The sequence below is a fragment of the Flavobacterium suzhouense genome (genome assembly GCF_042684765.1).
Classification (GTDB): Bacteria; Bacteroidota; Bacteroidia; order Flavobacteriales; family Flavobacteriaceae; genus Flavobacterium; species Flavobacterium suzhouense.
Genome location: NZ_JBHUMD010000026.1, coordinates 435,820 through 536,499, shown reverse-complemented (window position 1 = coordinate 536,499; position 100,680 = coordinate 435,820). Strand labels below are relative to the sequence as shown.

At 37.4% G+C, this 100,680-nt stretch carries 97 protein-coding genes, 1 tRNA gene and 2 other RNA genes (1 of these 100 only partly in view); 58 read left to right on the top strand and 42 right to left on the bottom strand.

All coding sequences use genetic code 11. From position 1 onward, the window contains the following. Positions 1–138 precede the first annotated feature (138 nt). Positions 139–1,389 (bottom strand): OmpA family protein, encoded by a 1,251-nt coding sequence (locus ACFSR3_RS13245; RefSeq protein WP_379821586.1) that lies wholly within the window; start codon positions 1,387–1,389, stop codon positions 139–141. Between the two features lie 94 nt (positions 1,390–1,483). Here ACFSR3_RS13245 and ACFSR3_RS13240 point away from each other — a divergent pair, with 94 nt between their 5' ends. Continuing rightward, on the top strand, positions 1,484–2,845 hold the full coding sequence (locus tag ACFSR3_RS13240; RefSeq protein ID WP_379821584.1) for an NAD-dependent succinate-semialdehyde dehydrogenase: 1,362 nt from the start codon (positions 1,484–1,486) through the stop codon (positions 2,843–2,845). 59 nt (positions 2,846–2,904) lie between these two features. Here ACFSR3_RS13240 and ACFSR3_RS13235 read toward each other — a convergent pair whose 3' ends face one another. The 4 genes from ACFSR3_RS13235 to uvrA form a co-directional block, all read right to left on the bottom strand. Next, positions 2,905–5,310 carry an alpha-ketoacid dehydrogenase subunit alpha/beta gene (locus tag ACFSR3_RS13235; RefSeq protein WP_379821581.1) on the bottom strand — a complete coding sequence of 802 codons (2,406 nt, stop codon included), beginning with the start codon at positions 5,308–5,310 and terminating at the stop codon, positions 2,905–2,907. A 179-nt stretch (positions 5,311–5,489) separates the two neighbouring features. Beyond that, entirely contained in the window at positions 5,490–8,324 is a 2,835-nt protein-coding gene (locus ACFSR3_RS13230; RefSeq protein WP_379821580.1) for an aminopeptidase, read from the bottom strand. Between the two features lie 95 nt (positions 8,325–8,419). Then, entirely contained in the window at positions 8,420–9,142 is a 723-nt protein-coding gene (locus ACFSR3_RS13225; RefSeq protein ID WP_379821578.1) for an LOG family protein, read from the bottom strand. A gap of 35 nt (positions 9,143–9,177) precedes the next feature. After that, positions 9,178–12,009, bottom strand: coding sequence for an excinuclease ABC subunit UvrA (uvrA, locus tag ACFSR3_RS13220; RefSeq protein ID WP_379821576.1), 2,832 nt, complete (start codon positions 12,007–12,009; stop codon positions 9,178–9,180). 159 nt (positions 12,010–12,168) lie between these two features. Between uvrA and ACFSR3_RS13215 the strand changes: the two genes are divergently transcribed. From ACFSR3_RS13215 to ACFSR3_RS13200, 4 genes are all read left to right on the top strand, one after another. Further along, positions 12,169–12,516, top strand: a complete 348-nt coding sequence (locus ACFSR3_RS13215) for a nuclear transport factor 2 family protein (RefSeq protein WP_379821575.1) — start codon at positions 12,169–12,171, stop codon at positions 12,514–12,516. Beyond that, on the top strand, positions 12,516–13,109 hold the full coding sequence (locus tag ACFSR3_RS13210; RefSeq protein ID WP_379821573.1) for a hypothetical protein: 594 nt from the start codon (positions 12,516–12,518) through the stop codon (positions 13,107–13,109). Before ACFSR3_RS13215 ends, ACFSR3_RS13210 begins: the two co-directional genes overlap by 1 nt. After that, a complete protein-coding gene (locus ACFSR3_RS13205; RefSeq protein ID WP_379821572.1) occupies positions 13,094–13,588 on the top strand; it encodes a GyrI-like domain-containing protein in 495 nt (164 codons plus the stop codon). The genes ACFSR3_RS13210 and ACFSR3_RS13205 overlap by 16 nt, the downstream gene beginning before the upstream one ends. A gap of 124 nt (positions 13,589–13,712) precedes the next feature. After that, on the top strand, positions 13,713–15,335 hold the full coding sequence (locus ACFSR3_RS13200) for an ABC-F family ATP-binding cassette domain-containing protein (RefSeq protein ID WP_379821569.1): 1,623 nt from the start codon (positions 13,713–13,715) through the stop codon (positions 15,333–15,335). A gap of 57 nt (positions 15,336–15,392) precedes the next feature. On the opposite strand, the gene ACFSR3_RS13195 is transcribed toward ACFSR3_RS13200, so the two are convergent. After that, positions 15,393–15,563 (bottom strand): hypothetical protein, encoded by a 171-nt coding sequence (locus ACFSR3_RS13195; protein WP_379821568.1) that lies wholly within the window; start codon positions 15,561–15,563, stop codon positions 15,393–15,395. A gap of 186 nt (positions 15,564–15,749) precedes the next feature. Here ACFSR3_RS13195 and pyrR point away from each other — a divergent pair, with 186 nt between their 5' ends. From pyrR to ACFSR3_RS13155, 8 genes are all read left to right on the top strand, one after another. Beyond that, the gene (pyrR, locus tag ACFSR3_RS13190) at positions 15,750–16,283 is read left to right on the top strand and encodes a bifunctional pyr operon transcriptional regulator/uracil phosphoribosyltransferase PyrR (protein WP_114756779.1); all 534 of its coding nucleotides are present in this window, start codon (positions 15,750–15,752) and stop codon (positions 16,281–16,283) included. A gap of 24 nt (positions 16,284–16,307) precedes the next feature. Further along, on the top strand, positions 16,308–17,237 hold the full coding sequence (locus ACFSR3_RS13185) for an aspartate carbamoyltransferase catalytic subunit (protein ID WP_379821566.1): 930 nt from the start codon (positions 16,308–16,310) through the stop codon (positions 17,235–17,237). A 127-nt stretch (positions 17,238–17,364) separates the two neighbouring features. Continuing rightward, a complete protein-coding gene (locus tag ACFSR3_RS13180; protein WP_379821564.1) occupies positions 17,365–17,697 on the top strand; it encodes a ribonuclease Z in 333 nt (110 codons plus the stop codon). A 57-nt stretch (positions 17,698–17,754) separates the two neighbouring features. Next, entirely contained in the window at positions 17,755–18,663 is a 909-nt protein-coding gene (locus ACFSR3_RS13175) for a ribonuclease Z (protein ID WP_379821561.1), read from the top strand. Positions 18,664–18,746: 83 nt separating this feature from the next. Continuing rightward, positions 18,747–19,391, top strand: coding sequence for a pyridoxamine 5'-phosphate oxidase (pdxH, locus tag ACFSR3_RS13170; protein ID WP_379821559.1), 645 nt, complete (start codon positions 18,747–18,749; stop codon positions 19,389–19,391). Between the two features lie 98 nt (positions 19,392–19,489). Further along, complete coding sequence (locus ACFSR3_RS13165) at positions 19,490–20,011, top strand: SixA phosphatase family protein (RefSeq protein WP_379821557.1); 522 nt, start codon at positions 19,490–19,492, stop codon at positions 20,009–20,011. Then, positions 19,977–22,088 (top strand): polyphosphate kinase 1, encoded by a 2,112-nt coding sequence (gene ppk1, locus ACFSR3_RS13160; RefSeq protein WP_114756773.1) that lies wholly within the window; start codon positions 19,977–19,979, stop codon positions 22,086–22,088. Before ACFSR3_RS13165 ends, ppk1 begins: the two co-directional genes overlap by 35 nt. Positions 22,089–22,124: 36 nt before the next feature. Next, complete coding sequence (locus tag ACFSR3_RS13155; protein WP_379821555.1) at positions 22,125–23,015, top strand: Ppx/GppA phosphatase family protein; 891 nt, start codon at positions 22,125–22,127, stop codon at positions 23,013–23,015. Positions 23,016–23,036: 21 nt separating this feature from the next. Here ACFSR3_RS13155 and ACFSR3_RS13150 read toward each other — a convergent pair whose 3' ends face one another. The 3 genes from ACFSR3_RS13150 to ACFSR3_RS13140 all read right to left on the bottom strand — a co-directional run bounded on the left by ACFSR3_RS13150 (position 23,037) and on the right by ACFSR3_RS13140 (position 24,996). Continuing rightward, positions 23,037–23,930, bottom strand: coding sequence for a bestrophin family protein (locus ACFSR3_RS13150; protein WP_379821554.1), 894 nt, complete (start codon positions 23,928–23,930; stop codon positions 23,037–23,039). Between the two features lie 70 nt (positions 23,931–24,000). After that, positions 24,001–24,603: a hypothetical protein gene (locus ACFSR3_RS13145; protein ID WP_379821552.1), complete on the bottom strand. Its 603-nt coding sequence runs from the start codon at positions 24,601–24,603 to the stop codon at positions 24,001–24,003. 3 nt (positions 24,604–24,606) lie between these two features. Further along, positions 24,607–24,996, bottom strand: coding sequence for a hypothetical protein (locus ACFSR3_RS13140; protein ID WP_379821550.1), 390 nt, complete (start codon positions 24,994–24,996; stop codon positions 24,607–24,609). On the opposite strand from ACFSR3_RS13140, the gene ACFSR3_RS13135 reads away from it, so the two are divergent. Beyond that, entirely contained in the window at positions 24,995–25,270 is a 276-nt protein-coding gene (locus ACFSR3_RS13135) for a hypothetical protein (RefSeq protein WP_379821549.1), read from the top strand. The genes ACFSR3_RS13140 and ACFSR3_RS13135 overlap by 2 nt on opposite strands. Before the next feature lie 10 nt (positions 25,271–25,280). Here the strand turns inward: ACFSR3_RS13135 and dnaX are convergent, their stop codons facing one another. The 4 genes from dnaX to ACFSR3_RS13115 are packed head-to-tail and all read right to left on the bottom strand — an operon-like array spanning position 25,281 to position 29,090. Continuing rightward, positions 25,281–26,366, bottom strand: coding sequence for a DNA polymerase III subunit gamma/tau (gene dnaX, locus ACFSR3_RS13130; RefSeq protein ID WP_379821547.1), 1,086 nt, complete (start codon positions 26,364–26,366; stop codon positions 25,281–25,283). A 50-nt stretch (positions 26,367–26,416) separates the two neighbouring features. Beyond that, positions 26,417–27,661, bottom strand: a complete 1,245-nt coding sequence (locus ACFSR3_RS13125; RefSeq protein ID WP_379821545.1) for a T9SS type A sorting domain-containing protein — start codon at positions 27,659–27,661, stop codon at positions 26,417–26,419. A gap of 44 nt (positions 27,662–27,705) precedes the next feature. Continuing rightward, on the bottom strand, positions 27,706–28,776 hold the full coding sequence (locus tag ACFSR3_RS13120; protein WP_379821542.1) for a DNA topoisomerase IB: 1,071 nt from the start codon (positions 28,774–28,776) through the stop codon (positions 27,706–27,708). Between the two features lie 8 nt (positions 28,777–28,784). Next, positions 28,785–29,090: a hypothetical protein gene (locus ACFSR3_RS13115; RefSeq protein ID WP_114756767.1), complete on the bottom strand. Its 306-nt coding sequence runs from the start codon at positions 29,088–29,090 to the stop codon at positions 28,785–28,787. Positions 29,091–29,265: 175 nt separating this feature from the next. On the opposite strand from ACFSR3_RS13115, the gene rnpB reads away from it, so the two are divergent. After that, an RNA gene (gene rnpB, locus ACFSR3_RS13110) (RNase P RNA component class A) lies at positions 29,266–29,588 on the top strand. 10 nt (positions 29,589–29,598) lie between these two features. Here rnpB and ACFSR3_RS13105 read toward each other — a convergent pair. Genes ACFSR3_RS13105 through ACFSR3_RS13095 form a run of 3 tightly spaced genes read right to left on the bottom strand, consistent with a single transcriptional unit; the run spans position 29,599 to position 31,571 of the window. Next, complete coding sequence (locus tag ACFSR3_RS13105; RefSeq protein WP_379821540.1) at positions 29,599–30,144, bottom strand: DUF3575 domain-containing protein; 546 nt, start codon at positions 30,142–30,144, stop codon at positions 29,599–29,601. Between the two features lie 42 nt (positions 30,145–30,186). Next, on the bottom strand, positions 30,187–30,771 hold the full coding sequence (rsmD, locus tag ACFSR3_RS13100; RefSeq protein WP_379821538.1) for a 16S rRNA (guanine(966)-N(2))-methyltransferase RsmD: 585 nt from the start codon (positions 30,769–30,771) through the stop codon (positions 30,187–30,189). Then, positions 30,768–31,571 carry a DUF3822 family protein gene (locus ACFSR3_RS13095; protein ID WP_114756764.1) on the bottom strand — a complete coding sequence of 268 codons (804 nt, stop codon included), beginning with the start codon at positions 31,569–31,571 and terminating at the stop codon, positions 30,768–30,770. Before ACFSR3_RS13095 ends, rsmD begins: the two co-directional genes overlap by 4 nt. Positions 31,572–31,680: 109 nt before the next feature. On the opposite strand from ACFSR3_RS13095, the gene ACFSR3_RS13090 reads away from it, so the two are divergent. Together ACFSR3_RS13090 and kdsB are read left to right on the top strand one after the other, a co-directional pair. Further along, positions 31,681–33,102: an ATP-dependent DNA helicase gene (locus ACFSR3_RS13090; protein WP_379821536.1), complete on the top strand. Its 1,422-nt coding sequence runs from the start codon at positions 31,681–31,683 to the stop codon at positions 33,100–33,102. Between the two features lie 9 nt (positions 33,103–33,111). Then, positions 33,112–33,837 (top strand): 3-deoxy-manno-octulosonate cytidylyltransferase, encoded by a 726-nt coding sequence (gene kdsB, locus ACFSR3_RS13085; RefSeq protein ID WP_379821535.1) that lies wholly within the window; start codon positions 33,112–33,114, stop codon positions 33,835–33,837. Between the two features lie 62 nt (positions 33,838–33,899). Here the strand turns inward: kdsB and ACFSR3_RS13080 are convergent, their stop codons facing one another. Together ACFSR3_RS13080 and ACFSR3_RS13075 are read right to left on the bottom strand one after the other, a co-directional pair. After that, entirely contained in the window at positions 33,900–34,562 is a 663-nt protein-coding gene (locus ACFSR3_RS13080; RefSeq protein WP_379821532.1) for a spermidine synthase, read from the bottom strand. Then, complete coding sequence (locus ACFSR3_RS13075) at positions 34,555–35,289, bottom strand: phytanoyl-CoA dioxygenase family protein (RefSeq protein ID WP_379821529.1); 735 nt, start codon at positions 35,287–35,289, stop codon at positions 34,555–34,557. Before ACFSR3_RS13075 ends, ACFSR3_RS13080 begins: the two co-directional genes overlap by 8 nt. Positions 35,290–35,412: 123 nt before the next feature. Here ACFSR3_RS13075 and ACFSR3_RS13070 point away from each other — a divergent pair, with 123 nt between their 5' ends. Further along, positions 35,413–35,904 (top strand): 1-acyl-sn-glycerol-3-phosphate acyltransferase, encoded by a 492-nt coding sequence (locus ACFSR3_RS13070; RefSeq protein ID WP_379821527.1) that lies wholly within the window; start codon positions 35,413–35,415, stop codon positions 35,902–35,904. A gap of 206 nt (positions 35,905–36,110) precedes the next feature. Here the strand turns inward: ACFSR3_RS13070 and ACFSR3_RS13065 are convergent, their stop codons facing one another. Then, the gene (locus tag ACFSR3_RS13065; RefSeq protein ID WP_379821526.1) at positions 36,111–36,602 is read right to left on the bottom strand and encodes a helix-turn-helix domain-containing protein; all 492 of its coding nucleotides are present in this window, start codon (positions 36,600–36,602) and stop codon (positions 36,111–36,113) included. Positions 36,603–36,868: 266 nt separating this feature from the next. Between ACFSR3_RS13065 and ACFSR3_RS13060 the strand changes: the two genes are divergently transcribed. The 4 genes from ACFSR3_RS13060 to ACFSR3_RS13045 all read left to right on the top strand — a co-directional run bounded on the left by ACFSR3_RS13060 (position 36,869) and on the right by ACFSR3_RS13045 (position 41,776). Further along, positions 36,869–38,026, top strand: coding sequence for a M14 family metallopeptidase (locus ACFSR3_RS13060; protein WP_379821525.1), 1,158 nt, complete (start codon positions 36,869–36,871; stop codon positions 38,024–38,026). A gap of 88 nt (positions 38,027–38,114) precedes the next feature. Beyond that, positions 38,115–38,594 carry an Lrp/AsnC family transcriptional regulator gene (locus ACFSR3_RS13055; RefSeq protein WP_026300077.1) on the top strand — a complete coding sequence of 160 codons (480 nt, stop codon included), beginning with the start codon at positions 38,115–38,117 and terminating at the stop codon, positions 38,592–38,594. Between the two features lie 83 nt (positions 38,595–38,677). Beyond that, positions 38,678–41,254 carry a phosphoenolpyruvate carboxylase gene (locus tag ACFSR3_RS13050; protein ID WP_379821524.1) on the top strand — a complete coding sequence of 859 codons (2,577 nt, stop codon included), beginning with the start codon at positions 38,678–38,680 and terminating at the stop codon, positions 41,252–41,254. Between the two features lie 3 nt (positions 41,255–41,257). Then, positions 41,258–41,776, top strand: a complete 519-nt coding sequence (locus ACFSR3_RS13045; protein WP_379821523.1) for a DinB family protein — start codon at positions 41,258–41,260, stop codon at positions 41,774–41,776. Between the two features lie 23 nt (positions 41,777–41,799). Here the strand turns inward: ACFSR3_RS13045 and ACFSR3_RS13040 are convergent, their stop codons facing one another. The 5 genes from ACFSR3_RS13040 to aroB all read right to left on the bottom strand — a co-directional run bounded on the left by ACFSR3_RS13040 (position 41,800) and on the right by aroB (position 46,603). Continuing rightward, positions 41,800–42,279 (bottom strand): hypothetical protein, encoded by a 480-nt coding sequence (locus ACFSR3_RS13040; protein WP_379821522.1) that lies wholly within the window; start codon positions 42,277–42,279, stop codon positions 41,800–41,802. 88 nt (positions 42,280–42,367) lie between these two features. Further along, the gene (locus ACFSR3_RS13035; RefSeq protein WP_379821521.1) at positions 42,368–42,826 is read right to left on the bottom strand and encodes a DNA primase; all 459 of its coding nucleotides are present in this window, start codon (positions 42,824–42,826) and stop codon (positions 42,368–42,370) included. Positions 42,827–42,833: 7 nt separating this feature from the next. After that, positions 42,834–43,805: a deoxyhypusine synthase family protein gene (locus ACFSR3_RS13030; protein ID WP_114756753.1), complete on the bottom strand. Its 972-nt coding sequence runs from the start codon at positions 43,803–43,805 to the stop codon at positions 42,834–42,836. 25 nt (positions 43,806–43,830) lie between these two features. Next, positions 43,831–45,237 (bottom strand): arginine decarboxylase, encoded by a 1,407-nt coding sequence (locus ACFSR3_RS13025; RefSeq protein ID WP_114756752.1) that lies wholly within the window; start codon positions 45,235–45,237, stop codon positions 43,831–43,833. A 298-nt stretch (positions 45,238–45,535) separates the two neighbouring features. Continuing rightward, complete coding sequence (aroB, locus tag ACFSR3_RS13020; protein ID WP_379821519.1) at positions 45,536–46,603, bottom strand: 3-dehydroquinate synthase; 1,068 nt, start codon at positions 46,601–46,603, stop codon at positions 45,536–45,538. Between the two features lie 89 nt (positions 46,604–46,692). Here aroB and ACFSR3_RS13015 point away from each other — a divergent pair, with 89 nt between their 5' ends. The 3 genes from ACFSR3_RS13015 (at position 46,693) to ACFSR3_RS13005 (ending at position 48,425) form a co-directional block, all read left to right on the top strand. Continuing rightward, positions 46,693–47,865: a proline dehydrogenase family protein gene (locus tag ACFSR3_RS13015; RefSeq protein WP_379821517.1), complete on the top strand. Its 1,173-nt coding sequence runs from the start codon at positions 46,693–46,695 to the stop codon at positions 47,863–47,865. A gap of 12 nt (positions 47,866–47,877) precedes the next feature. Further along, the gene (locus ACFSR3_RS13010; protein ID WP_379821516.1) at positions 47,878–48,255 is read left to right on the top strand and encodes a DUF4258 domain-containing protein; all 378 of its coding nucleotides are present in this window, start codon (positions 47,878–47,880) and stop codon (positions 48,253–48,255) included. A 92-nt stretch (positions 48,256–48,347) separates the two neighbouring features. Next, positions 48,348–48,425, top strand: a tRNA-Val gene (locus tag ACFSR3_RS13005). Positions 48,426–48,932: 507 nt separating this feature from the next. Here the strand turns inward: ACFSR3_RS13005 and ACFSR3_RS13000 are convergent. Then, positions 48,933–50,009, bottom strand: coding sequence for a ligand-binding sensor domain-containing protein (locus tag ACFSR3_RS13000; protein ID WP_379821515.1), 1,077 nt, complete (start codon positions 50,007–50,009; stop codon positions 48,933–48,935). Between the two features lie 1,230 nt (positions 50,010–51,239). Here ACFSR3_RS13000 and ACFSR3_RS12995 point away from each other — a divergent pair. Then, positions 51,240–51,674 carry a hypothetical protein gene (locus ACFSR3_RS12995; protein ID WP_379821514.1) on the top strand — a complete coding sequence of 145 codons (435 nt, stop codon included), beginning with the start codon at positions 51,240–51,242 and terminating at the stop codon, positions 51,672–51,674. A gap of 17 nt (positions 51,675–51,691) precedes the next feature. Continuing rightward, entirely contained in the window at positions 51,692–52,279 is a 588-nt protein-coding gene (locus tag ACFSR3_RS12990; RefSeq protein WP_379821512.1) for a hypothetical protein, read from the top strand. A 79-nt stretch (positions 52,280–52,358) separates the two neighbouring features. Here ACFSR3_RS12990 and ACFSR3_RS12985 read toward each other — a convergent pair whose 3' ends face one another. The 3 genes from ACFSR3_RS12985 to ACFSR3_RS12975 form a co-directional block, all read right to left on the bottom strand. Next, the gene (locus ACFSR3_RS12985) at positions 52,359–52,574 is read right to left on the bottom strand and encodes a DUF6965 family protein (protein WP_379821511.1); all 216 of its coding nucleotides are present in this window, start codon (positions 52,572–52,574) and stop codon (positions 52,359–52,361) included. A 323-nt stretch (positions 52,575–52,897) separates the two neighbouring features. Next, a complete protein-coding gene (locus tag ACFSR3_RS12980) occupies positions 52,898–53,221 on the bottom strand; it encodes a nuclear transport factor 2 family protein (protein WP_379821510.1) in 324 nt (107 codons plus the stop codon). A gap of 21 nt (positions 53,222–53,242) precedes the next feature. Beyond that, a complete protein-coding gene (locus tag ACFSR3_RS12975; RefSeq protein ID WP_379821509.1) occupies positions 53,243–54,025 on the bottom strand; it encodes an SDR family oxidoreductase in 783 nt (260 codons plus the stop codon). Positions 54,026–54,159: 134 nt separating this feature from the next. Here ACFSR3_RS12975 and ACFSR3_RS12970 point away from each other — a divergent pair, with 134 nt between their 5' ends. The 3 genes from ACFSR3_RS12970 to ACFSR3_RS12960 all read left to right on the top strand — a co-directional run bounded on the left by ACFSR3_RS12970 (position 54,160) and on the right by ACFSR3_RS12960 (position 56,441). Further along, the gene (locus ACFSR3_RS12970; RefSeq protein ID WP_379821507.1) at positions 54,160–54,531 is read left to right on the top strand and encodes a winged helix-turn-helix transcriptional regulator; all 372 of its coding nucleotides are present in this window, start codon (positions 54,160–54,162) and stop codon (positions 54,529–54,531) included. A 193-nt stretch (positions 54,532–54,724) separates the two neighbouring features. Next, positions 54,725–55,171 (top strand): Hsp20/alpha crystallin family protein, encoded by a 447-nt coding sequence (locus ACFSR3_RS12965; protein ID WP_379821504.1) that lies wholly within the window; start codon positions 54,725–54,727, stop codon positions 55,169–55,171. Positions 55,172–55,277: 106 nt separating this feature from the next. Next, complete coding sequence (locus tag ACFSR3_RS12960; RefSeq protein ID WP_379821503.1) at positions 55,278–56,441, top strand: cation:proton antiporter domain-containing protein; 1,164 nt, start codon at positions 55,278–55,280, stop codon at positions 56,439–56,441. Positions 56,442–56,779: 338 nt separating this feature from the next. Here the strand turns inward: ACFSR3_RS12960 and ACFSR3_RS12955 are convergent, their stop codons facing one another. Then, complete coding sequence (locus ACFSR3_RS12955; protein WP_379821501.1) at positions 56,780–58,195, bottom strand: SDR family oxidoreductase; 1,416 nt, start codon at positions 58,193–58,195, stop codon at positions 56,780–56,782. Between the two features lie 191 nt (positions 58,196–58,386). Here ACFSR3_RS12955 and ACFSR3_RS12950 point away from each other — a divergent pair, with 191 nt between their 5' ends. From ACFSR3_RS12950 to ACFSR3_RS12895, 12 genes are all read left to right on the top strand, one after another. Further along, positions 58,387–59,283 (top strand): MerR family transcriptional regulator, encoded by an 897-nt coding sequence (locus tag ACFSR3_RS12950; RefSeq protein ID WP_379821499.1) that lies wholly within the window; start codon positions 58,387–58,389, stop codon positions 59,281–59,283. Positions 59,284–59,549: 266 nt separating this feature from the next. Continuing rightward, positions 59,550–60,530, top strand: a complete 981-nt coding sequence (locus ACFSR3_RS12945; RefSeq protein WP_379821498.1) for a fasciclin domain-containing protein — start codon at positions 59,550–59,552, stop codon at positions 60,528–60,530. A 200-nt stretch (positions 60,531–60,730) separates the two neighbouring features. After that, complete coding sequence (locus tag ACFSR3_RS12940) at positions 60,731–61,123, top strand: response regulator (RefSeq protein WP_379821495.1); 393 nt, start codon at positions 60,731–60,733, stop codon at positions 61,121–61,123. 532 nt (positions 61,124–61,655) lie between these two features. Continuing rightward, on the top strand, positions 61,656–62,024 hold the full coding sequence (locus tag ACFSR3_RS12935) for a hypothetical protein (protein WP_379821494.1): 369 nt from the start codon (positions 61,656–61,658) through the stop codon (positions 62,022–62,024). A gap of 117 nt (positions 62,025–62,141) precedes the next feature. Further along, the gene (locus ACFSR3_RS12930) at positions 62,142–62,987 is read left to right on the top strand and encodes a DUF3347 domain-containing protein (RefSeq protein WP_379821492.1); all 846 of its coding nucleotides are present in this window, start codon (positions 62,142–62,144) and stop codon (positions 62,985–62,987) included. 1 nt (position 62,988) lies between these two features. Beyond that, a complete protein-coding gene (locus ACFSR3_RS12925) occupies positions 62,989–63,468 on the top strand; it encodes a TlpA family protein disulfide reductase (RefSeq protein ID WP_379821491.1) in 480 nt (159 codons plus the stop codon). Between the two features lies 1 nt (position 63,469). Then, entirely contained in the window at positions 63,470–63,997 is a 528-nt protein-coding gene (locus tag ACFSR3_RS12920; protein ID WP_379821490.1) for a heavy-metal-associated domain-containing protein, read from the top strand. Between the two features lies 1 nt (position 63,998). Next, positions 63,999–64,808 carry a hypothetical protein gene (locus ACFSR3_RS12915; RefSeq protein ID WP_379821488.1) on the top strand — a complete coding sequence of 270 codons (810 nt, stop codon included), beginning with the start codon at positions 63,999–64,001 and terminating at the stop codon, positions 64,806–64,808. A gap of 70 nt (positions 64,809–64,878) precedes the next feature. Continuing rightward, positions 64,879–67,398 carry a heavy metal translocating P-type ATPase gene (locus ACFSR3_RS12910; RefSeq protein ID WP_379821485.1) on the top strand — a complete coding sequence of 840 codons (2,520 nt, stop codon included), beginning with the start codon at positions 64,879–64,881 and terminating at the stop codon, positions 67,396–67,398. A 10-nt stretch (positions 67,399–67,408) separates the two neighbouring features. After that, positions 67,409–67,630: a heavy metal-binding domain-containing protein gene (locus ACFSR3_RS12905; RefSeq protein ID WP_379821484.1), complete on the top strand. Its 222-nt coding sequence runs from the start codon at positions 67,409–67,411 to the stop codon at positions 67,628–67,630. Positions 67,631–67,676: 46 nt separating this feature from the next. After that, on the top strand, positions 67,677–69,086 hold the full coding sequence (locus tag ACFSR3_RS12900) for a multicopper oxidase domain-containing protein (RefSeq protein ID WP_379821482.1): 1,410 nt from the start codon (positions 67,677–67,679) through the stop codon (positions 69,084–69,086). Between the two features lie 16 nt (positions 69,087–69,102). Continuing rightward, positions 69,103–69,924: a multicopper oxidase domain-containing protein gene (locus ACFSR3_RS12895; protein ID WP_379821480.1), complete on the top strand. Its 822-nt coding sequence runs from the start codon at positions 69,103–69,105 to the stop codon at positions 69,922–69,924. A 93-nt stretch (positions 69,925–70,017) separates the two neighbouring features. Here the strand turns inward: ACFSR3_RS12895 and ACFSR3_RS12890 are convergent, their stop codons facing one another. From ACFSR3_RS12890 to ACFSR3_RS12865, 6 genes are all read right to left on the bottom strand, one after another. Continuing rightward, entirely contained in the window at positions 70,018–70,251 is a 234-nt protein-coding gene (locus ACFSR3_RS12890) for a hypothetical protein (RefSeq protein ID WP_379821478.1), read from the bottom strand. A gap of 47 nt (positions 70,252–70,298) precedes the next feature. Further along, positions 70,299–70,559, bottom strand: a complete 261-nt coding sequence (locus ACFSR3_RS12885) for a hypothetical protein (protein WP_379821476.1) — start codon at positions 70,557–70,559, stop codon at positions 70,299–70,301. 71 nt (positions 70,560–70,630) lie between these two features. Next, positions 70,631–71,746, bottom strand: a complete 1,116-nt coding sequence (locus ACFSR3_RS12880; protein WP_379821474.1) for a DEAD/DEAH box helicase — start codon at positions 71,744–71,746, stop codon at positions 70,631–70,633. A 230-nt stretch (positions 71,747–71,976) separates the two neighbouring features. Beyond that, on the bottom strand, positions 71,977–72,288 hold the full coding sequence (locus ACFSR3_RS12875; RefSeq protein ID WP_379821472.1) for an RNA recognition motif domain-containing protein: 312 nt from the start codon (positions 72,286–72,288) through the stop codon (positions 71,977–71,979). Positions 72,289–72,603: 315 nt separating this feature from the next. Then, positions 72,604–72,783: an ATP-binding protein gene (locus ACFSR3_RS12870; RefSeq protein WP_379821602.1), complete on the bottom strand. Its 180-nt coding sequence runs from the start codon at positions 72,781–72,783 to the stop codon at positions 72,604–72,606. A gap of 303 nt (positions 72,784–73,086) precedes the next feature. Continuing rightward, a complete protein-coding gene (locus ACFSR3_RS12865; protein WP_379821470.1) occupies positions 73,087–74,088 on the bottom strand; it encodes an IS3 family transposase in 1,002 nt (333 codons plus the stop codon). A 51-nt stretch (positions 74,089–74,139) separates the two neighbouring features. Here ACFSR3_RS12865 and traN point away from each other — a divergent pair, with 51 nt between their 5' ends. Genes traN through ACFSR3_RS12840 form a run of 5 tightly spaced genes read left to right on the top strand, consistent with a single transcriptional unit; the run spans position 74,140 to position 76,777 of the window. Beyond that, positions 74,140–74,712 carry a conjugative transposon protein TraN gene (gene traN, locus ACFSR3_RS12860; protein WP_379821469.1) on the top strand — a complete coding sequence of 191 codons (573 nt, stop codon included), beginning with the start codon at positions 74,140–74,142 and terminating at the stop codon, positions 74,710–74,712. A 36-nt stretch (positions 74,713–74,748) separates the two neighbouring features. After that, on the top strand, positions 74,749–75,864 hold the full coding sequence (locus ACFSR3_RS12855; protein ID WP_379821467.1) for a hypothetical protein: 1,116 nt from the start codon (positions 74,749–74,751) through the stop codon (positions 75,862–75,864). A 1-nt stretch (position 75,865) separates the two neighbouring features. After that, positions 75,866–76,159, top strand: coding sequence for a hypothetical protein (locus ACFSR3_RS12850; RefSeq protein ID WP_379821464.1), 294 nt, complete (start codon positions 75,866–75,868; stop codon positions 76,157–76,159). Between the two features lie 51 nt (positions 76,160–76,210). After that, positions 76,211–76,483, top strand: a complete 273-nt coding sequence (locus tag ACFSR3_RS12845; RefSeq protein ID WP_379821462.1) for a DNA-binding protein — start codon at positions 76,211–76,213, stop codon at positions 76,481–76,483. A 3-nt stretch (positions 76,484–76,486) separates the two neighbouring features. Next, positions 76,487–76,777: a hypothetical protein gene (locus ACFSR3_RS12840; RefSeq protein ID WP_379821460.1), complete on the top strand. Its 291-nt coding sequence runs from the start codon at positions 76,487–76,489 to the stop codon at positions 76,775–76,777. 16 nt (positions 76,778–76,793) lie between these two features. Here ACFSR3_RS12840 and ACFSR3_RS12835 read toward each other — a convergent pair whose 3' ends face one another. Continuing rightward, the gene (locus tag ACFSR3_RS12835) at positions 76,794–78,065 is read right to left on the bottom strand and encodes a site-specific integrase (RefSeq protein WP_379821458.1); all 1,272 of its coding nucleotides are present in this window, start codon (positions 78,063–78,065) and stop codon (positions 76,794–76,796) included. Positions 78,066–78,400: 335 nt separating this feature from the next. After that, positions 78,401–78,803: a transfer-messenger RNA gene (ssrA, locus tag ACFSR3_RS12830) on the bottom strand. 207 nt (positions 78,804–79,010) lie between these two features. Here ssrA and ACFSR3_RS12825 point away from each other — a divergent pair. The 10 genes from ACFSR3_RS12825 to ACFSR3_RS12780 all read left to right on the top strand — a co-directional run bounded on the left by ACFSR3_RS12825 (position 79,011) and on the right by ACFSR3_RS12780 (position 96,357). Next, complete coding sequence (locus tag ACFSR3_RS12825) at positions 79,011–80,231, top strand: NAD(P)-dependent oxidoreductase (protein ID WP_379821456.1); 1,221 nt, start codon at positions 79,011–79,013, stop codon at positions 80,229–80,231. A 95-nt stretch (positions 80,232–80,326) separates the two neighbouring features. After that, on the top strand, positions 80,327–83,029 hold the full coding sequence (locus ACFSR3_RS12820; protein ID WP_379821453.1) for a histidine kinase: 2,703 nt from the start codon (positions 80,327–80,329) through the stop codon (positions 83,027–83,029). Between the two features lie 241 nt (positions 83,030–83,270). Further along, a complete protein-coding gene (locus ACFSR3_RS12815) occupies positions 83,271–86,105 on the top strand; it encodes a SusC/RagA family TonB-linked outer membrane protein (RefSeq protein WP_379821452.1) in 2,835 nt (944 codons plus the stop codon). Between the two features lie 10 nt (positions 86,106–86,115). Beyond that, positions 86,116–87,597, top strand: coding sequence for a RagB/SusD family nutrient uptake outer membrane protein (locus tag ACFSR3_RS12810; protein WP_379821449.1), 1,482 nt, complete (start codon positions 86,116–86,118; stop codon positions 87,595–87,597). Between the two features lie 29 nt (positions 87,598–87,626). Beyond that, a complete protein-coding gene (locus ACFSR3_RS12805) occupies positions 87,627–88,538 on the top strand; it encodes a LamG domain-containing protein (protein WP_379821448.1) in 912 nt (303 codons plus the stop codon). A 168-nt stretch (positions 88,539–88,706) separates the two neighbouring features. Further along, entirely contained in the window at positions 88,707–90,050 is a 1,344-nt protein-coding gene (locus ACFSR3_RS12800; protein WP_379821599.1) for a glucoamylase family protein, read from the top strand. Positions 90,051–90,083: 33 nt separating this feature from the next. Continuing rightward, entirely contained in the window at positions 90,084–92,321 is a 2,238-nt protein-coding gene (bglX, locus tag ACFSR3_RS12795; RefSeq protein WP_379821446.1) for a beta-glucosidase BglX, read from the top strand. A gap of 269 nt (positions 92,322–92,590) precedes the next feature. Beyond that, a complete protein-coding gene (locus ACFSR3_RS12790) occupies positions 92,591–94,348 on the top strand; it encodes a family 43 glycosylhydrolase (protein WP_379821444.1) in 1,758 nt (585 codons plus the stop codon). 57 nt (positions 94,349–94,405) lie between these two features. Beyond that, complete coding sequence (locus ACFSR3_RS12785; RefSeq protein WP_379821441.1) at positions 94,406–95,842, top strand: MFS transporter; 1,437 nt, start codon at positions 94,406–94,408, stop codon at positions 95,840–95,842. Positions 95,843–95,955: 113 nt separating this feature from the next. Continuing rightward, on the top strand, positions 95,956–96,357 hold the full coding sequence (locus ACFSR3_RS12780; RefSeq protein WP_379821440.1) for a hypothetical protein: 402 nt from the start codon (positions 95,956–95,958) through the stop codon (positions 96,355–96,357). Positions 96,358–96,443: 86 nt separating this feature from the next. Here ACFSR3_RS12780 and creD read toward each other — a convergent pair whose 3' ends face one another. From creD to ACFSR3_RS12755, 5 genes are all read right to left on the bottom strand, one after another. Continuing rightward, positions 96,444–97,811 carry a cell envelope integrity protein CreD gene (creD, locus tag ACFSR3_RS12775; protein WP_379821439.1) on the bottom strand — a complete coding sequence of 456 codons (1,368 nt, stop codon included), beginning with the start codon at positions 97,809–97,811 and terminating at the stop codon, positions 96,444–96,446. A gap of 386 nt (positions 97,812–98,197) precedes the next feature. Further along, positions 98,198–98,527 (bottom strand): hypothetical protein, encoded by a 330-nt coding sequence (locus tag ACFSR3_RS12770; RefSeq protein WP_379821437.1) that lies wholly within the window; start codon positions 98,525–98,527, stop codon positions 98,198–98,200. A gap of 2 nt (positions 98,528–98,529) precedes the next feature. Beyond that, a complete protein-coding gene (locus tag ACFSR3_RS12765; protein WP_379821436.1) occupies positions 98,530–98,955 on the bottom strand; it encodes a hypothetical protein in 426 nt (141 codons plus the stop codon). A 36-nt stretch (positions 98,956–98,991) separates the two neighbouring features. Next, positions 98,992–99,657: a DUF1361 domain-containing protein gene (locus tag ACFSR3_RS12760; protein WP_379821435.1), complete on the bottom strand. Its 666-nt coding sequence runs from the start codon at positions 99,655–99,657 to the stop codon at positions 98,992–98,994. Positions 99,658–99,995: 338 nt separating this feature from the next. Beyond that, positions 99,996–100,457 (bottom strand): hypothetical protein, encoded by a 462-nt coding sequence (locus tag ACFSR3_RS12755; protein WP_379821433.1) that lies wholly within the window; start codon positions 100,455–100,457, stop codon positions 99,996–99,998. Between the two features lie 169 nt (positions 100,458–100,626). On the opposite strand from ACFSR3_RS12755, the gene ACFSR3_RS12750 reads away from it, so the two are divergent. After that, positions 100,627–100,680, top strand: partial view of an L-threonylcarbamoyladenylate synthase gene (locus ACFSR3_RS12750; protein ID WP_114756734.1) — the start only. 567 nt of this gene lie beyond the right edge of the window; the window shows 54 of its 621 coding nt (coding positions 1–54); its start codon is at positions 100,627–100,629; its stop codon lies beyond the right edge, outside the window.

The window sequence follows — 100,680 nt, the reverse complement described above, 5'->3', positions numbered from 1 at the left end:
AAGTTCAGACAACTTGAAAATGCCTGAACTTTTATCAAATTTGTATAATCAAAAAATAGTCAACCTATTTTAGGACTAGTCAGAAGCATAAAAAAATCCCCCGCCTAAGCGAGGGATTAGTCTAACCTTTGAAAGTTATTATTTAATGATAAATGTAACTCTTCTCACTACCTGACGGGCTTGTTTATTATCTTTATTTACTGATGAATCCTCACCATTTGCAATAATATTCAGTCTTGAACCGTCTATACCTGAATCAACAAGTATCTTCTTAACGTTTTCAGCTCTTCTTTGTGATAGTTGTTTATTATAATCACTGTTACCAATTTCGTCAGCATATCCTATAACATCAGCTTTAGCAGATGGATTCTCTTTCAGGTATTTGATCAGGAAGTTAATACCGGCTGTAGATTGTGCATTAGGCATGTCTTTGTTGAAATCGAAATATGCATTAACATAACCTCCGTTAATAAGTCCTTGTAAATCTGTACCTGTAGTTGTTGTGTTGGTTTTTGTTTTGTTTTCAATGTAAGATTCTAACTCATCAGGTACACCATTGTTGTTTAAATCTACGGCTCTACCTTTAGTGTCTACAGCTACACCAGCTGTTGAATTTGGCTCTACATCAAGATAATCAGGAACTCCATCTTTATCAGAATCGTTCATCATAGTTTCTACTGAACCAATTCTTTCTTCAAGTGCTGCTAGTTCATCTGTCTTAACATCTGTTACCCAGTCAGCATGTTTTTCATGACCACCCAGATAAAAAGTAAGACCAAGTGTACCGTTCAGAATAAGTCCATCAACAGTTGTGCTAGTTTGAGACATTCCATCGAAATTCCAGTTTTGGAATCCATTTGCAATTCCTGTTACATCACCTGTTAGAACAACGTGGTCGGATAGTTTAAGCTGGGCTGTAAAACCTCCGATAAGATTAGCTCCCCAGTCTTCTCCGTCAAATCCATTATCGGCTTTTAACTGGTAAACACCTCCACCTGCGTGCATTAATAAACCGATGCAACTCGTCCAGTCTTCAAAATTTAATACTCTTCCCAGGTTTACAACCCCCTGGATATCTCCTCTTAGGTAAGTACTTTCAAATTCCGGAGTTTCATCGTTGTTTTCAAATTTGTTGTAACCAAAATCCAGTTTTAAACCGAATTTATTGTTAAACATGTACCTTGTTCCAAGATCTACAGTAAAGAAATTTACACGGTCTGTTGTAAATCCCGGTGTAAACGTCCTGAAGGGTTTATTTGCACCGCCGCTTACCTCAATAGACCATTTATTAAAGTCTTGGCCATCTGCAGTCATTTCCTGTGAATCCTGTGCTTTTAAACTTGCCGATGTAAGGCAAACTAATAATAAAGGGAATGCAATTTTCTTCATAATATTGGTTATTGTTTTGATGATTTTTTTTGTAAAAGTAGTAATTTAGAAAAATGAAAAAATCAAGGTTTCTTAATGTAAAATACTGTTAATCATGCGAAAAACCATAAAAACAATAAACCCTTTTAACAATAATTTCATAGCGAACTACCAGTGTTTAAATGGGGTAGAGATTTCGGACGCCATAAGCATTAGTCAGATAACCTTTACACATTGGAAAAATACAAATGTTAAAGAGCGCGTAGATTTTATCAAAACTTTAGGATTTGTTTTAACAAAACAACAACATTTACTGGCTAAAACCTGTGTTTTGGAGATGGGAAAACCTTTAAAACAGGCTCTTGCCGAAGTACAAAAATGTGGTATATTGTGCGATTTTTATGCCGAAAATGCAGAAGATTTTTTAGCTCCTGAAACCATAAAATCTGATGCTGCCGAAAGCTATGTTACTTATGAACCTCTTGGTGCTATATTGGGCGTAATGCCGTGGAATTTTCCTTACTGGCAGGTGTTCAGATTTGCTGTTCCTTCAATTCTTGCAGGTAATACCGTTTTGGTTAAGCATGCATCAAATGTTGCCGGTTGCGCTCAATTATTGGAAGACATTTTTTTGGAAGCCGGATTTCCGAAAGGAGTATATCAAAACTTACTGATTGCGAGTGATCAGGTAGAAGAGGTTATCAATAATCCAATCATAAAAGCTGTATCCCTTACCGGAAGCGAAAAAGCAGGTGCTGCTGTGGCTTCTACAGCTGCTAAACAAATCAAGAAAGCTGTCTTAGAATTGGGAGGCAGTAATGCTTTTATCGTCTGCAAAGATGCTAATGTAGAAGATGCTGTATCGGTTGCTGTTACTGCCCGAATGCAGAATACAGGTCAAAGTTGTATAGCAGCTAAGCGATTCTTGGTGCACGATTCTGTATTTGATGTTTTTCTGGATAAGTTCAAAGCTAAAGTTGAAGCATTGAAGTCAGGAGATCCAATGTTGGAAACTACTGATATTGGTCCACTAGCTCGTATTGATCTGGCAGAAGATGTTGAAAAACAGGTAAACAAATCAATTGAAATGGGAGCTAAGATTGTGACAGGCGGTAATAGAGAAGGAGCTTTTTACAGTCCTACTGTTCTTATAAATGTTACAACTGACATGCCGGTATTTAAAGAAGAAGTTTTTGGGCCTGCTGTTCCTGTAATGCCTTTTTCATCTTTTGAAGAGGCAGTACAATTAAGTAATCAATCTGAATTTGGACTTGGTGTAACAGTTTTTTCCAAAGACGTTGAAAACATTAAAAGCAAAGTTCATTTGTTTGAAGAAGGTGCGGTATTTATCAATGCAATGGTTAAATCAGATCCGGCATTGCCTTTTGGAGGGGTAAAGCGTTCAGGCTACGGACGAGAGTTAGCTGAAAACGGAATAAAAGAATTTGTGAATGTAAAAACAATATACATTAAATAGATAAAAATAAAACGCCCAACAATATGTTGGGCGTTCTTATTGTATTCAAATTGTACCGATTAGTATAATTTAGGGAATTCATTAGGTTTTGCTTCGTGCATAATAGCATATACTTTCTCGAATACGTCTTCTGAAGAAGGCTTAGAGAAATAATCACCGTCTGTTCCGTATGAAGGGCGGTGCGCTTTAGCGGTAAGCGTTTCAGGTTTGCTGTCAAGGTGTTTGTAAGCATTTTGCTCTTCAACGATTTGCTGAAGTATATAAGCAGATGCACCTCCGGGAACATCTTCATCAATGACAAGAAGCCTATTTGTTTTAGCTACACTTTTAACAATATCATGATTAATGTCGAAAGGGAGTAATGACTGAACGTCAATAATTTCAGCATCGATTCCTACTTCAAGCAATTCCTTTGCAGCCTGCTCAACGATACGTAATGTTGAACCATAAGAAACAAGCGTAATATCTTTACCTTCTTTTAGTGTTTCAACAACCCCAAGAGGTGTTTTGAATTCACCTAAGTTAGATGGCATTTTTTCTTTTAAGCGATAACCGTTAAGGCATTCAACTACAAGAGCGGGTTCATCAGTAGTTAATAAAGTATTATAGAAACCGGCAGCTTTAGTCATGTTTCTTGGTACAAGCACATGGATACCGCGGATAGCATTGATGATCATCCCCATAGGTGAACCTGAATGCCATATACCTTCCAGCCTGTGGCCACGTGTTCTGATGATGAGTGGCGCTTTTTGTCTTCCTGCTGTTCTGTACTGAAGCGTAGCAAGGTCATCACTCATAATCTGAATTGCGTAAAGTAAATAATCCAGATATTGTATTTCAGCAATAGGGCGAAGGCCTCTCATTGCCATACCGATTCCCTGTCCAAGGATAGTAGCTTCACGGATACCTGCATCACAAACACGGAAATCTCCATATTTTTCCTGCATACCTTCAAGTCCCTGGTTTACGTCTCCAATATTACCACAGTCTTCACCAAAAACAAGTGCTTCAGGGTATTTACTGAATATAGCGTCAAAGTTATTACGCATAACCATACGACCGTCAGCATCTTCAGCATCATCGTTGTATTGAGGTAGTACTTCTTTAATATTTAGCGCATTCTTATCCGATTGAGAGAATAAGTGAGAGCTGTATCTCGGTTGTGTCTTTTCTGTGTAATCCGTAATCCACTGTGCAAGGATATTTTTGCCATTCTCTTTTACGATAAGGCGAAGGATCTTTCTTGCAGTAACCAACAGGTCTTTTCTTATCGGTTCTTTGATAGCTGATAACTCAGACACATATTTATCAATAAAGACTTTATTTGGACTTTGAGCAGCAATGCTGTTAAGTACAGCTAAAAGTTCTTTTTGTTCTTCTTTTATCGGATTAACATAAGCCGCCCATGCTGCTTTTTTACCTTCAAGGACTTCTTTTTTAATCTGTTCTTCAATGGTGTCAAGTTCTTCTGTGGTAGCCATATTGTTTTCAAGCATCCACTTTTTCATTTGAGCGACACAGTCATATTCAGCTTCCCATGCAAGGCGGTCAGCATTTTTGTAACGTTCATGCGAACCTGAAGTTGAGTGCCCCTGAGGTTGTGTTAGTTGGTAAACGTGAATAAGTACCGGTACATGTTCTGTACGTGCTATTTTGGCTGCTTTTTCATAAGCTGCTATAAGCTCAGGATAATCCCATCCTTTTACCTTTATAATCTCATAACCTTTACCATTCTCATCTCTCTGGAAACCTTTAAGGATTTCAGATATGTTTTCTTTGGTTGTCTGGTAGCGTGCGTGAACAGAAATTCCATATTCATCATCCCATACACTCATTACCATAGGAACTTGTAGAACACCTGCAGCATTGATAGTTTCGAAAAATAAACCTTCAGAAGTACTTGCATTCCCTATTGTCCCCCATGCAATTTCATTTCCATTGATTGAAAAATTGGTTTTATTTTCTATACCTGTAACGTTACGGTATATTTTAGATGCCTGTGCTAAACCAAGAAGTCTTGGCATTTGTCCAGCAGTAGGAGAGATGTCAGAACTTGAGTTTTTCTGTAACGTAAGGTTTTTCCAGTTACCGTTCTCATCAAGACTATGCGTAGCAAAGTGCCCGCCCATCTGCCTTCCGGCAGACATTGGATCGTGATTTAGGTCACTGTGTCCGTAAAGTCCGGCAAAAAATTGCTGTATATTAAGTTGGCCAATAGCCATCATAAAGGTCTGGTCTCTATAATAGCCGGAACGGAAGTCCCCATTTTTAAAGGCTTTAGCCATAGCAAGCTGTGGTACTTCTTTTCCATCGCCAAATATTCCAAATTTAGCTTTACCTGTTAGTACTTCACGGCGTCCTAAAAGGCTACATTCTCTGCTGGTTACAGCAATCTTATAGTCGTTTAGTACTTCAGTTTTGAAGTCTTCAAATGAAATCGATTTTTTTGTTTCTGTATCTGTCATAAAACCGGTTTAGTGGAAGTACAAATTTAGTTAAAAGAATGATATAGTAGCATAACATCAAAAAAAAATGATTTCAGTTTTGATAATAAAAGTTTCGATGTGTATGTTTTGAATGTTTTTATCTCATCAAAAACACATAAAAAATGTTTTTTGTGTAATTTTTAGAGGCTATTTTGTGTTTAGAGCCATTTTCTGGTAAACAATCCTACAAGTGTACTTGGACTTATGGTTACGACAAAACGTATCTTTTGGTCATAATTGCCTAATCCGGGTTCAAAACCATTACTTGAATATATCGGAAAATACAATTCAAAATAGTCAGGAAGAATATTTAGGCGTACACCACTATCGTAAACAAACTCAGCATCGGTATAATGACTCTTTATAAATCCTGCATCACCATACACTTCAATCCAGTTCCATATATTAAAACTGGCGTTAGCCGTTGTCATCCATTGATTAGCATATCGGTTATCAAGTTTTGATTTAAAACCTCCTTCAGCTATAACATATTGCTGACTGAACAATCCTGTGGTTTCTGAACGTCCGTAGAGACTATAGTCAAACATATAATCTGTAGGCCTGTCCAGTCCGAAACTAAAGAATTCAGAATCAGTGCTGCGATATATAAATGCACCGGCATACAATCTCAGGTTAATACGTCTGTTATCATTAAAAAGCCTTCTGTATTGTATTTCTCCCGAAACCTTTCCGAAAGATCCTGATAATTGAAGATCAGTAAAAAAATTGTAATGACGTATTATTTCAGATTCATACCTGCTGTATCGAAGATTAAATACAGAATAGTTTTCATTTTGTTCATCAGTGGCGATGTAAGCAGACTTTTCCCTGTTAACCAATACCTGTCTAACTAAAATGCTCTGTTTTTTATTCTCACGATAATCGTCTTCCCGTAAACGGAAAAGCACCGATGGATTGAATTTCAAATAGCGGGCATCAGGAGCATAATGATATCTAGAACTACCTACTGCATATCGTATACTGTATAGTTGTCCTTTTCGGATGTATTGATTAAATAATAATGAAAACGAACCTATAAGCTCATTGGTTTTGATAGAGTAGGTTGGTTCGATGTCAAAGATAAATGGCTTGTCAAGTAATGATTTATTGTGAAAGCGTAAGCCCGGCGAGAATCCATCATATATATTAAATACAAAGCTCGGTACGTAAAATATCTGATTATAATTTGGATCTTCAATATCCTGGAAGAAAGTAAATTTTAAAGGTTTATTGTTGGGGAAGAATTTATCCAGTCTTTTCCAGTTATTACGCCTGTTGAATTCCGGAATTTCATTATTAAAGTTAAGAGCAAGCCTGTCGGCATCCTGTCTGGCTACAGTTAAAGTAGTATCGGTCTTTATACCCTCAAGCCATTGTTTGAAAACAACTTTTCCTTTTTTAAGACCATATAAAGATACGGGGACTTCTGTATTTTTTCTGTTTTTAATAGTTATTTTAAGTGAATCCTTTTCTTCTACGACATTCTTAAATTTAAAATCAATTATATCTCGTGTATCGACAACAGTATCGAAAAACCAATCGGTATTTTTTGTGGTTTTGCTATTAAGTATATTTTTAAAATCATTCCTGTTTGTAACTCTGCTGCTCAGGTTTACTTTATAAAAATCAGTGAGTGTAGCAGGAACTATATTTTCGCCAAGGTAATCGTCCAGATAATACATGCTTAGGCCAGCCCTGTATTTTCCTGATATTTGTTCATTGAACTTTATGAAAGTATTTTTAGGATCACCTATTGGCTGATCGAGGTTTTTCCTTGCTGTAAGCAGATAAACATAGCTATACTGATCATTAAAATCCATTTTAAATATCTTATGCCCTTTTAAGATACCCCAGTTAGACAGCTTGCCCATCATTTTTCTGTCAGGGTGGTATTGTTCAATGTACTTTATCATCAGTTCAATCTGGATGGCATCATATATCCAGTTGTCCTTACGCGGATCGAGTTTTAACGTGTTTTTCAGGTAATTATTTAGATATGTCTTAAGGAATTTGATCTCAAAAATAAAAGAGTCAGGATAGGGGCTGATAAACGCAGGTAGCTGATTAATACCATACATAGGGTTACGGTCGTAATCAGTTTGGGTAACCATTATTTTTTCAAAAGGATATGAACCCAGTTTATCCTGCGTAAATAATGCTATCTGATTAATGATCGTATTTTTTTGAACTTCCGTAACACGGCCATCCCAAAAATTACAAACTACAGTAGCGTTTTCGGTTTTAAAGTCTTCAAACCTGTCAAACTGATCTAACGCAATGGTGAAACCTAAACGGTTATTCCCTTCAAGTTCATATACCCATAAACCTTTCTTATCATATTTGTCGTGTTCATTAAGATCAGTGGTGAGATAGTAGTTTTTTGGAACTGTAAGGTTTATATAGTAATCAGACGTTGCGTTGGCAATGTCGTCAAGGTTTTCATTGCTATATTGCGCAAACTGATTGTTTTCAAAACGGGCAGGAGTAAGAAACCAGTCTTTGAGTATGAATGATTTTGTTTTATCATTGTAGCCATAGCGTGTAAACCTGTCAGCAGGAATCTTAACGTGGTAGTTAATTGTAATTTTAAATTGCCTTCCCGGAAGGATAGGTGAATTAAGACGAAGCTCAACCAAATCAGGATGTCCTTCAGGTCTTTGCCATGGAATACTAAGGCTGTACTGATCGCTTACAGAATGTATGGTCGTATTACCACGATCATTATCACTTGCTAAATGAAATGCTCTGACAAATTCATCGGAAAAACGCTTTGCTAAAGGGGTGTCTTTAGCTGAATAAGCATTATTCCAGTCGTTAAGAATGACGGAGTGTAGTGTGTCGTTTGTTTGATTATTAAAAGTTATTTCTTGTTTTACTGCCAATACCTGCTTTTCGGTATCTACTTCAGCAAACATCCTGACAAGATGCTGTGAATGTAGCTGTACCGAACATAACAGTAGAAGTATGAAAAAAAAATGTCTTTTAATTTCCAATTGCACTTAGAGATTTACCCGTTAAACTTTTTATAGTAGGTGTAAAATCAGGCGAAGGGTTGCTTCGCCTGATGTTAAATATATAGCGCAATATATTAAAAGTTAGGACTAAGGCTGTATTTCTTGTAAAAGTTATCTATAATCTCTACAACTTCTTCAGCTGTGTCTACAACTTTTATAAGGTTAAGGTCTTCAGGATTAGCATTATGGTGTTTTTCAATCAAAACGTTTTTTATCCAGTCCATCAAGCCTCCCCAAAACGAAGATCCAACAAGAATGATAGGAAATTTAGCAATCTTTTTAGTCTGAATAAGGGTTAGTGCCTCGAACATCTCGTCGAGTGTACCAAAACCACCGGGCATTACCACAAATGCCTGAGCATACTTAACAAACATTACCTTTCTTACGAAAAAGTAATCAAAATTTACGTTTTTGTCGTGGTCGATATAAGGATTGAAGTGCTGCTCAAAAGGAAGTTCAATATTTAGTCCCACTGATGGGCTGCTACCCTGGCTTGCACCTTTGTTACCGGCTTCCATGATACCGGGCCCACCACCGGTAATAACGCCATAACCGGCATTAGATACTTTGCAGGCAATCTCTTCAGCTAAAAGATAATAGGGATCTTCAGGTTTTGTCCTGGCAGAACCGAATATCGAAACACACGGACCAATTCTGGCCATAGTTTCGTAACCGTTTACAAACTCTGCCATTATCTTAAAGATAACCCACGAGTCATTACTTCTTATCTCATGCCAGGATTTTTGCTTTAGGCTGTCGTTAATCCATTCGTCGTCGTTTTCAAACTTTTCTTTCATGGCTTTTTAAACTAAATAATGAGTAAAACAGGTTTCTAAGATAGTTCTTTTTTCAGGAAATGCGCGGTGTAGCTTTTTTTGTTTTTAGCTACCTCCTCAGGTGTTCCTTTGGCAATAAGCTGTCCTCCGCCTTTACCACCCTCATAACCAATGTCTATGATGTAGTCAGCCAGTTTAATAACGTCAAGATTGTGCTCAATAATTAGTACCGTATTTCCTTTATCTACAAGTTTATTAATAACCTCCATTAATACACGGATATCTTCAAAGTGAAGTCCCGTTGTAGGCTCATCAAGAATATAAAATGTATTTCCTGTATCCTTTTTTGAAAGCTCTGTTGCCAGTTTAATACGCTGTGCCTCACCACCAGAAAGGGTAGTACTCTGCTGTCCAAGCGTAATATAGCCAAGCCCCACATCCTGTATGGTTTTTATCTTTCTATAAATCTTAGGTATGTTTTCAAAGAATGGAACGGCTTCGTCAACCGTCATATCCAATACATCCGAAATTGATTTTCCTTTGTAACGTATTTCAAGCGTTTCACGGTTAAAACGTTTGCCCTGACAGGTTTCGCACTCTACATATACATCCGGCAGGAAGCTCATTTCAATAACACGTAATCCTGATCCTTCACAAGTTTCACAACGGCCACCGCTTACGTTAAAGCTGAAACGTCCAGGTTTATAACCACGGATCATAGCCTCAGGTGTTTGTGTAAACAGTGATCGTATTTCTGAGAACACATCTGTATAGGTTGCAGGGTTAGACCTTGGTGTACGCCCGATAGGTGACTGGTCTATATCAATAACCTTGTCGATATGTTCAAGGCCTTCTATTTTCTTATAAGGTTGTGGTTTTTTAACGCCGTTAAAGAAGTGTGCATTCAGGATAGGGTATAGCGTTCCGTTGATTAGTGTCGACTTACCACTTCCTGAAACTCCTGTAACACATATCATTTTTCCTAATGGAATTTCTATAGAAACGTTTTTAAGGTTGTTTCCTGTTGCGCCGGTAAGTTTTAAGGTTTTACCATTGCCCTCACGACGTTTTTTAGGAACTGCTATTTCTTTCTCACCGTTAAGGTAAGCTGCTGTAAGCGTATGTTCTTTCAGTAGTTCTGCCGGAGTGCCTTCACTAACAATCTGTCCGCCGAAACGTCCTGCAGCAGGGCCGATGTCAATTACATAATCAGCACGCTCAATCATGTCTTTGTCGTGTTCTACCACAAGTACCGAGTTTCCGATATCACGTAATGATTCCAAAGATTTGATAAGCTTCTCGTTATCACGCTGGTGAAGTCCGATGCTCGGTTCATCAAGGATATAAAGCACTCCTACAAGCTGTGATCCAATCTGTGTTGCAAGCCTGATACGCTGTGCCTCACCCCCTGAAAGTGTTCCAGAACCACGGTTCAGCGACAGGTAGTTCAATCCTACGTCAACAAGGAAACTAAGGCGTGCCTTGATTTCTTTTACAATTTCCATCGCAATCACTTTCTGTTTTTCAGAAAGGTTATTGTCAAGTTCTTCAAACCATTCGGCAAGGTCTGAGATATCCATCGAAGAAAGCTCAGCAATGTTCAGTCCGTTTACTTTAAAGTTCAGGGATTCCTGTCGTAGTCGTGTGCCGTGGCATACAGGGCAGTTTACCTCGTCCATGAAATCTTTGGCCCAACGCTTTAGCGACGAACTGTTGCTGTCGTCATATTGGCTTTTGATAAAGCTGGCAATACCTTCGAAATCAATTTTGTATTCACGGTTTACACCTAGTGATTTTGAGTTGATTGAAAATTTCTCCTTACCACCATTCATGATCATATCCATCGCTTCTTCAGAGATGTTTTCGATAGGATCCGTAAGCTTAAAACCAAATTTCTCACCGATTACTTCAATCTGCTTGAAGATCCATGAGCTTTTATATTCGCCAAGTGGCGCAAAACCGCCCTGCTTAACGCTAAGTTTAGGGTTAGGTATGATCTTTTTTATGTTAATCTCATTGACAGTTCCCAAACCGTTACAATGCGGACAAGCTCCTTTAGGGGAGTTGAACGAAAAATTATTCGGTTCAGGATTAGGGTAAGAGATACCCGAGGTAGGGCACATCAGGTTACGGCTATAGTATCGTGCTTCATTGGTGTCGTGCTCAATAACCATCATTACATCCTCACCGTGATACATCGCTGTTTTTATGCTTTCGGTAAGGCGTTTGTCTGTATCGGCAGAGGCATCAACCGCCATACGATCAATAACCGTTTCGATATCGTGATTTTTGTAACGGTCGAGTTTCATTCCCGGTTCGATATCTTTTATTTCGCCATCCACACGAACTTTAAGGAAGCCCTGTTTGGATATTTGCTCAAAAAGTTCACGGTAATGCCCTTTACGGGTGCGGACTATTGGGGCAAGTATGGTAATACGTTTACCGTTGAATTTCTCAACGATAAGTTCTTTTATCTGGTCGTCGCTGTAGCTCACCATCTTTTCACCGGTAACGTAGCTATAGGCATCTGCTCCACGGGCATAAAGAAGACGCAGGAAGTCATAGATCTCTGTAATGGTACCTACAGTAGAACGCGGACTCTTGCTGGTTGTTTTCTGCTCAATGGCAATAACGGGACTAAGGCCGTCGATCTTATCTACATCAGGACGTTCCAGTCCGCCAAGGAACTGACGCGCATAGGCAGAAAACGTCTCGATGTAGCGGCGCTGCCCTTCGGCATAAATGGTGTCAAAAGCCAGCGATGATTTCCCTGAACCCGAAAGCCCGGTAATCACAACAAGTTTTTCACGCGGTATGGTAACATCAATATTTTTAAGGTTGTGCGCACGGGCGCCTAACACTTCAATAGTCTCAGTAGTATCTAACATAGCATTTTTGTGCAAAACGCAAAGGTACTCATTTTTAAGCAGTTTTTATATATAGGTGAGGAGTAAGGAATTGTTAAAGTGGGAATGAAACTTATGATGTTTAAATATGTTTTAATTTATGGCTCTTGAGTATATTTGATGTCATCAAACAACAAACAAATGACTCAAAACAAACAAACCGTACAAAAGTACATGGATGGTTTTAATGCCGGTGACCATGAAACTATACTTTCAACCCTTACCGATGATGTAATATGGTATATGCCGCAATTCATCAATCTGCAGGGTAAGGAAGCTTTTGATAAGGAAATTGCCAATGATGCTTTCACAGGATTACCAAAAATCACAATTAGCAGAATGACCGAAGAAAACAATGTTGTGATTGCTGAAGGAGCTGTGCAATGTTATTTCAAGAATGGAGACTTACTGGATGCTGTTTTTTGTGACGTTTTCGAAATGGAAAACGGACTTATCAAAAAACTTACAACGTATCAAATGAATAAGTAATGATTGTAGCATGTCTTGAATTTATAATAACCGTGATTCATTCAGTATTATTAGCATTAGTATATTCGGCTGTTGTGCTTTCAATTGTACTGATTGTCAATAAATTTTCAAAAGCTGGTTTTCTTTCAGTTGTCAACAAGAACAAGATAAAATTTTGGACATCGGTTGCATTCGTTCTGTTTATAGTTTTGATGTGTTACAGGTTTTCGTACGGCAGGGATAACGGATTTGGAGAGACAGTTCAAGTGCCGGTAGGTTATGATCAGCATGTGTATTGTGCTGATGGGTTTATGGTTTATTTTTATCCTGTAAAAGACAATATATCAAATAGCTTAAGGATTAACAATTATGCTGTAAAAGGGAATCAACTGTGTGCAGTTGTATCACATGAAGATTCTTCTGAAAGTCCGAAATATGATTATGTCGTTTACAATTTAGAATCAGGAAAAAGCAAGCCTGTTAAAACTGTTTCAGAATATACCGAATATGCAAAACAGAATGATTTGCCTTTGCCAAACCAATTCAGGAGTTTTGCTTATTATTACAGGAAATTTTCAGCAAGGCCACAATGGCAAAAATGGCTGTTACCATAATTATGACCCCAACTATCCAAACCATCCCATCCAAAAAACTAATTGGCAAATGGCTTACCATGACCTTTGCCGAAAACAAAACCTTCGAACTGTGGAGCAGTTTTATGCCGCAGCGTAAAACGATTACCGGTGTAATCAATCCTGAGCAGATGTATTCACTACAGGTATATGGTAAGGATTTTTTTAATCCTTTCAGTCCGCATACACAATTCATAAAATGGGCAGCGATTGAAGTTCAGGACTCAGCCCCTGTACCAGAAGGGATGGGAGTTTTTATAATTCCAGCAGGGCAGTATGCTGTGTTTTATTATAAAGGGTCACACAAGAATGGGTTTGATGTATTCAGCTATATTTTTGGAGAATGGCTGCCAGCTTCGGGTTATGAACTTGACAACCGTCCGCATTTTGAAATAGTTGGCCCTAAATACAAAAACGGCGATCCTGATTCGGAAGAGGAGATATGGATTCCGATTAAGTAATGAAGGTATAAGTTTTTAGGCAAAAGGCAAAAGTTATTAGAGGTAAAATTTAAAATCCGGTAACCATCAACCGACAACCTAAAAACCAATTTTTTTCACTACTTTTGCAAAAATTTTTCAGAAAATGCTATCAGTTTCAAATCTATCGGTTCAGTTCGGAAAGCGTATATTGTTTGACGAAGTAAACACAACTTTTACCCATGGCAACTGCTACGGTATCATTGGTGCTAACGGTGCAGGAAAATCTACTTTCCTGAAAATATTGGCAGGTGATATCGATCCTACATCAGGTCACGTACACCTTGAGCCTGGCAAACGTATGTCGGTACTTAACCAGAATCACAATATGTTTGACGAGCACACCGTGCTTGAAACCGTAATGATGGGTAACAAAACCCTTTATGCGGTTAAGAAAGAAATGGACGAGATTTATCTTAAGCCTGACTTTTCTGATAAAGATGGTGAAAGAGTAGGAGAGCTTCAGGTTATTTTTGAAGAGATGAATGGGTGGAATGCTGATTCTGATGCGGCATCAATGCTTTCTAACTTAGGTATAGGTGAAGAATTCCACTATACATTAATGGGCGAGATGGATGGTAAGCTTAAAGTACGTGTGCTATTGGCACAGGCGTTGTTTGGTAACCCGGACGTACTTATCATGGATGAGCCTACCAATGACCTTGACTTTGAAACTATCGCATGGTTGGAGAACTTCCTTGCAAACTATGATAATACAGTAATCGTTGTATCGCACGACCGTCACTTCCTTGATGCTGTGTGTACACATATATCAGATATCGACTTCGGTAAGATCAATCACTTCTCAGGTAACTATACCTTCTGGTATGAGTCGAGTCAGCTTGCTGCAAGACAACGTGCCCAGCAGAATAAAAAGGCTGATGAGAAGAAGAAAGAACTTCAGGAGTTCATTATGCGTTTCTCTGCCAACGTTGCGAAGTCGAAACAGGCTACAAGCCGTAAAAAAATGCTTGAGAAACTTAAGGTTGATGATATCAAGCCTTCAAGCAGAAGATATCCTGCGATCATCTTCGATCAGGAGCGTGAGGCAGGTGACCAGATTCTTAACGTAAAAGACCTTAGCGCATCTATTGATGGTGAGGTATTATTTAAGAATGTTGACCTTAACATGGCTAAAGGCGATAAGATCGTGGTATTCTCTAAAGATTCACGTGCTACATCGGCTTTCTATGAAATTATAAATGGAAACATGACTCCGGACAGCGGTTCGTTTGACTGGGGTATCACTACTATACAATCATATCTTCCGGCTGATAACCACGAATTCTTTGAAAATGACCTTACACTGGTTGACTGGCTTCGTCAGTGGGCTAAGACAGAAGAAGAGCGTGATGAAGTTTACATCCGTGGATTCCTTGGTAAGATGATCTTCAGTGGTGAAGAGGCACTAAAAACAGGTCGTGTATTATCAGGAGGTGAAAAAGTACGTTGTATGCTTTCGCGTATGATGATGCTTCGTGCTAACGTGCTTATGCTGGATGAGCCTACAAACCACCTTGACCTTGAGTCGATCACCGCGTTCAACAACTCATTGAAAAACTTTAAAGGTTCGGTATTGTTTACAACGCATGACCACGAGTTTGCACAAACTGTTGCTAACAGAGTACTTGAGATCACTCCAAATGGTGTTATAGACAGTTACATGACATTCGATGATTATCTTGATGATGAGAAGATTCAGGAACTGAGAAAGAAAATGTACAATTAATATACAAAAAACCCGTAAGCAATGCCTACGGGTTTTTTTATTACCAATAAAGAACGATTATTTCCTGAAGCGGCTAATTACCCAGATTATAAGTACAATTACGGCGATTACTATAAAAATTCCAACACCCATACCGGCCTGGAAAATATCGCCTACAAGCTCGCAGCTGGTTAACATAGTACCGAATAACAATGCGAGGAATCCTAATTTAAATATTCTGCTTTGCATGATTTTTTTGTTTTTTAGGTTATTAATCTAAAGTTACCACTGCAAAAACCGAATTTTGTTAAAATTGAATCAATTGTAAAAACATTAAGATGTAAAAGGGAGTAAGATTGGTCTAATTTATTGCTTTCATATTTTTTCTAAATCCATTTTTTACCTACTTTTACAATCCAAACACAATACCGCATTATGAGCCACAAAATATTGCTTACTTCAAGAGAAGTCAATATCATTCTACACCGTTTGGCCTGCCAGTTGATTGAAAAACATCTTGATTTTTCAGATACCGTACTTATTGGTCTTCAGCCACGCGGACGTTTTCTTGCTGAGCGAATAAAACAGCTTTTGGAAGAAGAATACAACGTGTCAGGCATACAGCTTGGTTTTCTTGATATAACTTTCTTCAGGGATGATTTTCGCCGTTCAGACAAGCCTCTTGAGGCAAACAAGACAGAGATAGATTTTCTTGTTGAGAATAAAAAAGTGGTATTTATTGATGATGTTCTTTACACGGGGCGCAGTATACGTGCCGCGCTTACAGCAATACAATCATTCGGACGTCCGTCAGAAATTGAATTGCTGGTGCTGATTGATCGTCGTTTTAGCCGTCATCTGCCAATACAGCCTGATTATCGTGGGCGCCAGGTTGATGCTATCAACGATGAAAAAGTAAAAGTGACCTGGAAAGAAAATGAAGGGGAAGACAGTGTTTATTTAATATAAGGCTTAACTGCAACAGTAACAACAATGAAAGAATTAAGCGTTAATCATTTATTAGGGATAAAATATATCAACAAGAACGATATTGACCTTATTTTTGAAACTGCCGATCAATTTAAAGAAGTAATTAACCGACCAATAAAGAAAGTACCTTCACTTAGGGATATTACAATAGCTAATATTTTCTTTGAGAACAGTACACGAACAAAACTGTCTTTTGAACTGGCACAAAAAAGGCTTTCTGCTGATGTAATAAGCTTTTCGGCAGCTCAGTCTTCGGTTAAGAAAGGTGAAACGCTTATCGATACTGTAAACAATATTCTTTCGATGAAAGTGGATATGGTGGTTATGCGTCACGAAAAGCCGGGAGCTGCACACTTTCTTTCGAGAAATGTTAATGCAAGCATAGTGAATGCCGGAGATGGTGCACACGAACATCCAACACAGGGTCTGCTTGATTCTTATACAATCCGTGAAAAGCTTGGTGGTGTTGAAGGTAAAAAAGTTGTTATCGTTGGCGATATCCTTCACTCAAGGGTAGCTCTTTCTAATATATTCGCACTACAAATGCAGGGTGCTGAAGTTAAGGTTTGTGGGCCGAATACGCTTATACCGAAGTATATTGAATCACTTGGAGTAAAAGTTGAACCAAACCTTCGTAAAGCATTAGAATGGGCTGATGTAGCCAATATGCTAAGGGTTCAGAATGAAAGACTGGATGTGAATTATTTCCCGTCAACACGTGAGTATGCACAGCAGTATGGAGTTGATAAAGCTTTACTTGATTCATTGGATAAAGAAATAGTAATCATGCACCCGGGGCCAATAAACCGTGGTGTTGAGATTACAAGTGATGTTGCTGACTCACAGCAATCAGTGATTCTTGATCAGGTTGAGAATGGTGTTGCAGTAAGAATGGCTGTTATTTATCTTTTAGCCTCTAAGATCAAGCAATAATTTAGTTTTCAGTCGCCTGCCGGCAAAGGCAGGTCACAGTCACAGTTTACAGCCAGGCTGTTTAAATTTATATTCAACTTTGTACCTTAGTAACTAAGAACCTAAGCTACTCAGTAACTCAAAAGAAATGAAAGTAGAAGAAAAAGGACATACAGTTATTATTAAAGATACTCAGGGAGATGTAAAAATCTTTCATGATAAAATAACTGCTGAATACAATAATTACAAGGAAAAAAATATTATCCTTGATATGAGTCAGGATAATGGAATAAGTCTGGATGTTTTGCTATCTTTCCTGCCTTTGTCCAACAAACACCGCAAAGCAAAGAAATCATTCGTTATGGTTGCTTCGGATATTGAGTATTCTGATGTTCCTGATGAAATGGTAGTTGTTCCTACTTTGCTGGAAGCTCACGACATAATTGAAATGGAAGAGATTGAAAGAGATCTCGGCTTTTAAAAACTACAGGTTTTAAGTGTTTGGGCAACTTAAAGCCTGAAACTTGAAATTAAAAAAATGAATTTAACTATACTTGGCTGTTATGCCGCTACACCACGTTCGCTTACTAATCCTACTTCTCAGGTATTGGAAATGAAGAACAGAATGTTTCTTATAGATTGTGGTGAGGGTACACAGGTGCAGTTGAGAAAAAACAAGATTAAATTCTCACGAATTAATCACATTTTCATATCTCATTTACATGGAGATCATTTTTATGGTCTTATAGGGCTCATATCTACCTTTTCCTTATTGGGAAGGCAGAATGACCTTCATGTATATGGACCTAAAGGTATAAAAGAGGTTATACTGCTTTTATTGAAAACGTCAGGTTCATGGACGAGTTACAATTTATATTTTCATGAACTTGATAGTAAAGAATCAGAAGTGATTTTTGAAGATGATAAGGTTATTGTGAGTACTATTCCTTTAAAGCACAGGGTTTATACTAATGGTTTTTTGTTTCAGGAAAAAACCGGAGACAGAAAGCTGAATCTTGATGCTGTGAATGAGTATGGTATTGAAACCTGTTATTATAATAAAGTGAAAAGTGGCAGTGATATGACTCTCGAAGACGGAAAGGTTATACCAAATGAATTGCTGACTTTTGATCCTTATCCACCAATGAGTTATGCATTCTGTTCTGATACTTTATATGATGAAACTATAGTATCCCTTATAAGAGATGTAGATGTGCTTTATCATGAAAGTACTTTTCTGGATATTGATGAGCAGTATTGTGAGAAAACAATGCATTCAACAGCGAAACAAGCTGCTGAGATTGCTGTTAAAGCAAATGCAAAGCACCTGATTTTGGGACATTATTCTACGAGATACGGTTCTATTGAGCCTTTTAAAGAAGAAGCACAGACTGTTTTTGAGAATGTACATTTAGCAGATGATAGTAAGGTGTTTGAGTTTAATTAGATTCCCGATTATTCGATTCTTAGAAGAAGATTATCCATAAATTTGTATTGCATAAAAATCAAAAAATCTAATCATCCAATAAAATGACTGATTTAGGTAACTATCGCCGCTCTTATGAAAAGAGCGAACTTTTAGAAGGTAATCTCCCTGAAGACCCGATTAATCTTTTCAAAAAATGGTTTATTGAGGTTGAGGAATTTGATGGGCCCGGAGAGGTGAATGCCATGACGGTTTCGACCTTTGGATTGGATGGATTCCCTAAAAGCCGTGTGGTGTTACTAAAGCAATATACCTACGAAGGTTTTATTTTCTTTACTAATTATGATTCTGAAAAAGGAAAAGCAATAGCTGCAAATCCTAATATCTGTCTTTCATTTTTTTGGGAAGGCATGGAACGTCAGGTTATCATAAAAGGAAAGGCTGAGAAAGTTTCTGAGAATATCTCTGACGGTTATTTTGAAAGCAGACCGGAGGGTAGCAGGCTGGGTGCTTTAGTATCCCCTCAAAGCCAGGTAATCCCTTCAAGAGAATTTTTAGAAGGCAATCTTAAAGATCTTGAACACGAATTTCAGGGAAAAGAAATACCGAGACCGCTACATTGGGGAGGCTATTTGGTTCGTCCTGTTGAAATGGAGTTTTGGCAGGGAAGGCCTAATAGATTACACGACCGAATCCGATACAGTTTGTTGCCTGATTACAGTTGGAAGACTGAAAGACTGGCACCATAAGAGACAGTGCTTAAAATTTAACAAAATTTATAGATAAAGGAGTAGTTATAATTCGGATATTTAATATATAGATACATAACTATTTAAACCTTGACTCTATGAAAAACTTGATTTTAATCCGCCATGCTAAGTCGAGCTGGGATACTCCTTTGGTGGATAAAGACCGGCCTCTTTCTAACAGAGGCATAAATGATGCACATCTTGTGGCATCTAAAGTTGAGGGATATCTTCCAAAAACATATATTGTATGGAGTAGTACGGCTAAACGTGCTAAAAACACAGCGTATATTTTTGCAGAGAACCTTTCCATACCTTTAGATACAATTATTTTTAAGGATGATCTTTATACTTTTGATTCCAGAGCTCTGGAAAAAGTAATTAAAACCTGCAATAATCAATTTGATAACTTAATTCTTTTTGGACATAACGACGCTATTACTAATTTTGTTAATACCTTTGGGAACCTTGCTGTAGATAATGTACCTACTGCTGGTTTTGTTTCCCTTTCCTTTCAGGAAAACGACTGGAAGGATATACAAAAGGGAACAATAAAAAAAGTATTATTTCCAAGAGAATTAAAAAAGCATGATTCACCACTCACCGGTAAACCGATACATTGACAGAGAAAAAAGTTGGCTTGCATTTAACGCTAGAGTACTGCAAGAGGCAGGAGATGATAAAGTTCCATTGCTTGACAGGCTCAGGTTTTTAGGTATATTTTCTAATAATTTCGATGAATTTTTCAGGGTGCGTTATGCAGCCATAAGAAGGTTAAGCCTTACCGGACAAACAGGTGAAAAGATATTGGGTGGTATTTCTGCTCAAAAACTGCTTACAGAAATTACCGATATTGTTATTGAACAACAATCGGAAAGCTTACGTATTCTCAGCGTTATTGAAAAAGAGCTTGAGAAGGAAAACATTTTTATGGTAAGCGAAACACAACTTACCAAAGAGCAGGAAATATTTGTAAAAGATTTCTTCATCCAGAAAGTTAGTCCGGAGTTGGTAACCATCATTCTTAATGATCTTGATGAGTTTCCTCTTCTGAAAGATACTTCAGGTTATCTTGCAGTTAAACTCGTAATGAAGCCGAAGCCTATTGAAGGACTTGAAATTCCTATAAGTGAAATAAGATATGCTGTTATAGAGATCCCTAAAACTATAAACAGGTTCGTTATACTGCCTTCAAATAACGAAAAACAGTATATCATTATGCTTGATGATGTTATACGTTACAACTTACACAGTATTTTTAATATATTCAAGTATGAGAGTATCTCGGCTCACATGATTAAAATTACCCGAGACGCCCAGCTTGAAATTGATAGCGATCAGAGTAAAAGTCTTATGGAAAAGATTTCCACGAGCGTAAAAGACAGAAGGATTGGTGAGCCTGTGCGTTTTGTGTATGATCAGGCAATTGGACAGGATACCCTTGATTTCTTCCTTACACGAATGGAAATTGATTCTTCTGATAGTATTATTCCGGGAGGAAGATATCATAACAGGCGTGATTATATGGATTTTCCTAACATGGGGAGGCAGGATCTGCTTTATCAGCAAAATGTACCTTTACCTGTGCCGGGTTTGAGTCTTGAGGGAAGCATACTGCATAGAATTAGACAAAAGGATTATCTTTTAAATGCACCATATCAATCATATGCCTATGTGATTAAGTTCTTAAGAGAGGCGGCGCTGGATCCGAAAGTTACATCAATAAGTATTACTTTATACCGACTTGCCAAGAATTCGCAAATTATAAGTTCGCTTGTTAATGCAGCAAAAAATGGTAAAAAAGTAACTGTTCAGATTGAGCTTCAGGCGCGTTTTGATGAGGCAAGTAATATATCGTATGCTGAGCAGATGCAAACAGAAGGCATTAATCTGATATTTGGTGTTAAAGGTTTAAAAGTACACAGTAAGATATGCGTTGTAGAACGCATGGAAAACAATAAGATTAAACGTTACGGTTTTATATCTACCGGTAACTTTAATGAATCTACAGCTAAAGTTTATACTGATGTGACCTTGTTTACAAGTCATCAGCATATACTTAGAGAGGTTCAGCGTATTTTCGAATTTTTTGAGGTTAACTATCGAGTGCACAGATATAAGCATCTGTTCGTGTCGCCACATTACACCAGGACTAAATTCTATAAGCTTATAGACAGGGAAATATTAAACGCTATTGCAGGTAAGGAAGCCTATATTAAATTGAAAATGAATAGCCTTACTGACTATAAGATGATTGATAAGCTTTATGAAGCAAGTAGGGAAGGCGTTAAAATACAGTTGATAATAAGAGGTATTTGTTGTCTTATACCGGGCATTCCGGGCATGAGTGAAAATATCGAAGCGATAAGCATTGTAGATAATTATCTCGAACATACCAGATGCTATATTTTTGCCAATTGTGGTGATCCTGAAGTGTTTATTTCATCAGCAGATTTCATGACGCGAAATCTTGATGCTAGGGTAGAAGTAACTTGTCCAATTTATGATGAAGATATTAAGGCTGAGCTAATTGATACTTTCAATATAGGATGGAAAGCTAATGTTAAAGCAAGGCTACATTCAGAAAATCTGGAAAATAAATATAGGAAACGACCTGATGAAAAGCCTTTCCGGGCTCAGCTTGAAACCTATAATTATTACAGGAATAAGATGGATGTGATTTACGAACATATTAAATAAAAAAGCTTCCGCACTGCGTTAGTTAGGATTAAAGGAATGATTACTATAAAAAAATATGCTGCTATAGATATTGGCTCAAATGCCATGAGGCTACTTATTTCCAATATTGTAGAGCAGGAAGGTGCAGCGCCGCAATTTAATAAAAGCTCATTAGTAAGGGTGCCTATACGTTTGGGGCAGGATGCTTTTACAGTTGGTGAGATTACTGATGAGAATATAGAGCGTATGGTTGATGCTATGAAAGCCTATAAGCTCCTTATGAAAGTTCATAAAGTTGAGAAATACATGGCCTGTGCAACATCTGCAATGCGTGAAGCTTATAATGGTAAGGAAGTAGCTGATTTAATAGAAGCAGAATCAGGTATCAAGATTGATATTATTGACGGAAAAAAAGAGGCAGCTATTATTGCTAATACTGACTTGCATCATTTGGTTAAAACGGATCAAACATATTTGTATGTTGATGTAGGTGGTGGTAGTACTGAATTTTCATTGTTTGCCAACGGTAAGATCGTAGCATCAAAATCATTCAAGAACGGTACTGTTCGCCTGTTGAACAATATGGTAAATGACGTGGTCTGGCTTGAAATTGAGAAATGGATTAAAACGGTATGTGAACCTTATGAAACCATAACCCTTATCGGTTCGGGAGGAAATATTAATAAACTGTTCAAGATGTCAGGTAAACAACAGGAAAAACCACTTTCTTATTTCTATGTAAATAGTCAGTATCAATTCCTTAATGGTTTAAGCTACGAACAACGTATTGCTGAATTGGCACTGAATCCTGACCGTGCTGACGTTATCATTTATGCTGTACGCATTTATCTTAATGCTATGAAATGGAGTGGTGCGCGTAATATCTATGTTCCTAAGATAGGTCTTTCTGACGGTATCGTTAAGGCAATGTATTATGGGACGATATAAGATATAAAGTAAGTTATATAACTACATTATATAGAACTCATCTTTCGTTATTGGATCAGGTACATCATCTTCGTGAAGTAGTTGTCTGATATTAATCTCTATATTTCGTGCTATAGCAGTAACAGAAATGTCACTTGGTCTGTTCCTAAAAGGATCCTGTAAATAATAAGCAGTTTTTTCAAGCATAAAGAATACTAAAGACAGAAGCATTAGTAAAGGGAGTTCATATAATAATGTAACTCCTTTTAATGCTATAGAAAGTATGATTACGAACAGGTAAATCGTAAAATGAAGGAACATCCTGTACGTTGTAGGAAATACGGTTGAGTTTATTCTTTCTGCAGCTCCCATACTATCTGAAAAGCGTACACAGGTATTATTCAGCTGAATATGCTCGAAATCACTTAACTTATTTTCATTTCTGATAGTACGAATATCTTCTACATTAAGTTGAAGGATTGCAAGAGTTTTATTTTTATGTGTATTTACCCTGTTTATCTCTTGTTCTGATAAAAATTCTTCGCAATTTTCCAATGCATTAAGTCCACGTAACGACCGTCCAAGACAATAGCACCAGGCAATTTGACGGTAACCGATTCTTTTAATGGTTTCTCGATCGTTATCTTTCACGAATGCCTGAAGCTGTAGCACAAGACTACGGGAGTCGTTTACGATGGCACCCCATATTTTACGTGCTTCCCACCAACGGTCATACGACTGACTCATTTTGAAAGACAATAATACTGAAATAGCGGTACCTAAAAATGTTGCTATTGTAAGTGGCATTTCCGGAAGATAGTCGTATATATGCTCAGTTATAAAATGAATACCTAAGGTAAGTATAAACACTATAAGCATTTCATATTTAACAAGGTTGAAAAGATATCGTATAGGTACACGTTTGTCTACAAGCATATAATAGTATTTTGGGTATACTATAAAGTTAGCGAAATGTTCAGTTAACTTTTATATGCTTAATAAAATTTTACCAGTCTGATTTTGCTATTTGTGGTATTACATCCTGACGATGCTCTCCCATTTGTTTGTAAAACCTGCCATCAGGTTTAATAATTATGTAATTGCAGTAATCACCATAAGGAAAGAGCATTTTTCTTATCTCATCATTTTTGTCTTCAAAAACAAACTTTTTAGGATATTTAAACCCTATTTCTGTTATATAAAATTGAGCGAATTGTTCTTTCCCTTTAAAAAAGTTTCTATATGATTTTTGAGAAGTGTAAAAATCTATACAACGTTTTTGATTTGGAATATCCTTCAGGAATGAAAAATTTATAACAATTGTTTGATTTTTATTTACAGTAATACCTGTTACTTGTTTTAAGACTTTTAAGAGATGTCTTTTTTGTATCGTATCAATTCTGCCATAAGATTCCCTATAGATAAGCCTAATGTTTACAGAATCTTTAGTTTCATAATCAGTCCAGGTGTATTTCCCTGTTTTTGATTGATCATGAAATTTGTTTTGCGTTATTGTTTCTCCCTTCTCATTAAGAAAGTAACTGTGTTTCTTTTGATTTTGGCTAAAAGATTTAAAGCTTAACAGTAGTAAGAGTATTAATAATCTCATATGTTAAATATCAAGGTCAAACATTTTTCTAAGTGTTTCAACTGCTGGGTTTATTGATTTTAGCTTCTCGAACTTTTCAAGTGGGGTAAAAGCATGTTTAGAAGAAGTAACTTCATTTACATGCACTTCAATAGTAATGTCATGGTTATGAAGTTTGCCACGTAAATAACCCAAAAGTTCGTGCTTACCGCTGTCAAAGTCTACCTTAGAGCCTTCATTAGGTAATTCGAGTCTTATGGTGGTTCCATCGAGTACAGGGTCATTCATCTGCATATACGTAGATAAAATCTTTTGTCCCGAATCGCTTAATCGTTGAGCAAATTTGTTCCATTGCAAACGCATATCCGTCTCGTTAAACGCTTCACGAGGCAAATCGTCAGTGTTCCTGACCATGTTTCTTTGGCTCTCCTGTAATTCTTTTTTTTGCTTAAGACCGGATAATGAAAAAGCAGATACTTTAGGAGTACCATCATCAGTAATTTTTGGTACAGGAGGCTTAACTATCTCGGGTGCTTCAACTTCCAGCTTAGCAGCCGGCAGGGGAGTTATAGGTGCAGGACTGATCTCTGTTGTTACATCTACAGACTCAACTCTAACACTATCAGTTTGTACAATGGTTTCCTGTACCGATACTTTAACAAGTGCCGGAGCATTATCTTTAAAATAATGAGGAGGAATTATAAATTGGTCAGCTTTTTTTTTTCTCCATCAAATGTGATGGAGGCAAGCTGCATTAGGCAAAGCTCAACAAGTAATCTTTGATTTTGACTTGCTTTGTATTTAAGATCACAATCATTAGCAATATCGATAGCCTTAAACAGAAAATCTTGAGAAGCTTTCTGAGATTGTTCTTTGTAAAGGTTTTGAGCAACTTCTCCTGCCTCAAGGAGGATAAGGGTTGCAGGATTCTGGCAAACCATTAAATCACGGAAATGTGAGGCTAAACCGGCTACAAAGTGATGACCATCAAAACCTTTTGCCAATATTTCATTATAAGTCAGCAATAATTCAGGAATTCGATTTTCGAGAATCAGATCAGTTACCTTTATATAGTACTCATAATCCAGTACGTTTAGGTTTTCGGTTACAGCCTGGCGTGTAAGATTTGTACCGCAATAGCTTACTACCCTGTCAAAAATAGAAAGGGCATCACGCATCGCGCCGTCAGCTTTTTGAGCAATGATATGGAGTGCATCATCTTCAAAAGTTATACCCTGGCTACGGGCAACTTCTGCCAGATGTTCTTTGGCATCCTTTACTGTTATTCTTTTAAAATCAAATATCTGACAACGGGATAGAATCGTTGGTATGATTTTATGTTTTTCGGTAGTTGCCAGGATAAATATCGCATGCCTTGGTGGCTCTTCAAGTGTTTTTAGAAACGCATTGAAAGCTGCCTGTGAAAGCATGTGAACCTCATCGATAATGTATACTTTATATTTTCCTGTCTGAGGTGGTATACGAACCTGATCAATTAGATTTCGGATGTCATCTACAGAGTTGTTTGAAGCGGCATCAAGTTCAAAAACATTAAAAGCGAAGTCTTCATACGGATCATCGTACCCTTCCTGATTAATCTTTCTGGCAAGTATGCGTGCACAAGTAGTCTTTCCAACACCACGCGGACCGGTAAATAATAAAGCCTGTGCAAGGTGATTGCTGTCTATGGCATTAAGCAGCGTATTAGTAATAGCCTGTTGCCCAACAACATCCTTAAAGGTTTGCGGGCGGTATTTACGGGCTGATACTATAAACTGTTCCATAGGCTGTAAAGAGTTACAAATATAAAATTTTTAAAGTGGGAACACTACTATTATAGCTTAATAATTTTTTCTTTTTTGCCATTTATTTCAGCGAAATATATTCCACCGGCTAAGTGGCTCAAATCTATTTTTATAGCATTTTCGTTTGCTTTATAAATTCCGGTTTCATGTCCGAGAGTGTCATAAAGTACCACTTCCATTTTATCGGAATTTTGTGTTTCTATAAATAGAAAATCACTGATTGGATTAGGAAATAGTTGAACCGAAAACTCGTATGATGGGATGCTCATAACACTTTCGCAATATTCAATTCTCGGATTAAGATCATCTGAACATTTGAATTCGTAATTACTTTGATCAATTACTGCCTGAGGGTTTTCAAATTGCTGTAAGTTTGCCATGCCATCCGGCATAGTAAGTTGTGCAGCACTTCCATTTCCTAAAGCCATGTCTTTACCTGTTATATTTCCATTGAAAGTATAATCACTTATCGCATCAATAAAACGATAATATGCATAGTAATCCAAAGCGTCAAATGCAGCGGATGTATTAGGCATATTATGAATCGCTGAATAGGTATAGCCATTTACTGTGGAAGATGGTACTAAAAGAAAATCTTTTTCTTCTGTAGAAACACTTATATGATTAAAAATGTCGATAGCCATTCTATGGTCATTAGTGGTATCATCATTGAATACTTCTACAAGTACTTTTGTATTTTCAGGGAAATCGTTAAGATCGTCAGGAGTTAAATTATAGGCATACCATTGAGCCAAAGCATAAATAAACCTTCCGTTTTCACCCCAGCCATCAACAGTAAAACATTCATGTGCAATACCAAAAGATGCGGCGCCTCCAAAAGAATGGCCTAAAAATCCAACTTTTTGAGTATTTAAAATATCCGGATATAATTGAACAGCTTTACGGAAACCTGCAATTAGCTGACCGTAACGTTCTTCCACTGTAACATCTGTTGTGGTAGGATAGGGAACAAATACTACTGCATATCCTTTTTTTGCTATAAATTCGAGTACGCCAATAATATTATCGGGATCGGTTCCACCATAGGCATGGCTATAAAAAATAGTTGGTACAGGTGTACTTATATCTTGCGGATGGTAAATTTTTATAGGATGTCCCGGGAAGTTTAGATTTACTATAGAAATCACATCTACTGTGTGAACACCATCTGAACCATATCCTGATGTGGGCTTTGGGAAATTTGGATCGTTATATTGTGCATGAAGAATATCAGCTGCAAGTACAATAAGTAAAGAAACCAGTAATTTTTTCATTGTTTTTTGGAGTAAGAAATTACAGTAAAAATATGAAAAAAGGTTTATGCTAGTACCTCAGCGATGTCTTCGTGTGTAAGAAGTTTTAATAATGCTTTTTCCTGTGAGTTAAATTCATCATTTTTACTATCAGGTTTGTAATTCCATATTGAACCTTTTTCATAAGATGCAATGACAGTAGGGTGAACATAATATTTTTTACAAACGGTACGTGTATTGCCTAGTTTTTCAGCGACTGAATCCAATACGGCTACAATTTTTCGTTTACAATCGGTTTCCGTTGTAAATTTACCTACTTCATGAAAGGCGCATAGTGCATTCAGGCTGCCTGCCCAGGCTCTGAAATCTTTAGCTGTAAAATCTTCACCTGTTATATTCTTTATGTAATTATTTACATCTGCCGAACCAATAGTATGCCTATGGTTGTTAGCGTCATAATATTGAAATAATTCCTGGCCAGGAATGTCCTTGCATTTTTTTACAAGATTTGCCATTTTACGGCTCTGCAGTTTTATTTTGTGTTTAATACCTTTTTTACCAATGAATTCGAACCACACCGTGGCACCATCAAATTTTACATGTTTATCCCTTAATGTGGTAAGGCCAAATGAACCATATAGTTTTTTATACGCATCATTGCCTATACGTATATTAGTCATTTCGATAAGACGTACAACCAAAGCAATTACTTTTTCATAGGGAAGTCCATTACGGTTTAAGTCTTTATCAACTTGCTCACGTATTTTAGGTAAAGCATTAGCAAATCTTCTTAATCTAAAAAATTTAGACTGATTACGAATTTTATTCCAGTTGGGGTGATACCTGTATTGCTTTCTGCCTTTTGCGTCTGTTCCTGTAACCTGAAGGTGCCCGTTGTCGAAAGGTGATATCCAAACATGTTCCCATGCAGGAGGAATAACAAGTTTTTTTATCCTGTCAAGGATATCTATGTCTTTTATGGTTTGGCCAGTTTCATTTATATAGCTAAAGCCATTACCTTTTCTTTTTCTGTAGTATCCTATTTCAGAGTTTAAAGAATAGCGAAGACCAACAGCTTTTGCTGTTATTATAGGGTCTTTTCCTATTTTTTCAAGTTTTTTCTGAAGCCTGTTCATGGCTGTTTCTATTGTTCAGATCTTCCTTTGATAGACATATCCAGCAATATTTTTGCAGCTCCGTTCTCAGTATATGCTCCTGGACTTGCAACAAATACTCCTTTTTCACCACTTTTAGCTTTTATTCCATAAACAGTAGCCTCATCTCCTGGATCACTTTCACCTTCGTAACGATAGATGTGTTGTATTTCAAAATCATCGCTATGTTTTTTTATACGATCTTCTTCAAGGTTAAAATCGGTAGTATAACCTTTATCGTTTAATTCCTGTAATGCCTTTGATACCGTGGCATAATGATACATTTGCTGGTCCATAATGTTGTTATTTAAGTTAGTTTGTTTTATCAACTTAAAATTACTGCTTTAGCTTTTTTACCCCAGCCAATGAAATGTTAAACATTTTCTCGCATTCTGAATACTACGTTAAAACTTAATCTTGTATTATAAATCAAGTAATTTTTGAAGTACGAATGAAAATACTACTTTTGCAGCCGCAGGCCGTCTTATCGCTGCCCGCTCAGGCGGGGAGAGGAAAGTCCGGACACCATAGGGCAGCATAGCGGGTAATTCCCGTCACTCCGTTTCGGCGGGGGAGGACAAGTGCAGCAGAAAGTATGTACAGGTAATGCTGTAGTGAAACCAGGTAAACTCTATGCGGTGAAATGCCATGTATACCGGCAATTAAGGGCGGCTCGTCCGATGCCGGGGGGTAGGCAGATTGATCTCTCTCAGTAATGAAGAGACTAGATAAATGATAAGAAACCCCGCTTTAGGGCGGGGTTACAGAATCCGGCTTATAGGCCTGCTATTTTTTATTTTTTTGTTACAACTTGTAACAAAACATTATTCCTCCACGGTAAGGAAGCCATTCACCACTTTTGTTATAACCGGAATGCTCATAACGTTCTCCGGTCGAAAGGAGTCTTCCTTCATAATGAGATTGTTGGTTTCCACCACCTATAAACATGTCAATCATCCATTTGTCGCTGACTTTGAACTGATAACCTAAAGTAACTCCCCAAAAAACAGCTTCCCCTGTTTGATAAGCATCTGTATTCCAGTAATTCCATTTTTGGAGTTCATACTTTGAGCCCCCCATATGTCCTCCTACATAAACACCTTTATAGTTTTCAGAAAAATGATAACGGAGTTCAGCAAAAACCATTACAGTTTTAAACGGTGCACCATTTAAAGACTCCCAGTATGAACCTAAAACATCGCCCTGAAAAGTAAATTTTTTCCCCAGACTTGTCTCAACACCAATTTGAGGAGCACCAAGTAAAGTTGTAGGAGCGTTAAATTTAAAATAAGTTTGAGCTTGCGATAAAGTAACTACCAGTAAAACAACCAGTAAAAATATTTTTTTCATTAAATAGAAAAATAATTTATTAGCAAAATTTTTGCAGGAAAATTAAGCATTATCCTCATCATCGCCAACGATATCGTCTTCTATTTCTTCATCAAATTCAAAAAATGAAAATACAGAGCCTCCATAATTTTTCTGGAAAGAAAAATTCATCATATGATTGAGTTTAGTGTATTTTGAATGTTCAATAATCATCATACCATCCTGCTGTAACAATTCGTTATCCAGAACAAGAGTAACGATTTCTTCAAACAATGCCTGATCCATATCATAAGGAGGATCGGCAAAAATAATATCATAAGAAGATTTACATACCTTTAGGAACTTTATTACATCGCTTTTTACAGCTGTAATATCAAATTCAAATTCTGCACTAGTTTGTTTTATAAATTTTACGCAACCAAAATCGCCATCTACAGATGTAACGTCGGTCGCTCCTCTTGAAGCAAACTCATAGCTAATATTACCGGTGCCTGAAAAAAGATCAAGAACTTTTAGTCCGTCAAAATCAAAATGGTTATTAAGAATATTGAATAACGATTCTTTAGACATATCTGTCGTGGGACGTACCGGAAGGTTTTTTGGGGCGGTTATCCTTCTGCCTTTATATTTTCCTGAAATGATCCTCATGAGTTAAATAGTATAAAGTGTTGTAGTGATTCTTCTTTGTTTCTGTTCCATTTTTGTTGTAATGGCTGCGTATTGAATAAAGCCAAATGTCTTATATACGTATAAGCAATAGAATAGTTGGCATCATTTTCTTCTACTTTACCCAATAAAGCTACTTTAGCTGTTTCCGGATTTAAGAATAATTGCTCCATTGTAAACAATAAGAAATAAAGGAAATCTTCGGGTGTTTTATATTCAAAAGAATTATAAAGCAATAGCTTTTGATTACGTACAACAACTATTTCAAAATGATTTTCCTGAAAGTGAACAAATATCAGTTTGTCATCAATGTTTTTTGATGCGTCCAGTAATTTTGAAACCAGGACACTGTTGGCATTTTTATATTCAAACGCACCAAACTGATCTATTAAAAAGTTGTTTACATTCATCATGGGAACATAAACATTATGTAATTCATAGCTATCCAAATCATCTACAGCAAAAAAATCGGTGTCAAAAACCTTTGTATTATATTGCAGATAGCTGCCGGGGTAATTTGGGTCAAATATTGCAGCCGGCACGAATGTATTAAAGTTATTACTGTGTAGTACAACTATCTCATCATACTCATTGGTAAGTATAGGATTATTTACAAATACTTTCCATAGTTCTTCTTCAAGGGGTGAGTATTTAGAAAATGTCTCTGATATGCAATGCGTTACCACCCTGTTAAGCGTGTCAAAACAACAAAATGATATTCCATGTGCTGACACTAGTAGTGACAGCTTTTTGTAATTCTTGGAAGTTATGGTGTTGTTCATTGTTTAAGGAGGTTTCAGTGCAAATTTACATTCTTTTTTGGTTTAGGACAGGTTACTCGTTAATTTCATGTTATCTTTGGGCTAATAAATATAATCCTTTCTTTTTTTAATGAATTCCGCTTCTTTTTATAAACTTCTGCGCCAGCGATTTCCGTTTGAACCAACAATAAAACAGGATATTTTTCTGCAGAAAGCGGCCGAATTTGTTACTAACAACAATAATGAAGAAATTTTTGTACTAAAAGGATATGCAGGTACAGGTAAGACTACTATAATTTCAACTATAGTAAATCATTTGGCTGAAGCCAGTAAAAAATATGTCCTGCTTGCACCTACAGGCCGTGCTGCAAAAGTAATTGCCAATTATTCCAATAAACCGGCTTTTACCATACATAAACGAATTTATTTTCCAAAAAAGGGTAGTGGTGGAGCAGTCGGTTTTACAATGCAGCCCAATAAGTTTACCAATACTATTTTTATTGTTGACGAGGCTTCCATGATTTCAGATACTATGCAGGAAACCAAAATGTATGAGAATGGTTCATTGCTCGATGATCTTATGTCTTATGTATACTCCGGTAAGAATTGTAAGTTATTATTAATTGGAGATACTGCGCAGTTGCCACCTGTGAATTCAGACATTAGTCCGGCACTCGATATTGATACACTTTCTATACATTATTTTAAGGATGTTCAATATATTGAACTCGATGAAGTAATGCGTCAGGAAGAAAATTCGGGAATTCTTTATAATGCTACAGAACTTCGTGAAGTACTTAAATCGGCTTTTGCCGATACTTTTCAGTTTAAGCTACGTGGATTTAAAGATATAATACGACTTGTAGATGGCTATGATATTCAGGATGCCATTAATTATGCCTACAGTAATTACAGTATAGAAGATACAGCGTTTATAGTACGTTCCAATAAAAGGGCTAACCAATACAATCAGCAGATTCGTTCCCGTATTTTGTCCCGTGAGAGTGAACTTTCTACAGGAGATTTCCTGATGGTAGTGAAGAATAACTATTTTTGGCTTGACGAAAAGAGTGAAGCAGGTTTTATTGCCAACGGTGATATTATTGAAATACTGGAAATATTCAGGATTGAGGAGTTGTACGGATTCAAATTTGCCAGGGTAAAGATCAGAATGGTGGATTATCCTAACCAAATTCCGATCGAAACCTATTTGTTACTTGATACTATTGAAACGGAAGCAGCTTCCTTGTCTTATGAAGATTCGAATCGCCTGTATCAGGAAGTGATGAAAGATTATGAGGGAGAGCCCCAATATAAAAAGTTCATGAAGGTGAAGAATAATCCGCACTTTAATGCTTTACAGGTTAAGTTCTCTTATGCAATTACCTGTCATAAATCGCAGGGAGGGCAGTGGAATACTGTTTTTATAGAACAGCCATATTTGCCTGAAGGCATTACGACAGATTACATCCGTTGGCTGTATACCGCAGTTACAAGGGCGAAGGATAAATTATATCTTATTGGATTTAAAGACGATTATTTTGAAGAATAAATATACTATATGAAAATCATAGCTGTTATACCTGCACGATATGCCTCAACCCGTTTTCCTGCTAAACTGATGCAGGACCTTGGCGGAAAAACCGTAATTACAAGAACCTATCAGGCGGCGCTGGGTACAGGACTGTTTGATGATGTGTTTGTTGTTACTGATTCTGATATTATTTATCAGGAAATAGTATCCAATGGAGGAAAAGCCATAATGAGCATCAAAGAGCACGAAAGCGGAAGCGACCGTATTGCAGAAGCTGTTGAAAATCTTGATGTTGACATCGTTGTTAACGTTCAGGGAGATGAGCCTTTTATCAATAAAGAGCCATTGGCCGATGTACTCGAGGTTTTTAAGGGCGACACGGCTCATGAGATTGACCTGGCGTCGGTAATGATGCATATAACCGATTGGGATGATATTGAAAATCCTAACAACGTGAAGGTTATTGTCGACCAGAAAAAATTCGCATTGTATTTCTCACGTTCTGTAATCCCATATCCCAGGGATAAGGAAGCAGGTGTGAGGTATTATAAGCATATTGGTATTTATGCTTTTAGAAAACACGCTCTGATGGATTTTTACAATCTGCCAATGCAAACACTTGAAGCTTCAGAAAAACTGGAACAGCTTCGCTACCTTGAATATGGTAAGAAAATAAAAATGGTTGAAACCAGTCATGTCGGTATCGGTATTGATACTCCTGAGGATTTAGAAAAGGCAAAAAGGATGCTTTAATCAGTTTTCAGTCTCAGTCGCACAGTATTCAACAGCGACTGAGGCTGAAAACAGAATGTGGATTACCCTAATTTCTTTATCGTAAACAACTCATTATGTGTCTCTACTTTTGGGTACATTCTCACAGAATATTTACTACTGAAACGAGAGCGATAGGTTAAATTCCTGTCGAAATCTTTTTGCGTTAGTGTCATGGTATTAAATAATATAAATCCATTTACATTAAGTAGAAAATTAATTCTGTCTATAAAGAATTCTTCAAACAAAAAGTTGGGCATCTGGGTATCCTGAAAGATATCAATAATTATGAGATCATATTTTTCTTTTGTCTTTAAAACAAATTCAAAGGCATCATCAATAACGATTTCCAGATTTTCTATTTTATCAAGACCAAAGTACTTGTTAGCGATTTCAATTGCTGCAGGATCGATCTCAACTCCGGTAATTTTGCCATGGAATTTTATTTCCTCAGCAAGGGTTTTTATTACACTCCCTCCGGCCACACCGAGTACAATTATATTGTTAAACCCTCTTATTCTTTCAAATCCTATATAGTCAAGGCCTTTACGTAAAATACGCTGAAGGCTGCCGTAGGAATAGTTAGTGTTTTTTGAGTCCAGAACCAACTGCCCATTATTATAGGTAACTTCAAGTTTTTGGCTAATGGCTGAATTCTTTTTATAAATATTTACAGGAATGAAATAGCTGAGCAGCTTTTTAAACATGGAGTTCTATATTAGAGAAATTAATTCTTTCTGACCATTTTATATTTTCAGGCAATTCTATGTTGCTGAATTCTATATGTATTACCCTCCTCCTCAAATCATTTACAGTTCTGCCGGAACTGTGTAGAAGAAGAGGCTTCATAAGCATTATTCCTCCTTTTGACACACTGCAGCTAACTTCTGTTTCTGTATTCCAATCAATGGTTTCAGGCCTGTATATCTTTTTTTTATGTGACTCAGGAATAACCTTTAGCGCACCATTTTCTTCATTGGTATCATCAAGATGAATTCGTATTGTAAAGATGTTTTCAAGAATATCTATCGGAGGCTGAACTGCAAACTGATTTTGTTTGACTGTCCAAGGACCAAAGCCTTCTATATCAGTTTTATTGTCTACTGAAATTGTAAGATCTTGATGATAAGCAACAAACCAATTGGAATCTCCTGGTTTGTCGAAATAAATTGATTTAACTGAAAAATAGTTTTTTCCCAGTGTATTTATAATTGCAGTAAGCTTATCGTTAAAGATTATAGGTAATGTATCCGGTACTTCTTTTAAAAATTGCCTGATGGCAAACAGATTTGTTGATTTTCTAAAAGTATCCGAAGTGGTATCTGCGTTGTTAATTATATTTAATAGATTGTTTATTTCGTTACTACTATATATAGAATCAATTACCTGAAATCCATCTTTTTCAAACTGATTTAGCTTCTCTTGTAAGGTCATATTGCTTAGTTCGTTTGTATTTGTAAATATATGTTATTTTTACTGCTGTGTTTTTAGAAGATTATGAAAAAAATATATCAATTTATCTTTTTTAAGTTACTGGGTTGGCATATAAAAGGTTGGATGAATCCGGAAATTAAAAAATGCGTTATTATAGTTGCTCCTCATACAAGCTGGATTGATTTTGCTGTTGGGGTATTTTCAAGGGGAAGCATAGATCAGGAGATGCATTTTGTTGCTAAAAAAGAGTTATTTAAGTTTCCCTTCGGGGCTTATTTTAAATGGATGGGAGGCGCGCCACTCGACAGGCAGAAAAATGAGAATAAAGTAGATGCTATAGCGGCCATTTTTAAGGAGCGTGAAATATTCAGGCTGGCAATCGCGCCAGAGGGAACCAGGAAAAAAGTAACAGAATGGAAAACGGGTTTCTATTATATTGCTCTGAAAGCTGATGTGCCTGTTGTAGCGGTAGCTTTTGACTATAGCAGGAAAGAAGTTAAAATTGCAGCACCATATTACCTGACAGGGGATAAAGAAGAAGATTTTAAGGTCTTAGAGTCTAATTATAAAGGTGTGTTAGGATATGTACCACAGAATAGCTATAAAAATGATTAAGAATAGTTTAACTAACTATTTAATTTATTTAACATCAACTAGTTGTATCTTTACAGTAAGAGAATAAGGAAAATAACTTATTGCCAATAAAGTATATATTGAATATCATTTCCCCGGGAAGAGGGGATTATCGAATTAAAGATAATTTGTGTTTGTTTTATTGGTTAATGGCCCCGGTCAGCTTTTTATAAAGCTATCGGGGTTTTTTAATTTTCAGGGTTATAGTTTTTAAAAGTTCCATTTTTATAAAACACTACTATTCTTTCTATTGCACTGGAATCTGTCGGTCTTATTGTTTCTGTTTGTTTTTGAGATGAAGAAGAAAACAAGTCGGGTTCTGTTTTGTTTTCTTTGACCGGAACTTCTTCAGAAGAAAATAAATCAAATGCTCCCTGATTATTAGTTTCAAAAAGAGAAGTAGCGGGTGAAATAGGTACAGGCCCTTCAGGTTTTGTATCTTTTGTTTCTTCATTTTTTGGAAAATCGCCGTCGCCATTCATTAGCCAATAGAAATCAACTTCAGGAAAATTCTCAATTATTTTCATCACAAAATCTAAGCTTGGTTTATTTCGACCGGACATAAGATGGGAGAGTCCTGAACGTTGTACACCCATTTTATCTGCAAATACAGAAGCTGAAAGATTATAATAATCCAGTATTATTTCAAGTCGTTTTATAAAGTCATCGGTGTTTACCATTGTAACTTATTTTAAAAAGATTGTGATATTACAAATGTAAACAATTCAAATCACTTACAAGCAATCAATAAATTAAATGAAATACTTACATTAAAAGTTTAGATTAATTTACTTAAATAATTGATATAAAATATTTTAATATACAGTTTTATGTAATACATGTTTAACAAGTGTGTAAATTGTTAAAATCATTCACAATTGTAAACAATAACGAGTTTACAATTGTAAAGTTTAAGATATTTACTTTTGTAATCAAATAAAACATAATGGATTTACTGCAATTACACAGGCAATTTAAAGAAGAGCGATTATCAGGTCGTTATATTACAAATACACACATACAGCCAATTCTTGAAGAACTAAAAGAAATTTTTGAATTAGATGTTTTAGGGTATTCAGTATTGGGCGAACCTATATACAGTATCAAGGCAGGTAGCGGAAAAACTAAATTGTATATGTGGTCTCAGATGCATGGCAATGAATCGACAACCACTAAAGCTATTTTTGATTTCCTCAATCTTGTTAAAGGAGATTCTGGTTTGGCTAAAGAGCTTAAAAATACTTTTACCTTCTTGATTATTCCAATACTCAACCCTGATGGTGCGCGACTTTATACAAGAGCTAATGCAGTTGATGTAGATCTTAATAGAGATTCATTGAATCTTACCCAGCCCGAAAGCAAGATACTGCGTCAGACTTTTGAGTCTTTTAAACCTGATTATTGTTATAATATGCATGATCAGCGTACCATATTTGGGGTTGGAGATACGCCGCTGCCTGCTACAGTCTCTTTTTTAGCTCCTTCTTATAATGATGAGCGTGATATAAATGAATGCCGACAAAAAGCTATAAATGTTATTGCAGCAATGAATGAAACATTGCAACAATATATTCCCGGGCAGGTAGGTAGATTTGATGATTCATTCAATATCAACTGTATAGGTGATATGTTTCAGTCATTAGGAACTCCTACGGTGCTATTTGAAGCAGGTCATTATCAAAATGACTATGAAAGAGAAGAATCTCGTAAATATATCTTTTTTGCATTATTATCAGGATTTAATGCTATTTACGAAAACGTTATAGTTGTTAACAAAAAAACAGAATATTTCAATATTCCTCAAAATAAGATTATTTTTTATGACATCATCTACAAAAATGTTAAGATAAATTATGAAAATAAAGAAAAAATAACGAATTTTGCATCACAATATAAGGAAGTTCTATTTGAGAATTCTGTAATTTTTCAAGCTATAATTAGCGAAATAGGTAATTTGGATGGTTTTAGGGGTCACGAAGAATTTGACGTTTTAGACGAAGAATTTTCAGATTCAGAGCTTAATAAAATGCCAATTATTGGAAATAAAGCGGATTTTACAGTTGGTAAGACAAGAAAATTTGTTAACGGACTGGAAATAAAGTAGAAAAAATCCTTATAAATGAATTTTTTAATAACAGGTTTTAAAAATTAGAATAAGAGAAACCAATTTTAACCTTTAAAAAGACACATTTATGAGCAAATTTCGTTTAGATGAAGTTGACCATCAGATTCTGGATATGCTGATTGACAACACAAGGGTTCCGTTTACTGATATTGCAAAAAAACTATTAATCTCTGCCGGAACTGTCCATGTAAGGGTTAAGAAAATGGAAGATGCAGGTATTATCATGGGGTCATCGCTAACTCTTGATTATGAGAAGTTAGGTTATTCATTCATTGCGTATGTTGGTGTATTCCTTCATAATACTTCACAAACTAAATTCGTACTTGAAAGAATCAATGAGATACCTTTTGTTACTGTAGCTCATGTTACTACAGGTAAGTTCAATATCTTCTGTAAGATTAGAGCTAAAGACACTAAACACGCTAAAGAAGTAATCTTCATGATTGATGATATTGAAGGTGTTTACAGAACTGAAACTATGATATCTCTTGAAGAGAGCATCAATGATAAGAAAAGACTTATGCATACAATATTTAAAGATCTGTAAGGATTTTTATCAAAATTTTAAACCCTCATGTTTTACTACATGGGGGTTTTTTATTAAATTGAACTACCAAAAAACATTTATATATGTATCCTTCTACATTGCTGGAGCGCTTTAATGAGCAAGTACAGCTCAAATATCAGATATTCAATAGTATATTCATGACTTTACCTTTTCAGGCTATAGATAATACCGGTAGTTTACTTCCGTTGTTTTCGGAAATGTGTGATGACGGTTTTAAGAATGAGCAAAGCCCTGAGCAGATTTTTAATGAGTTTGCCGAAAAGTATATGCCGGGCACAACTGAAAAGGAAAGGATAGGTATGATGTTCCGTTTTATTCAGTATGTTGAGCGTCAAATCGTATTATTCGACGCGATTGAGGATGCAGCTTTTACAAAAATGAATAATCTTGAAGGAAGTGGTTCATTGCGTTATAGCAGGGAAAAAGCCGAAAGTCAGGGGTTAATGCATGAATTACGTGATTTTCTGGATGATTTTCAGGTAAGAGCAGTCCTTACAGCTCATCCAACTCAATTCTATCCCGGATCAGTGCTTGGTATTATTACCGATCTGACTTTAGCAATAAAGAATAACAATCTTCCTGAGATAAAAGACTTGTTGTCACAATTAGGAAAGACTCCTTTTATTAAAAAAGAGAAACCAACACCATACGATGAAGCAGTTAGCCTTATCTGGTATCTTGAGAATGTGTTTTATCACGCTGCGGGCGAAATGTCATCGTTTGTACAACAATCCGTTTATCGTGAGGGAGCATTAAGGCATCCGGTATTATCTTTTGGATTCTGGCCGGGTGGTGACCGTGATGGTAACCCTTTTGTTACTACTGAGATTACACTTAAGGTTGCTGATAGATTAAGGACATCTATTCTTAAATGTTATTATGGTGATATTCGAAAATTAAAACGAAAACTGACTTTTCCCGGGGTTGAAGCAATGATTACAGATATGGAATTGAAGCTATACCGATCAGTATTTTATTCTGAAGGGGAATTGTATATAACTCTGGAGGAACTGAAACTTGCTCTTAATGAGGTTAGGGATTTAGTGGTTAATGAACATCAGGCGCTTTATGCTGATGAAATTGATGGGCTTATTAATAAGGTTAATCTTTTTGGATTTCATTTTGCATCTCTGGATATTCGTCAGAATAGCAGAATTCATGATGCAGTATTTAGTGATGTAATAAATTATTTGGTAAAAGAAAATACTGAAGCTTCAGATTATAAGAGTCTGGACGAGAAAGCTAAGATCGAATTATTAGGTAAGCTGAAAGGAAAAATTGAGCCTTCATTTTTTGAAAATGAGGATACGATAAAAACACTTGAATCTATTCTGGCTATAAAAAACATACAAGAAAACAATGGTCCTCAGGGAACCAACAGATATATCATAAGTAATAATGAGAGTGCGCTTAATGTTTTGGAGCTTTTAACGCTATTTAGGCTTGTAGGTTTTGAAAATCCGCCGGTTGATATCGTTCCGCTTTTTGAAACTGTAGATGATCTTAAAGATGCGGATGCTGTAATGAAACTTCTTTATGAAAATGAAGTTTATGCAAAACACCTGAAAAACAGGGCAAATAAACAAACTATAATGTTAGGATTCTCTGATGGTACTAAAGATGGCGGCTACTTAATGGCTAACTGGAGTATTTACAGAGCAAAAGAGAACCTGACGGCAATGGCACGCGAGCATGATGTTAAAGTTGTTTTCTTTGATGGCAGAGGAGGACCACCGGCAAGAGGAGGAGGTAAAACTCATAAATATTATGCTTCACAGGGAGCGACTATTGAAAATAATGAGATTCAAATAACTATTCAGGGGCAAACCATTAGTTCTAATTTTGGTACACTTGATACTTGTCGTTTCAATCTTGAAAATTTATTAAGTGCTGGTATAACTAATGGCGTATTTAATAAAGAGAAAAAACAATTTACCCAAGAGCAGCGTGAATTGATTGATCATTTATCGCTGTTGGGATATGAGAAGTATACTGATTTTAAAAACCACCCTAAATTTTTATCATATCTGGATCAGATGAGTACCCTAAATTATTATGCGAAAACCAACATAGGGAGTCGACCTTCAAAAAGAAGTAAATCAGCTACTTTGGATTTCTCTGAATTGAGGGCAATTCCATTTGTTGGATCATGGAGTCAGCTAAAACAAAATGTACCCGGTTTTTATGGAGTAGGATATGCCTTGGGACAGTATGAGAAAAATGGGCAATGGGAAAAAGTACAGCAATTGTATAGCGACTCTTTGTTTTTCAGGACACTTTTGGAAAACAGTATGATGTCGTTGTCAAAATCTTTCTTCCCTCTTACAGCTTATATGAAAGAGGATCCTGAGTTTGGTGAATTCTGGCAAATCATTTACGATGAGTTTTTAGAAACAAAACGTCTGTTATTAAAAATATCAGGATACGATGAGTTGATGGATAATTATCCGGATGGCAAAGCATCCATAAAACTCAGAGAACATATTGTATTACCTTTGCTAACCATACAGCAGTATGCCTTAAATAAAATTAGAGGTATTAAAAAGAACAATGCTGATGATACTTTGCTTGAGATTTACGAAAAAATAGTAACACGTTCCTTATTTGGGAACATAAATGCCAGCAGGAATTCTGCGTAACAAATGAAAATAAGTGATATTACACCACATGAATATGCTCCTTATCAGGAATTATATATCAAGCTGGTAAATGATGAGTATAATCTTTTTGAAGAACTCGAAATTAGCGTTCATAATCTGGTGCATTTTGTCAGAGAGATTCCTATGGACAAATACGATTACAGATATGCAGAAGGGAAGTGGACTATTAAAGATATTCTTCAGCATCTTATAGATACTGAAAGGATATTTGCCTACAGGGCATTACGTTTTGCCAGAGCTGATGAAACAGAACTCCCTGGATTCGATGAGACTTCATATGGTAATGCAGCACATGGATCGGAAAGGAGTATTAATGAACTGCTTACAGAAATGTCAGCATTGCGCCATGCAAATATTATGATGTTTAAATCCTTTAGCTCTGAGGATTTACTGAGAAAAGGAACAGCTTCAGGTTACAGGGTCTCGGTAAGGGCTTTTGGATTCTTGCTGATAGGTCATCAAAGTCATCATATAAAGATATTTAAGGAAAGATATTTATAAAAAAAGCCGCTAAGCGGCTTTTTTTATGGGCAATTAATTTTGTTAATATACAATGGTGTAGTTGATTTTAAGTTTTTATAACGATATACATCGTCATCTCCTTTGATCATTTCCCCAAATTTTACACCTGCTTTGTTATCTTCTATAGTGAAAACTATTTCCTCGCGAACAGATTTGCCTTCACCTATAGCAGTACCTACAGCGGTAACAGTATTGTCTTTCATACTTCCTCTAAAAACAATTGTTTTTTTGTCTTTTTCATAAGGAGTAGATTTGTATGTACCAGATATTTTATCTCCATTTTTTAGAACAGTAAGCATCAAAGTATCTTTAGAGACAATCTGCATAAAACACATTTCCTCATTTTCGGGTAAATTTTCGCTAGCAGAATCATTATTAACAACTTCTTCAACTGCTTTTTCAGTTTCAGTTTTTTCCCCTTTTTGCTGACAGGAAGTCAAAAGTAAAAGGATTAAAGCTAATGATGTTATAGTATATTTCATTTTTGGTTTCTTTTTATAAAAGTAAGATATTACAAACAAAAAAAGAACTCTGTTAAGAGTTCTTTATATAAATTATTGAAGCGATAAATTAATCCTCCTCATCTTCGTCATCTTCGTCGTCGTCATAATCACGATCTTCATCATCGTCATCATCGTCGTCCTCTTCATCATCGTCCTCGTCGTCTTCATTTTCTTCATCTCCATCAGCTTTGACAGAACTACTTTTTTTACGGGATTTTTTTGAACTTGCATCGTCATCAGCGTCGTCATCGTCGCCAATTTCAAGGTCTTTTAATGTGTCGATATCATCAGCAGTGTCATCAATATCGTCATCATCATAATTTTCAATCCTGTCAGCAAGTTTAGTACTAACTTTCACAAGATATATAGTATCCTCAGTTCTTACCTCTACAGCCTCAATAGTTTCATTTTTGGCATTTTTAAAACGAATGGTGTTAGAATCATCATAACCATCAGGAAACTTCTCAACCAAAAGGGTAAGAATTTCATTAGTTAGCTTGGCATAGTCAACTATAACTCTTTTCATAAATCTATTATAAATCTAATAAGTAAGCAAAAATTAGTGGGGCAACAATAGTTGCATCAGATTCAATTATAAATTTAGGGGTATTTATATCAAGTTTACCCCATGTAATCTTTTCATTCGGTACAGCACCTGAATAAGAACCATAACTGGTTGTTGAATCAGATATCTGACAGAAATAACTCCAGAATGGAACATCATGCATTTCCATATCCTGATAAAGCATAGGAACAACACAGATAGGGAAATCTCCGGCAATACCTCCACCAATCTGGAAGAAACCAACACCTTTACTGCTGTTCTTTGTGTACCAGTCAGCAAGGAATGTCATATATTCAATACCAGACTTCATTGTAGATGCTTTTAGTTCACCTTTAATTACGTATGAAGCGAAGATGTTACCCATTGTACTGTCTTCCCAGCCTGGTACAATAATAGGTAAATTTTTCTCAGCTGCAGCATACATCCAGCTATCTTTTAGGTCAATTTCATAATATTCTTCTAAAACACCTGAAAGCAGCATTTTATACATGAATTCATGTGGAAAATAACGCTCTCCTTTTTCGTCAGCATCTTTCCATATCTTATGGATGTGTTTTTGGAGACGGCGGAAAGCTTCGTGTTCAGGAATACAAGTATCGGTAACACGATTAAGCCCTCTTTCTAAAAGATCCCATTCCTGCTGAGGCGTTAGGTCTCTGTAATTAGGAACACGCTCATAGTGAGAGTGAGCTACAAGGTTCATTATATCTTCTTCAAGGTTAGCTCCTGTACATGAAATTATCTGTACTTTATCCTGACGAATCATTTCGGCGAAAATTTTCCCAAGTTCTGCCGTACTCATAGCGCCCGCAAGCGTCACCATCATCTGGGCACCATCCTGTAGCTGTTTTTCATAGCCTTTAGCGGCATCTACAAGCGCAGCACTATTAAAGTGCAGATAGTACTTTTCAATAAACTGGCTAATTGGTCCTTTGCTCATTGTTTGTTGTATTTAAATTCAAGTATTATTTCTTTTCTCTGTTATAACCTAATATAGATAGTACTTCTTCAGCCTGTTGTTGCTCTGAGAATACTTCTGTTGCTAATATTCCGTTTTCGTCCCTGTCTATAAGGATATGTTTAGGTTGCGGAATAAGGCAGTGGTGTAATCCTCCATAGCCACCAATTGTTTCCTGATAAGCACCTGTGTTGAAGAATCCAATATATAATGGTTTTTCTTTATTGTATTTAGGCAGGTAAATGGCATTCATGTTTTGCTCCGAGTTGTAATAGTCATCACTGTCGCAAGTTAGTCCGCCTAATAAAACCCTTTCATACTGATCATTCCATCTATTAATGGCAAGCATTATGAAACGTTTATTTATCGCCCAGGTATCCGGAAGGGTAGTGATGAATGATGAATCAATCATATTCCATTTTTCCCTGTCATTTTGTTGTTTTTGGTATAGAACCTGATAAATAGCCCCTCCACTTTCGCCAACTGTAAACGAACCGAATTCTGTGTAGATATTAGGTACAGGAACTTCTGCATCGTCGCATGCAATCTTGATTTGATTAAGGATTTCATCAATCATATACTGGTAATCGTATTCGAAAGCCAGTGAATTTTTGATTGGGAATCCTCCACCTATGTTAAGACTGTCAAGGGTAGGGCATTCTTTTTTAAGATTAACATAAACCTTAAGACATTTTACCAACTCGTTCCAGTAGTATGAAGTATCTCTAATCCCTGTATTGATAAAGAAGTGAAGCATTTTAAGCTCTACTTTTTTATTTTCATGTATCTGTTTTCTGTAAAAAGGGAGTATGTTTTTGTAACCAATTCCAAGACGAGATGTATAGAACTCAAATTTAGGTTCTTCTTCAGCCGCAATACGAATACCTATTTTGAACTTGCCGTTGATTTGTTCCTGTAAAAGATCAAGTTCTTCGTAGTTATCAATAATAGGGATGGTTCGGCTGTGTCCGTTATTGATTAGCCTTGCAATGTTTTCTATATACTGGTCTCTTTTGAATCCATTACAGATCACATAGGTATTCTTGTTGATTTTTCCTTTTTCAAGAAGCTTTTCAACAATATTTACGTCGAATGCAGCAGATGTCTCAATATGAATGTTGTTCTTGAAAGCCTCATCCATGATATATTCAAAGTGAGAGCTTTTTGTACAATAACAATAGTAATATTTACCCTCATATTTGTTTTTCTCCATTGCATTTCTAAACCATCCTTTTGCTTTACGGATATTATTAGAGATTGCAGGAAGATATGTGAATTTAAGAGGTGTGCCGTATTGCTCAACAAGTTTCATTAAGTCAATATTATGAAACTGAAGATTGTCTTTATTAAGAGTGAATTCTTCCTGTGGGAAGTAAAAAGTTTGATTTATAAGGTCGTAATATTTTGTGTTCATTTGAAAATTAATGGATGTTTTGATTATAAAAATAAGATTTATTCCTAAGATTATAATCTGATTTTCAAACTCTTATATTCGCATACATAATCTGTAGCTTTTCACGACAGGTAATTCCGGAATGAAATACAAACATGTCCGCAATTCTGCGAACAGCAAATACAGTACTGTTTGCCTGTGCAAAAGCCTTTAATTTACTGATGGTCCCAAAAAGGGAAAACATGCTTTGGTTCATTTTCATCAGGGCAAATGTAAAAAATATTAATTCGTATTTAAAAACAAATCTCTTAAAAAAATGTTAGGTTTTATAGTCTGCGAAGGCCTTGACAATCAAAGAGTTTTCAGCCGTTTTGTTGATTACTGTTTTTCCAATTTTATCCAAAAGAACAAATTGAACCTCTCCGGATACATTTTTTTTATCATGTACCAGTAATTTAATGATTTCTGCTATATCGTTTTCGTTAAAATCAACCTTCTCAAAAATGTTTTCAATAACAGTTTTTACTTCGATATAGTCATTAATAGAAATTAGATTTTGTTGCAATGAAAGATATGCTTCTATAATCATTCCTATAGCAATGGCTTCACCATGTAGAAGAGGCTCTTTAGCAGAGTTTTCTAAAAAATAAGATTCAATAGCATGTCCGATTGTATGTCCGAAATTGAGCGCTTTACGAATTCCTTTCTCTTTAGGATCCTGCTCAACTATATTATTCTTTATTAGTATTGATTCATGTATTAATTGGCCTAAATCATCAGTAGTCAGATTGTTCAGATCAAAGAATTGCGTCCAGTAATTTTTGTCGGCTATCAGCCCATGTTTTAGCATTTCAGCAAGACCTGACCGCATTTGATTGGAAGGTAAGGTGTCAAGAAAATTGATATCAATGAGTACAGCTGTAGGGTTATTGATAATGCCTATCTGATTTTTTAATATCCCCAAGTCTACACCGGTTTTACCTCCAACTGAAGCATCAACCATTGCTAAAAGGGAAGTAGGAACGTTAATAAAATCCATACCTCTTTTAAATGTTGAAGCAACAAACCCACCTAAATCGGTAACTACACCACCTCCAAGATTAATTACTATGCTTTTTCTGTCAGCGCCAAGTTCAGTAAGCGCATGCCATACTTCAATACAGGTCTCGATGGATTTATTAATCTCCCCGGCTTCTATTTCAATAATTTCGATTGGTAGCTCGGTTGCTACCTGCGCTAAAAAATTTGGCAGACAATATTGTGAGGTATTTGTGTCGGCCAGGACAAATAAAGTGGAATAATTTTCGGGTAATAAAACCTCCTGCAAATAGGTATAGCAGTACTCGTTAAAATATATAGTATAAGAGGATGTTTTGATGGCTTCCATAAAATTACATTAAAGAAAAAGCAAAATAAGGCAATTAATACTTTAAATTCTTGAACAGTCTTTATATTTGCACAAATTTTTTAAACACAATGGAAAAAATCTTCAATAATACTGCCGATGCATTTGCATTAAAAAGTGACACTGAACTTGACAGGGCTTATTTTCTATTTAAAATGATAGCTTCCCAACCATTGGTGAGGATAGGTACAGCGGTGACAAACTTTGCACTAAACCTTCATTTACCGGTAGAGGGGCTTATAAGGGCTACAGTTTTTGATCACTTTTGTGGTGGCACTACTGAAGAAGACTGTCTTCCGGTAGTAGATAAAATGTTTACTAAAGGAGTTTCTTCTGTACTTGATTATTCAGTAGAAGCGAAAGAGGATGAGTCTGAATTTGATAAAGCTTTAGAGAAGACTTTAAAAACTATTGAGTTTGCTAAAGAAAGAGCTGCAATTCCTTTTGCAGTATTCAAGCCTACAGGTTTCGGAAGATTTGATCTTTGGGTAAAACTTGGTGAAAGAAAAGCTTTTACAGCAGAGGAAACAACTGAATGGAAGAGGGTGGTAGAGCGTTTTGAAATTGTATGTAAAACGGCTCATGATAATGATGTTGCACTTCTTATTGATGCTGAAGAGAGTTGGATGCAGGATGCTGCAGATGACCTTGTGGCTGATATGATGCGTAAATACAACAAGAACAAAGCTATTGTTTATAATACGCTTCAAATGTATCGTTGGGACAGGCTGGATTATTTAAAGAAATTACACGAGCAGGCTAAAGCTGAAGGCTTTCATATAGGTATGAAGGTTGTAAGGGGAGCTTATATGGAGAAAGAGAATAAGCGTGCTGAAGAAATGGGTTATTCAACCCCTATATGTGAATCAAAAGAGGCAACAGATATCAATTATGATAACTGTATAAAATATATGGTTGATCATATTGATTCTATGGCCATTTTTGCAGGCACACACAATGAAGAAAGTTCGTATAAGTTGATTGAACTTATGAAGCAGAAAGGCATTCGCGCTAATGATGAAAAAGTATTTTTTGGTCAACTTTATGGTATGAGTGATAATATCAGCTTTAATCTGGCTGCTCATGGTTATCATGTTGCAAAATATCTTCCTTTTGGTCCCGTTAGGGATGTTATGCCATACTTGATAAGGAGGGCAGAGGAGAATACATCCGTTGCCGGACAAACTAGCCGTGAACTAAACCTTATTAGTGCAGAAAGAAAAAGAAGAAAACTTCAGGATTAAAATCTCTATAAAATGAAATTAAAACACAGAATAGCATATTATATCTTTGGACTGACACTTGGTTTTTTTCTTGTAGCTTTTATATTTAATAAACGAGGACAAGACTTTTGTTACCTGCCAAATTGTAGGGTTTTAAAAGATTTTAAGACTAAAGGTTTAACCATTTCTAAGGAAGCTCAGGCTAAAATAAATGAGAAATGGGTAACTATGGAAGATATAAAAAATAGCCTTGAGAACGGAAATGTAGATTTTTCTAAAAGCAATAAGCTAAATCCGGGTGGAGGGAAGATTTATGTTATTGAGACCATAACTGCTAAAAATGAACCTGTTATATTTGAAATAATTAATCATACAGACAGGGCTATTTTAAAGGATATAAAAAAACAATAATTTTTTTCGCAAAAGGCTTGCAAATACAAATACTAAGCGTATATTTGCACCCGTAATACTGAAACAAACAACGCTTCGGGATTGCAAAAAAAGGGCGATTAGCTCAGTTGGTTCAGAGCATCTCGTTTACACCGAGAGGGTCGGGGGTTCGAATCCCTCATCGCCCACCACTTTGAAAACTCTTCAGGAAACTGAAGAGTTTTTTTTTATTTTAAATATTCCTAATCTTGTTTACTCCAAGTGGAGTGAGGTTTATTTCTAGAGCTTTGGGGATTCATCACAAAAAAAGACGAAGACTACATTTTGTTTTCTTCCGCATTTAAGAATAGACTTTAAACGTTCATTTCATAATTTAATAGATATCTAAAGCGAAAGGTTGTTGTTGTCCTAAATAAATTATTCTTTAGGCAGTATATTTCAAATTTAGATCTAAAATAAGGTATCTCCTGTCCAAAAACGAGTTTGGTAACTTCAAAAACGTTACTGAAGTCATTTAATTTTTTAAGTCCATCTCAATTTCTGCTCACTAAAATAACCACTAAAGTTTAAAAGCATGAAAAGTGCCGGTAATCGAAGTGCAAATCTTTAACTCTGCACTAATGTGCAATCGGAGAAATGAACTTGAATTTAGCAGAAATCCAGCCATTTAGGCAAATTAATGTTGTTAGTTTGTGTTTTTAAAATTGCTTATCAAATGTCTTTCCGTTGAATTTATAAACACAACCTTCTGCCATTCCAAAAAGCAAGTTTTTATTTTGGTCTTCATAAATGCTCCAAATCATTTGAGAGTTCAATTTTGGGTCAATTTTATAGTTCGTCAACGCTTTGCCGTCATATTTCCAAGCTCCAGAATCTCGATCTCCAAACCAGATGTTTCCTTTTGAATCTTCTTCAATGACAAAGACTGATTGCAACCCTGTATTTTTTGCAAATTGTTGCGTTTTAGTGTTCGCTTCAAACTCATTTATTGAGATGAATTTTCCTTGTTCTTTAGAGAAATGAGTTATGGAATCTTCTTCTTTTAATAATACTCCAATTCCGTTATTTCCTATCCAAATTCGCCCTTTTGAATCTGCTAATACACTTCTTATGTGCAAAGTCTCATTGTCTTTAAGTTTTAAGGTTTTATGATCAAAAACAGTTACTGTTTTACCATCATAATTAAATAGTGCTGCATAGGTTGCAATCCAAACTTTACCGTTATGTTCTGTTGATATGTCTGTTACGCCATAAGAATTATTTTGGTTTTCATTTTTAGGTATTGGAAAAATTAGATAGTTCATATTCTTTCCGTCAAAACGACTTATTCCGCCTTCTTCGTCTGCATAAAACCATAAATCCCCATTGGTTTTATTCCATTCATATTTTGGGTTATTAAAATTTGATGAATAAGTGACAAGCTTTTCTTTGTCATAAACATTTACTCCTTTTGAAGTTCCAATCCAAATTTTGCCGTTATTGTCTTCCTGGATTGAACGGATTTGATTGTCTGATAAGCCGTCATTGGTTGTAAAGTATTCAAATGATACTCCGTTATAAATACTTACACCTTCATTATGACTTCCAAACCAATAATTACCTTTACTGTCTTGAAAGATTGCACGTATGCCTGAGGTAAATTTCAATGTGTCGATTTTTGAAGTCGCTACCAATTCTGACTTGTTTGTTTCCTTTTTAGTTGATTTTTTTTGGAAACAAGAAAAGTTGAGTGTCAATATGAGTATTAAGAAAATCAATTTTATTCTTTTATTCATTTTTGGTTTTATAATATATCGTACAATTCGTTTAGATGTATGATAAAATTACACATATTTGCTATAATATATTGGCTTGATGTACTTTTGATTCTGTTGTGTCCAATAGCAACTTTTCCTTTTATGGTATACATATCTAATATCAAAGATCATTGCTGTTTGAAATCTATTTTTCTTGAGGGGCTGATTTTTACATTAAGCTATAGAAATCCAGAAGAGATTATGAAAAGGGTAGTGTTTAGATCGATTATACTATGATTCAGAATTAAGTGTATAAGTTAAACCCATTTATTTGACAAATGCAACAGAACAATTTTTGTGCGTTGTTGAAAATTTGGACAGAAATAAAAAAGCCTACAAATATGAAAATTTATAGGCTTAAAATATTTTTGGAGACGTTTTGTGTGTTTTTGGCAACTTTGAAAAGTGTGCCTTAAACCGTCTTCGTGGAATCGCCGGGAATCGAACCTAAGTTAGGAAACCTGCATATTTATTGATGTTTTCAACTTTTTAAAAGAGCATTGCACCGAATTTGCCACAAAACTAATTGCGACACATTAACGACTTGCAAGAGCGTTATAATCAGTACAAAATTAATGATTTAAACGATAAAACTGCTTGCTGCATCGGAATTAATTTCCGATGCAGAAATTAACTTTCCAGTATTTACAAGCCTTCGCAAAGGGCGAGGTACAAATATGGTACAGATTTAAACATAATATCGATAAACATTACAAACAAGTTAAGAGTTTGTACGTCAGAGATGTATAGGAACTTTGGGAACGATTAATAAAAGCAAATATATAATTTTTCAAGTGGCAAAGCTCAATTTTATGACTTTCTTTTTCATAAAATGTTTCTGTCAATTTGCTAAAGTTTTGGCATCTAAAGATCTTACTGTAATTTAAGCCTAACCTTCATCTTTATTTTAAATTTATATAATCTTCATCATCGACTTATCTAAATGTCGATCTGGTTTATCTAGACCTTAAACCTGTAACATTTTCCCAATTAGCAAACCTTTGTGATGTAACATAAGAAAATGATTACGGCATAGCTACTCCTAATCATTGTTCAGGTTTATCACCGCTTTTTCAGACTTTAACGCGACTACACTTCTATAGAACGTTTATTTCTTGGTGTTTAAAACAATTCTAAATTAATAGAAATAAAGAAATTTTTAAAACCATACATGCAAAATAAGCGTAAACAATCTAAAACCTAACAACCATGAAACTACATAAAAAGATCAGGAGAGCTATTTTTATTGTGAGCGGAGTCTTTGTATTGCTAATAGCAGTTTTACTATTTCATATTATAACTGCGAAACCTGCTGTTTATGATACTCCTAATTTGCAGGTAAGCAGAATTGATTTTATGTCTGACATTGATTCGCTACAGGCAAAACAAATCTGTTCTGATTTGAGGACTATAAAAGGCCTTACATCAGATTCTATCATTGTGAAAAGAAACGTCGTGGTGTATTTTCATAATAATAACATTACCAGTTCCAAGAAAGTATTTGATGAGCTGATGTCTAAAAGGCCTTATCAGGCTAAGCGATATATTCTGCCCGCAAACTTGGCTTCGCAAGAAGTTTGTCCAGTGGATCAAAATAGCACGAGTTACAAGCTTTCTAAAAAAATCAACCAATTATTCAATTAACCTTAAATACTTTTATTATGAAATTTTATTCAAAAATTACATTTAGCCTGCTGCTGGTTACATCTACCGCTTTGCTTTCATGTAGCAGCGATGATGAAACGAAACCAATCGTTAAAGCAACAATTTATGAAAGGCTTGGAGGAACTACAATGGTAGCTGATCCGGATAACGACGGTCAAATGATCGAGCAGGGACGCCTTAGTTACCGTAAGGTTGTTAACTCAGCAATAGGACTAATTGTAGCTGATATCCAGTCTAATGCTTCAGGTAATTTACAGGCACACTTTGCACCTCTTTTAGCAGAGACAGGTACAACCCAAACTACAAATATTGCTAAATTATCGGATAATCTAACAGATTTCTTTTCCTTCAATACAGGAGGGACCAATGCAGTTAATACCTATTCCGGCTTAGATATGGTTTCGGCACACGATCCGGCTGTTAACCAACGCATGGGCACCAAAGCAAGCGATGCAGATTACACTAAATTTGTAGGTTATGTAGGCGCTGCAGCCAATGCAAACGGTGTTGCCTCAAATACAGAACTTTATACGGATATTGTAGCTGTTTTAGAATCACTTAGAACACCGATTGTTCAAAAATAATACAGCTTACATAAAAGGCTGCCCTTCTCCGGGCAGCTTTTTTTTTCGAAACAACATGCCCAACATCAAAATTATTGCTTTAATCAGGTCTTTTTTGTTTTTGCATATCTTGGTAAAACTCTTTCAACCGCCACCAGGCAGGGCAGGTTTCCAAATTACCTTTGTGGTTATTAATAAGCACAAAAGTGTGATTAAGAAATGCCTGTGTGTCGGTAATCTTTGCATGAGGTTTCCAATTTACTTCTTTCGGCGGTGGATTTTCAATAAAGTAGCGTTTTATTTCTTCCGGTGTCATACAGCAATAATTAAAAACCCTTCCGAAGAAGGGTCAATAATAACATTTGGATTTTGATGAAATTGAACAATGCAAATTTAAAAATCAGTAAATTAATCATAAAAACAGATTAACAAAATTTTAATAGCAATAGATTTTAGTTTTCAGGATCGGTCTTAATTCTGTGGAATCACACAGGGCTAGTTAGAGATAGATCCTGTTCAGAAATTATATTGTCTTTTATGGTGCAAATTAATGAGGTGCCAAGCCCAGAGTAAATTATGAATACATACCTTCTGTATTTAATCAAGGAGAATGACTGATTTTCGGTCTCTCTTTTTTTCTTACCCTGTCACTTTTAAATGCTGAATTTGTCCATCTATAACATCAAAATGAAATTTTAAGGTAATCGGGCTTCCCGGAAATGTGCCGGAGCACTCTGCCGATAGTACCCCTGAAGTTCCATTCCCGGTATATTCAAGGGGTTTCATCATTGATTTGTAATTTTCATTTGATTGATTGATCCAATGCTGAATCTCATTCCTGCCGTTATGCGTTTTGCCTTCATCAAATACTACCGCGGTTTCAGAAAAACAGTTCGCGTAGGCAATGCTGTCGAAACTGTTCTGAGCATTAACCAGGTCTATAATTACTTTCGGTAAGTTCATGTTATTATTTTTTTTAGATTATTAAATTGTCGGTACGGTACCTCCATCAATTATAAATTCAGTTCCCGTCAGATATTTGGCTCTTGGTGAAACAAGAAAACCAACTAATTCAGCTACTTCTTCAGGCTCCGCAGGCCTGCCATAAGGTATTCCGCCAAGGGCATCCATTACACTTTGCTGCGCCTCTTCCACGGTGCTGTTAGCGTTTCTTGCAATCTCGCCCAGCCAGGCTTCTGATGCTGTCGTATTTATCCATCCGGGAGATACGGTTAACACACGGATCCCTTTTGGTGTTACTTCATTTGATAAGCTTTTACTATAGTTTCTTAATCCTGCCTTTGCAGCGGCATAAGGCAAGGTAGAATCATATAGGGGCAGTATACCCTGAATAGAGGCTATGTGAATAATCACACCGCTTTTTTGCTCAAGCATTTGAGGTAAAAATCCTCTGTCCAGCCTGACAGGAGCTAGCAGATTAGCCTGTAGGGTTGATATCCAGTCCTCATCAGTTAAGGCATTAAAGCCTCCTGCAGGCGTTGTTGAAGAACCGAGATTGTTTACAAGGATGTCCAGTCTCCCATAAGTAGATAACACTTCATTGATTACTTTTTCTGCTCCTTGTGCCTCACTTAAATCGGCAGGAATGAAATGCAGTTTGCTGTTTTTGTCCTCTGAAAAGTTCCTCGCAGTAATAATTACCGTGGCGCCGGCTTGAAGCAGTCTTTCTGCAATTGCCTTTCCGGCTCCTTTTGTACCTCCTGTCACTAAGGCAATCTTGCCTGATAATTCATTTTTATAATCCATCGTATATTTTATTTAAATTTCTTTGTACAAATCTCTGAAGTATGTTAGTTCCTCACAAGTACGGAGTTACGATTCATATAGGGATAAATTTTTCCCTTATTGTACATATAAGGACATAGGATTACATTTGTAATATGTATGAAAGAAAAACAATACCTAACCTAAATTGCGGCCTTGACCTAATAGGTGAAGTTCTCTATGGGAAATGGAAAATACGTCTGCTTTGGTTTATCGATCAGGGACATAAAAGGCCAAGTGAATTGCAACGCAAAATACCGGATGCTACGCGCAGGGTTTTAAATATCCAACTGAAAGAATTAGAGGAACACGAACTTGTATCAAAGGTTATTTTCCCTGTTGTTCCACCAAAGGTTGAATATAGCCTCACAGATTTTGGGAAAACACTCATTCCGGTAATCGCAACTATCGGAAATTGGGGAGATGAACACGAAGAGCGTTTGCGATCATTGATTTTAAAGCGTATAGATAGTATGAAACATATGTAAAGCTTAAGTGATGAGCTATATATGAGCATAGGCTGTCAAAATTTCATTTTTTGTTGTGTCAAAATTTCATTTTTGAGACTGAAAAAATGTCATTTTTGTCTATTGGCATTTTGTTTGTTTACTAATTGTTATAGCGGTTAGCCAGCCGCAATGTTCTTTAAATTTTTGTATAACTAATTAAAAAGTAAGTATTATGACACTAATGAAAAGAAATGGGAGTATGCTCCCTGCATTTCCTGGATTTGATGATCTGTTCACCCGCGAGCTTTTTAACTGGGGAAACACTAATTTTTCGTCCACCAGTACAACCATCCCGTCTGTAAACATCAAAGAAAACGACGAATCTTTTGAGGTGGAAGTGGCCGCTCCGGGTATGGAGAAACAGGATTTTAACATCACGCTTGACGGCACGCTGCTAACCATCTCTTCGGTAAGGCGAAACAGCCATGAAGAGAAGCAGGACAATTACACTCGCCGCGAATTCAGTTATCAGTCATTCCAGCGCCGCTTTGAGCTTCCTAAACAGGTAGTGGATGAGGATAATATCAATGCCCATTATGAGAACGGGCTGCTTCACATTACCATTCCGAAAAGGGATGAAGCCAGAAGGAAAGCGCCGAGGCTAATTGAGATCGCTTAATTTATAATAATCTGACAGTTTCGATTTCGCTTTAATTTTCTTGACTGACGAAGGCTGTCCCGCAAAATGCAGGACAGCCTTTTTTTATTAACCCATTCCTGTATTTATGAATTCTGAAATATTTACCGGTATTGTTGTATTGTCTTTTGTTATTCTGCTGCTCATCCTGCTGCTCAGAAAATTGAGACAACCTTATTTTATTGCCTATATGCTGTCGGGTGTGCTACTGGGACCTGAAGTTTTTGGTATCATTGGTAAAGGTGAAACCATAGAACAATTAGGTGAACTGGGCATTATACTGTTGATGTTCTTTATTGGTGCTGAAATTAATCTGCCTAGCCTGACCAGGAATTTTGAGAAACCTTTGCTGGCTGCGCTTACCCAGTTGCTGCTTAGCCTTGGACTTATGTACGGTATTGGTTATTACCTAAACTGGTCTTATACCACGATCATGCTAACTGGATTCATCATTAGTCTGAGTAGTTCTGCCATAATATTCCAGTATCTTTCGCGAAACGGGGAAATTAATTCATCACTGGGGCTTATTACTTGTGGGGTACTTTTAATACAGGACATCCTTATTGTCCCAATGATGCTTACGCTGAATTTTATGGCACGCGGTTCGGTAGAACCTTCTGATCTCGTTAAGGTTACTTTCGGTGCTATGCTGACTGTGGCCTTCCTGAGAGCTGCCTTTATAAAAAAACTCTTTAAGATCCCTTTTAAAAAAGATATCCTCGTCGACCATGACCTACAAGTGTTTATAGGTTTTGCGCTTTGTTTCGGTATGGCATGGGTAACGCAATGGTTTGGCCTCTCGGGTGCCTTTGGAGCATTTACTGCCGGAATTGTAATAGGACAGGATAAGGCCACCCGCTGGCTAGATAGGTCGCTGGTGCCTTTCAGGGTGTTCTTTCTCGCATTCTTCTTTATTTCAATAGGACTCCAGATACAGTTGGGTTTTATCAGGGAGAATATCGGGACAATTCTTTTTGTTGCTTTTTCGGTACTTATCATCAACAGCCTTATCAATGCTGTGGTTTTCAAAGCTACAGGACACAGTTGGCGCGATAGTGTCTATGCAGGTGCACTGCTTTCACAGATTGGAGAGTTTAGCTTTGTACTCATGACTATGGCATTTGACCTCAAGCTCATCGGCAGCTATACTTACCAGGTTACGCTTGCTGTGATTGCCCTGACCATGGTCTTCACTACAATATGGATTGCAATTATACAAAAGTTCATTTACCGGTTACGTATTGTCACCTAAAATTGTTGTTTAGGTAAGAAGGAAGAATCGAACAACTTAAAAACAGAAGTTGATTGGCAGCTACATTCCACATTAGCTTTTAAATATTGTGGCTGTCTTTCATGTAGTTCACATCGTAATTTTTACATTAATGTTATAAAATTTTACGCTGTTTGACAAATAGCTGTTATATAGCTATGAGGAGCCAAAGTTATTGATTACTTTTAGCTCAGGATTATTTATAATTCGGTCCACACCTTAGTCGAAAGCCTCCTAATTAAGGGGGCTTTCGATATTAATATCATTTTCTAAGATGACGAACACTGATACTGCTTCTTCAGTGTAAATGTTGTTTTGTTTTAAGATGCGATCTTTTTTATCATCCCATTAAAAATGAAGTAGTGGAATGGGAGTACCATATACCAGTAAAGTCTTCCCAAAAGCCCTAATGGACGAAATGTCGCAGTCTGTGTGATAAGGCCGTTTACAATAGTAAATTCGAGCCATGCTTCTCCCGGAAGTCGCATTTCAGCATATAGCAAAAGCCGCATTTCATTGCGGTTGGAATAAATCACTCTCCAGAAATCAAGAGATTCGCCCGTAGAAATGGTTGAAGCATTTTTACGGCCGCGTTTAAGGCCCACACCTCCAAAAAGCTTATCTAGAAACCCTCTGAAATTCCACAGCCAGTCCCCGTAGTACCAGCCTGCGGCACCACCAATTGAGAAAATCCTGTCTGCTGCAATTTTAGGATCTGTTACCTTCATTGTCTTTACGTCAGTAAACACTCCAAATTCCGGCACTTTTATTTTTCCGTACAATCTAGCCTTTCGCGCCCCACCAAGCGCGTCTTTCCAGGTAGACAGCACCATATCCTGTTCAATCTTTCCAAAAGCAAGTTCGATTGCCTCACGGTAGGGTATCAGCTTTATGCCTAGTAAGCTGTTCAAATCGTTAGTAACGGCAACCACGTCTACTTTCATACTGTCCACCAGATTTCTTGCAAGAGGGTAAGAAGTGGAAGTAACAAAGTACAGCCAATAAGAAGAAAGTCGGGGTGTCATCACCGGTAAGGTAATAATACATCTTTTCAGCCCTCTTTGTACTGCAAACTGATGCAGCATTTCCTTGTAGGTAAGTATATTAGACCCATAGATATCAAAATGCTTACCATAGGTATCTGCTTTTAAAAGAACTCCGGAAAGGAATTCAATGACATTGCGTATTGCTATAGGCTGACATCGGGTATTCAACCATTTTGGAGCCACCATTATAGGTAATTTTTCAACCAAATCGCGAATAATCTCAAAGGAAGCGCTACCGGAGCCTACGATAATGCCTGCACGTAAAGCAGTCAGCGGGACGCTCCCTATAGAAAGTATTTCTTCTACATTTTTGCGGGATGCTAAGTGTGGTGAGAGCTTAGTATCATTAGCGATGCCGGTCAGGTAAATTACCTGTTGTGCCCGGGTATGTGCGATGGCATAGGCGAAATTTCGGGCTGCACGCTCCTCAAGTGCAGTAAACTCACCAACGGCACTCATAGAATGGACCAGATAATAAGCAGCATCAATATCTTCAGGAATCGCTTTAAGGCTTGCGCTGTCCAATAGGTCAGCTTCCATAATCAGGGGAACGTTAGCACCATCAAATTTTCCAGTGTCGAACCTTCCTGCATCCCTGACAAGGCATATAACCTCATGCCCCTGCGCCAAGAGCACAGGCAGGAGCCGCTGTGCAATATAACCCGTCGCACCTGTCAAAAGTATTTTCATGTCTTATCGGTATTAGTTGCATTGCCATTTATAGAAACTGCCGTGAATCTATCGCAATAGCAATAAGGTTTGATAATCAGGTAATGACAACTTTAGTTTTATAAAGTTATAAAATTTTGTTTAACTTTATAGAATATTATGGTAAACAATTTTATTGTTTTATTAACACACTCTATAAATTCTAATGCAGCATGAATAACATCAAGACAGTATTTTCCATAGGTGATCTGGAAGGGCTTACCGGGGTAAAGGCGCATACAATCCGAATATGGGAAAAAAGATACGGAATGTTGTCGCCTCAGCGTGGAAGTAATAATCTACGTTATTATGGACTTGAAGAACTTCGTAAACTCCTTAACATCGTTCTGCTGACAGAGTATGGTGTTAAGATTTCCAAGGTAGCAAAAATGGGTACGTCGGAAATTGAGATGATGGTTGGGGAAATCCGGGTCGGCAGGCAGGATGTTAACTACACCATACATCTTTTTAAGCTTTCCATGATGACCTTTGATCAACCCCTTTTTCTTGATGCCACAGATCATCTGCTTGCAAAAATGCCGTTTGAGAAAGTATTCCTTTCGTATTATATGCCCTTTCTTGAAGAAATAGGATTGATGTGGCAAACTGGAACTATCCAGCCTGCACATGAACACTTTATAAGCTGCCTGATCCGTATGGTGGTCATGCAACAGACAGCCTTATGCAGCAGAAAGGTTAGAAAAGGTATAGCTGCTAAATATGTCCTGTTTCTTCCATTTGGCGAAATCCATGAACTTGGCCTGATGTATTTGCAATATTTGATCACGGCCCGGGGTGAGGGATGTGTATACCTGGGAAGCAACATCCCACTTGACAGCCTTTCAGAGATAACCAGGCTTTTCAGGGGTGTAACATTTATTACCTATCTGACCGTCCTACCGGAGGAAAAACCTTTAGATCAATATGTAGAGGCACTTTTATCGAAAGTGAGAGACAACCACTCAGAATTATGGATCGTAGGGCGCAGAACCTCTGAATTAAACATATCTGAACAAGAGGGTTTCAAGAGGTTTAGTGTCCTGCACGATATCGCTGCAAAACTATCTTAAATCTTTACATGGGTTATTTTGTATGCTCTTATTTACAACTGTCTTTATGTTAGGCAGTAATTATATTTTGTTAAGCCTTATTATCAAATAAAGCATTTATTAAAACCATTTTTACCCCACGAAATCTGGTTTTTTTCCTTGTCCTTCTCAGCATTAATTCTAGGATACTTCAACAAAACTTAATTTTTTGTTTAATTATTTTTTGTTTTTATGTAAACAAAATATTCCATCATAATTTTGTCTTACAAACCTAAAAATAAAAATATATGAAAAAAGATTTTTTGAGGAAGGGAGTCGCAATATTAGCACTAGCCTTCATTCCGCTGGTGTCGTGCAGTGATGACGATAACGACACGATGCCACAGAACAACACTATAGCAGCTATTGCTTCATCTAATGCAAACCTTTCCATACTGGTGGATGCCCTTGACAGAGCAGGCCTGACTGCCACCCTTGACGGAACCGGTAGCTTTACGGTTTTTGCGCCAACTAACCAGGCGTTTACTGCTTTCCTGCAACAAAAAGGATTTGCTAACCTTGAAGCTGTTCCCGTACCTGTACTTAAAGAGATACTTCTCAATCACGTTGTTTCAGGTACTGCTACGTCATCATCATTGGCTACAGGGTATGTGAAGACCCTGGCAAAGGGGAGTGCATCCAGTACCAACACGCTAAGCATGTTCATTAATACGGCAAATGGTGTTGTCATTAACGGTGGTGCATCTAATGGAGGTGCTACGGTGACTACAGCAGATGTAATGGCGAGCAATGGAGTAGTTCACATTGTTGGGAATGTAATTGATCTACCTACGGTGACCAGCCATGCAATCGCTAACCCGGACTTCTCGATTCTTGTTCAGGCACTGACAAGAGATGACCAGCCCGATTTTGCCGGTATTCTTTCGGGAAGCCAAAGTGCACCTTTTACTGTATTTGCACCAAGCAATGCAGCATTCGCAAGCCTATTGACAGAACTTAATCTCTCAGGATTGGCTCAGATTCCTCAGGCAACATTGGAGAATACGCTTAAATATCATGTAGTAGCAGGACAGAATGTCTTAGCGGCCTCGTTAATGGACAATATGACCGTAAACACATTTCAGGGGGGAAGCTTTACAGTTAACCTTGAAGGCGGGGCATCCATTACTGACGCAAATGGCAGGGTTTCTACTATTACAGCGACAGACGTACAGGCCTCCAATGGTGTTGTACACGTAATAAATAAAGTACTTCTTCCACCGATGTAATATGTTTATTCATTAATTTAAGTGAGTGTACCTGAAGGATTTCGTTCAAAATGAAATCCTTCAGTTTTACTTATTAAGATGGTATTATTCAATATTTAACTATAATTCTTTATGTAAAATATTATAAAAATATTTCTTTCCAAGTAACTATTTTCGTCATTATTACTGTAATTATATTTAATATGCTCCGTAAATCTATTATGCTTGTAGAAGATGATAGTGACGACAGAGACTTATTTTGTTTGATTGTCCATGATATATCTTCTGCTATTGAATGTATACAATTTTCCAACGGTAAGGACGCACTTGACTACCTTGCAATTACCGAAAAAATTCCTGAAATAATCTTTACTGACCTAGATATGCATATCGTATCCGGCGAAGAGTTTATTATTGAGCTTAAAAAGGATAAAAAGACAAAAGATATACCAATTTACGCGTACACAACACCTTTTATGTTTGAGCATGCCAGGGAGGTAACCAAATCAAGTGTAGCGGGGTGCGTTTATAAAACATCAAATTTTCATGATCTTGAACACAATTTAAATGAGGCATTACAAAAACATTATTCCCTCACCAAGGAATTAAAGTAATGGCAAAATAGCATTCTTTTCCTGTTATTGCTGGAAAAAGATATGTCAGTTTTTAGTTCTGACTATAATCCTTATATGTAAAATATTGTAAAATTTACGTGCAATTTCGTTTTGAAAACTTTTGTGATAGATTATAATTTCGCACACGGTTGGTCAGTGTATTGCACTACTGAAAGTGGTTGGTAATGCAGTGTATTTAGAATCCCTGATTATTTCAGGGATTTTTTTAGTGATTCAATATATAAACATTCCAACACGAATTTTAATCTACGTCACTTAAAAGATGCAATCATTGTTCATTAACCATTTGCCGATATTCTAAAATATTTAAATTGTTCAGATATGTAAGTTTAAATCCAAAAATACTATACATCAAATCCAAAATATTATAAACGGAAATCATTTTATAACTGATACTTTTGTCAAAGACATTTTGTAGTCGGCGGAGTTTTGGATTTTATTCCACCATTTTTTCTGCCTAAAGCAAAGTGTTTATACAATTTTTATAATTTTGTAGTTCAAACCCATGCACTTGAAGAAGTTTCATATTATACTACTGATGACCCTGGGCTTTTTGTTAAGTCCAGGAGCAGCCTTTGCCTGTGGGCATCAGGCTGAAGGGCATCGTACGGAAACTCCTGAATCGTGTGGAATGGAATGCTGTAAAAAAGAAAAGGATTCGACGCCCTCAAATAAAGACCATCACGACTGCGATGGCAAATGCGGACATTCTTCCTGCAATTGCACGTCGGTTTGCAGTTTTGTATTCACTGTAGTGCCTACCCTTCAATTTAAGCATGAATTTGTCATGATATCTGTTAAAAAGCGTGTATTCGTGTATACTGAAGCGTTTTTTACTTCGGCAATGAATTCACTTCGACTTCCGCCTAAAATAAGCTAGACTCATTTCGTAACAGCCAAAGGTGCGTCCTTTCAGGACTGCTGTAATGCCTTTTTTTGCCTATAGTATGCAAAAAAGGTACCTGCGCCATTTTCCTAACATTTTAAATTATTAGTCATGAGTCTATATAAAAAGCTTATGGTGTCGGCATTTGCCCTGGCATCAACATTTAATATCCAGGCGCAAATAAAAAACGCCCAAACAGTGACAGCAAAAGTATCCGGTAACTGCGGAATGTGCCAAAGCACAATAGAAAAAGCAGGAAGTATTAAAAAAGAATCACAAGTTAAGTGGGATAAAGACACACAGCTGGCTACAATTACTTACGATTCCAAAAAGACTAATCCTGAGCAGGTGCTGAAAAAGATTGCGCTGACAGGATACGATAATGAAAAATTCCTTGCTCCAAAGGAAGTATATAACAACCTGCATGGCTGCTGTCAGTATGAGCGTACTCAGGGAGCCGAAGGTTCTAAAGGTGATGAACATTCTGAGGCGGCAGAACAAAATAGCACTGAGACTGTTTCACAGTCAAAGGAATTATTACCAGTCATTACATCCTATTTGAACCTGCAGCAAGCTTTAGTGAAATCTGATCCTAAACAGGCCGCAACAGCAGCAAGAGAACTGGATAAAGTAATTAAGGGTGTCCCTATGGCAAGCCTTAAAGCAAATCAGCATAAAGTCTGGATGCAGGTTAAGGATAAACTTGCGGCAAATGCAAAAGGTATTGCAGGTACATCTGATCTGAAGAAACAGCGAACACTTTTCGCAGGGCTTTCTGAAAGTATGTATGCTCTTGCGAAAACTGCAGATTTGTCTCAGCCATTGTATTATAACAACTGCCCAATGTTTAATGAGGGTAAAGGTGCAAACTGGTTAAGCCAGGAGAAGGGGATAAAGAATCCTTATTATGGATCGCAAATGCTGACTTGCGGAAAAACAATTGAAACCATAAAATAAGATGAAGCATAGTATAATATTCGTACTAGTCTTTAGCCTGTTTGTAATGTCTGCTAATGCGCAGATAAAGCCCGGAGACCAACTGCCAAAGCTAACCCTGACTGATGTTTCAGGGAAGAGTATGGATCTTCAGCCCATAAAAGGCAAGGTCGTTCTTGTCGATTTTTGGGCATCCTGGTGCGGACCCTGCCGCGTAACCAATAAGAAGCTGGTAAAACTCTATGAAAAGTATAAAATAGCAAATCTTGAGATAGTAGGCATTTCGTTGGATAAGGATAAATCCAAATGGCTTGCCGCGGTTAAAAAAGATAAGATAACTTATATGCAGTTAAACGACCCTGAGGGCTTTGAGGCCAAGTCGGCCATTGCTTTTGGAGTTGAGCAGATGCCTGCAAGCTATCTTTTTGACGCTGCGGGCAGGCTTGTTGCCATCAATCCAACAGAAGATCAAATTAAAAATGAAGTAAATAAAAAAAAATAACATGAGAAATATAACCGCAAAACTGATAGTACTTTCTATTATAACCTTAATGCCATTTGCTCCGGCTTATTCACAAATCAGGAAAGCAGAAATTATCGCTACAGGATTAACATGCTCAATGTGCTCAAACGCCATCAATAAGCAGCTTAAATCCATTGATGGCGTTGAAAAGGTGGATACCGACTTAAACACCAACACATTTACCGTTTTCTTTAAAGAGAATGCCGCCATAACTCCCGCTAATCTGAAAAGCAGCGTGGAAAAAGCGGGCTTTTTTATTGGGTCAATGGTTATAACGCTGCAGCTTGAAAATGTAGTAGCTAAAGATAACTCAGGACTTCAGGAAGGAGGGGCCAACTATATATTTATTGACTCCAGGGAAAAAGCTCTTAACGGGGAGACGAGGTTAAAGATTCAGGATAAAGGGTATGTGACTCAGAAGGAATATAAGAAGTTACAGAAATCGTACTCAAAATATCCTACATACAATCTGGATAATGAAGAGGACTTCCATATTAAAGTTATATAATATGAGGAAGTTAACAGTATTATTTTTCTTTATTATTACCTTTAATGTACACGCTCAGGAACTATTCGTAATGACAGAGCCCGCCAGCAATGTGTCGGCATGCTCAATAAGTGCGCGAATTGGCCAATCCCTTATGAAGGAGAAATATGATTCGGGCTACAATTACCATATGATGCCGGAGGTTACCTGGGGGATAAACAAAAACTGGATGGTACGTGCAAGTGCTTTTATAAGCAACAGGAATACTGATCTGGTAACTGAGGGGGGAGGTTTTTACGCCAAGTACAGATTTCTTTCTGTGGATGACCTGCATAGCCATTTCAGGATGGCTGCCTTTGGTCGATACAGCTTCAATAATGCAGATATCCACCAGGAGGAGATAGAGACAATGGGGCATAATACAGGGTATGAAGCAGGGCTGGTTGTTACCAAACTGGTCAACAAAGTGGCTATAAGCTCTTCTGTCAGTTATGAAAAGGCTTTGGATAATAAGCCTGACTACGATTTTCCGGACGGCCAGGCCAGTAGTGCGATCAATTATACATTATCACTTGGAAGGCTAATGTATCCCAAGACTTATACAAGCTACAAACAGACAAACATCAACCTTATGGTTGAGTTGTTGGGACAGACTTTAGCGGATAATGGAAAATCCTATCTTGATATAGTACCATCAATACAATTCATCGTCAATAGCCAGGCCAGGATCGACCTTGCCTACAAACAGGAATTATACAGTTCGATGCTGAGATCAGCACCCAATGGGGTATATCTCAAGTTAGAATATACTTTTTTTAACGTGACAAATTAAAAAGAAATACTGGGCAATACAGAATTATCAGGTAGCATATGCAATCAGCAACAACTCTAAAAAAATACTTATGACACATACATATTCTATAGAAGGCATGAGCTGTAATGGCTGCAGAGAGAAGGTGGAAAAAGCATTGAACAGCATAGGAGGCATAACCGCACAAGTCAGCCTTAATCCACCGCAGTCTGTCATAACAATGGCTGCTCATATCCAGACAGAGGATCTTCAGCAGGTACTCAGTCGGGCCGGGAATTATAAGATCAGGATGCAGGACCATAAAAGCAGTGATTCCCAGGGGCACCATAGCTATCATTCTGAGAAACAAAATGTAAATAATAAGGAAGGGGACCATGAGCCAAAAGGTGCAAAATATTACTGCCCTATGCATTGTGAAGGTGACAAAACCTATGACAAACCCGGTAGTTGCCCAGTATGCGGGATGAATCTGGAAAAAATACCACAGCTACAGGCAGCATCTTCAAAATATACATGCCCGATGCACCCTGAGATCGTGAAAGAAGCACCGGGGGCTTGCCCCATTTGTGGGATGGAGCTGATTCCCCTGGCATCAACGGATGATTCTGAAGAAGAGAACCACTATAAGATCCTACGCCGAAAATTCTGGATAGCCGTTGCTTTTACGTTGCCGGTATTTGTGCTGGCTATGGGTGAGATGATCCCGGGAGATCCAATAGGCAGGGTGGTGGGGCAGAAAGTATCGAGCTGGCTGCAATTCGCGTTTTCCTTGCCTGTTGTTTTTTACGCCACCTGGATGTTCTTCCAGCGTGCCTGGACATCTTTTGTAACGCTTAAGCTCAATATGTTCAGCCTCATTGGCCTGGGTGCTGCCGCTGCATTTGCCTTCAGTATTGGGGGATTGCTCATTCCCTCTGTTTTTCCTGAGGAATTCCGGGGGCATCATGGCGGAGTGCATCTGTACTTTGAGGCGGTAACCGTTATCCTGACCCTGGTACTGCTTGGACAGTTGCTTGAGGCGAAGGCACACAGCCGGACCAGTGGTGCCATACGCGAGCTGCTTAAGCTGGCACCAACAGATGCAACTCTTATCAGGGATGGAAAGGATGTGCAGATACACATCAATGAAATTAAGCAGGGCGATATTTTACGGGTTAAACCAGGAGAGAAAATACCTGTTGACGGCAGTATTACAGAAGGTTCTGCCAGTATTGACGAATCTATGATTACAGGCGAGCCAATCCCGGTCACAAAGGAGCAAGGCGATAAGGTAAGTGCCGGTACGATCAATGGGACCAAAACCTTCCTTATGGCAGCAGAACGTGTGGGGGAGGAGACTTTACTGGCACAGATCATTGAGATGGTCAATTTTGCCAGCCGGTCCCGCGCACCCATTCAAAAACTTGCCGATAAGGTGTCCCGTTATTTTGTTCCTGCGGTTATCACAATTGCGTTAATTACGTTTGTTATATGGGCTGTATATGGACCCCAGCCCGCTTATGTTTTTGGTTTTGCCAATGCCTTGGCCGTACTTATTATTGCCTGCCCGTGTGCCCTTGGGCTGGCCACACCCATGTCAATAATGGTAGGTGTTGGCAGTGGCGCCCGACAGGGCGTCCTGATCAAAAACGCTGAAGCCCTGGAAAAGATGGCAAAGGTTGATGTACTTATTACAGACAAAACCGGAACCATTACCGAAGAAAAACCATCTCTTGAACGCCTGTCGGCTTCTGAAGGGAGTGATGAACAGGAAGTACTCAGGGTTATAAGTTCCCTTAATCAGCACAGCGAACACCCTTTGGCAACAGCCATAATGAACTATGCCATCACTAAAGGGACCAATCCCGAAAAAATAGAGAATTTCGAAGCGGTTACCGGAAAAGGCGTGACAGCCATACTAGGGCATCAAAAAGCAGCTATAGGCAATCGTGGCCTAATGGAAGAAATAGGCATAGCAATTCCTGAGAAACTGGCGGGAGAAGTAGCCAATGAGCAGGGGCAAGGCAAGACTGTTTCGTTTGTAAGCCTTGATAACAGGGTAATAGGCTTTATTACCATTACAGATGCGGTTAAGGTTACCAGTGCAGAAGCCATCAAATCGCTTCAGAACAAAGGCATCGATGTTATTATGCTTACCGGTGACAATCCTCTTACCGCTAAAGCTGTGGCACAGCAGCTAGGATTGCAGCATTTTAAGGCTGAAGCACTCCCAGGGGATAAGCTTGACGAAATCAGGAAACTTCAGGCTCAGGGGAAGGTCGTTGCCATGGCAGGAGATGGCATTAATGATGCGCCTGCTTTAGCGCAGGCCGATATCGGTATTGCGATGGGGACCGGTACCGACGTCGCTATAGAAAGCGCAGGGGTCACCCTTCTGCAAGGCGATTTGCAGGGAATTGTAAAAGCCTACGAACTGAGCCATAAAGTAATGAAGAACATACGGCAGAACCTTTTCCTTGCCTTTATTTATAATATCATCGGTATTCCCATAGCCGCAGGAGTGTTGTACCCATCATTTGGTATCCTGCTCTCTCCTATGATTGCTGCTGCAGCCATGAGCTTAAGCTCTGTCTCGGTTATCCTTAATTCGTTAAGGATTAAGAACCTTTAAAAACACCATCATGAAAAAATACCTAAAATATATCGCTCTGGTTTTATTTATGAGTTTCTCTATAGTCGGATTTGCACAGCATGGAAACCACTCTGAGCCAAAGGCGAAAGTGAAGGAACAGACGCAGCGAGCCTATACCTGTCCCATGCATCCTGAGGTGCATTCCGATAAACCAGGAAAATGCCTTAAATGTGGTATGGCATTGGTAAAGAAAAAAAGTAAAACCTGTTAAAAAGAAGCCCACTGTAAAGACTAAAACGTCGGCAAATAAAACAGACGTGAAGGAAAAGCCAGCTTCTCAGCCAACTGAATCTCTCGAAAGCCACAACGGACATACTGAGCACACTGAAGCCATGGTGGAGCCATCTCCTCCAATAGCAAAGCTCAAGACTAAACCCAAATCAGTACGATATGACCTGTATATTAGCGATACCATTGTTAATTATACAGGTAGGAAAGTAAAAGGAATTGCCATTAATGGTAAGATTCCGGGGCCTGAACTCCATTTTACCGAAGGCGATACGGCAGTGATTTATGTACACAATAAAATGCACCATGAAACTTCAATCCACTGGCATGGGCTGTTGCTGCCCAACGAACAGGATGGTGTGCCTTACCTTACGACTGCGCCTATTAAAGGCATGTCTACACATATCTACAAGTTTCCGCTTATACAATCAGGCACCTATTGGTATCATTCACACACGATGCTACAGGAGCAGGTAGGTCTGTATGGAGCATTCATAATCCACAAGAGGGATGAGCCGGCAATTCCTGAATATACCGTCATGTTAAGTGACTGGACCGATCAGGATCCACATGAAATTGAGCGTTCCCTGCATAAGGCAAACGATTGGTACGCTATACAGAAGGGTGCGACACAGAATTACTTTGAGGCTCTGAAGGAAGCAAAACTGGGAACTAAATTTACCAACGAATGGAAGCGCATGCATGCTATGGACGTGAGCGATGTATATTATGATCGTTTTCTGGTTAACGGAAAAACCGAAGACCATCTCCCGCAATATAAGATAGGGGACAAGGTACGCCTGCGCGTAATTAACGGCAGTTCATCATCTTATTTCTGGCTCAATTATTCGGGAGGCAAAATAACAGTGTTTGCTAGTGATGGTGAGGATGTAGAACCTGTTGAGGTGGACCGTCTAATCGTTGGTACCTCAGAAACCTATGATGTGATAGTGACGATTCCTAATGAGGGTATTGCCTACGAATTTGTCGTTACATCAGAAGACCGCACTGGGCAGGCCTCGTTATGGCTTGGTTCAGGTGTTAAACAGCTACAGCAGCCGCTGCCACGCCTGAAATACTTCGAGGGAATGAAGATGATGAACGACATGATGACCGTAGGAGGAAAGATGAAGGATATGGGAATGAACATGAGCCTGCAGACAATGGATATGAATGCGGTTATGTACCAGGAGATAACAGGAGAGCCAAGCCATAAAAATATGGATACAGAAAAAGGACATGGCAATCATAGCCAGGCTAATGGGCAAATCGTAACACTGAATTATGATATGCTGAAGTCTCCGAGAAAAACCACATTACCGGAGGGGCCTGTGCGCACAATTCATTTTGAGCTTACTGGCAATATGAACCGATACGTATGGACAATAGATAATAAAGTGGTTTCTGAAACAGACAATATACTGATAAAAAAAAGGTGAAAACATCAGGATAGTGATGACCAATAATTCGATGATGCGCCACCCGATGCACCTGCATGGGCATTATTTCAGGGTTGTAAATCAGCATGGAGAGTATTCACCGCTAAAAAATGTTATCGATATTATGCCTATGGAAACTGATATTATTGAGTTCCATGCAAACGCAGAATATGGAGACTGGTTTTTCCACTGCCACATCCTTTACCACATGATGTCCGGGATGGGAAGGATCTTTACCTATAATGATTCACCGCCGAACCCCCAGATCCCTGAACCTGGAAAGGCGCTTAAGAAGGTTTATGCAGATGACAGGAGGTATTACTTCTCGGCTGATATCGGATTGGAAAGCAACGGAAGCGATGGAGAGATGAGGCTTGAAAATACCCGCAATTTTGCAGAACTGGAATGGTGGCTGGGCTACAATGATGAGTCCGGTTATGAGACTGAAGCACATTTTGGTAGGTACCTGGACAATATGCAATTCCTGTCGGCATATGCAGGTTTTGATTTTCGTTACCACAATGCCAAAGAGGAGGAGAAAAATCTTTTTGGGCAGGTTAATACCCAAAATAAACGAGCCGTAGCCTGTATAGGGATCATTTATGTTTTGCCATGGTTTGTAGAGAGTGATCTAAGGCTTGATCACGAGGGTAAGCTAAGGCTTCAGTTTACCCGGGAGGATATCCCGCTAACTTCCCGTTTGAGGTTATGGGGTATGTGGAACACAGATTTCGAATACAGCATTGGCAGCAGATATATCCTGACAAAATACTGGTCACTGTCAGCCCATTATGATAGCGATATGGGATTAGGAGGAGGCATAGCGCTTACATACTAATTTATATCAGACAATGAAACCGCGCCATTTTAAGAATGTGGCGCGGTTTTACTATTGTTATTGTTCTGATAATACTGCTTATTGTACTACCTGCTAAACCGACAGGATATGAATTAGTGCCTCACAGGTAATTCCATTTTCTTCACGCTCGAAAACCATAAATTCAACATGTACCACTTTGTATTCACTTCCATCAAGCCAAAGAGTTTTATTCCTTTTAAAAGTTATGGTACTGTCTTCCCTGTTACCTACCAGGTCATACACCTGGTTAGTTGTAAAAAGCGTTTTACCATTTACAAACGTTATTTTAGTTTTTAGATCTGCCATTGTTAATTGTATTTAATGCAAACGGCACAAGCGGGGAAGAAAAGTATTTATCGTTTGACGCTTCTGTCATTTAGCTGGAAACGCTGTATCCGTTCTCCGGGCATGCTCTTTTTATCGGCAGCCTGCGGGAGTTGCTTTTCCGGTGGTATATCGGTAAAGTGCCCGTTTGCATCTACATATACCATCATGCTTTCAAAGCCTTTGCCTTTATTATTGCTGATTTTCCTGTCCTGTCGCTTTTGCGCCTTCTGTTTTTTTATTAGGGTCTTTTTCTTGTTGTTTTCTTTCTTAAAAAAAGAATCTGCCATCGTATATAAATGATTTTAAAAGTGAAATACTGTATTGTTGTCTGGTGTTTTAATTTCGCTGGCTGAAGGGATTACAAAGCGGAAACCGCCAGCTTAAAGCCAATGAGTTTTTCGATGCTCCTCAGGTCAGCCTTTTCTTCCGTGCCGCAAAACGACACCGCCGTCCCGCTATTACCGCCACGGCCTGTACGGCCAATTCGGTGTACATAGGTTTCCGGTACATTGGGCACGTCAAAATTAATTACGTGTGGAAGCTCATCAATGTCAATGCCACGTGCTGCAATGTCGGTAGCCACAAGGACGCGGAGCTGGTTTACCTTAAAACCCTGCAGTGCTTTTTGCCTGGCATTCTGCGACTTGTTACCATGTATGGCTGCCGCAAATATGCCTTCTTTTACAAGAAGCTTTACCAACTGGTCAGCGCCACGCTTGGTGCGGGTAAATACCAGCGAACGCGAGATGCCCCTATCACTAAGAATATGCGTCAGCAATTTTTCCTTATCCCTTTTATCAACAAAGTAAACGCTCTGGCTCACCGTTTTTGCAGCGGAAGATACTGGGGCTACACTTACGTATTCAGGGTTTTGTAGCAGGCTGTCAGCCAATTTCTGTATGGCATTAGGCATAGTCGCCGAGAAAAACAGGGTTTGCCTTTTAGACGGTAGCTTTGTAATGATCTTTTTTACATCACGTACAAAGCCCATGTCGAGCATACTGTCTGCCTCATCCAGTACAAATATTTCAATGTTAGAAAGGTCTATGTATTGCTGTTGTAGTAAATCCAGCAACCTGCCGGGCGTAGCTATCAATATATCAATGCCATTATGTAGTGCCTTAACCTGGTGGAATTGCGACACGCCTCCGTAAATGGCAGTATGCTTTAAAATTAGATTCTGTCCATAAGCGGTAAAGTTATCGCTTATCTGTATTGCCAGTTCACGCGTAGGGGTAAGTATAAGCGACCTTTTGGCTTTTGGCTTTTTTGGCGGGCTGCCTGCCAGTTGTTGTAAAATAGGGATTGCAAAGGCAGCGGTTTTACCCGTGCCCGTCTGGGCACAGCCTATCAGGTCTTTACCTGAAAGAATTACCGGTATGGCCTGCTCTTGTATGGGAGTTGGTGTTGTATAATTTTGTTGCCCCAAAGCCTTAAGTATGGGGGCTGAAATATTTAAATTTTCAAATGTCATGATAAAGTGTGCCGTAATGGCTTTTGTTTAAAGTAGTAGCCTAAATACCAAAAGATGTATTTAAGGCCTGAAATTCTCAGGATGGTATGATGCAGGGAATAAATCCGGGCAGCGTCCGTTCAATACCAGATGAATTTTATAAACAAAAACTGTCACTATTATAGGAATAGAAAATTCAAAAGGCAGGAAAAAACAAGAATGGCCTAAGCCATTCTTATCTGTATATGAGTTTAGTATCTCCTGTCGTTAGACCTTGAGTAGCCACTGCCACTACGGTCAGCACCAAAACTGTTGTTCTGTGTTTTAGGTCGGGCTTCATTTACCACGATTACCTGGCTGTCCAGCCTTGAATTGTTCAGTTCTTCAATCGCGATTTCCGCTTCTGAAGTGTTTGGCATTTCCACAAAACCAAATCCTTTAGCACGGCCGCTAACCTGGTGGATGATTAGTTTTACCGAAGTTACTGCTCCATGGGCCGCAAAAGCATCGCGCACCTGATTTTCTGAGGTACCATACCCCAGGTTTGCTACATAAATGTTCATAATGTAAATTGTTTAAATTAAATAAGGCAACTGGGAACGCCTGGACTGAAGAGTAAGAAGGGACAAATTTTACAAGATGGACAAATTTGCTTATCAGCGTGAGCATTGGCAGAGAACCAATATGGGGTAAAGGTAAACTAAATATAATTATCAACGCCTGTTTGCCTGTAAAACTTTTAAAATAAAAAATTGAAAATCAATAAAATAGCATGCCTTTAGTCGAATGGGGCATGCTGAGGGTTCAGTGAATTTTACAGGCATTCGATAATTATGATGGCCAATCAGCAGGGATAAGGATATGTATTTCCTTAGTTGTCAGATACTTTTTGCGGTTTTTTCCAGCGGCAGGCATATAACGAATTCTGCACCGGATGACCTGCTTACGGCTTCAATAGTGCCGTTGTGCCACCCGACAATTCTTTTGCAAAGGGCAAGCCCAAGTCCATTGCCTTCATATTTGCTCTTGGAATGCAACCTTACGAAAGGCTTGAAGATATCATCTGCGTATTACGCCTTAAATGTTAGATTGGTAATGCATTAAAAGGCTCTCTTCTTTGATGGACTCATTGACAATCAGGTGCAGTTTGTCAAGATGTGTTTTTTGCATTTTGCGAAAAATCGTGATTTGTTGCTGTCTTCATTTTTACACACATTAATTAAATAATATAATTTACTTCATCAAAGTAATCTGTTGCATATGAAGAAAGCAATGATTCACATCACTAAAGTTATATCTTGTAGGGAAATATTGTAATGTAATTTAGGATTATGTTGAATTTATTTTTTAAGTTATTTTGATTAAGTTTTGCGATATTCTAAAATAGTCATATTGTTCAATTGACTATGCCTTCTGCTAATGTTATAAAATGTTTCTATATATTCAGAAATTGAGGATTCAGCTTGTTGCTTTGTCTGATAATTATTTTGAAAAACGAGCTCAACCTTCAATGTTTTAAAAAAGCTTTCTGAAACTGCGTTGTCCCAACAGTTTCCTTTTCTCGACATACTTCTGATGACAGTTTTATATTTACTCAATTCATTGATGAATTCCTTACACGCATATTGAATTCCTTTGTCGGAATGGAAAATTAGTGGGGAATTGTTAACGGGGCTATTGGTAATAGCCATATCTAATGCCTTTAAACTGGTATGTTTTGCCGAGAGGCTGGTTGATAGCGCCCAACCGATTACTGTCCTGTCAAAAAGATCTATGATCACTGTTAGGTAGAGCCATCTGAAAGATGATTTAATGTATGTGATATCCGACACCCATACCTCGTTTTTATTGTTCACGGAGAACCCCCTGTCAAGTATATTCTCGGCAACCGGGTACTTGTGGGAGGAATCAGTAGTTGTCTTAAACTTCCGTTTAAAAACACTTTGTAATGAGGCGCTCTTCATCAGTTTCCTGATCAGCTTTTCAGAAGCATGAAAACCTGATGCTTCAAGTTCTTTTGCAATTCTCGGGCTTCCATATCTTTTTTTGTTTCGATAGTGTATTTTCTTTATCTCTTCAAGTAATACAAGATTATGTTGTTCCCTTTTGGATAGGGTCTTGCTTCTCCATTTATAATAGCCGCTGGTACTTACATTAAGAATCCTGCACATATCTTTTACTGGAAAACAAGATAAATGTTGGTCGATAAATTCAAACTTTACCTGTGTACGAGTCTGAAGGCAGCCGGCACATTTTTCTAATATGTTCTTTTCCAGTTTGACCTTAGCTAATTCTTTTTTCAAGCTCTTTAGCTCTGACTGTATTTTAGCTTTACGAACGATTTTAATATTCTGCTTTTGCATTCTAAATTTTTAACGCCCCAAAGCTCCATCATTTCGTGTCCACTTTTTGGTATGAAGATCATAATTACTGCGGATGGGAAAGTCTATGGTTTTGAGGCATGCTATGATGAATCTTCGTCTTCACTGACTCTGACTTTTCCCGAAATAAAAAGTGGCAGCCTTATCCAGTTCAGCGAGGACAGATCTAATGAAAAGAAGCTTGAAGATGCGGCGGAATTTGCTTTTCACGAAAGAAAAAGAATAAATGGGCTCAGTGCCGGTAATTATGGGATCAGGATGTCTATTACAGGATTGTATATCCATGATGACCTATTGTATTATCGTATGAAAATTGCTAACGAAACCAATATCAGTTATGATATCGACCAGCTTCGTTTTTTCATAAAAGACCAGAAAAGGACTAAAAGGACGGCATCGCAGGAGGTTGAAGTTATACCTGTGGCAATGCATAAACAAACAGAAAAAATCCCTGCGAATTCGGCGAGAACTTTTGTGGTGATCCTTCCGAAATTTACTATCCCGGATAAAAAAAATCTGGTAATCCAGCTGATGGAAAGTAAAGGGGGAAGACATCAGGAACTGACTATCAGGCACCAACGCGTTGACAATCCCAGCCCCTTTTAGCAAGTATGAGTTTCCGGTTCCGATTACAGCAAAGTAATGGAGGAATTAAAAGCTCTTGCTCAGCAGGGCAATACACATTTAACGCACTGGAATGATGATGTACCCGTAAGAAGCTGCAATGATCTTGCTGCATTTTCCACAGCCTATGAGGTTGCGGAGCACTGTTTTGAAATGTCTACTGACAGGGATCAGATGTATTCTATCCCGGTCTCACCACTGTATAAGGCAATGGAATCAGAGGCCGGGATTAAATTTCAAATGGAATCCGCAGACGAATCAATAGATCTTGCCGACCTCTTAAGCAGCTATTACCGTAACGGATTGGATAAAAGTAGTACCAACATAAATAATAAAAATATGAACGAGAAGAATTTTGATTATCTGAAAGACCAGGTCTTATATACAGGATTTGGTGAGGCACTGGAGGGAGAACTGAGGCAGAATATGGAAAAGCAACAACCTACTTTTACGCTTCAGCATGATGCTTATTATGGCGACAGCAGGGTTTCTGCAGCACTGAACTTTAGAAAATCAGACCAGAGCGACCTGTATTTCTTTAATTCCTATAAAGTCCAGCTGCAAAAAGAAGGGAAGGAGGATAACCTCGAGCAGACTTTCTATATCAACAGGGGCAGTAATATAACCCTGAAAGAAGCGTTCAACCTTATGGAAGGCAGGTCGGTCAACAAAGACCTTACAGCTAAGGATGGGGAAGTCTATAACACTTGGGTCCAGATCGACTTCAAAAATTCTGACGCCAAAGGAACCTTCGCGCTGAACCATTATCACGAGAATTATGGTTTTGATCTTGAGGGCGTACTTGCCAAACATCCCATCAAGGAGCTTGAGAACCCAAAGTATAAAGAGGACTTGATAAACTCGCTAAAGAAGGGCAACTTGCAGTCAGCCACTTTTGTAAAAGACAAAGGGGAAGTGAAGCAATATATCGAGGCCAATCCCCAATTCAAGACCATCAACATTTACGATAGCAACCTAAAAAGGCTTGATACAAGGCAACGCAACGAGCAGCAGGAATCGCAGGGCAAAAGCCAATCCCAAAGCAAGGCTTCAAAAAAGGAAAGTGCAGCAGATGACGAAGCACCGGCAGATGTACAGGAAAATAAGAAAAGGCGCAAGTCCCAATCGATGTGATATGGAACCGGTAAAACCCCTGTCTGACTTTTTTGATGCGATACAGAAAGACTGCCGCATCAGCATTACCCATATAGGGATATTTGCCGCGGTGCTGCATTACCGCGCAGGGAAGGGGTTTATTAATCCTGTTGAAGCATACCGCGCGCAGGTAATGGAAATTGCAAAGATTTCCGCACCGCAGACCTATAACCGGTGTATGAACGACCTGACGAGGTATGGATATCTGCGTTATGTGCCGTCGTTCAAGAAAAACCAGCCCAGCAAAATTTATTTCATGGAACAGTCAGTGTGATATGAAATAGGTGGTGCAGATGATCAGAAGTTTACATAAATGAAAATAATTATGAGTGAGAGTATAACAAAAGAAGATTTGCATGAATTCGGTACAATGCTGCTTCACAATCTGCATAAGGCAATGAAAAATAGTGTAGCGGAACAAAAAAAGGAGGACCAGCCTGAATGGCTCAAGAGTAAAACCGTAAGGAAGCTGATGGATATGTCTCCCGGCTCAATCCAAAATTTAAGGATTACTGGACGTGTAAGGTTTAAAAAGGTAATGGGATCATATTATTATAACAGATCAGACCTTCTGGCCCTGTTCAGTACAAACACTTAATCCATGAAGATGAAGAATGATTTTCTAACCATTATAGCGTCAACTGAAAAAGACAGGCGGCTGACTGTGTGGCACCTTGCTATCCTGACTTCTCTTTTATTGCTGGCTTTACGTCAGGGGAGGCTAAATGGCATTAAAGTAAGCAGGAGCAGGATTATGGTACTTTCGCATATAGCAACGCTCCCAACTTACCATAAGTATTTTAAGGATCTGCAGCAAATAGGATATATTGATTACAGGCCATCTTATCATCCGGGAGTCCGCAGTGAGGTGGATATAAAAAAACAACCATAAGGTTGTTTTTTTTTGTTTAACGAAGCCCATATCGTTGCTTTAGTTCCTTTAATTCTTTTTCAAGCTTTGAAATCATTTCTATTCCCTCCTGAGGTATTGCTTGCTTGCTCTTACCCAGCTTGATTCCTAATTCTTTCATTTCACGACCGATAGTCTGTTCTGCTGTAATAGCATAGGATTCCGTCTGGCGGATAGACTGGTGTCCCAGCATTTCCTTTACTACATGTATCGGTACATCATTATTTAGTGTGACGGTGCTGCCGAATGTACGCCTCGCTTTATGGGTGTTCAATTCACAATCAAAACCGCACAGCTCAGCAATTTCCTTAAGATAAGCATTCATCTTTTGATTGGATGCAACGGGTAATACAGCTCCTCTCGAAAGGCAAAGAGGATGGTTTTTATATCTGTCTATTATTTCTAAAGCTTTCGGGAGCAGTGGGATATTAGTCACATTGCCGGTCTTTTGCCTTTCGGACATAATCCATTGCGCGCCGTCGATACCTGTCTTTATATCAGCCTTCCTAAGCTGGTAAGCATCAATATATGCCAGGCCGGTATAGCATTGGAATACAAAGATGTCCCGCACGGTCTCCAGCCTTGGCGTAGTGATCGTCACCTGTTCGAGAGTACGCAGCTCACTTGCTGTAAGCGGTCTCTTTAGGGTTTTTGTTATCTTTCTCTTGAATGCCCTGAAAGGATCCTGGGCAATAATGTTCTTGTCGATAGCCCTGTTGATCACCTTTTTCATGCAGGCAATATATTTGAGGGCCGAATTGTTTACGCAGTTCTTTACCGTTTTCAGATAAAGCTCATAACTGATTATAAAATCGTAGTCGAGGTCGCGAAATTCAATGTCATCTGCTGCATATTTATATTTTACGAATGCAATGGCGTGGAACCGTGCTGTCTCATAGCGCTTGTGCGTTGCCAGGGCATAGTCTTGCGGGACAAGCGACAGCATTTCGTCATTGTGCTTTTTAAATTCTTCCAAAAGCATGGCTTTGGAAGTTACCCTTCCAAGGACAAAATCAATGATCCGCTGTGCGGAAATTGTCCTTTCCGTATACATAAGGTCCATCTTGAATTGATTAATCCGGGTTACCATCGCATCCAGGAAATGATTCAACGTCCGGGCATCCTCCTTATTTCCTATTGCCCTTTCAGTTTTTGGATCCCACCTTTGGATATCCCACGTCCTTTTGGTAGAGGTTTCCTTACGCACCCCGTCTACTGTTACCCTCAGGTAGATATACCTCATGGTTGTTTCTTTGCTGGCTGTCTTCATATAGAAGCTCAGCCCGAAGCTTGTTTCTAACATAACTTACTGTTTTTAAATTAATAAATATAAGATTATGCCGTTCTTCAGTCAAGTCGTTAACCTGTTTTACCTGTTGTAATTCAGGTGTTTAAGTGTATTTCTGGGGCAAATTCGGGGCAATTTTCAGAGCAATGGTAAATTGCCCCGAATTTGCCCCGAAAACTTTGGGCTCTTTTGAAAATTTTGTTTGCTGCAGGGAAAATAAAAAAGCCTGCAAATATCAAAATTTGCAGGCTTAATGGGCTTTTCGAGACGTTTTTGTGTGTTTTTGGCAAATTTGAAAAGTGTGCCTTAAACCGTCTTCGTGGAATCGCCGGGAATCGAACCCGGGTCCAAACAGGGAAGCAAAGAGCTTTCTACACGTTTAGTTTCTGCTTAATTTTTCGATGTTGTGCAAGGCCAGAAACTGCCACACAACACTTAGCTTCTAAAGTCTTGGGAATTTCGCGAAGCAAAAAAACTCCCCAGGTCTATTTTTACGGTTCCCCATTACAAAACGCCATAAACCAGGGCTTTTTAGGAGAATCTCACTTTCCTGCCTTGCAGGACGTGGCTAAATCTTACTATAGTTCAGATTATTAAGCAGCAAGAGCGTAATTATTTTCGCCGTTTAAAAGTTCGGAGCTGATGAATTAACGAGAACCAACTCCTGTTCTCGACGTGCTTACTGTTCATTTCGGCCTGCTGTCAAAACCAGTCGACCCCATGTAAGTAGTTGGTAGTGATATTAAACAAAAATAATACCAAAACTATTGTGCAAATATAATGATATTTTTCTCCAATATTTATTGGCAAAGGAGAGAAATACTGTTATATTTGAAAATAATTTAAGCAATACTGTTATATAATTTAAAGGTAACGTTTGAAATTGACCTAAACTAACAATATACGTAGTAATAAACTTGACTTAAAATGAAATTTGGTATACTAAAGGAGAGAAAATCGCCGCCGGATAAAAGGGTAGTCTTTTCGCCTGAAATGTTGGAAAAGTTAAAAGAAAAATTTCCAGCTATCGAGATTAAGGTGGAGGCATCCGATATTCGCATTTTCAATGACAGTGAATATATTTCAAAGGGATTTGAAGTAACAGATGATATATCAGATTGTGATGTGCTTATAGGTGTTAAGGAAATACCTGTCGATGCACTTATTCCTCATAAAAAGTATATTTTCTTTTCTCATACAATTAAGAAACAGCCTCATAACCAAAAGTTGCTTCAGGCAGTGATTGATAAGGAGATTGATCTCTACGATCATGAAACTTTTGTTGATGAAGAGGGGAAGCGCCTTATAGGTTTTGGAAGATATGCAGGTAATGTAGGTGTATATAATGCTTTTAGGGCTTTTGGGCTTAAATATGAATTGTATAGTCTTTCTAAAGCCGAGACACTACCAGATAAAGTAGCACTTATTTCGCGTCTTAAGAAAATGATACTTCCACCCATAAAAATTGTATTAACAGGGCATGGCAAAGTTGGCATGGGAGCGAAAGAGATGCTTGATGCCATGAAAATTAAAGAGGTATCTGTAGAAAATTATTTTTCTAAAAATTATAATGAGCCTGTATATGTTCATATTGATGTAGAGCATTATAATAAAAGGAAAGATGGTAAAGCTATGGATAAAACAGAGTTTTACAAAGATCCTTCGGCATACGAATCTGATTTTGGACGCTTTTCAACTGCATCAGACATGTTTATTGCAGGCCATTTTTACGGAACAGGAGCTCCTGTGATATTATCTGCTGATATGCTAAAGTCTGCTGATAATCGTATTAAGATTATTGCTGACATATCGTGTGATATCGCCGGGCCTATAGCCAGCACATTAAGGTCTTCAACTATTGCAGAACCTTTTTATGGTTATCACCCTTTTGAGGAAAAAGAAACCGATATGTTTCACCCTGCAGCAATTGTAGTTATGGCCGTAGACAATTTACCGTGCGAATTACCAAAAGATGCAAGTGTAGGCTTTGGTGAAATGTTTTTAGAACATATAATCCCGGCCTTTTTTAATGATGATAAAGATGGTGTATTAGGACGCTCCCAAATTACAGAAGGAGGGAAGCTGACAGAAAAATTCAGTTATCTCAAAGATTATATAAATGAAAAAGAAAATGCGCCCCATATATAGGGGCCTTTTTTTTGGTTCATTTTTATATATTTGATAAGCAAATCCCATACAATATGCGTTTAAAAGCCCTTCTTTTATTATTGTTCTTACAATTTATGATACCGGCATTCTCGCAGGAATTACTTCCTTTTGTGGAGAATTTTACGAAATCAGAATACAATGGCGATAATCAGGTATGGAATGTTGTACAGGGCAAAGATAATGCAATGTACTTTGCTAATAATCATTATTTTTTACGTTATGACGGTGTAAAATGGGAACGTTATTCTTTGCCAAACAAAACTATAATACGTTCTGTATTTGTAGAAGGTGATAAGATTTATTGCGGCTCTTACAAAGAATTTGGATATTGGAAAAGAGTTCATGGTAAGATGGAATATTTTTCCGTTTCAAAGGACAAAAACTTATTTCTTGGTAATGCAGACAACGAAGAAATATGGAAAATATTCAACCATAAGGGAAAGATATACTTTCAGTCTTTTAATGAGATTTACATATATAACGGTAAGAATGTTGAGAAAATCAAATTCCCTGAACTCATCTCCTATTGCTATGTTATTGATGCAAGAATATATGTTGCAACGGTAAAGAGCGGAGTCTATATACTTGAGGGAAAAAAATTCAATAAGATCAAAAACTGGCAACAGCTTGACAACAATATTATTCACGGAATGGAGAAAAGGCATGGTGTCCTGTATGTTTTTACCAAAAATAATGGAATTTACACGGGAAATGAAACAGGTTTGTCTCCATGGAAAAGCAGTCTTAATAATCTCATAAAGGGAGATGTAATTGTTACCGCTAAATTCCTTAATGATTCTATTTTGGCAATTGGTACAGTTCTTAAAGGCTTATATGTTATAAATATCAAAGACAACACCTTTAAAAACCTTAATAGAAAAAACAGTCTTAAGAATAATGCTGTACTTTCTTTAAGTCTTGATAATGAAAAGGATTTATGGTTGGGGCTGGACAACGGTATTTCTCATATAGAAGTAAATTCACCTGTAAATATATTTTCTGATAATTTGGGTATATTGGGATCGGTATATTCTTTATCTACTATGCCTGAAGGCTATCTTTTTGTAACCAATCACGGAATATTTACCTATAAAAACAAAATGCTTAATGCGATACCTAACTCTCAGGGGCAGGTATGGGATATTTATAAGCATGGTAATGAGTTTGTGATAGGTCACAACGACGGAACATTTATTTATAACAATAACTCTCTGAAATGGGTCAATCCGGTTAATGGTGGGTGGAAGTTTTTAAAAAGTGATTTTGATAATGTCTACTTTCAGGCAAATTATTCAGGTATAGCCATTTATAAGGATATAAACGATTTGAGCAAATGGAAAATACTTGATAGTATTACAAAGCCAATCCGAAACATTGCTCAAAATAAAAAAGGTGAGCTTTGGGCTGCAGATAATTACAGGAGTCTTTACAGGATAACATATGACGAGAATTTCAAGGTTAAACGTGTAGAAAATGTTTCCGGAAGTAATAATATTACAAGTGATTTTGGTGTAAAAATATTTAATTTCAGGAATGAGATATTATTTTTAATAAATAATACCTGGTACATATATAATGGTATTTCAGCCAAACTTGAAAAAAATAAAATCTTCAATTCTGAATTCAGTAATATATCTGATATAATACCCATTGATGAGAATCATTTCATGGTTCTTAAGCAAGGTCTTCTTTACCTGATAATACAAGACAAGAATGACTTTAAGTGGAGGCTGCTATCGGAGAAATATTATCAGGGAAGATTGATCATGGAAAATACAAGTGTTTATAAAGATGGTAACAGACTATTGATAAATCTTGATGATGGTTTTATAACTTTTGATCTTAATAATGATAAACCTCAGACTAACGACATTAAGATAGAGGCTTACTACCTTGGTAATCTTATTGATGATGACACGGAAGTAAAATATAATCAGTCTGTAGATATTCATTTAATAGCTAAATATTTTGGTTATGGACGTCCGGATTTACTTTATAGGCTTAACGATTCTGAACTTATTCCTGTAAAGGATGGGAATATAGTCCTGAATAACCTAAGCAGTGGGAGACAACATATTGAAATTTTTACAGTTTCAGGAAACAGCGATAATAAAGTTGCGGAATATTATTTTTATGTTTCCAGGCCCTGGTATTTTTCTGTTTGGATGATATTGGTTTATATAGTAGTGATAAGTGGTAGTTTCTTTTTGTATTATCGATGGAATGCAATACGCTATAATCAGAAGCTAAAACTAAATGAAGAAGAGCTTAAACATCGAAAACAACTTCTTGAATTTGAAATGGAATCTGAAAACCGTTTAAGGCAACAGGAATTTGAAAAACACAGGCTCGAAATGGAAGTGCAGAATAAAGCATCGGAAGTTGCAGGAAAATCACTTTCTATTGCTAAGCACAGTGAAATGATTGAAAGTATTCAGGAAGTTCTGAATAGTGAAATCAATGATGGTCAGCTTAAAACTAAGATAAGACAGATTATAAAAACGAATACTATCAGTAAAAACGAATGGCAAAGTTTTGAGAAAAATCTTTTCAAAAGCCATGAAGAATTTGTAGAAAGGCTTTCTAAAAAATATCCATCCCTCACTTCAAAAGATATTAAGTTATCTATATACTTAAAAATGAATTTATCTTCTAAAGAAATTGCTCCGCTAATGAACATTTCTTTTAGGGGAGTAGAATTACATCGCTACAGATTACGTAAAAAACTTGAACTTTCACAGGATGAAAGTCTGTATAAATTTATGATAAGCATATAATTTTATTTAAAAATTTAGCTATTTAACATAAAAAAGTATTAAATTTTGTTTACTCTTTATACATCAATACTACATCATTAACACTTTTTATGATGTATAAAGGGTTGTTTTAAGGTATTGTTTTTCAGTTTTTTATGTTGTTTTTTTTGTTTTTTGATGTGTTAATGAGTACTGAATAATTGATGTACTAAAACGTTTTAGTTCTTAATTTTGGGTTAATCATAATTTTTATAACTAACCCATGAAGAAAACTTTACTCCATATTAGTTTCTCTTTACTAACGGTACCATTGTTTGCACAGGTGCCACCTACTGCCCAACAACCCAATGATTCTATATTTAATGACTCCATCTTTTTTAAAAATCAGATGCAGGAAGTTGTTGTTATAGGTTATGGAACAAAAAAAGCAGGTGCTGTTACCGGATCGGTTTCACAAATTAAAGCTGCCGACATTGTAAGGACTCCTGCACAGTCAGCCATGCAGGCAATCCAGGGAAAGGCTGCAGGTGTAAGTATAACAACTAATGATGAACCGGGAGCCAATCCAACGGTACGTATAAGGGGACTTGGAACCATTACAGGAGCAAGAGATCCACTTTATGTAATTGATGGAATTGAAACGTCAGGCCTTAATGGGCTTAACCCGACAGATATTGCCAGTATTGATATCTTAAAAGATGCATCATCTTTGGCTATTTATGGGCAAAAAGGATCTAATGGTGTAGTGATCATTACTACTAAAAAAGGGAAAAAGGGCGAAATGAAAATTTCCTATGATGCTTATTACGGACAGAAATATATTCAGAGAAAAGTTGATATGGCTGATTCTTATAAGTATGCGTACTATAATAATTATGCGTTGGGCTCTTCTTCTTACTTTAATTTTAACCAGCCTTATAATACCAATTGGTTAGATGAGATTACAGGCACTGGTGAAGTAATAAATAATGCCATATCAGTTTCCGGAGCGGGCGAGAATTCTTCTTATTACTTTAGTGCATCTAATTACAAAGAAAAAGGTATACTTAACGGAACTAAATTTGAAAGGACAAACGTGCTTTTAAAGAATGAGTTCAGGATGATGGATGATAAACTTAAAATATCTCCGTTTGTAAACTTATCTATTGCCAAAAATTCACCTAAACCGCTAAGTGCATTTACCAATGCTTATAAACAAGCTCCAATAGTTCCTGTCAGGTTTGCCAACGGAAGATGGGGACAACCACTAAGAGATCCGTCCACGGGACTTGTTGCGATTGACGGTTCTGACAGGTTTAATACTGTTGCTAATCCTGTTGCACAGCTGGCAAATGTAGATGAAAAGAACAGAAATGTTGTTTTGATTGGTTCCGTAAATGCTGAACTTAAATTATTAAAGGATTTAAAAGTCACATCAAACTTTGGTGCAACGTCAGAATGGGCACAAGGGTACACTTATACACCTACACGGGATGTATGGCTCACTCAAAACCCTTCAAAAGATATTGATGATTATATAGCATTGTTTCCTAATAATCCGGTAATAAATACTTTACAGCAACGCAGGTCTAGTTTTTACCGTTGGAACTGGGATAATTACTTTACTTATGATAAAGCATTTGGTAATCATAACATAAATGCGGTATTGGGTATGTCGAGAACTACAACCAATATTTCAGAATCATTGAATGCAACAAGACAGGATGTGCCATTACAATCTAACTACTGGACACTTAATTTCTCAAGCTATAATGGTAATGGGACCGATCCAATTCTTCCCGGTAATGTAGTTCAGAATTCGGCAACCACTCCGGTAGTTTCACTAGCATATTTTGCACGTGTAGAATATGATTACAATAAAAAATACCTTGTTTCTGCCTCTATAAGAAGAGAGGGTATCAGTACTTTCCAGGAAGACAAACGTTGGGATTATTTTCCGTCTGTTTCAGCAGGATGGATAATTAGCCAGGAAGATTTCATGAGTAATAATAAGTTTTTTAACAACTTAAAACTTAGAGGTGGGTATGGACAGGTAGGTAATGGTTATGGAAGCAGACCTCTTAATTTGCTGCTATTCCAGCCCGGAGCGCAATATCCTTTGGGAGCAAGTTCTGCACCAAATCCGGGTTCAATTGTTCCGGGTCAGGTAGATCCAAACCTTACATGGGAAGTAATGTCGGAAATTGATTTCGGACTTGACTTTTCAATATTAGACAGTAGACTTAGCGGAGTAATTGATTTATACAGCCGCAGATCAGACGATCTTATCCTTCCTATTGCTGTGCCTGAAGTAATATCTCCGGACGATGTTTATCTTAACTCTGGTGTAGTTACAAATAAAGGAGCTGAGCTTTCACTGAGATGGCAGGATAATATTGGAGATGGGTTTAATTACTGGGTAGGAGGAAACTTCTCTTACAATAAAAATGAACTGAAAGAGGTAAACAATATTTTCTTCGGAGATTATGTAGGTGGTAATCTAGGAAATGGTGTAGATACCAAGCAGGTACTTGTAGGACAACCATTAGGTACTTTTTATGTATACGATGTTACTGGCTATACTTCAGACGGTAATTTACAGCTAAGTACTAATAAAGTAGCCGCAGGATCATACCTTCCAAAATATACTTATGGGATTAATCTGGGCTTTAATTACGAGAATATTGATTTTTCTGTTGATGCATATGGAGTTGGCGGAAACAAACTTTATAATGGTAAGAAAGCGCAAAGACAGCAAAATGAAAATATTGAGAATGAGCTTCTTGATAGCTTCTGGACACCATCGACACCTAATGCTGCCAATCCAAAACCATTTAATGATAGGCCCCTTGCATCGACTTACTATGTTGAAAAAGGTGACTACTTAAGGATAAACAATATCACATTAGGATATACACTACCTCAGGTATTTAAAGGAATAAACAAGATGCGTTTTTATGTAACCGCAACTAATCCTTTCCTTTTTACAAAATTTAGCGGATTCTCTCCTGAAATTTCCGGTAGTGATAATGGAAACCCACTTGGTACTGCAGGTATAGAGCTTGATGCTTACCCTACAAACAAAACATTTTTATTCGGGCTAAACGTAAGTTTATAAAATGATCAACATGAAATTAAATATACTAAATATAAAAATGACTCCTGCCGGTAGGGCTATAGCGATAGGGATAGTGATGTCTTCACTGGTTTTTATCTCATGTGAAGACGATTTGAATGTTGATCCCAGGGATTCTATGAGTGAAGAAGACTTTTTAAAAGATCCTAAAAACGCAGTTCAGTTAATTAATGGGGTATACAGTAAACTTCTGGACTATGATATGAATTCATTTTCATGGATTGGTATAACCAGTATTACTTCAGATGATGCAGATAAAGGTTCTACTCCGGGTGATTCCGGTACAGATAAAAAGAAGCTTGATGACCTGACATTTGATGCTACTGATGTTTCATTCAATGATGTATGGAGAAGTAGGTATGCCGGGATTTACAGAGCTAACAATGCTATTTTCTATTTAGAAAAAGTAAATCTTGAAGCGTCTTTAAAAAACAGGCTGGTAGGTGAAGCTAAGTTTTTAAGAGCTATGTGGTACTTTGATCTTGTAAGATGTTTTGGAGGGGTTCCTGTTGTTTTAGGGAATATAGATCTTAATGATACAAGCACAATAAATGAAGAGGTATTCACCAAAAAAACTAAAGAAGAAGTCTATGCCCAGATTGAAATAGATCTTAAAGATGCTATAGAGAAGCTTCCTTTAAAATCGCAATATGCACCTACTGATTTAGGGAGGGCAAGTAAAGGGGCGGCACAAGCCCTTTTGGCAAAAGCTTACTTATACCAGCAACGCTGGCAGGATGCTTTTGATATGTCGGGAGAAGTTATATCATCCGGTCAATATAGTCTGCTTGCCGACTATGCGCAGGTTTGGAGAGAAGCAGGTGAAAATGGTTCAGAATCTATATTTGAAGTTCAGGCAACTGCCGCACTTGGTATAAATGGTTATACTGATGTACAGGGACCAAGGGGTACTCCTGACTTAGGCTGGGGCTTCAATACACCTTCTGATAATCTTGTAAACGCATATGAATCAGGAGATGTTAGAAAAGATGCTACTATAATGTTTGTACCATCTGTTCTTTGGGATGGTTTTGTAGCACCAACATCTTGGACAAATTCAAGATATAATTATAAAGCGTACCAAAGCAGTATTGCCGAGACCTGGATTAATAAAGGTATGACAGGTAAAAACCTGCGAATACTTAAGTATAGCGATATACTGCTTATCAGGGCAGAGGCAGCTTTTAACATAGGTAATACAGGTGAAGCAACTGATAGGATCAATGAGATAAGAGACAGGGCAGGGCTTGATGATTTAGGTACGGTAACACTGGCACAAATCTATAAAGAACGCCGACTAGAGATGGCAATGGAACACGACAGATGGTTTGACATTGTAAGAACCGGACAGGGAGTGAGTGCTATGTCGGCAGTAGGTAAAACTTTTGTGGTAGGAAAGCATGAGGTGTTTCCAATACCACAGCCTCAGATTACAGTTAGCGGAGGAAAATTAATTCAAAACAACGGATACTAATACTAACACTTAATTTAAATTTATTTATTATGAAGACAATCAAAATTTTAGCGTTTTCACTGATGGCTACATCAGGTATGTTACTTACTTCTTGTGGTGACGATGATAGCGGAACTAAGCTGCCACCTATTGGAGGTTATAATAGTGCTGATGAAATAGGAGCAGCAGACCTTATTGCTTATTGGCCACTTAATGGAGACGGTAAAGAAAACGTTTCTGGTACTATGCCAAGCTCAAGCCCTAATGTTACTTATTCAGCAGGTATTAAAGGCGATGGAGCTACATTAGCACAAGGCTTTCTTAAATATCCATCAATTGCATCTCTAAGCAATTCGCTTACAAGCTTTTCAATAAGTACATGGGCAAAAGTATCAAACAACGGAGCTTCAGGTTCAGTATTCCTTTCATTAACACGCCCCGGAGAATGGGCAGGGAATGTAAACTTCCTTTCTGAGACAGGTTGGGCTCAGGCAACGTCTGACTCTCTAACTGTAAAAGGACAAATTGTTTCTAATAATGCCCTTGGATGGCAGGATTCAAGAAACACTATTAAACTTGATCAAAATCAAATGGATGAGAATGCGAATAACGGACCTAATGATACCGACCACGTAGCCTATGCAAATAAAGTTGGTGGACAATGGTTCCACGCAGTACTTACATGGGATGGCACTACCAGAATGTTTAAGGTATATGTAAATGGGGTAAAAATATCTAATCCTAAATGGGAAGATCGTGGTGCAGCAGATTCTCCGGCATTAGCATTTACTACGCCTACTTTCCCGGTAATTGGAGCTTTTGGTACTACAGCTAATGGTACGGCTACAGAATCTTGGGATAAAGCAATGACAGGACAACTTGATGAAATGAGAGTTTGGAAGAAAGCACTTTCACAAGCTGAAATTGGATCGCTTTATGAGCTTGAAAAAGCTGGCAGATAATTCAAATTTTTAAATTAATTACCGGTAGTATACCTACCGGTAATTATATCCTATTTTTTTACTGAGCAATATTGCCCCCAATTATATTGCTAATCCCAAAAAATATCATCAATCTAAAAAACAACTGTTGTGAAAATAGTACACCTTTTTATTATCCTGACTTTTTGTATGTCGTGTTCATCGTGTGACTCCAAGAGTGATGATAATGATACTACCACACCACCTGTGGCAGAAACCCTTACTGATGAGCAAATCCTTGATTTAGCTCAAAAAGATGCACTCAAATATTTTTGGGACTATGCAGAGACCAACTCTAAACTGGCACGTGAACGTTATCATGTTGATGATACTTCACTAGATAAAAACCTTGTGACTACCGGAGGTTCCGGTTTTGGTATCATGACCATACTGGTAGGTATAGAAAGAGGATTTGTTCCTCGTGGTGAAGCTGTAGCCCGATTACAGACTTCATTAAATTTTCTGGAAAATGCAGATAGATTTCACGGCGCATGGCCGCATTGGATAAATGGTACAAACGGACATGTTGTACCTTTTGGAAACGATGATAATGGAGGAGATCTTGTAGAAACCTCATTTTTATGCGAAGCACTGATATGTGTTCGCGAATATTTTAAAAATGGCTCTGCCGAAGAACAGGCTCTGGCTCAACAGGCCGATGAACTTTGGAAAGGTGTTGAGTGGGACTGGTATACTAAAGGCGGCGAAAATGTTCTTTATTGGCATTGGTCACCAAATTATGAATGGGTTAAGAATTTTAAGCTTGAGGGTTATAATGAATGCCTTATCACCTATATAATGGCAGCGGCATCGCCTACACATCCTATTACAGCGGCACCTTATCATGAAGGCTGGGCAAGGAGTGGCGGGATTAAGCACTCAGGTTCACGATATAATATTCCTGTTATATTCAATTATAACGGAGCAACAGGTAATGTAGGGCCAATGTTTTGGTCACATTACTCTTATCTAGGACTCGATCCGAGAGGATTGTCTGATACTTATGCTAATTACATGGATCTGGTTCAGAACCACACAAAAATAATGTATGCCTATTGTGTTGCTAATCCATGGCAATGGACGGGTTATAGTGATAGCTGTTGGGGACTTACAGCCAGTTATTCGAGAAATTCTAACGGTACAACAGGTTATAATGCGCATTCTCCGGTTAATGATAAAGGGGTTATTTCTCCTACCGCAGCATTATCATCATTTCCTTATGCGCCTGAAGAGTGTATGAAAGCACTTCGATTCTTTTATGAGAATAAGGACTGGAAAGACAAACTTATAGGAGTTGCAGGACCGTATGATGCTTTCTCTCCACATTATGACTGGGTAACAAAACGCTATCTGGCAATAGATCAGGGTACCATTGCACCTATGATTGAAAACTACAGAACCGGAATGCTATGGAATCTGTTCATGCAGGCTCCTGAAGTAAAACAGGGATTACTGACATTAGGCTTTCAATCGACACAGCATCCGCTGAATTAATTTCAAAAAACAAGACTATTCAAAATTCACACAATGAAATTTACAAATACCATTTTCCTTTTATTGGCCTGTTCGGCATCAATATATGCCCAAAAGACCAAACCGGCTAAGATTAAACCCCGCAATGAGTTTGTTTCTGAACTCATGGCAAAAATGACCATTGACGAAAAAATAGCGCAATTGGTTCAGTTTACTGCCGATGGTACCGTAACAGGGCCTAAAGGCGGGGATAATTTTATAGACGAGATAAAAAAAGGAAATGTAGGTTCGATACTGAATGCTACGGGGGTAGAATATACCCGTAAGCTCCAAAAATTAAACTTAGACAATTCTAGGCTAAAGATACCTTTACTGTTTGGTTATGATGTTATCCATGGCTACAGAACCATTTTCCCAATTACGTTAGGTGAAACCGCAAGTTGGGATCTTGATATTGCAAAACGTTCATCGGAAGTTGCTGCTGCTGAAGCTGCTGCTTCGGGAGTACACTGGACTTTTGCACCGATGGTTGATATTGCACGCGATCCTCGTTGGGGACGTGTTTCTGAAGGTGCAGGGGAGGATACTTACCTGGGATCTAAAATGGCTTTTGCAAGAGTAAAAGGTTTTCAGGGTGAAGACCTGATGGCTACTAATACAATACTTGCCTGTACTAAACACTTTGCCGCTTATGGTGCTGCTGAAGCCGGACGTGACTATAATACTGTTGACATGAGTGAGAGGGTATTACGCGAAACGTATCTGCCTCCATTTAAAGCAACAGTTGATGCAGGAGTTGCAACATTTATGACTTCTTTCAATGAGATTGCAGGGGTTCCTGCAACGGGAAGTAAATTCCTTTTAAGGGACATTTTAAAAGGAGAATGGAAATTCAACGGATTTGTAGTAACGGATTATACTGCCATTAACGAACTTATCCCACACGGTTTTGCTAAGGATTCTGCGAATGCAGGAGAATTAAGCCTAAAAGCGGGAGTTGATATGGATATGGTAGGCGGGATTTACCTTAAAAACCTAAAGAAACTTTTGAATCAGGGTAAAGTAACTCAGGCGCAAATTGATGATGCCTGTAGAAGAATACTGGAAGCTAAATATGATTTAGGACTTTTCCATGATCCGTATTTATACAATGATGAGAAACGTGAAAAATCGACCATTTATAAAAAAGAATTCCTTGACGCTGCGTTATATGCGGCAAATAAATCGATGGTTTTGTTAAAGAACAATGGAACACTGCCATTGCGTAAAGAACAGAAGATCGCTTTTGTTGGCCCATTAGTGGGTGATGACTGGAATATTATAGGATCGTGGGCAGCAACCGGCGACAGGACAGGATATGCTACCAGTATTCAGGAAGCCGTAAACAAAATGATTACCGAAAAGGGTAAGGTAACTTTTGATAAAGGTGTTGAAATTGTTGATGCCCGTAAGGACATGATGCAAAAGGCGCTTGACAATGCCCGAAATTCCGATGTTATCGTGGCAGTTATGGGTGAGTTTGAGAATATGACAGGTGAAGCTGCATCACGTACTAATATTGATCTGCCGGGGATTCAGAAAGAGTTTTTAGCTGAACTTAAAAAATTGGGTAAACCAATTGTTCTGGTATTAATGAACGGAAGACCTTTAACGCTATCATGGGAAAACGACAATATGGATGCTATACTTGAAGTATGGTATCCGGGAACTATGGGTGGGGAGGCTGTTGCGCAAACCCTGTATGGAATCAATAATCCATCAGGTAAGTTGCCGATGACATTTCCAAGAAGTGTAGGGCAGGTGCCAATTTACTATAACCACAAGAATACAGGAAGGCCGTATTTAGGAGCAAAAGATCCTGAGCAAAAATACAAGTCGAGGTATATTGATTCAGATAACAGTCCACTTTATCCTTTCGGTTATGGATTGAGCTACACCAAGTTTGAATATTCTAATTTAAAGCTTTCATCGAATACTCTTAATGCAAATGGAAAACTGAAAATATCGGTTGATGTAGCCAATACAGGAAATTATGATGGAGAGGAAGTAGTACAGTTTTACGTTAAAGATGTTGTAGGTTCAGTAACCCGTCCTGTAAAAGAACTAAAAGGCTTTAAAAAGCTTTTACTCAAAAAAGGAACGAAACAAACAGTAGAATTTGAAATCTCATCGGATGATTTGAGGTTTTATAACATAGATATGAAATTTGTAGCAGAGCCCGGAGACTTTGAGGTGTTTGTAGGAGGTAGTTCTGCCACAGGATTAAACGATAAGTTTGTGTTAGTTATGTGAGTTTAAATTTTGTTGATCTTCACTTTCAAGGCCATCTCTCACATGATGGCCTTTTTAATTTTTAAATTATCCTCACCTCAAACGATAGAATTCCTTAAAAAAATAAAGACAAGTTTAAAATTCGATAAGTTTTTTAGCAGATTGATTTATTATAAAACGTTAACTAATGGTTATATTTAGAAAATTTTTGACAATGAAAATTTCTATTGGCCATTTACTTAAAATCAAATCTGACTTTATGCCTGTCGGGCTAAAATCATTTTAATACGATGAAAAAGTATATCACAGCAATAGCAATTTTAGCGTTATCTTTTGGCTATAGCCAGCAAAAAACCTACTGTAACCCTATAAACATAGATTATGGTTACTGCCCAATACCGGATTTTGTAAAACAGGGTAAACATCGTGCAACTGCCGATCCTGTAATTACTTATTTTCAGGATAAATATTATCTGTTCTCAACAAACCAATGGGGCTACTGGCATAGTGATAATATGCTGGACTGGACATTCATTCCACGCAAATTCCTTAGACCTGAACATAAAGTGTATGATGAGCTTTGCGCACCGTCGGTTTCATTTGTAAACGATACTTTGCTGGTTGTGGGTTCTACACATACCAAAGAATTTCCTATCTGGATGAGTACGAATCCAAAAGTAGATGACTGGAAAGAATTGGTGCATAAATTTGAAGCCGGCGCCTGGGATCCCTATATATTCTGGGACAAAGAAAAAGATGAAGTATACCTGTACTACGGCTCGAGTAACCTGTATCCGCTATATGGCGTTAAACTGAATCGCAAAACCTTTCAGCCTGAAGGCGATGTTATTCCGGTATTAGCACTTAATGATGATGAGCATGGCTGGGAACGCTTTGGCGAACATAACGATAATACCTTTTTGCAACCGTTCACCGAAGGTGCTTTTATGACAAAACATAATGGTAAATACTATTTGCAATATGGTGCTCCCGGAACGGAATTCAGTGGTTATGCGGATGGTGTTTACGTAGGTAATAATCCTCTTGGTCCTTTTGAGTATCAGTCTTTCAATCCGTTTTCCTATAAACCGGGTGGTTTTGCAAGAGGGGCAGGGCATGGTGCAACCTATCAGGATAACAATAATGATTACTGGCATGTTTCTACGGTAGTGATATCTACCAAAAATAATTTTGAAAGACGCTTAGGTATCTGGCCTTCGAGATTTGATGCGGATGGAGAGCTTTATTCTAATACTGCATATGGAGATTACCCAACCTTCCTGCCATCACAAAATAAAAGCCACTCAGGCTTGTCTTCTTTCTCGGGATGGATGCTGTTGAATTACAACAAACCACTACAGGTATCATCTACACTAGGGGGGTATCAGGCTAATTATATCAATGATGAGGATATAAAAACATATTGGTCTGCTAAGACAGCCAACAAGGGAGAATATGTTATCTCTGACCTGGGTGAAACCTCTACTATTAATGCCATCCAGATAAATTATGCCGATCAGGACACGGAACTAATGGGGAAACCTTCATCAACAACAGGACATAAATACATTATTTATTCATCAATGGATGGTAAGAAATGGACTGAGCTTGTTGATAAAAGTAAAAATACAAAAGACGTTCCGCATGATTATATCGAACTTCAAAAACCTGTTACAGCACGTTTTATAAAACTAGAGAATCATGGAATGCCTACCGGGAAGTTTGCTTTAAGCGGACTAAGGGTATTCGGTAAGGGATCTGGACAAATGCCCGGGATGGTTCAGAATTTTGTTCCGTTGCGTTCGGCACCAAGAATAAAAGGAGAACGCCGAAATGTATGGTTTAAATGGCAGCAGGAGCCCAATGCAGATGGTTATGTTATCTATTTTGGTAAATCTCCTGAAAAATTATATGGCTCAATTATGGTATATGGCAAAAATGAGTATTATTTTAGCGGGCTGGATAGAAGCGATGCTTATTATTTCAGGATAGAGGCTTTTAATAATAATGGCATTGGTCCATCAACAGAAATAAAAAAATCAGAATAAAAACGTAAACATCTATAACCCAAATAAACATTCACATTAACATTTTAAACATCACTTATGAGTTCTGAAAATTCACAAACCAAATGGGGCCAGTTTATTCCTCTGGTAACCGTTTTCTTCTTTTGGGGTTTCGTTGCGGCGAGTAACGATATCCTGATTCCGGTATTTAAGAAAGCCTTTAATCTTGGGCAAACAGAAAGTATGCTTGTGGCTATTGCATTTTATGTAGCCTATACTGTAGGTTCACTTATTTACATCGCTATATCTGCTATTACTAAAAAAGATATTGTAGAACGTCTTGGTTATAAAAACTCTCTGGCACTGGGACTTCTTATTTCAGCAGCAGGAACACTATTATTTTATCCGGCAGCAAATATGGGGTCATTCCCATTAATGCTTTCAGGTCTGTTTATTGTTGCACTTGGTTTTTCGTTACAGCAAACAGTTGCCAATCCATTGGCGATTGCTTTAGGGCCTATTACTACAGGTTCGCAGCGATTAACTCTTGCCGGAGGTATTAATAATCTTGGTACTACGATCGGTCCGCTTATTGTGAGTTTTGCAATTTTTGGAGCCGTATCTGAAGCTAATGCAGACGTAAGTGTAGAAAGTGTAAAAGTACCTTATCTTTGTCTTGGTGCTGCTTTTGTACTGGTTGCCATACTTCTTAAATTTTCTTCTTTACCAAATCACCCGCCTTTAGAAGAAGGTGTGAAAGAAGAAACTGTTGAAACAAAAAAATCGGTACTTAACTATCCACAGCTTTTAATGGGTATGCTGGCTATATTCCTTTATGTTGGAGTTGAAGTATCTACAGCAGCTAATTTACCTGCATATCTTGAAAAAGATCTTGGCTTCTTAACAAGCAGTGTTGCTCCATATATATCTTTATATTGGGCAAGTTTAATGATTGGCCGTTGGGGAGGTGCTGTTGAGGCATTTACTGATAATGTGTCATTACAGAAGGTATTTAAATTTATTGCTCCATATTTGGCTTTTGGCGTATTTTTGGGAGTGAATGCATTCATGGATCATGATCTTGCTCCTTTCTACGTTTATGGACTGATTCTATTGGTTCTTATAGCTGCAGACTTTACCAGTAAAGGTAATCCTGCCAGAATGTTATTGCTTTTTTCAGGACTTGGTATTGTAGCATTGCTTACTGGTATGGCTACTACAGGTATGGTATCTGTATATGCGTTTACAAGTGTTGGATTATTCTGTAGTACTTTGTGGCCTTGTATCTTTACCCTTGCGGTAAGTGGTCTTGGACATAAAACAACTCAGGGAAGTAACTTCCTTATTATGATGATCTGTGGTGGAGGTATCGTTAGTCTTATACAAGGTGCCGTTGCAGATGCTACTAATATTAAAATAAGTTATATCGTTGGTGTTATCTGTTTCGCTTATCTTGCTTTCTATGCATGGAAAGTAAAAGGTATCTTAAGAAGCCAGGGTATCGACTTTGATAAAAAGATTTCAGGGGGACATTAATAAACTGTCTTACTGATAGATATAATAGCGGCTGCAAATTGCAGCCGCTTTTTTTATAATAAGCTAACATTCATTAATACGAAAAGCCTTATCTTTGAGTAAAAGAAGCTAATATGAAGATTAAATTTTTATCAATAGCGTTTGTAGCAGCTGCTATTTTAACGGTATCGTGCAATAAAAAAGCAGAAGGAACTACAACAGCAGAACCGGCAGTTCAGGAAGTTGTAGATACAGTATCTGTACCTGCACCTGCAGCAGAACCCGTTACTGAACATATCGACAATGATATTATTGAAGTTACCGGGAAAGTAACAGAGATCAATCAGGGTAAAGATGGTTATACTGCAAAAATAACTACAGCTAAAGGAAGTAATTTTGCAGCGACAATAAGCATTCCTAATCTTGATGATCCTAAACAATACAGGACTGTTAAAGTAGGAGATAACATAACCGTTAAAGGTGTTGTTACTAATCTTGAGTCTGATGTGCTCATTCGTGTAAAAGAACTTAAATAGTTATAATTGTTATATATAAAGTGGGAAACCCTGACCGAATCCGGTCAGGGTTTCTTTTTTGAATGGATCAGGTTGATTGGTTAAGGTTATTTCCATTCAATTTTACGGGAGAAGTACATTACCGCACCCAATATGGCGAATAGCCCAATACTTCCAACTAGTAATGCATAATTTTCGAGTTGAATAATTACATAAATAAAACTGTACAGCGCACTTAATGATATAGCTATAAAGACCGGAAATTTTTTGTTTTTTAAAATGGAGATCGAATAAAGTGCAATCATAACTACTACAGATATTCCTGCAATAATGTAAGCAAGTCTGAAGGTACTGTGTTCAGTGATTGAAATAAGCAAAGTGTAGAACATAATAAGAGCCAAACCTATCATGGAATATTGAAATATGTGTATTGCTATTTTACTTACCGACTGGATAAGGAAAAATACAAGAAAGGTAAGTCCAATAACAAGGAAACCATATTTTGCGGCTCGTTCGTTCTGTTGGTACTGGTTTACGGGGATAAGGAATTTTACATCAAAAGTATTTGCCTGAAGGTTGGGCAGGGATCCAAAATGTTGCTGACCGAAACTTCTGTTTAAGTGTGATACCTTCCAGTTTGCGGAGAAACCTTTTTCGGTTATATTGCTGTTTTCCGGTAGAAAACTGCCATCAAAGCTGGGTGAAGGCCAGTTAGAAGTCATTGATGCATGTGTCATTTTACCTATAGGAACGATAGCAATTTTTTCACTTCCCTTGTAATTGATGTTCAGGTCAAATGAAGCCGGGCCTGTAGTGAAGGCTGTTGTTAGATTTACAGGTTGGGTTTCTAATGAAGAAAGAGTATCATTTTCTTTATCGCTTGGAGCCGGCTCAAATGAATATTTCTTTCCGCCTATATTTACAGTAACACCTCCGGTAATGCTTTTTATATTATTGGTTTTAATCAGTATAGTTGCTTTATCCCAATGTATGTTTTCCGGTAAAGCATTATCGCCAAAAGAAGGGTAGGTATAGTTGCCTTTAAATTTCATAGCGGAGTTGTATACCACAGATTCATAATTGCTTCTGTTCTTTTGAAGCGTGTTTACATTAACATCGGCATTCAGTTCGTTCGGCAAGAAATAAGCAAACTGATCTATTCTTGAACGCTGGATGGTTACCTGCTTGGTTTTTTCATCAATCAGTTTGTTTTCTGTATAAGTGCTATAGGGTACTTTTAGGATAGGACCGCAAAAGTAAACTTGTCCACCCCATTTGCTGTTAATCTCGTTTACAACTTCTTTTTGACGTTCTGAACGTTCAAAAATTAAGCTTTTAACGTATTGCAATGGAATAAGTAAAACAAGTGTAAGAAGCCCTACCATTAAAATTTTTGCAGTACTTGACTGAAAGAAATTTGTAGTTTGACCTGGCTGTTGAAGCGGTGATGAATGATGACTTTGATTTGTTTCCATGATTGATATTGGTTTTATTATTAGTTTTTAGTAAGGAGATTTAGAACTTAGGTATGATATTCCTAAGTACAGATAAGAAAATGCTATAGGAAGATTGAGCAATAGCATACCTGCTTTAAGTAGAATTGATTTTTGATAATAAGAATATATAAATGAGAATATTATTAATGATAGAAAGGCGATTGCATTTATAACAAAGGCTATTACTGTGTAGAATATTCCGACGTTTATTAAATAAGTATTATCATTAATTGCCCACAGCAGTAGAAACAAGAGACTACCAATTCCCAGCGTAATTTTAAATATCCAATTACTTAGAAGCAGTATAAGGTCAACCCTGTTTTCTATAATGTCTTCGTATGTTTCCATGATTGTTTATTTTGTGATTAATAATGATTTTTTAGTCCGAAAGGATCGTTAAGGACGATATATGCATACAGTATGGCTATAGGTATGTTTACGGATAATATTGCCGCGTGTTGTAAAACTCTGTTTTGCTGTTCCTTAAAAATGAACGAACAAATAATCAATGCTGCAAATACTGAGGCGTTAATAAAGGCAGCTGTTAGTATATATAAAATACCTATTGGATAAGAAAGCTCCTTTATGTCACTATCTCCAAATAAATTCAATAAAAATAAAAGTGTACCAAACGTAAAGGATATACCAAATAACCATACTGGCAGCCTTAATAACTGAGTTAATCTATACTCCATAATTATCGGATTAAAAAAGTGTCTTTAATTCTTTCTAGTGGTAAGTGGAGCATCCTGAAATGGTTCAGGTCATAAAAACGCAGGGCATTTTTTCCATCTTTGTATCTTTTATAGAAATACCTTATTTTAAAAGGGTAGAGCAGAGAACCTGTCAGAATTACAAAAAGATTCTTTAATGCCAGGTCGCCATTACCAAACAGATAGAAATGCATAGCAATCTCTTCTTTATCTGATACTTCTTCATTGATGAGAACCCTCAATATATCAATCATTTCGGGCTGTGGTTGAGCATCATGGCTGTGATTGAAAAGAAAATTACCCACATGAAAACCCAGAGTGTCTTTTGGATAACTGATTAGCTCATCCATTGTAACGGAAGCTTTTTTGTTATCGATTAGCGTGTCAATTAAATTCGTTATTGCTACCATATTGATTATTAATTTACTTTGAAATGCAAAGTGTTGTTATAAATTTTTTTTAGTTTTTGGTGTATGATATAAATTGAAGAGCAGGAACATAAGTATGCCAAATCCTAAAGTAATGCCCCATGCCGGCTTACAGGTTTCGACGTTAGTAAGGCTACATAATATATCTACGGTTAATGCGTACGGTTTTTGTAAAATGTTCCAGGTGTTGTATCTCAGAAAGCGACCAACATACATACCAAATCCGCAAAGTATTGAGACTATTGCCAACGCAATCCAGGCGATTCGCTCAGTTGTACGTTTTAATATCATTGTAAACATATCTTTCATGGATGCAAGTCCGAAAAGCATACCACATGTTGAAAATGATGCTATAAGCAGTATTTCGAACCATACAGGAACATTAGTCTCTTTTTTCAGATGAATGAAGTCTGTAATGATGTATGGCGCGTTAGGAAGTAAGACAAGCCATAAAAGTAGTGCAGGAGTGAACCAATACCATTTTTTCATTAAATAGCTTTGCTGTCGCATCAGAGATGTTATTGCCAGTGGAGTATAAGCAAGAAACAGATTCCAAATCAGAAAAAAGAAAAATATTGACTGTGTGATCTTTGCCCTCAGAAGTAAAAGTGCTATGCAGAAAGCTGCTAGGGCAAATAAAATATAATGCCTGCTGAATGTTTTGGTTAGGGTGGTTGTTTTCATATTTATTACTTAATAGTACTTTGATATACAAAGTAAATGTTGAAAAAAATAGCCTTACTGATTGTGAGACCATAATTTATAATTAAAAGTTGAGACCAGAAAGATATTGTAAAGAACTTTGTTTTGCAAAGTAATTAATAAAATTTCAAATGACAATAGAATTTTGAAAAAATAAAATTGTGTAATTTCATGCTTAATTCTAATACTTTATACATAAGAAATAGAGTAGAAGCATAACTAATATAAATGCTTATATAACTTATGCTTCTGCGGAATAGATTTAAAATAAAATATATGTATTCGGATAAGTACGCTTTAATACGATTGGTTTGAAAGATTTAATTGATTTTCTTAAATCTTTCTCCAAGTATAATTACATAACCCTGGTCATAGGCTACAGTAGCTTCAATGCGATCATAAGTTCCTGCGCTTTCTCCTCTCCATCCTGTTTCACCATTACTGCCATATAAAAGAATAAGCACCACCTGATAATTATTATTGACCTCACTTTTTACTTTTTGAATCACACCGTTTTCATCGGTCTGTACCCAGTATTCTACAGGATATGCTTTAACACCGTGCTTCTGAAATTGTCCCATACCGTCTTCGTTAATTTCTACTATAGGCTGTTTGGTTTTTTCATATTGGTAATAGCCTTTAATTTCTTCAGGTATTGCTTTTGTCCCATAGTAGGTTTTATTATTTATGGTGAATTTTTGTACGCTTTGAGCTGTTACGGATACCGAATTAATCACCACGATGAAGATACCTATAACATTTAGTAATTGTCTTGTTTTCATAATATTAAATGTTTTTATAAAGCTACCAAGTTCTAGCAATAAATAAAATCCCAATAAATAGGTATTTTTAAAATTATGATTGATAAACGTTTATGTTTGCTTTAACGTAACTATTCATACAGAATGACTAAATTTATTGTCTTAACCAAAACTACAAATTACTATTCCAATGGCTCAGTTTATAAAGATTTATCCAGAGAACCCTAATGAGAGAGAGATAGAT

What these genes read in the sequence shown, in the direction of transcription:
- ACFSR3_RS13245 (WP_379821586.1), bottom strand. Translation starts at nt 1,389, where the DNA reads ATGAAGAAAATTGCATTCCCTTTATTATTAGTTTGCCTTACATCGGCA.
- ACFSR3_RS13240 (WP_379821584.1), top strand. Translation starts at nt 1,484, where the DNA reads ATGCGAAAAACCATAAAAACAATAAACCCTTTTAACAATAATTTCATA.
- ACFSR3_RS13235 (WP_379821581.1), bottom strand. Translation starts at nt 5,310, where the DNA reads ATGACAGATACAGAAACAAAAAAATCGATTTCATTTGAAGACTTCAAA.
- ACFSR3_RS13225 (WP_379821578.1), bottom strand. Translation starts at nt 9,142, where the DNA reads ATGAAAGAAAAGTTTGAAAACGACGACGAATGGATTAACGACAGCCTA.
- uvrA (WP_379821576.1), bottom strand. Translation starts at nt 12,009, where the DNA reads ATGTTAGATACTACTGAGACTATTGAAGTGTTAGGCGCCCGTGCGCAC.
- ACFSR3_RS13215 (WP_379821575.1), top strand. Translation starts at nt 12,169, where the DNA reads ATGACTCAAAACAAACAAACCGTACAAAAGTACATGGATGGTTTTAAT.
- ACFSR3_RS13210 (WP_379821573.1), top strand. Translation starts at nt 12,516, where the DNA reads ATGATTGTAGCATGTCTTGAATTTATAATAACCGTGATTCATTCAGTA.
- ACFSR3_RS13205 (WP_379821572.1), top strand. Translation starts at nt 13,094, where the DNA reads ATGGCTGTTACCATAATTATGACCCCAACTATCCAAACCATCCCATCC.
- ACFSR3_RS13200 (WP_379821569.1), top strand. Translation starts at nt 13,713, where the DNA reads ATGCTATCAGTTTCAAATCTATCGGTTCAGTTCGGAAAGCGTATATTG.
- ACFSR3_RS13195 (WP_379821568.1), bottom strand. Translation starts at nt 15,563, where the DNA reads ATGCAAAGCAGAATATTTAAATTAGGATTCCTCGCATTGTTATTCGGT.
- pyrR (WP_114756779.1), top strand. Translation starts at nt 15,750, where the DNA reads ATGAGCCACAAAATATTGCTTACTTCAAGAGAAGTCAATATCATTCTA.
- ACFSR3_RS13185 (WP_379821566.1), top strand. Translation starts at nt 16,308, where the DNA reads ATGAAAGAATTAAGCGTTAATCATTTATTAGGGATAAAATATATCAAC.
- ACFSR3_RS13180 (WP_379821564.1), top strand. Translation starts at nt 17,365, where the DNA reads ATGAAAGTAGAAGAAAAAGGACATACAGTTATTATTAAAGATACTCAG.
- ACFSR3_RS13175 (WP_379821561.1), top strand. Translation starts at nt 17,755, where the DNA reads ATGAATTTAACTATACTTGGCTGTTATGCCGCTACACCACGTTCGCTT.
- pdxH (WP_379821559.1), top strand. Translation starts at nt 18,747, where the DNA reads ATGACTGATTTAGGTAACTATCGCCGCTCTTATGAAAAGAGCGAACTT.
- ACFSR3_RS13165 (WP_379821557.1), top strand. Translation starts at nt 19,490, where the DNA reads ATGAAAAACTTGATTTTAATCCGCCATGCTAAGTCGAGCTGGGATACT.
- ppk1 (WP_114756773.1), top strand. Translation starts at nt 19,977, where the DNA reads ATGATTCACCACTCACCGGTAAACCGATACATTGACAGAGAAAAAAGT.
- ACFSR3_RS13155 (WP_379821555.1), top strand. Translation starts at nt 22,125, where the DNA reads ATGATTACTATAAAAAAATATGCTGCTATAGATATTGGCTCAAATGCC.
- ACFSR3_RS13150 (WP_379821554.1), bottom strand. Translation starts at nt 23,930, where the DNA reads ATGCTTGTAGACAAACGTGTACCTATACGATATCTTTTCAACCTTGTT.
- ACFSR3_RS13145 (WP_379821552.1), bottom strand. Translation starts at nt 24,603, where the DNA reads ATGAGATTATTAATACTCTTACTACTGTTAAGCTTTAAATCTTTTAGC.
- ACFSR3_RS13135 (WP_379821549.1), top strand. Translation starts at nt 24,995, where the DNA reads ATGTTTCTTTGGCTCTCCTGTAATTCTTTTTTTTGCTTAAGACCGGAT.
- ACFSR3_RS13140 (WP_379821550.1), bottom strand. Translation starts at nt 24,996, where the DNA reads ATGGTCAGGAACACTGACGATTTGCCTCGTGAAGCGTTTAACGAGACG.
- dnaX (WP_379821547.1), bottom strand. Translation starts at nt 26,366, where the DNA reads ATGGAACAGTTTATAGTATCAGCCCGTAAATACCGCCCGCAAACCTTT.
- ACFSR3_RS13125 (WP_379821545.1), bottom strand. Translation starts at nt 27,661, where the DNA reads ATGAAAAAATTACTGGTTTCTTTACTTATTGTACTTGCAGCTGATATT.
- ACFSR3_RS13120 (WP_379821542.1), bottom strand. Translation starts at nt 28,776, where the DNA reads ATGAACAGGCTTCAGAAAAAACTTGAAAAAATAGGAAAAGACCCTATA.
- ACFSR3_RS13115 (WP_114756767.1), bottom strand. Translation starts at nt 29,090, where the DNA reads ATGGACCAGCAAATGTATCATTATGCCACGGTATCAAAGGCATTACAG.
- ACFSR3_RS13105 (WP_379821540.1), bottom strand. Translation starts at nt 30,144, where the DNA reads ATGAAAAAAATATTTTTACTGGTTGTTTTACTGGTAGTTACTTTATCG.
- rsmD (WP_379821538.1), bottom strand. Translation starts at nt 30,771, where the DNA reads ATGAGGATCATTTCAGGAAAATATAAAGGCAGAAGGATAACCGCCCCA.
- ACFSR3_RS13095 (WP_114756764.1), bottom strand. Translation starts at nt 31,571, where the DNA reads ATGAACAACACCATAACTTCCAAGAATTACAAAAAGCTGTCACTACTA.
- ACFSR3_RS13090 (WP_379821536.1), top strand. Translation starts at nt 31,681, where the DNA reads ATGAATTCCGCTTCTTTTTATAAACTTCTGCGCCAGCGATTTCCGTTT.
- kdsB (WP_379821535.1), top strand. Translation starts at nt 33,112, where the DNA reads ATGAAAATCATAGCTGTTATACCTGCACGATATGCCTCAACCCGTTTT.
- ACFSR3_RS13080 (WP_379821532.1), bottom strand. Translation starts at nt 34,562, where the DNA reads ATGTTTAAAAAGCTGCTCAGCTATTTCATTCCTGTAAATATTTATAAA.
- ACFSR3_RS13075 (WP_379821529.1), bottom strand. Translation starts at nt 35,289, where the DNA reads ATGACCTTACAAGAGAAGCTAAATCAGTTTGAAAAAGATGGATTTCAG.
- ACFSR3_RS13070 (WP_379821527.1), top strand. Translation starts at nt 35,413, where the DNA reads ATGAATCCGGAAATTAAAAAATGCGTTATTATAGTTGCTCCTCATACA.
- ACFSR3_RS13065 (WP_379821526.1), bottom strand. Translation starts at nt 36,602, where the DNA reads ATGGTAAACACCGATGACTTTATAAAACGACTTGAAATAATACTGGAT.
- ACFSR3_RS13060 (WP_379821525.1), top strand. Translation starts at nt 36,869, where the DNA reads ATGGATTTACTGCAATTACACAGGCAATTTAAAGAAGAGCGATTATCA.
- ACFSR3_RS13055 (WP_026300077.1), top strand. Translation starts at nt 38,115, where the DNA reads ATGAGCAAATTTCGTTTAGATGAAGTTGACCATCAGATTCTGGATATG.
- ACFSR3_RS13050 (WP_379821524.1), top strand. Translation starts at nt 38,678, where the DNA reads ATGTATCCTTCTACATTGCTGGAGCGCTTTAATGAGCAAGTACAGCTC.
- ACFSR3_RS13045 (WP_379821523.1), top strand. Translation starts at nt 41,258, where the DNA reads ATGAAAATAAGTGATATTACACCACATGAATATGCTCCTTATCAGGAA.
- ACFSR3_RS13040 (WP_379821522.1), bottom strand. Translation starts at nt 42,279, where the DNA reads ATGAAATATACTATAACATCATTAGCTTTAATCCTTTTACTTTTGACT.
- ACFSR3_RS13035 (WP_379821521.1), bottom strand. Translation starts at nt 42,826, where the DNA reads ATGAAAAGAGTTATAGTTGACTATGCCAAGCTAACTAATGAAATTCTT.
- ACFSR3_RS13030 (WP_114756753.1), bottom strand. Translation starts at nt 43,805, where the DNA reads ATGAGCAAAGGACCAATTAGCCAGTTTATTGAAAAGTACTATCTGCAC.
- ACFSR3_RS13025 (WP_114756752.1), bottom strand. Translation starts at nt 45,237, where the DNA reads ATGAACACAAAATATTACGACCTTATAAATCAAACTTTTTACTTCCCA.
- aroB (WP_379821519.1), bottom strand. Translation starts at nt 46,603, where the DNA reads ATGGAAGCCATCAAAACATCCTCTTATACTATATATTTTAACGAGTAC.
- ACFSR3_RS13015 (WP_379821517.1), top strand. Translation starts at nt 46,693, where the DNA reads ATGGAAAAAATCTTCAATAATACTGCCGATGCATTTGCATTAAAAAGT.
- ACFSR3_RS13010 (WP_379821516.1), top strand. Translation starts at nt 47,878, where the DNA reads ATGAAATTAAAACACAGAATAGCATATTATATCTTTGGACTGACACTT.
- ACFSR3_RS13000 (WP_379821515.1), bottom strand. Translation starts at nt 50,009, where the DNA reads ATGAATAAAAGAATAAAATTGATTTTCTTAATACTCATATTGACACTC.
- ACFSR3_RS12995 (WP_379821514.1), top strand. Translation starts at nt 51,240, where the DNA reads ATGAAACTACATAAAAAGATCAGGAGAGCTATTTTTATTGTGAGCGGA.
- ACFSR3_RS12990 (WP_379821512.1), top strand. Translation starts at nt 51,692, where the DNA reads ATGAAATTTTATTCAAAAATTACATTTAGCCTGCTGCTGGTTACATCT.
- ACFSR3_RS12985 (WP_379821511.1), bottom strand. Translation starts at nt 52,574, where the DNA reads ATGACACCGGAAGAAATAAAACGCTACTTTATTGAAAATCCACCGCCG.
- ACFSR3_RS12980 (WP_379821510.1), bottom strand. Translation starts at nt 53,221, where the DNA reads ATGAACTTACCGAAAGTAATTATAGACCTGGTTAATGCTCAGAACAGT.
- ACFSR3_RS12975 (WP_379821509.1), bottom strand. Translation starts at nt 54,025, where the DNA reads ATGGATTATAAAAATGAATTATCAGGCAAGATTGCCTTAGTGACAGGA.
- ACFSR3_RS12970 (WP_379821507.1), top strand. Translation starts at nt 54,160, where the DNA reads ATGTATGAAAGAAAAACAATACCTAACCTAAATTGCGGCCTTGACCTA.
- ACFSR3_RS12965 (WP_379821504.1), top strand. Translation starts at nt 54,725, where the DNA reads ATGACACTAATGAAAAGAAATGGGAGTATGCTCCCTGCATTTCCTGGA.
- ACFSR3_RS12960 (WP_379821503.1), top strand. Translation starts at nt 55,278, where the DNA reads ATGAATTCTGAAATATTTACCGGTATTGTTGTATTGTCTTTTGTTATT.
- ACFSR3_RS12955 (WP_379821501.1), bottom strand. Translation starts at nt 58,195, where the DNA reads ATGAAAATACTTTTGACAGGTGCGACGGGTTATATTGCACAGCGGCTC.
- ACFSR3_RS12950 (WP_379821499.1), top strand. Translation starts at nt 58,387, where the DNA reads ATGAATAACATCAAGACAGTATTTTCCATAGGTGATCTGGAAGGGCTT.
- ACFSR3_RS12945 (WP_379821498.1), top strand. Translation starts at nt 59,550, where the DNA reads ATGAAAAAAGATTTTTTGAGGAAGGGAGTCGCAATATTAGCACTAGCC.
- ACFSR3_RS12940 (WP_379821495.1), top strand. Translation starts at nt 60,731, where the DNA reads ATGCTTGTAGAAGATGATAGTGACGACAGAGACTTATTTTGTTTGATT.
- ACFSR3_RS12930 (WP_379821492.1), top strand. Translation starts at nt 62,142, where the DNA reads ATGAGTCTATATAAAAAGCTTATGGTGTCGGCATTTGCCCTGGCATCA.
- ACFSR3_RS12925 (WP_379821491.1), top strand. Translation starts at nt 62,989, where the DNA reads ATGAAGCATAGTATAATATTCGTACTAGTCTTTAGCCTGTTTGTAATG.
- ACFSR3_RS12920 (WP_379821490.1), top strand. Translation starts at nt 63,470, where the DNA reads ATGAGAAATATAACCGCAAAACTGATAGTACTTTCTATTATAACCTTA.
- ACFSR3_RS12915 (WP_379821488.1), top strand. Translation starts at nt 63,999, where the DNA reads ATGAGGAAGTTAACAGTATTATTTTTCTTTATTATTACCTTTAATGTA.
- ACFSR3_RS12910 (WP_379821485.1), top strand. Translation starts at nt 64,879, where the DNA reads ATGACACATACATATTCTATAGAAGGCATGAGCTGTAATGGCTGCAGA.
- ACFSR3_RS12905 (WP_379821484.1), top strand. Translation starts at nt 67,409, where the DNA reads ATGAAAAAATACCTAAAATATATCGCTCTGGTTTTATTTATGAGTTTC.
- ACFSR3_RS12895 (WP_379821480.1), top strand. Translation starts at nt 69,103, where the DNA reads ATGACCAATAATTCGATGATGCGCCACCCGATGCACCTGCATGGGCAT.
- ACFSR3_RS12890 (WP_379821478.1), bottom strand. Translation starts at nt 70,251, where the DNA reads ATGGCAGATCTAAAAACTAAAATAACGTTTGTAAATGGTAAAACGCTT.
- ACFSR3_RS12885 (WP_379821476.1), bottom strand. Translation starts at nt 70,559, where the DNA reads ATGGCAGATTCTTTTTTTAAGAAAGAAAACAACAAGAAAAAGACCCTA.
- ACFSR3_RS12880 (WP_379821474.1), bottom strand. Translation starts at nt 71,746, where the DNA reads ATGACATTTGAAAATTTAAATATTTCAGCCCCCATACTTAAGGCTTTG.
- ACFSR3_RS12875 (WP_379821472.1), bottom strand. Translation starts at nt 72,288, where the DNA reads ATGAACATTTATGTAGCAAACCTGGGGTATGGTACCTCAGAAAATCAG.
- ACFSR3_RS12865 (WP_379821470.1), bottom strand. Translation starts at nt 74,088, where the DNA reads ATGCAAAAGCAGAATATTAAAATCGTTCGTAAAGCTAAAATACAGTCA.
- traN (WP_379821469.1), top strand. Translation starts at nt 74,140, where the DNA reads ATGAAGATCATAATTACTGCGGATGGGAAAGTCTATGGTTTTGAGGCA.
- ACFSR3_RS12855 (WP_379821467.1), top strand. Translation starts at nt 74,749, where the DNA reads ATGGAGGAATTAAAAGCTCTTGCTCAGCAGGGCAATACACATTTAACG.
- ACFSR3_RS12850 (WP_379821464.1), top strand. Translation starts at nt 75,866, where the DNA reads ATGGAACCGGTAAAACCCCTGTCTGACTTTTTTGATGCGATACAGAAA.
- ACFSR3_RS12845 (WP_379821462.1), top strand. Translation starts at nt 76,211, where the DNA reads ATGAGTGAGAGTATAACAAAAGAAGATTTGCATGAATTCGGTACAATG.
- ACFSR3_RS12840 (WP_379821460.1), top strand. Translation starts at nt 76,487, where the DNA reads ATGAAGATGAAGAATGATTTTCTAACCATTATAGCGTCAACTGAAAAA.
- ACFSR3_RS12835 (WP_379821458.1), bottom strand. Translation starts at nt 78,065, where the DNA reads ATGAAGACAGCCAGCAAAGAAACAACCATGAGGTATATCTACCTGAGG.
- ACFSR3_RS12825 (WP_379821456.1), top strand. Translation starts at nt 79,011, where the DNA reads ATGAAATTTGGTATACTAAAGGAGAGAAAATCGCCGCCGGATAAAAGG.
- ACFSR3_RS12820 (WP_379821453.1), top strand. Translation starts at nt 80,327, where the DNA reads ATGATACCGGCATTCTCGCAGGAATTACTTCCTTTTGTGGAGAATTTT.
- ACFSR3_RS12815 (WP_379821452.1), top strand. Translation starts at nt 83,271, where the DNA reads ATGAAGAAAACTTTACTCCATATTAGTTTCTCTTTACTAACGGTACCA.
- ACFSR3_RS12810 (WP_379821449.1), top strand. Translation starts at nt 86,116, where the DNA reads ATGAAATTAAATATACTAAATATAAAAATGACTCCTGCCGGTAGGGCT.
- ACFSR3_RS12805 (WP_379821448.1), top strand. Translation starts at nt 87,627, where the DNA reads ATGAAGACAATCAAAATTTTAGCGTTTTCACTGATGGCTACATCAGGT.
- ACFSR3_RS12800 (WP_379821599.1), top strand. Translation starts at nt 88,707, where the DNA reads ATGTCGTGTTCATCGTGTGACTCCAAGAGTGATGATAATGATACTACC.
- bglX (WP_379821446.1), top strand. Translation starts at nt 90,084, where the DNA reads ATGAAATTTACAAATACCATTTTCCTTTTATTGGCCTGTTCGGCATCA.
- ACFSR3_RS12790 (WP_379821444.1), top strand. Translation starts at nt 92,591, where the DNA reads ATGAAAAAGTATATCACAGCAATAGCAATTTTAGCGTTATCTTTTGGC.
- ACFSR3_RS12785 (WP_379821441.1), top strand. Translation starts at nt 94,406, where the DNA reads ATGAGTTCTGAAAATTCACAAACCAAATGGGGCCAGTTTATTCCTCTG.
- ACFSR3_RS12780 (WP_379821440.1), top strand. Translation starts at nt 95,956, where the DNA reads ATGAAGATTAAATTTTTATCAATAGCGTTTGTAGCAGCTGCTATTTTA.
- creD (WP_379821439.1), bottom strand. Translation starts at nt 97,811, where the DNA reads ATGGAAACAAATCAAAGTCATCATTCATCACCGCTTCAACAGCCAGGT.
- ACFSR3_RS12770 (WP_379821437.1), bottom strand. Translation starts at nt 98,527, where the DNA reads ATGGAGTATAGATTAACTCAGTTATTAAGGCTGCCAGTATGGTTATTT.
- ACFSR3_RS12765 (WP_379821436.1), bottom strand. Translation starts at nt 98,955, where the DNA reads ATGGTAGCAATAACGAATTTAATTGACACGCTAATCGATAACAAAAAA.
- ACFSR3_RS12760 (WP_379821435.1), bottom strand. Translation starts at nt 99,657, where the DNA reads ATGAAAACAACCACCCTAACCAAAACATTCAGCAGGCATTATATTTTA.
- ACFSR3_RS12755 (WP_379821433.1), bottom strand. Translation starts at nt 100,457, where the DNA reads ATGAAAACAAGACAATTACTAAATGTTATAGGTATCTTCATCGTGGTG.